The sequence below is a fragment of the Nannocystis pusilla genome (assembly GCF_020073745.1).
Lineage (GTDB): Bacteria > Myxococcota_A > Polyangia > Nannocystales > Nannocystaceae > Nannocystis > Nannocystis radixulma.
In genome coordinates, this window is the sequence record NZ_JAIRAU010000049.1 from 1 (window position 1) to 115343 (window position 115343).

Consider the following 115343-nt stretch of genomic DNA (forward strand, 5'->3'; position numbering starts at 1 on the left):
CCTCGCCGCGCGGCCCCGGCGGCCTCGCCTCCGCAGGCGACTCCTGGACGATCTCGTTCGACGACCCGCCGGCGCCGAGCAAGGCCGACGACCGCGCCGGCACGCGCAAGGAGCCCGCCGGGCCCGAACCCGCGGCAGGACGTCTCGAGGCCATCACGCGCAAGGAACCCGCCGGACCCGAACCCCCTCCGGCCCGCCGAGACGGCCGCGCCATCACCCGCAAGGACCACGGACAGGAACCTGTCGCGCTCCGCCACGATCCCTTCGCCCGCAACGAGCCCGTGGAGCCCGAACGCCTGGTGCTCCGCCAGGACGCCATCACTCGCAAGGAGCCGTCCGGGCCGCAACCGTCCTCGCTGCGCCAGGACGCCATCACCCGCAAGGAGCCCTCGGGCCCGCAACCGTTCTCGCTGCGCCAGGACGCCATCACCCGCAAGGACCCCACCGGCCCCGAGCCCGACGACAGGACCCGCACCGGTCCCATCCGTCCGCTCGCCGGCAAGACCGGCCGCACCGCCGTCAGCGGCCGGATCTCCACGCGCAGCAGCAGCTCGAACGTCAACGCCGAGGGCAAGCAGGTCCGCCTGTTGCCCGGCCGCCGCGTGCCCGGGACCCGCTACCGGCTGATCCGCTGGCTCGGCGAGGGCGGCATGGGCGTCGTCTACGAGGCCGAGCACGAGGACATCGAGCGCCGCGTCGCCCTCAAGATCCTCCGCCCCGAGGCCAGCGAGGACCCGCAGCAGGCCGCCCACTTCCGCGACGAGGCCCGCGCCGCCAGCCGGATCGGCTCGCCCAACATCGTCGAGATCTTCGACTTCGGCGAGCTGCCCGACGGCCGCCTGATGTTCGCGATGGAGCTGCTGAACGGCCACGGCCTCGACAGCGAGCTCGACAAGTGTCCCATGGACCAGGCGCGGATGATCGGGATCTTGCGCCAGGTCTGCAAGGGGCTGGCCGCGGCGCACGAGGTCGGGATCATCCACCGCGACGTCAAGCCCGACAACATCATCCTGGTCAGCCACAGCGGCAAGGCCGACTGGGTCAAGGTCGTCGACTTCGGGATCGCCACCGTCCACGCCGAGACCGACGCCGGGGCCGCCGGCACGCCGCACTACATGGCCCCGGAGCAGGTGCTGGGCCAGAGCTTCGACGGCCGCCTCGACATGTACTCGTTCGGCTGCACGGCCTACGAGCTGCTGGTCGGCAAGCCGCCGTTCGTGGCCCCGACGATCGAGGAGATCCTCGAGAACCAGCTGACGCAGACGCCGACGCCGCCCTCGGAGCTGTGCCCGCCGGGCGCGGTCCACCCGGCGCTCGAGGCGGTGATCCTGCGCTGCCTCGAGAAGGAGCCGGCGCGGCGCTTCCGCGACATGCGCGACGTCGAGGCCGCGCTGTGCGAGGCCCAGATCGCCGCCGGCCTGCACACCGCCTACGACGACCTGCCGCTGCCCGACGTCGACCCCGACCGCTACGAGCGGCTGCGCCGCGACATGCCGCAGCCCGGGGTGATCAAGCAGCGCCGCCGCTGGCTGTGGCCGACGATCGCCGGGGCCAGCACGGTCGCCGCGCTCGGCCTCGGGCTCGCGCTGTGGAACCTGCGCAAAGAGCCAGCGCCCGAAGAACAGGTCCTTGTGGACAGCCTCGTCAACGAGGCGCGGGCCGCCGGTGCGCGCGCCCACTGGGTCTACCCGCCCGAGAGCGAGCCCGACCGCACGGCGCTGATCAAGGTGCACGCGCTCGAGGAGGTGCGCGGCACGGCCCGCTCGCTGGCCCGCGGCAAGGCCGGCGACCTGCGGCAGGAGTTCGCGCAGACGCTGGTCCGCCTCGGCGACCAGTACTGGGAGATGGACGGCGGCAAGCCGTTCGCCCGCGACTACTACATCCAGGCGGTCCTGTTCGACCCCGACGACCTCCGCGCCCGCGAGCGCTCCGGCGTGACCCCGGGCTTCGTCCTCGACCTCGAGGAGCGGGCCCTCACCGGCGGCTTCACCCCGGCCGAGCTGCGCAACACCGGGGTGCTGGTGGCCCTCGCCGAGCAGGACACCGACAAGCGCGACCAGGCGCTGCTCGACCTCGTCGACGGCGAGGACAACACGTCGCTGGTGATCGCCGCGTCGGCCGAGAAGCTGGTCCAGTCGACGCAGGCGCGCCCGGGCCGGCGCCCGAAGGCCGAGGCCGCGCGCCCGCCGACGCCCGCCGACGCCACCAGCCCGCCCGCGACGACGACCCCCGCCGAGCCCGAGCCGCTCGCCGCGCCCGGCAAGGCCGCCCCGACCACCAAGCGCGACAGCAAGCGCTCGACGACGCTGGCCGCCGACGCCCGCGCGGCGCTGGCCGCCGGCGACCGCAAGCAGGCCGAGACGCTCTACCACCAGGCCCTCGCCGCCGACAACCGCAACGCGGCCGCGCTGATCGGCCTGTCCGACCTCGAGTTCGACCGCGGCGCCCACCAGCGCGCCGCCGACTACGCCGAGAAGGCGATCGCCGCCGCGCCCAAGACCGCGGCCTACCGCCTCAAGCTCGGCGACGCCTACTTCAAGCTGCTCCGCTACGCCGACGCCCGCAACGCCTACGAGAAGGCCAAGGACCTCGGCTCCCGCGAGGCCGACGAGCGCCTGACCAAGCTCAAGGCCAAGCTCGGCAAGTAGCGGTCCGAAGGAGCATGTCCAAACGGGCATGCTCGAAGTAACATGCTCGATCGGGCATGTCCGACAGGACACGCCCATGCGCCGGGCCCGCGCTCAGCCGGTCTTCACCCGCCGCACGAACACGGTGAAGCTCTGCGTGTCGTGGCAGCACGTGTTGTACAGCGCGTCGGCGACATCGATGACGTAGCTCTCGCCGGCCCCGGCGGCGATCTCGCCGCGCTGGGCGGTGAACAGGCTCAGCGGCGGCTGGCCCTCGAGCTCGAAGTCCAGCCGGTACGAACGCTGCGCCATGTCCAGGCCCATCGGCCCGCACACGGCCTCCGGCGCCACCGTGAGCGGCTGGAAGATCTCCGACTTGAGCGGCCCGCCCAGCGCGAGCCCGGCCGCCCACAGCTTGTCGTCGTCGACCCCGCGCAGCTGAAACTCCCGCTCCGCGGTCACGTCGAGGTCCTCGTAGCGCGAGTGCAGCGTCAGCGCGTCGCCGACCGCCCAGGCCACCTCGCCCTCGGCCGCGACCGGCAGCTTCAAGGTCACCGCGACCGGCGCGCCCGCATCGTCGCACGACATCGAGGTGATCGACTTGCCCATCTCGGTGGTCACCGCGTCGATCGTGCAGGGCACCACGAATTCGTGCGACTTCCACTCGCCGTCGAGCAGGACCTCGAAGACGTCGTACGGCGCGTACTCGGCCTCGCCGCACTCCGCCGGCACGCCCTCGGTGGGCTGGTCGTTCGTATCGGTCGCCGGCCCGCCGGTCGCCTCGGTGTCGCTGTCGGTCTCGCCCTTCTCTCCGCCGCAGGCGAGCGGGCCTGCGAGGAGCAGCGCGAACAGGGAAGAGCTCAAGCCAAGATCAAAACGCATGGCCGCGGTGTACCACGCGGCCTCGGACCGGCAAAGCCGCCGAACCCGCGCGCGCGCGAGAATTTCGCGCTCAGGGTCGCCCCGTTCCGGCCGACGTGAAGCCCTTGTGCGCCGACATTCGCGGCGTCACTCGAACACTCAGGGTCGCCCCGTTCCGGCCGACGTGAAGCCCTCGCGCGCCGGCATTCGCGGCATCACTCGAACGCTCAGAGTCGCCCCCGTCATGGCGGACGGGAAGCTCTCGCGCGCCGACATTCGCGGCGTCACTCGAACGAGATGTCTCATCGGGCATGCACCGAGTCGGCGAGGAGCCGGTCGTACGGCCGCTCTCGACCCGCACGCCTCTCGGCTCCGCGGTCGCGCGGCGACCCGCTCGTCCCTCGCCCCCGAGACGCGACCGCGCGGACCCGTCGCCGTCGACGGAGCCGCTGGACCCGCCCACGCCTCGCCAGTCGGACGCGCAGCGACCTCGCCGTGGCGAGGCCCGCGTCGGCAGCAGCAAGGACGCCGCTCGTCGCCGCGACGCCGCGTCGCGCCCGGTCCGCAGCACGCGGCCCCTCGCGCGCAGCAGTTTGCCCTTCCGCACGCCCCGCGGCCGGGCCGCGCCGGCCGGTCGCGCGGCCCGCTGCTACACTCCGCGCGTGTCCGCAGCACCGGCCTCGTGGCTCGTCGTGCGCCGCCTCGGCGGTCTCGTCCGCTTCAGCCACACCATCTTCGGCCTGCCGTTCGCGCTGGCCGCGGTCGCCCTCGCCCACCGCCACGCCCTCTCGCACGGCGGCCCGGGCCTCGACGCCGGCCGCCTGGCGCTGATCGTCCTCGCCTTCACCGCCGCTCGCACCGCGGCGATGGGTTTCAATCGGATCGTCGACCGCCGGATCGACGCCGCCAACCCACGGACGGCCATGCGCGAGCTGCCGGCCGGGCTGGTCTCGCTGCGCGCCGCCACGGCGCTGACCGTCGGCTCGGCCCTGGCGTTCCTCGCCTTCGCCTGGCTCTTGGGACCTGTCCCCTTGTTGCTGGCCCCCGGCTGCCTGGCCGTCGTCCTCGCCTATAGCCTTTTCAAGCGCTTCTCGTGGTCGGCTCACCTGGTGCTCGGCGTGGCGCTGGCGCTCGCGCCCGGCGGCGCGTGGGTGGCCGTCACCGGCGACCTCGCCGCGCCTGCCACCCCGCTGTGGCTGATGCTCGCGGTCGCCACCTGGGTGGCCGGCTTCGACATCCTCTACAGCCTGCAGGACGAGCAGTTCGACCGCGACCAGCGGCTACACTCGATCCCCGTCCGCTTCGGCACCGTCGGCGCGCTGGTGTTCAGCGGCGTGCTCCACGTCGGCACCGTCGCCGCGCTGCTCGCCGTGCACCTGCGCGAGGGCCTCGGTCTGGCCCACGCGGTCGGCGTGGCGCTGATCGCCGCGATCCTCGTCTACGAGCACGCGATCGTCCGCCCCGGCGACCTCAGCCGCATCGACAAGGCCTTCTTCGACCTCAACGGCTACATCAGCATGGCCTACCTCGCCTGCGCGCTGGTGGCGACGCTGGCCGGCTGAAGCCATGAAGAAGCCGGCGCGCGGCAACGGCCCGCCGCCGCGCTTCCGCGAGCTCCGCGACCGCGAGCCGCAGGCCGAGGCCCCCGCCGCCAGCTCGCTCCTCCTGGTCGTATGCCCGCGCTGCGAGGGCTGCGCGCGGCTGGTCCGCCGCCACGAGGGTCGCTGCCGGAGCCGCCACGACCGCCTCCATTGCGCCTGCGGGGCGATCCAGGACGACCCGCCGCTCCGCTGGTGGCTGCAGACGCCGTGCTGCGGGCACGTGCTGTGGGCCACCGGGCCGGACCTCGCGCTGCTCGCGGACTACGTCCGCAGCACGCTGCGCGAGCGCCTGCGGCTCCGCCTCGGCGACCGCCGCACGATCGCCCGCCGCCTGCGCCGCATGCTGCCGAAATCCGCCGAGTCGAGACAATCATAGGATGCTCCATGGGACATGTGCCGACATTCGTACCCGGTCGGCGCGAACGTCGGCACGCATGCGTGAGGCCGGGGATGAGCAAAGAGCCAGTCAGCGCGGCGGAGGCGAGCCGACTGCTCCGAGGCATGAGCTCCGAAGTTCCGGTCTGCGTGTCGTCGCTGCGATCGCCGCGGCCGCCTGCCATGCCGAGCGCGAGATGCCCGGTCACGGCCTCGCGGTCCTCGTGACGAGGACCGCCGCTCTGCGAACCCGTCCGGCAACCCGCGGACGGGAGATCGCGCGGGCGCGACCGCCCCGACGCCGGAGCGGTCGCGCCGAGCTACGGCCGTCAGATGAGCCCGCAGAAGCCGAACCCGGCGTAGATGTCGCCGTCGCAGAACAGCGCGCCGCCGAGGTGGCAGGCCGCCTCGCAATGCGCGATCAGGTCGGCCTGGCACGACGCGAACTCGTGGAAGCTGCAGTCCTCGCCGAGCTCGAGCAAGCAGGCGGCCTCGACGGCGACCGGCGAGCACGCGGCCATGCACTCCGCGCCCAGGGCCACCTCGCAGTCGACGTCGACGCCGAGGCCCAGATCGAGGCAGATGTCGATGTCGAGGTCGAGGTCGACGTCGACGTCGAGGTCGACGTCGAAGCACGCGTCGAGGTCGAGGTCGATGTCGAGGCCGAGGCCCAGGCCGCCGAGGCAGACGTCGGCGCCGACGAACACGCCGTCGCAGAACAGCGCGCCGCCGGCCTCGATCTCGGCCTCGCAGTGGGCCGTCATGTCGGCCACGCAGGCGATGAACGCGTCGAGGCCGCAGTCGAGCCCGAGCTCGGCGATGCACGCGGCCTCGACGCTGAGCGGGTTGCAGTACAGCGCGGCGTCGACGTCGGTGACCAGCGCGCAGTCGGCCCCGAGCCCGACGTCGATGTCGAAGCAATCGCCGAGGTCGAGGTCGAGCCCGAGGTCGATGTCGACATCGATGCCGAAGTCGAGGTCGAGCCCTCCCCAGCCACAGCTGCCCTCACACCCGTGCGTCTGCGGAGGTTCGGGCGCGGCCACGGTGGAAGAAGCGGTGAACGCGAAGATGGCGAAGAACGAGGAGATCGCGAGGGACATGACAGCCTTCCTTTCAAGACATCGGCGAGTTCGCTGGTAGATGGGGTCTACGCGGCGGTTTGTCGCGTCGCCGCAGAGAAGCCCGCTGGCGACATTGCGGGCTAACCATGGTGTGGTCGATGACCCGAGCAACCGAAAAAATGCGCTCGATGGATTGACCGGGAGCCACGAAACCCGCGTGTGACGCGAGATACACCCGCCTCTCGCGCCTCCGGGGCCTTTTCGCCGAACCCGCGGCAGGACCGAGTGCAACGATGAATACACCTCGCCGAGTCCGGTCGCACGCGGGCGAGGGGCGGTACACGCGCGATTCGCAGAGGCCCGCCGGCGGGTCCAGAACGGCTGCGCACTGCCGATCTGCGGGCTTGCGTCGATTCGTCGTCGCCGCTGTAGGCGACCGTGCGCGGCCTCGAGTTCGCCCCACCGAACTGGCAGTTTTCATCGCCTCGGTGGCAGTCTCGCCGGCCGCAATTTCGGCCCAAGAGCCGCCGCCGACGCCTCGTGGGCCCGTGGAGGCGCATGGGCCCGCTCGGCGACGCCTGGGGATCTCCGGCGGCCACGCCGCGGTCCTGCCGAAAGCACTGTGATGATTTGCCGGCTGTCGCGGGTGAATGTGCAGAGTCGACCGCGAATCGATGGAATCACGGCTGAGCCCGCCCCGGTCCCGTCGCTCCGCGACCTGCTGTCAGTTCACGAGCCTCCGACCGGCGAATGACGACGGTCGGAGGGTATCGACACATGTCGCATGGAACATGTTCTCGCGCCCGCGCGCGTCACGGCCGGCGCAGCACGAACTCGCGCTCGAGCGCGGCGCCGTTGCGCACGATGCTCAGGGCCAGGCGCCCGCGGTTCAGCACGCCGTCCAGGTCCCACGCGAACTCCGGCGCGGTCGTGGCGGTGCCGTCGACGGCGACGATCCGGTCGTGGCTGCGCAGGTCGAGCCGGCGCATGACGTCGCTGTTGTGCGCGTTCATCACGAGGAAGCCGCTGAACTCGCCGTCCTTCATGGTCGGCATGAACCACGCGCCCTCGAGCAGCGCCACCGGCTCGATCTCGCCGACCAGCGCGGCCGGGACGACCTCGCAGCGGGCGTGGTCGTAGGTGCACGTGACCGCCTCGGCGAGGCTCGGCACATACGGCACGACCGTGCCCCCGGCGAATTCGAGGTAACCGCGCTCGACCGGCGTGCGCGTGTCGGGCTCGCCGGTGCTGGCCCGGCGCGCCGCGGCGGCGCCCTCGACGTCACCGGCGAACTCGCGCGCCTGCGCCAGCTGTTCGGCGAGCCAGGCCCGCGTGCCCCTGTCGGTCTCGTGGCGCAGCGCGGCCGCGAAGTCGTCGACCGCCTGCGCGATCGCCTGGCACGCGCCGGAATTCGGCGCGGAGGCCTGGCAACCCCCCGGGTCGACGTGGCGGGCGTGCGCCGCCGCGAAGACCGCCAGATCGACCGCCAGCCGGCGCCGCAGCCGGTGGTCCGCGGGCAACTTCGCCAGCTCGCGGCGCAGGTTGTCCCACGCGATCACGCGCTCGTGATCGCTGTGCGGACCGGCCTCGAGCAGCTCCGCCACGCCGGCCCACGCCCGCGCGGCGACGTCGGCGAATCCGGCCGCGGCGCTCCGCTCGGCGGCCGCCCGCAGCTGCTTGAGCGCGAGGACTCGCCGCGGCGGCGGGTATTCGAGGTACAGCACCGTCTCGCCGGTCCGCGGGTCGGAGAAGCTGAAGCTGCTCGGCTCGTCGGAGCCCTGGGGCACGCTCTGGATCGTCCCGGCGACGTCGAGCTCGAGGTCGAGGCGCGGATCGCCGAGATTGCGCGACGTCATGAACGCGGCGAAGCCCTCGCCCATCTCGGCGAGTCGGGCCGAGCGGAGGGCCCGCGGCGCGTAGCCGCCGGCGACCAGGAGCCGCCCCCGCCAGCCGGCGCGACGCGTCGGCGCGAGGCCCTGGCTGGTGAGCGTGTTGTAGGCCGACGGCTCGACGCAGTCGGCGACGTCGGGCAAGAACTCGGGCGCGAACCCGACCAGCTTCGCGCTCTCGCGGGCACCCTCCTCGACGACGGTCAAGAGGTCGTCGAGCGCCTGCAGGCGATCGGCCAGGCACGTCCGCGTCCAGTTGATGTTGACCCTGCCGGTCGGCGGCACGGCCTGGACCTCGCGCCAGCGCGCCGCGTAGGCGTCGAGGGCGACGAGCAGCGCGTCGACCTCCTCGCGCGCCTGCGGCAGCTTCCACTGCAGCGCCCGCGCCCGGTCCGGGTGCCACACCTTCGTCATCTCTTCGCCGAGGGCAAGCCCCGCGAACCTCGGGCTGTCGGTCACGGGCGCGACCGCCGGATCACTCGACTCCGCAGGTGTCCCAAAGTACATGAGCGCCGCCCCACCGACCGCCAGCGCGCCGAGCAGCCCGTACCACGACCGCTCCTCACGCACGCGCGCCAGCTCGGCCAGCAGCGCGTCCATGGTCGCGAAGCGCCGCTCGGGGTCGACCTGCAGCCCGCGCTCGAGCACCGCCTGCAGCCGCCGCGGCACCGGTCGGGCCGGCTTCACCAGCGCCCCGCGCTGGAACGCCTCGCACAGCTGGGCCAGGTTGTCGCCGCGGAACGGCCGGTGGCCGTGCAGCGCCTCGAACAGCACCACACAGAACGCGAACTGATCGCTGCGCGCGCTGGCCTGACCGCCCGCGAGCTGCTCCGGGGCCATGTACGCCGGCGTGCCGAGGACCGCGCCGGTGCGCGTCATCGGCTCGGCCAGCGCGGCCCCGTGCTCGTCGGCGGTGCGCTCGACGTCGGCGAGCGCCTCCTCGCCGAGCCGGGCGAGCCCGAAGTCGGAGATCCGTATGCGCCCGCCGCCGACGAGGACGTTGGCCGGCTTGAAGTCGCGGTGGACCAGCCCGGCCGCGTGGGCCGCCGCCAGACCGCGGCCCGCCTGCACGAGGACCTCGAGGACCTCGGCCCAGCGCCGCGGCGCCGCCCGCAGCCAGTCGCCGAGAGTCCCGCCGCCCTCGTACTCCATGGCGATCCACACCTGGCTGGCGTGCACGCCGGCGTCGTAGACCGCGAGGACGTTCGGGTGCTGCAGCCGCGCCATCGCCTGCGCCTCGCGCAGGAGCCGCTGCTGGGCCGCGGGCCCGAGCTGGGCCGGGTGCAGCAGCTTGAGCGCGACCGTGCGGTCGAGCTGCGGGTCGCGGGCCGCGTAGACCACGCCCATCCCGCCGGCGCCGACCACCCGCAGCACCTGGAAGCGCCCGATCGTGCTCGGCTCGTGCGGCTCGTCGAACAGCGACGCCGCGATCTGACGCCGGATCTGCTCGAGCGGGTGGAGGAGGAGGTTCGCGGGCGCGGGCGACGACGGGTCGAGGGGCATGGAGACGGCGGTCATGGCGGGCTCTCTCCCGCGACGTTCCACGAGGATGCCGATCGGTCATGACCGACGACGATTTTTTTTCACCGCCCGCCCGGGCCCCCGACTACCATCGCCGCGTGGAGTCCGACGAGGCGCTCCTGGCCGCCTGGCGCGGCGGCGACCGACGCGCGGGCAGTCGCCTGTTCCAGCGCCACTTCGAGCCGATCGCGCGCTTCTTCTACGGCAAGGTCCAGACGGGCGTCGAAGACCTCGTGCAGCGCACCTTCCTCGGCCTGGTCGAGCGCAGCGAGCACATCCCGGCCGGGGTGCCGGTCCGCGCCTACCTGTTCGGGATCGCGCGCAACATCCTCATGCGTCGCTTCCGCGAGCAGTACCGCGACGGGGTGTTCGACGGCGAGACGGTCTCGGTCGCCGACCTCGGCGAGTCGCCGAGCGCCCTGGTCGACCGCCGCGAGCACCTGCAGCTCCTCTATCAGGCGCTGCGGTCGCTGCCGCTCGAGCTGCAGATCGTCGTCGAGCTGTTTTACTGGGAGAAGTACAGCGCGCCCGAGATCGCCGCCGCCCTGGGCGTGCCCGAGACGACGATCCGCGGCCGCCTCCGCCGCGCCCGCGAGCTGCTCGGCGAGTCGCTCCACCGCCTCGCCCCCGCGCCCGAGCTGGCGGCGGCGACCCTGCAAGACCTCGAGCGCTGGGCCGACGAGCTGCGCGACCGCCTCGGCCGCGGTTGAGCCGTGAAGAATTTTTTAGGACATGTTCTTTATAACATATCCATATGAACATTGCCATTTGCACATGTTCCGGGACGCGGTCGACGGCCGGTGATCGTGACAGTGCCCTTGCGGGAGGTCGTCCCGGGCGGCCGGTCCATATGCCAGCGTCCGGGCGCTCCCGCGATGTTCGCGGGCGTCCGCGGCCGTTCATGACGTTGCTCGCGGCGGTCGTCCGCTCCGGCTACTGCCAGTCGGCCCTGCCATCACGTCGCGGGGGTCCACGCGGATCACGGCAGCCCGTCCGGACGTCGGCCGCGCTGCCCGCCGCGTGCAGGGCCGCGTTCGCCTGCGTCTGCGCGCACATGTAAGCGATGGCCGATCGCCCGTGCGGCGCGCGTGCGACCTCTGCCGCCGCCGCTCGCTCGCGCCGGGCCGCGACGGCGACGGCCTGCGTCAGCGATCGCTGCGGCAGGCGATCACGGGCCTTGCGAGCGTTGCATCGCCTCCGCCGGCGGGTCATCGATCTCGCATGGTCTGCGTGCAACGTCCGTCGGGGGTGTCCGTCCTGGTCGCGTCATTCGTGGTCTCGCTCGCCGGGACCGCGTGGGCCCGCGCCGATCATTTCGCCGAGCCGACGCTCGTGTCGCGCGGGTTCGCGGCCGACGACGGCTGGCGCGCCGGCAGGAACCCGCGCGTCCTGGCCGACGTGAACGGCGACGGGTGCGACGACCTGATCGGCTTCGCCGATCACGGGGTCGTCGTCGCGCTGTCGACGTTCAGCGCCGCGACCGGGCCCGCGCTCGGCGAGCCGCGGCTGTGGCTCGACGCCTTCGGCCACGACGCCGGCGGCTGGCGCGACGATCGCCACCTCCGCCTGCTCGCCGACGTCGACGGCGACGGCCTGCACGACGTCGTCGGCTTCGGTGACGACGGGGTGATCGTCGCGGTCTCGCTCGGCGACCGCCTCGCCGCGCCCGAGCGGTGGAGCGACGAATTCGCCGGCGACGCGTGGGGCCTCGACCGGCACCCGCGCTTGCTCGTCGACGTCGACGCCGACGGCACGCTCGACATCGTCGGCTTCGCGGACGACGGCGTCCGGGTCGCGCGCGGCAGCGGGCGCGACTTCCTGCCGGCGACCCGGGCCGTCGCCGCGTTCGCCGACGGCGAGTGGCAGGTCGAGCTGCACCCGCGCATGCTCGCCGACGTCAGCGGCGACGGCCTGCCGGACATCGTCGGTATCCACGACGCCGGCGTGTTCGTGTCGCTGGCGACCGCCGACGGGTTCACGTCGCCGGCGCAGTGGCTCGACGCGCTCGGCACCGAGGACGGCTTCGAGTCGCAGGACCGGTTCCCGCGCGTGCTCGCCGACGTCGACGGCGACGCCCACGCCGACATCGTCGCCTTCGCCGGCGGCGGCGTGTTCCTGGCCCGCTCGACCGGCGAGGGCTTCGCCGGGCCCGAGCTGGTGCTGCCTGAATTCAGCCGCGACCACGGCGGCTGGGCCTCGCGCAGCGTCCCGCGCCTGGTCGCGGACGTCGACGACGACGGCCGCGCCGACATCGTCGGCTTCGCCGACCCCGGCGTGTTCGTGTCGCTCTCGACCGGCGAGGGCTTCGGCGCGCCGTCCCCGTGGGTGTGGAGCTACGGCCGCGACCGCGGCTGGCAGGTGCCCCGCCACCCGCCCCTGCTCGGCGACCTCGACGACGACGGCCAGCTCGACGTCGTCGGCCTGTTCGACGACGGCGTGTGGGTCGCGCTCGCGCGGCCCACGAGGCTCTTCCTGGTCGCAACGACGGGCTTACGCTGGTAGGATGAGACGTGTCCCACGAGCCCAGCGAGGAAACTTCAGAGCCGAACCAGGACTCGAGTTCGGCGGCGGACCGCGCGCAGATTCAGCGCTTCGTCGTCTCCAACTTTCGCAGCCTCGGCAAGGACGTGTCGGTCAACCTCGGAGCACTTACCGTGCTGGTCGGGCCCAACGGTTCCGGGAAGAGTAACGTGGTGGATGCGTTGCACTTCATCCGTGACTGCATGGTGATGGGGCTTGGCGGCGCGATCAACGACCGCAATGGTATCGAGACCTGCCGGCGTTGGAACCGTTCCCATGGGGGACACCCTTACAACGTCTCGTTCCGCCTAGAATTGCTGTTGCCAGGCGGGCCGGCGAGTTACGAGTTCGAACTTACCGGCTCGACCGTGGCCGAATACCGGATCAAGTCCGAACGCGCGGTGATACGCGGCGGTGACGAACTGACATTGCACGTCTCGGACGGCAAGCTGCTCAAAGCTCCCGACGGGCTCGCGCCGGCGGTTGATGATCAGAACTTGACCTTGCCGCTCGTCGGCGGCGATCTGCGTTTCCGACCGCTGTTCCAGGCCCTACGCAGCATCGCCGTGTATTCGATCTACCCAAACACTCTCCGTCGACCCCAGCAGTACAGTGCCGTCAAGCCCATGGCCAAGCACGGCGAGAACTGGGTCTCCATCCTTAAAGATCAGGTCGAGGAGACCTGGAAACCAGATCTTATCGCCGCACTGAACAAGCTCACGGGCGATATCGCCGACATAGACATTGTCCGCGCCGCTGGCTACCTCGTGGTCCGCTTTCGTCGCCGAATCGAGAAGAAGAAGTCGAGTGCTGAGAAATGGTTCGATGCCAACCAGGAGTCGGACGGCACGTTGCGAGTCGCCGGGATCATCACTGCGCTGTTGCAGGACCCTGCCGTCCCTGTGATCGCCATCGAAGAACCCGAGCTTACCGTACATCCCGGTGCCATCCCCCTCGTCGCGGACTTCCTCCAACAGGCCAGTCATCGCTCGCAGGTGATCGTGACCACGCACAGCCCGGAGTTGCTCGACTGCGTGGATGCCTCGACGATCCGAGTCGTCAGCCGAAGTCCCGAGCGCGGCACTGCCGTAAGCCCCATGGCAGCGTCTCAACGAGACGTCGTGCGGCGTGGGCTGTTGTCGCTCGGTGAGGTCTTACGTCTGGAAGGTTTTCAGACCGAGCTCCCTTTGGCTGCAAGCGCCGGGGAGGACTGACCTCATGCCGGCATTCCTCGTCGTCGAGGGGCACGGTGAGCTCGAGGCGGCCCACAACCTACTCGTACGGCTGACCCAGGATCTGGGCTACGCCCTGCATTGGAGCCAACCGCGCCGATTCCCGAACCTCCATCTCGAACGCGGGATCCGGAAAGCGGCTGAGGTCATCCGCGTCCAGCAAAACGTCGACGCCCTGCTGATCCTCCGCGACGAAGACGACCGTTGTCCGGCGAAGACGGGTCCCGAGCTCGCCAGCTGGTTGCGAGCGCTGCGCCTTCCGTTTCCAGCGGCCGCGGTCATGTTCTGCCGCGAGTACGAGACCCTCTTCCTGCCCTGCGCTCACCTTATGGCCGGTAAACCGCTGCGGGGCAACGCGACCGAACGCCCAGGTCTCGTGGCCGGAACTCGCTTCGAGGGCGATCCGGAAGCAATCCGGGGTGCGAAGGAGTGGTTGTCGCGCCACTTCCCAAAAGGTTCGAGCTACAAGCCGACCCTGGATCAACTGCCGATGACCCGCATGCTCTCTTTCGATCGCTTGCGAGAATGTCGTCTGCCATGCTTCGGTACATTGGAACGGGCGCTGGCGTTCCTCGTGGACTCTCGCGGGTGCGGAGGCGCCGTCTACCCGCTCGATGCCGGGTAGGCTTCGTCGCCTGGTGCCCGAACATCAGGACATGTCCTGACAACCATGTTCTAGAACGCATCTACTGCGCCCGCGCGCCGGACGGGGCCGCGGCCAGCGCGCGCGGCGTCGGCACGTCGGCGAGCGAGTGCAGGGCGAAGTCGATCGCCACCGACACCGTGTCGCTGGGGCCGGCCGGGAAGCCGCGGGTGTGGAAGCGGACGATCCCGCGGCGGTCGAAGATGATGACCACGGGGGCGGCGAGGTAGTCGAAGATCGACTCGCGGATGTCGGCGGCGGAGTTCTCGAGGCCGACGGTGTTGCCGTTGTCGGGCGACGACGACAGCTGGAAGATCGGGATGAAGCCGTTGGGGCCGGGGTCGGCGGCTGCGCGGACGTTGTCGCGGAAGGCCGGCTCGGCGCGGAAGTCGGTCACGAAGTAGGTGTCGACCCCGGCGGCCGCGAGCTCGTCGCTGAACCTCTGCAGGTGGGCGTACACCGCGGGCAGCAGGGCCAGCGAGGCGCGGCGCTCCTCGATCATCGATGGCACCTCCCAGATCACCAGCAGCGCGGCGCGGCCGTACAGCTCGCGGCCGGTGACGAAGCCGCGCGGCTCGTCGGCGCGGTAGAAGCGGATCGCCGGGATCGCGTGGCCGAACAGCTTGCTGCGGGCCCAGTCGGGCGCGCGGTCGAGGGCGTCGGCGCCGACGGTGAACATCGGCGGCGCGGCGGCGATCGGCGGCAGCCGCTCGTTGGGCCTGGCGACGATCGTGACCTCGCGGATCTCGTCGCCGCCGTACTTGGCGACCTGCAGCTTGAGCGGCGCGTCGCGGGCCAGGTCGATCTGATCGATCTCCGCCCCGCTCGAGACCGGGCGGCCGTCGATTGCGAGGATCCGGTCGCCCCGCTTGATCTCCTCGCAGCCGACCTCGCAGCCGTGGTTGTACGCGACCCACACGCCGCCCGGCGCCAGCACGCTGTGCGCGGGCGGGGGGCGCGGCGGGTTGAGCTCGGGGCCGCAGGCACAGAGGCCGATCGACAGGGTCAGGGTGGAGAGCAGGGAGCGCTGCACGGCGTGTCCTTTGCTCCTCTCAGCATTGCCCGCGATTCGGGCCGGCGCCAGGAAATTATGAATATTCTGTCATAAACGCGTTCACGCGCGCGGCGAGGCTCACAGGCCGCGGGCGCGCGCGTGTTCGCGCCGGGCGGCTCACGCTCGAGCAGTCAGCTCGGGCTCGTGGGCCCGTGTCGGCTTGCGATCGAGCTCGGGGATCAGCTGGCCGACCAGGCGGATGCTCTTCATCACCTGCTCGTGGGACAGCTGGCCGACCTGCTGGAAGCACATCAGGCGGTCGATGCCCATGTCGGCGTAGACCTGCATCTTGCGCAGGCAGGTCTCGGGGCTGCCGACGATCAGCGAGTCCTGCTCGGCGAGCGCGTCGTAGACCTCCTCGGGCGGCACGTCCTCGCCCTGCATGATGCGGCCGATGACGATCTGGGCCCGGTTGACGCGGCCGCTGCGGGCCTTCTGGTCGTCGAGGAACTGGCCGAGCAGCGCGCTGCCGGCCGGGTCCTTGAGCCGCTTCTCCTGCTCGGCGGCCTGCTGCAGGAACTGCTCCTTGGCCTCGAAGAAGGTGAACGAGCGGTTGGTGTACCACGCGGCCGCCGTGGCGGCGCCGTTGCGCATGGCCTCCTCGTCGGTGTCGGCGCAGTGGACGAAGGTGAAGAACGCGACCTTGTCGTTGATGAACTCGCCGACCGGGCGCTTGCACTCCGCGATCGCCTTGCGATAGAGGCCGATCCACGCCTTGACCTGCTCGGGCGGCGCCCACAGCGTGACGCCGAGCGCGCCGACGCCGTTGCGGCCGGCCTGCTCGAACGAGGCCGGCGAGGAGCAGGCCTGCCACAGCGCCGGGTGCGGCTTCTGCAGCGGCTTGGGCACGATCGGCACGTCTTTGATGTCGAAGTACTGGCTCTTCCACGAGAAGCGCTCTTGCGTCCACATCTTCGGGATCATCTCGAACGCCTGCTGCATCTGCTCGCGGGCCTCGTCGGCGGCGATGTTGAAGGTGCGCCACTCGGGGATGGTCGAGCGCGCGAGGCCCAGCTCGACGCGGCCGTTGCTCAGGTGGTCGAGGTACGCGGCTCGCTCGGCGATCCGGATCGGGTGGTTGAAGCGGTACGGCGCCAGCGCGGCCGAGTGGCCGAGGCGGAGGTTCTTCGTGTGCTGCGAGATCGCCGTCAGCAGGATCTCCGGCGCCGACGACAGGCTGAACTCTTCACCGCCGTGGTGCTCGACCTGCCACCAGGTCCCGTATCCCATCTCGTCGGCCAGCTTGGCCTGCTCGAGCGCCTCCATGATCCGGAGGTGCTCGTGATCCGGCGTCCACGGCCTCGGGTCCTGAATTTCGGTGAAGATGTCCAACTTCATCGCTAGCCTCCTCGTCCCCCGCGGGAATAGTGAAGGGCCAGCATAGCGGTCACGTGTCCGGTTGCCATGGTCGAGCCCGCTGGAGACGTGTGACTGCAATCGCGCGAGCACGGGGAGGCGCGAATAAAGACACGACGTCTCTCCGATGAATCGCGGGACATCCACTAGGATGATTGCGCAGGAGCGACTCCTGCGATTCGCCGACGGGGCCGTCGACCCTCATGCGGTCGATCGACGGCAGCGCCGGCGGGACGATGTTCAACGGCGACGGCGTCGCAACACGACGAGGCCGCCGAGGGCGAGGATCGCCGCGCCGAGGTCGCCCGCCCCCTGATTGCAGCCGCAGCCGCCTTCCTTGTCACCACCACCGCCGGTGGCCGAGTCGGTGTCGGTGTCGGTGTCCGTGTCGGTCACGGTGAACACGGGCCCGCCGGGGCCGGTGGTCGGGTCGTCGGTCTCGAGCATGCAACTCGGGCTGCAGCCGTCGCCGGCCTGGAGGTTGCCGTCGTCGCAGGCCTCGACGCCGCTGACGATGCCGTCGCCGCAGGTGCCCTGGGTGCTCGAGCCGGTGCCGACGACGCACAGCTCGTCGATGTTCCAGCCGCCGAACTCGAGCGCCTCGTCGCCCTCGAGGATGAACTCGAGCTGGACCTGTCCGTTCGCCACGAACGGGGTGAGGTCGATGTCCTGGAAGCGCCACTCGCCGTCGAGGTGGTTGACGTTGCCGTCGCCGCCGGCGGAGTTCATCCACACCTCCTCGCCGTTGACGAGCACGAGCGCCTGGTCGAACGTCGCGTCCTCGACCTCGAGCCAGCGGTGCATCTGCAGGCGCACCGTGCTGTGGCCGCTCACGTCGATCACCGGCCCGAGCATGTGGCTCTCGAGGAAGCTCTCGTAGGTGCCGGGCGGCGCCAGGCCGTTGCCGGCCACGCCGCTGCCGTTGAACGCGCTCGCCGGGTCGGGGCCGCCGGCGGGCGGGCCGAACGCCCAGTCGCCGTTGAGCGACCAGCCCTGGGCGCCGGGGCCGTTCTCGAAGCTCTCGCAGAAGATGTTGGTGACCGGGCCGAGGTAGAGCTCGTAGGTGTCGTCGGCCGGGTTCTTGGGGAACACCACCGTCGTGCCGCCCTGCAGCAGGAGGCGGACCTGGTACTCGAGCACCTTGCCGTCGCCGACGTTGGGCATCACGCCGCTGAAGCCGCCCTGGCTGGCCGTCATCTGGACCATGCCGCTCTCCTGCTCGCCGCGCACGCGCCAGTGCAGCTCGGCGCCGAGCGGGTTGAGGTTGAGGCACACTTTCTGCTGGCCCGACACGACCAGGTCGACGAGCACGCCGTCGGGCGTGGGCGCGCTGGTGAGGACCTCGGCGGCCACGGCCGCCGGCCCGACGAGGCCGTGGGCGTCGAAGGCGACGTTGATCTCGCACTCGTTGGGCGTGCCGTTGCCGAGGTCGCCGTCGTCGTCGTCGGCTAGCAGGACCTCGGGGTACATCGTCGGCATGTCGGTCGCGCGGCGGATCGCCTCGAACCACAAGCGATTGACGTGCGTGACCCCGGGCCCGGCGCCGAGCTTGTTCCGCAGCGCCTTGCGCAGGTCCCACAGCGCGCCGCCGATGATGCGACCGCCGTCGTGGATCTCGCCGTTGTCCTCGGGGAAGTGCCACTCGGAGCCCTGCGGGTCGAGCTCGCGCAGCGGCGCGTCGCTGCCGTTGAAGAAGCCGGGCGCGACGCCCGACGAGTCGGTGATGGTCGCGCTCAGGAAGTCGGAGATGCCCTCGGACAGCGCGCCGTCGGGGAAGCCGACGCCGGGGATGATGCCCTGGAAGTGCACGTTGTGGCCGAACTCGTGGTAGACGACGTCGGCGATCCGGCCCGAGTTCTGGCACTGCGCGTCGGAGCGGAAGAAGTTGATCGTCTCGCCGTCGGCGAACGCGTTGCAGACGTCGTTGATGTTGACGATCGCCGGCATCTGCTGGTCGAGGAACGCGAAGTCGGGGGCGATCGCGCGGACGACCTGCTTGACCCGGTCGGCGTGGACGTAGGTGGTGAGCTGGGCGTCGAGGAACTCGTCGGTCGAGGCGGTCCAGGTCACCTGACCACCTGGCGGAAGGACCAGGTTGGTGGCCGCGGGCGCGCCGGCCTCGCTGGCGACGGCGACGAACGAGCCGGCGACGGTGGTGGCGACGTTGGCCGGGCCGCCGTCGGCGAAGCTGACGGCGCCGGTGATCGAGGTGACCGTCGGGGCGCCGTTGACGAGCACGCCGAGGTTGGCCGCCGCGAACTCGAGCCGCTGACCGGTGGGCCCGCGCACCGGCGCGTTGATCTTGAGGTTGCCGGAGGCGAACCGCAGCAGCTGCTCGCGCGCGACCGGCTCGCCGGTGGCGGCGTCGACGTAGACGGCCCAGCGACCGATCGGCGCGGTGGCGTCGACGGTGACGCGCAGGACCTCGCGGTAGCCGCGGACGCGCTCGTCGTCGACGAGCGGGAGGATGAAGGGGCCCTCGACCGCGCCCGCGCCGGCGCTGCCCGCCTCGCGGGCGATCCACTCGCGGGCCCGCTCGCGCGCGACGGCGTCGGCGACCGGGCTGTCCGTGAGGACAGCCTTGACCTTCGGCAGCGCCTCGGAGCCGATCATCGCCAGCCGCCCGCCCTTGAAGCGGAAGCTGACCTGACCGCCGATCACCGGGCGGCCGTGGTAGTGCTGGGCGAAGCCGAGGCTGTGGATGCCGGAGGAGACGTCGTCGCCGACCAGCACGAAGTCGGCGGCGTCGCTGCCGGGGGCCAGGAGGTCGAGGTGGCGACCGAGCAGCTCCTCGGCGCTGCGCAGCTCGAGGGCTCGGCTCGAGATGGCCCTCGGGACAGCTCCCTTGAGGCCCCAGATCCGCAAGGGCACGCCGGTCGCGGCGTCCCACATGACGTCGCCGGGGTCGAGCGCGGCGGCGAGGCGGCGATAGGCCGCGCGAGCCGCCGGCGGCGCGTCGTGGATCACCGCGCGGGACGATCGGGCGGTCATGCCGGCGGACCCGGCCGCGAGCTCGAAGCCCGCTCGCTTGCCTGCCGGTGGCACCAACGCCTGCGCCGCGTCGGGCGCGAGCCAGCAGAGCGCTGTCACGATCGTCGCCGAGAGACCACCCGCAGCAATATTCTTTAAACGCACATTACTCGCTTACGCGCTCCGCATGGGGCCGTCAAGCGCGAGCCGCGGACGTCGCTCGGCGACGCGTCCGCCGCCGCCAGCCGAGACCGGCCAGGACGAGCATCCATGCGCTGGAGCCACCCGCGCCACCCGCGCCACGGCAGCCGCAACCGGCCGTGTCGGTCGCGTTGCCGCTCGTGGCCGAGTCCTCCGGGTCGCCCTCGCTGTCGCCCTCGCTGTCGCTGCCGCTGGCCGATTGCGCCCCGCCGGTGGGCTCTTCGGGGGTTTCCACGCTGCACTCGGCGCTGCATCCGTCACCGTCTTCGGAATTCCCGTCGTCACATCCCTCACCCGCGCCGATCACCCCGTCGCCGCAGATGGCCGGCGGCGGCTCCTCGACGCCGACGATGCACACGTCGTCGATGTTCCAGCCGCCGAGCTCGAGGCCGCCGTCGGACGACAGGCGGAAGCCGAGCTGGATCGTGCCGCCGAACGCGACGGGCGTGATGTCGACGTCGTGGAAGTTCCACTCGCTGTCGCGATGATGGGTCTTGCTGTTGTTGTCGCCCATCATGCTGTTGAAGTTGCGCCAGCCGAGCTCGCCGTTGACCATGATCTCGGCCTTGTCGAAGTAGGCGTCCTCGACGTTGAGCCAGCGCTGGTACTGCAGGCGGATGGTGGCGAAGCCGGGCGGCAGCTCGACCACGGGCCCGGTCAGGTTCATCACCCGCTGCGGCGAGTAGCGGCCGTCGCCGCCGAGGTCGATGCCGGCGACCTTGTCGCCGGCGAAGGCCGCGGCGGGGTCGCCCGACTTGCCCTGCGGCGCGCCGACCTCCCACTCGGTGCCGAGGGTCCAGGCCGACACGTCACCCTCGAAGCCCTCGCACCAGATCGGCACGACCGGGCCGTAGTAGCGCTGATACCAGCGATAGGCCGGGTTGGCGGGGTAGCTGGCCTCGGTGCCGTCGCTGATGTCGGCGACCACGCGGTACTCGATCACCGTGCCGTCGAGCTGGGGCGGCAGCGCGGCGGCGAAGCCCTCGGGGGTGGCCGTCATCGCCGCGCTCTCGATCGTCTGGGTGCCGCGGATCCGCCACTCGAGCGTGGCGCCGGTCGGCGCGAGGTCGATGCACGAGCTCTGCGCCGCCTGGATGTCGAGCGCGACCGGGACCGTGCCGTCGCCCGCGGCCTCGAGCGTGCGCACCTTGCCGCCGAGGATCGCCGCGCCGACGAGGCCGTGCAGGTGGAACACCTGGTCGATGAGACAGCTGTGAGGTGTCCCGTTGGACAGGTCGCCGTCGTCGTCGTCGACCAGCAGCGCCTCGGGGTACATCGTCGGGATGTCGCTGGCGCGGCGGATCCCCTCGTACCAGATCTTGTCGGCCCAGGCGACGCCCTCGGCCTCGCCCATCTCCTCGACGAGCGCGACCCGCAGGTCCCACAGCGTGCCGCCGATGATGCGGCCCTCGTCGTGGGCCTCGCCGCGGTCCTCGGGCCAGTGCCACTCGTAGCCGTCGGGGTCGAGGTCGCGCAGCGGCTGGCTGTCGAGGAAGAACCCGCGCGCCATCCTCGGGTCGCCGGTCATCGTCGCGCTGAGGTAGTCGGAGATGCCCTCGGACAGCGCGCCCTCGAACAGACCGACGCCGGGGATGAGCGCCTGGTTGTGCACGCTGTGGCCGGTCTCGTGATAGACGACGTCGGGGATCCGCGCGGTGTTCTCGCAGTTCTCGTTGCCGTCGTAGAAGAACAGGTCGTCGCCGTTCGACATCGCGTTGCAGGCGCCGCTGCCGTCGCTGACGGTGACGCGCATCTCCTCGTCGAGCCAGGCGAGCGGCTCGCTGGCGATCGCCCGCACGTACTCCTTGGCGGCGTTGGCGGCGATGTACGCGGTGAGCTGGGCGTCGAGGTGCGGGTCGTCGGCGCCGCTCCACTGGACCTCGCTGCCCTCGTCGAGGCCGACGACCTGAGCGGCGAGCTCGCCGGCCTGGTTGATGATGCGGACGAAATCACCGCGCACGCCGAGGCCGATCTGCACGGTCGCGGCGTCGAAGCCGACGACGCCGGCCGCGTCGGTGGTGGCCGGGACGTCGTCGATCGTGACATCGAGGAAGGGCGCCGGCCGCAGCACGCGGTCGCCGTAGCTCGGGCTGCGCTCGGGGACGTCGTAGAGCACGGTGCCGCTGGCCGAGACCACGGTCGAGACGCGGGCCAGCGGCGCGCCGGTGGCGGCGTCGACGTAGACGATCCAGCCGCCGATCGGCCGCGCGGAGCTGACCTCGACCGCGCGCGCCTCGACGTAGCGGACCGGCCCGGCGCCGACGAGCGGGAGGATCACCGGCGCCGAGACGTCGCCGGCGACCGCGGCCGGAAACTCGGCGCGCAGCCACTCGAGCGCGCGCGCGCGGGCGAGGTCGTCGGCGACCGGGCTGTCCGTGAGGACAGCTCGCACGTGCGGCAGGGCCTCGCTGGCGATCAGCGCCAGGCGGTCGTGCTTGAAGCGGAGGCTGAGCTGACCGCCGACGACGCGGCGGCCGTGGTAGCGCTGGACGTAGCCGAGGCTGCGGATCCCCGCCGACAGGTCGTCGCCGACCAGCTCGAAGTCGTCGAGGCGAGCGCCGGGCGCCAGCAGGTCGAGGTGCGCGGCGAGGAAGTTCTGCGCGCTCCGCTGCGCGACCAGGGTCGACGCGACCGCCCCGCTGGCCGCGAGACCGCCGCCCCACACGCGCGTCGGCACGGCGGTGTCGGCGTCCCAGATCGCCTGCGCGTCGGCGCCGAGCTCGGCGGCGAGGCGACGCCAGGCGGCCGCTGCCACGCGCGGCGGGGTGCCCCCGAGGTCGACCGCTCGCTGCGTGCGCATCCCGACCCCCGGCGCGGCCTGCCAGGTGCCCGGCTCGACGGGGCGGGCCTGGGCTTCGCCCGCGAGTGACAGGGCGAGAATCGTGACGATGCTGGCGGAGCTCAGGAGACGGCTGAACATGGACTTCCTGGCAAAGCACGCTAGCCGCGTGCGCAAGTCGCCGTCAACCGACGCGCCGGGCCGCGATCCTCAGGGCAACGTCGGCGGCAGCTCCGCCGCGTCGTCGAAGATCTGCCAGCGCGCCTCCGGGACGCCCGCGAAGGCCGTGCGGTAGCGTGGGGCGTCGCGACCCTCGTCTGTGACGTCACGGATGTAGATCGCGACGACCTGGTCGGGGAACTCACGGTACGCGTCGGCGTAGACCTCGGGGTCGAGCTCACCGGAGTCGCCGACGAGCACGAAGCGCCGGCCCGGCGCGCCGGTGATGAGCGCGCGCAGCAGCGGGGCCTTGTAGCTCTTCGGGTCCTGAAACAGCGAGAAGAACGTCGAGTCCTTCGGGCGGAACAGCTTGAGGTGCATGCTGCCGGCGGGGAAGCCGGCCGCGTCGGTGAACTCGCGCAGCGCGTCGTAGAGCTGCCACGGGCTGGCCGACAGGTAGTGGAAGCCGGCGCCGGCGACGGCCCAGCGGCGGTACAGCGCCGCCATCGCCGGCACCGCCTCGAATTCTTTTAAAAAGGTCCGCTCGAGCAGGCGCTGCTTGTCGCGGACCTCGCTGATCTTGATCGTGTCGTCGACGTCGGACACCACCGACACGCCGGTGGGGTCGAGGCGGACGATCGTGCCGGTGAAGCTGCGCGGGTCCCCGGGTCGCAGCACCGCGGTCACCGCCGTCAGCGGCGCGGGCAGGTCGGCGTCGTCGAGGCGCAGCCGGGTCTCGCTGTGGCCGTTCGCGCCGGTGACCTCGAGGACATGTTCTTTCGTACCGATCTGGACGACGACCCGCTTGCCGCTCTCGTTGTCGACCAGGAACGCGCGGGCGCGCCGGCGGAACACCGCGTTGCTCTCCGAGCCCGGCGGCAGGCCGAGCGCGGCGACGAGGCCGTCGACCGTCGCCCCGCGGGGCCACGCGCCCTCCTCGGGCTCGAACACCCACGCGCGCAGGTCGACGCGCCAGCCGTCGCCGTCGCGCACGGCCACCGCGGGCAACAGGCGCACGTCCTCGTCGGCCTTGAGGTCGGACGGGAAACCGACGCGCTGCACGGCGACCTCCGGCTTGGCGGTCTGGGTCGCGAGCGGCGCGGGAGCAGGTGCCGGCGCAGGCGCCTCGCTCCCGCGGTCGCAGGCGGCGCAGCCGAGGAGCACGGCGGCGAGCGCCGGGAGGACCACGCTCGCCGTCACGAGCCGGCGGCCTGACATGTCCGCGAGGACAGCCGCTCGTGGGCGAGGGACAAACATGTCCGCCCGGACAGGTCCGCCCGCGCCGCGCCGGCCCGCGTCGCACATGTCCACGAGGACAGGTGCACACGCGGCCCGGCGGAGCCCCGGACGACCGCTCGCCGGACGGGTCACGCGGCCGAGCCCGCGCGCCCGACCGTCTGCTGCCAGGTCGGCCGCTCGCTGAGCCGGCGCCACCACGCGCCGACGCGCTCGCTCGCGTCGATGAGCCCGATCTCACCGCCGGCGGCCAGGTACTCGATGTACGGCATGAAGAAGATGTCCGCCAGCGTGAGGCCGTCGCCGACGAGGAAGTTGCGGTTGGCGAGCTGGCGCTCCATCACCGCGACCGCCTTCTTCACGCCCTTGCGGCCCTCCTCGACGGCGGCCATGTCGGGCTCCTTGCCGAAGAACTTGCTGAACACGAGGTTGTAGATGATCTTCATCGCCGGCGCGGTGAAGTTGGAGGTCTCGATCGAGATCCACTGCTCGACCAGCGCCCGCTGGCGCGCGTCGGCCGGCATTAGCGAGGGGCCCGAGAGCTTGGCGTCGAGGTAGCGGCAGATCGCCCGCGACTCGTACAGCTGCCAGCCGTCGTCGTCCTCGAACGCCGGGATCTGGCCCCACGGCTGCCGCGCCAGGTGCTCGGCGTTGTGGCCCTCGCCCTTCATGATGTCGACCAGGACGAACTCGGCCCGGTGGCCCTTCTCGGCCAGCGTCATCAGGACCTTGCGCGTACACGTACTCATCGGGTGTCCGTAGACCTTCATCGAACTCGCGTCTCCTGCTTCGCGGAAATGGGCGCCATGTGTAGCACGACCGCCGAGCGCGTGTCCGCGCCGGGCAGCGAGGCGCGAGACGGCCCGCGCGACGCTGTTCGCACGCCGGTCCATGGCTGCGGCCGACCGCGACAAGCCGGCGCGAACTTTGCCGACGGTCTACGGCGCGGTCTCATCCTCGCACGGTGGAGGTGGCTCCTCGCACCACACGGTCTTGTAGGCGTCACAGTTGCCGGCGCCTCCCGGACAAGAGGTATATGCGCGCGTGCACACGGCCCCGCGGACGTAGGTGACACGGGGGTTGTCGCTGAGCTCGCCGTCGACGATGGGAACGGTGACCAGAAGGTCGCACTCTTGTCGCTGGGTGAGCATGTTCGTGCCCAGCGGGATCCGCCAGGCGCTGGCGTTCGCGTCGTCCTCTGCCCGCATGACGATCGCGTCCTCGCCGTCCGGCTCCCAAACGTACGCCTCGTCGTAGGTCGGAGCCGTGCTGCCGCAGCGGAACCCCCCTCGGTAGGCTTTCCCGTCGGCGTCGATCTTGAGGTGGGTGACGCTGCAGTCGTTGGTATCGATGTTGACGGCCTCGTCCGACCAGACGCCCAGCATCCACGTGCCCACCTCGGGCATCGCCGGGGGGTCCGACCCGCACGCGGCGGCGGCCAGGACCAAGAATACAGCGCGAGAGTAAGGTCGAGTCAAATGCATGAGATTCCCTTTGTCGCCGTCGTCGTCGCACCGCGAGCGTCGCGCACCGACGCCTCGATCGTATGGGCCCCGGTCACGCCGTCGTACGAGGATCACTCGGTGACGACCACCGCCGAGGCCTTGCCGAACCGGCCGGTCGACGGCGTGACGGAGTGCCAGCCGTCGGGCAGCGCCGGCTCGGTGAAGCCGAACAGCCAGCGCGCGTCGGGCGGCGACAGGTTCACGCAGCCGTGGCTGCGCACCAGGCCGAAGCCGCCGTGCCAGAAGGCGCCGTGGAGCGCGACGTTATTGTGAAAGTACTGCGTCCACGGCACGTCTTCGATCGAGTAGGCGTCATCCTCGACCGGCTGGTCGCGCATCGACGTGGCGATGTGCTTGCTCTGCAGGCGGTGGACGCCGACCGGGGTCATGCCGGGCTCCTTGCCGGTCGAGACGAGGGTGGTGAACACCGGGCGGTCGCCGACGTAGGCGACGAGTGTCTGTTCGGACAGGTCGACGTGGACCCACTTCTCCTCGGGGCCGATGCCGGGCGGGCGCTTCAGCTTGTACGACTGGCCGACGGCGTACTCGGGCATCAGGTTGCCCTCGGCATCCTCGTAGAAGCGGGCGTTGCCGACGGTGACCTTGCGGACGAACGGGTGGCGCGAGCGCCGGGTCGGCTTCTTGTCCTCGAGCTTGACCAGTCCCTCGCCCTCGCCCGAGCGGCGCTGCAGCGGCGTCTCGCGCACGATCCAGTGCACCGGCAGGTCGTCCTCGCCGCGCAGCACCAGCCCCTGGAAGGTCGAGCCCTCGCGCTGCTCGAGCTGGTACTTGCGGGCGAACGTGCCGCGCAGGGTGCGGAGGAACTTGCGCTCGCTCTTGACCGCCTCGCCGGCGACGGTGACGTAGAAGCCGGCGTTGAGGTACTCCTTGACCACCGCCGGGACCCCGGGCGGGCGCTCGCTCGGCGTCGTGGGCATGAGCGATCGGCCATGTTCCGCGAGCCATGTCTTCGCGGCCATGTCCGCCTGGTCCTGCTCGCCGAAGCCGGGCAGGCGGTGGAAGAACGGGGTGCCGTCGTGCGAGACGCGCCAGTACTCGTAGGGCATGGCGGCGTCGAGGCGCGCGCGCGGGGTGGCGACGAGGCCGTCGTCGGGCGGGGAGTCGGCGACCTCGAGGCCGGCGTTGAGGCAGATCCACCCGGCCGGGTAGACCTTGTGCCAGCCCTTGGTGCAGCCGCCGCCGAAGCTCAGCTCGGCGTCGGCGCGCACGCGGGCGCCCGCGCGCAGGATGCCGAGGATCGGCGCGTCGCGCTCGGTCCGCTCGCGCACGACCGTGGCAACGCCGGTGACGAGGCCGTGCCTGGGGAACGTCGCCTCGAGCTCGGGGGTCCACTCGGGCGGCGCGACGTAGACCGGCGGGAACGCGACGAAGGTGCCGTTGGCGTCGGGCGTATAAGGATCGGCAGGAGCCTCCGGCGTGTCCGCGGCGATCGCGGGCGCCTCGCCGGACGCGTCGGCGGGCGAGATCGCGGGCGCCTCGGGCTCGGGCGCCGGGTCGCCGGCCGTTGCGAGCTCGCCGGTCGCCTCGGCGGCCGCCGCCTCGCCCTCGCCTCCGGGCCGGCGCAGGCCCGTCTCGTAGACCGCCGCTGATAGGACGACGCCGCAGAGAAAGCTCCCGACGCCCTCGATGAGCCGCCTGCGCTGCATGTCGCCGAAGGTGCCGCGGACGATAGCCGTGCGGCTCCGCGGTGGCAACCCGCTTGCTCCCGGCGTCGGGCCTCGTCCATGCTCTCCGCCGTGACCTTCGTCCCCGCGCCGCCCCGGCGTCCCGCGCCCGCCCCCGTCCTCGCACCGGCTCGCGGCTCGCGGCTCGCGCGATGGACGTCGGCGCTCGCGGTGGCGCTCACGGCGTCGTCCACCGCCGCGGCCCGGCCCGCGGAGCCGGCGCCGCTCGCCCGCGCCGAGCCGGCGATCGCTCCACCTGTATTTTCAGACATCTTTAAAAAGAATGAGGCCGAGCCCGCGCGCTCGCCTGGCGCTTCGGACAGCCGCGGGGCTGCGCCATCGCCTGTCCCTTCGGACAGCCGGCAGGACCGCGGCCGCGAGCCCGCGTCGGCGCGCGGCACCGCCCTGCTCGCTCGCAGAGAACCTGCTCCTTCGACGGGCGAACCGCCGCCGCCGTCCCCCGCTCCGGCGGACAGCGGCGACGAACCTGCTCCTTCGGCCAGCTCACCGGCGCCCGCGAGCCCGGACGCCGGCGCGGAAGAACCTGTCCCCGAGGACAGCGAGCGATCCGAGCGCAAGCTCGAGGGCCCGGGCGACGCCGCGGCCGTGTCGACCCCCGAGACCGCGGCGGAGAAGGCGGCCGAGGCGCCGACGAGCGGCGCGAAGCCGCCGCGGGTCGACGGCACCTACGTGGGCGGCACGATCGGCCCGGGCATCAGCTTCGCGCGGGTCAACGACTTCCCCACGCCGAACCCGTTCGCCGGCGGCGGGGCGACGTTTCGCGTCGGCGAGGTCATCTACCCGTGGATGAGCGTCGGCATCGAGATCAGCGGCAACCTCGCCTACCGGTCCGCCGACCCGCGCCAGCGCCTGCTGCAGGGCGCCTTCCTGGTCGACTTCGGCTTCTATCCGCTGGCGAAGAAGCAGCTGCCGCTGTCGCTGCGCGCCGGCTTCGGCGCGGGCGGCGGGGCGATCCGCGAGCGCGGCCGGACCGACCGGTCCGGCTTCGGCGGGGCCGTGTTCACGGCCGCGGCCCGCTACGAGTTCTTCCCCGGGGCGGCCAGGCGCCGGCCGACCCGCGGCGGCGGCTTCTCGATCGGCCCCGAGCTCGGCTGGATCGGCTTCATGCCGGCGGCCAAGGGCCGGCCGATGTCGCACACCGTCTACCTCGGGCTGTTCGTCGGCTTCTACTTCGGCTCGTGAGCGCGCGCCGGGACATGTCGCCGAGAGCATGTCGCCGAGGGCATGTCGACCAGGACATGCCGCATCGGACATGTCGCTTTAGCCAGCTCAGCGGCCGTACATCAGCGCCGCGACGACGAGGGCGAAGATCGCCGCCAGCCAGGTCATGGTGGTGGCGTTGAGCGGCGGCGGGCCCTGGACCGGCAGGCGATAGGCGAGCGGGCCGGGCGCCTCGGCGGGCGCCTCGGGGCGCGGCATCGCGGCCAGCACGTGCTTCACTTCGGGCGGCGGCTCGGTGCTGCGGCGGTCGACCTCGACGTGGACCAGCAGGTCGCCGGGACGGCCGTCGGGGTGCGCCTCGCCCTGGCCGCGCAGGCGCACGACGCCGCCGGGTGGGAAGCCGGCGGGCAGCGACAGGCGCACGCGGTCGTCGGTGTCGAGCGAGGACACGACGCGGCGCGCGTAACCGCCCTCGGCCGCGAGGTCGAGCGGGACGCGGACCTCGAAGGGGAACGGGAGGCCGAGGGCCCAGGCGGGGACCGTGACGTCGGCGTGGAGGTCGCGGCCGCGGGGTCCGGGCGCCTCGGGTTCGAAGATGCTGCCGAGCTGCGTCACCGCGGGGCCACTATACCGCGCGCCTCGGCGCTTGCGCCACGGCCCTGGGTGGTGCCAAAACGCGAAGGATGGTCGAGGTCAACTTCGACGGCCTGATCGGGCCGACCTACAACGATGGGCTCGCCGCCGGCGTCGTGCCGAGCCAGCGCGCCGGATCGACCACCAACCCCAGAGCGGCCGCCCTCGCCGGCCTGGCGAAGATCCGCCTGGCGCGCTCGCTCGGCCTGCGGCAGGCGGTGCTGCCGCCGCACCCGCGCCCCAACCTCGGCTGGTTGCGCCGGCTCGGCTTTCGCGGCGACGACGAGCGGGTCCTGCGCGCCGCGAGCGAGAACGACGGCATGTGGCTGCGGCTGTGCAGCAACCCCTCGTCGATGTGGGCCGCCAACACCGCGACGGTCGCGCCCAGCAGCGACACGCGCGACGGCCGCGTGCACTTCGTCGTCGCCAACCTGCAGCACATGCTGCACCGCGCGCAGGAGCCCGAGGTGACGCACGCGGTGCTGTCGGCGATCTTCCGCGACGAGGCGCGCTTCGCGGTCCACGAGCCGTTGCCGGCGGTGCACCAGCTCGGCGACGAGGGCGCGGCCAACACCTTGCGCCTGCAGGTCGGCGAGCGGCCCGCGGTCCACGTGTTCGCGTGGGGCCGCGGCGCCTACGTCCGCCACGCGGCCTCGCGCGTCCCGGCGCGCCAGACGATCGAGGCCTCACAGGCGCAGGCGCGGCTGCTCGAGCTCGAGCCGGCGCGGGTGATGTTCCCGCAGCAGCACCCGGACGGCCTCGACGGCGGCGCCTCGCACACCGACGTCCTCGCGGTCGCCCACGGCTCGCTGCTGCTGATCCACGAGCTCGCGCTGCGCGACGTCGGCAGCGTGCTGACCGAGCTGCGGCGGCGCCTCGGCTCGGCCCTGCAGGTCGCGCTGGCCCGCAACGCCGACCTGCCGCTGCAGGACGCGGTGGCCACCAGCGTGTTCGGCAGCCAGTTCTACACCTTGCCCAACGGACAGCTCGGGCTATTGGTCGCCGCCGAGAGCCGTGAGAACGCCGCGGCCCGTGGTTACCTCGACCGCCTGATCGCCGACGGTCACGTGGCGGAGATCCGCGAGGTCGACCTGCGACCGGCGCTGCGCCACGGCGGCGGACCGGCGTCGCTGCGCCTGCACGTGCGCCTGAACGACCAGGAGCTGGCCGCGCTCGGCGGCCACGTGCTCGTCGACGACGCCCTCGACGCCGCCCTCGTCGCCTGGGTGGAGAAGCACTACCGCGACCGCCTCACGTCCGACGACCTCGCCGACCCGCAGCTCTTGCGCGAGGTGCAGACCGCCCTCGACGCGCTGACGCAATTGTTGGAGTTGGGATCGGTGTACTCGTTCCAGCGCTGACCGCGGCCGGCGCCGGCGCGGCCCGGCGCCGGCGGCTCCTCCGGGGGCGACCGAGCACGCGTGACCTGGGCAGCGGCGAGGCGCCCGCGGCCGGGTCGCCGCTGTTGGACATCGGCTACATTGACGGGACCATGACATCCCCCTCTCCGCAGGCTTGCGCGCTCGCCGATCTGCTGGAGCACCGCCGCGAACTCATCCTTCGCCGCTGGGCCGACCGCGTCCGCGCCGGCGATCTGGTCGGCGCGAACGTCAGCGAGCCGACGCTGCACGACAGCCTGCCCGACTTCCTCGACCACGTGGCCCTCGCCCTGCGCCGTCGCGCGCCGGAAGGGGTCACGGCGCCCGCCCCGGCCGCCGCCGAGGATGTCGCCCGCGAGCACGGCCGCCAGCGCTACCGCGTCGGCTTCGACCTGCGCACGCTCGTCATCGAGTACGACCTCCTGCGCGAGGTGCTGTTCGACATCATCGACGAGTCGGGCCTGCCGCTGCAGATCGGCGACCTGCGGGTGCTGTGCGCCGCCTTCGCCCGCGGGATCAGCGAGGCCGTCGACCAGTTCTCGCGCGAGCGCGACCTCGACCTGCAGGCCGGCGCGGCCGAGCGCGAGCGCGTCAGCGAGTTCGAGCGCCAGCTGATCGCGATCGTCTCGCACGACCTGCGCAGCCCTCTGGCGGCGATCCTGATCGCGGCCGAGGCCGCGGCGCGGCGCGGCGCGCTCGACGACAAGACCAGCCGCCTGCTCGTGCGGGTCCAGACCGGCGCGCACCGGGCCACGCGCCTCATCAACGACCTGCTGGACTTCACCCACGAGCGGAAGTCGGGCCGGATCCCCGTCAGGCCGCAGGACGTGTCGCTGCGGGCCCTCGTGCAGGAGTCGATCGACGAGGCGGCGACGATGTTCCCCGAGCGCGTGATCGAGTACGCCTGCGAGGACCCGATCGCCGCGCGCGTCGACCCGGACCGGATCGCCCAGGTGCTGTCGAACCTGCTGACCAACGCGCTGAAGTTCAGCCCGCCGAGCACGGTGGTGCGCGTGACGACGCGGGTCGACGGCGACGTGGCCGTGATCGAGATCCACAACTGGGGCCCGCCGATCCCGCCGCACCGCCACGGCTCGATCTTCGAGGCGTTCGAGCACGGCGACCTGTCGACGCAGACGCGCGCGTCGCTGGGGCTCGGGCTCCACATCTCGCGCCAGATCGTGCTCGCGCACGGCGGCGCGATCGACGTCTGCTCGAGCGCCGAGTGCGGCACCACCTTCACGTGCACGCTGCCGCGGCAGTCGCAGCCGGTGCCGGTGCCGCTGTCCGTCTAGACGCTGCGCCTTTCGGGTATCCTGCCCGGCATGTCCGGTGCCGAGGGAAGCGTGACCGAGCCGTCTCCGTCGTGGTTGAAGCCGCGCCCGCCGATCGTCGGCGGCGACGACTACATCGCCAGCCTGCGCGGCCGCGGGCTGCGGGTGTATCTGCTCGGCGAGCGGGTGGCGGAGCCGGTCGACCACCCGATCCTGCGCCCGTCGATCAACGCGGTCGCGCGCACCTACGACCTCGCGCTCGAGCGGCCCGAGCTGGCGACCGCGGTGGTGGGCGCCACCGGCGAGCGAGTCAACAGGTTCCTCCACGTCACCGAGTCGGCGGCCGACGTCGTGCAGCAGAACAAGATGCAGCGCCGGCTCGGCCAGCTGACCGGGACCTGCTTCCAGCGCTGCGTCGGCATGGACGCGATCAACGCGCTGTACACCACCACCTGGCTCATCGACCAGGCGCACGGCACGCCCTACCACGGCCGCCTGCGCGCGTTCGTGCGGGCGATGCAGCGGCAGAACCTGGTGGTGGGCGGGGCGATGACCGACGTCAAGGGCGACCGCGGCAAGGCGCCGCACGAGCAGAGCGACCCGGACATGTTCGTGCGGGTGGTCCGGCGCGAGCCCGGGGGCGTGGTGATCCGCGGGGCCAAGGCGCACCAGACCGGCTGCATCAACTCGCACTGGATCGTGGTGATGCCGACGATGCGGCTCGGCCCGCGCGACCGCGACCACGCGATCGTGTGCGCGGTGCCGGTCGACCACCCTGGCCTGACCTTCGTGGTCGGGCGGCAGTCGTGCGACACGCGGGCGCTCGAGGGCGGCGCGGTCGACGTCGGCAACGCGCGCTACGGCGGGCAGGAGGCGCTGATCGTGCTCGACGACGTGTTCGTGCCCGACGAGCTGGTCTTCATGGACGGCGAGTTCGAGTTCGCGGCCGACCTGGTCGAGCGCTTCACGGCGTACCACCGCCGCAGCTACGTGTGCAAGGCCGGCGTCGGCGACGTGCTCATCGGCGCGGCCGCGCTGATCGCCGACTACAACGGGGTGCCGCAGGTCTCGCACGTGCGCGACAAGCTGGTCGAGATGGCCCACCTCAACGAGACGATCTACGGGGCCGGGATCGCCGCCTCGCACGAGTCGACGGCCACGCCGGCCGGCAACTGGCAGAACGACCCGCTGCTGGCCAACGTGTGCAAGCACAACGTCACCCGCTTCCCCTACGAGCTGGCCCGCCTGGCCCAGGACCTCGCGGGCGGGCTCCTGGCCACGTTGCCCTCGGAGCACGACTTCGCCGACCCCGAGGTCGGGCCGCTGCTGAAGAAGTACCTGCGCGGCCGCGACGGCACCTCGGCCGAGGCGCGCGCGCGGGCGCTGCGGCTGATCGAGAACCTGACGCTCGGGCGCAACGCCGTCGGCTACCTGACCGAGTCGATGCACGGGGCCGGCTCGCCGCAGGCGCAGCGGATCCAGATCGCGCGGCAGATGCAGGTCGAGGACAAGAAGGCGCTCGCCCGCGCGCTGGCGGGCATCACCGACGAGGTCGACGGCAAGGACCCATGAGACATGTCCATTGGAGCATGTCCTCGGCGGCATGCTCCCGGCGACATGTTCTCCGGTTCACCCAGGCTTGACGCCCGGCTGCGACGCCTGCAGCGACCACTCGAAGTTGTCGAGCAGCACCAGGGAGTCGTACCAGGGGTCGCCGGTGTCCCACAGGACGAACCGGATCTCCATCGTCTCGCCGGGCTGGACGTTGCCGGACATCTTGAGCCAGCCGGTGCCGCCGCCGGCCTGGTTGTTGGTGCCGCACCAGCCGGGGTCGTCCTTGAAGTGCGGCGCCGGCTCGCTGGTGTGGAAGCCGGTGCCGGCGAGCTCGCCGTTGCCGCTGCAGCTGTCGTAGCTGCCGCTCGGCGGGTAGGCGCAGCTGATCTGGCCGTTCTTGCACTGCGTGAACAGGCCGGGCGCGCCCTTGAGGATGTTGACCCCGAGCGGGAACAGCTGGTTCATCTGGTTCTTGTAGATGGCGACGTTCTTGTCGGCCGGGTTGCCGGCGCCGTTGCCGTCGACCAGCGTCAGGAAGAAGTCGTTGTACGGGCTGCACACCCACTCGGGGTACTCGCTCGAGAAGAAGTACACGTAGGCGCTGAACGACAGCGCGTTGGTCGGCACCCGGATCCGCAGCTTGAGCTGGATCGTGTCCTGGCCGGTCGCGCCGCCGCCCGGCTCGGGGCAGCCCGGCGCGTTGGGGAAGTTGTTGCCGTTGGCGGCCAGCCAGTCGGCCGGGACCGCCGCGGGCGTGGCCAGATCGGTGCCGCCCTGGAACGCGGAGAAAGCCGGCTTGGTGTCGGAGGTGTCGGCGGCGTGGCCGGTCGACAGGACCGCCAAACTCTGGTTCTTCTGCGGGACGATGACGGTGCCGAACCCGGAGCGGATCGACTTCGCCGCGGGGGCCGGCGCACCGGCGCCGTTCGAGCGGTTGAAGGCGCCGGAGATCACGCCCCACTTGCGCTCGGCGAGCGGCGGGTCCTCGGTGGTGAACTGGCACAGGTCGATGGCGCGGGCGTACTGCAGCGCGTCGCTCGAGTCGCTGGGCAGGCCGCCGTCGCACGCGGGCAGGACGTTGTCGGGCATGCCGTCGCAGTCGTCGTCGACCATGTTGCCCATGACCTCGAACGCGCCGGGGTTGACGAGGTCGGGGTTGAGGCAGTTGGGGCCGATCTCGTCGCAGCAGTCGCCGCCGCACACGGTCCAGCCGTCGCCGTCGGCGTCGCCGTCCTCGTCGGTCTCGCCGTCGCAGTCGTCGTCGAGGTTGTTGGCGCACACCTCGCCGGCGACCGGCAGGATCTCGCCCTGGCACGGGCCGAAGCCGGTGCCCTGCGGGTTGCACACGCGCATGCCGGCCTTGCAGGTGCCGACGTCCTTGGTGCCCGGGGGGCCGCCGTAGCAGGCCTCGGCGACGCCGGGCGTGCACTTGCAGCTGCCCTGGGTCTCGCAGCCGTTGCTCGGGTCGCCGTCGCAGTCGGCGAAGCCGCCGCCGCAGGGCCCGAGGACGCACTGTCCCATCGAACAGGTCGGCTCCGCGTTGGCCAGCGGCGAGCACGGCTCGCAGCCGCCGCAGTGGTTCGGGTCGCCCAGCAGGTCGGCGCAGGCGCCGGCGCAGCAGGCCAGGCCGCCGGCGCACGGCTGGGTGGCGCTGCAGCCCGGGGCGCAGGCGCCCGCGTCGCACACCTCGCCGAGGTTGCAGTCGGCGTCCCCGTTGCAGCCCTTGCACGTGTGGTCGGCGAGGTCGCAGGTGGTCGGCGGGACGCAGTCGCCGTCGCCGGCGCAGCCGGGCTGACAGCCGTCGCCGGCACAATACTGTCCTTCGGGACAGCCGGTGGGGCAGCCGCCCGGAGCGGTCAGGGGCGTGGTGGTCTCGCCGCCGGTCGCCAGGGTCTCGCCCTCGCTCGTCGTCGGCACGGCGGTATCGGTCTCCGGCCCGGTCGTCGCCGTCGCGACACCGGGGGCGCTGGTGATCATCGCCGTCGTGGCGTCAGAGGCCGTCGCGGCCGGGCGGTCATCGTTGCAGGCGGACGACAGCGAGACGAGCGTGATACCTATCGGGACGAGGCCCCGGCAACTGATTCGCATGCTCGCAAGATGGGACCCTTGCGCAGGCGTGCCGCCGCGACGGCGGCAAACCTGCCCGCTCGGGGAGCACGGCGCGACGCGGCCGCGCGACGGTGCGCGCGGCTCGAATCATGCGCTGTGGCCGCCGCGCGGCGGCGCTCAGCCGGCGGTGCAGTAGTACTCGACGTCGGCCTCGCCGGCGATCTTGAGGTCGGTGCAGGCGGTGCCGCACAGCTCGATCGCCGCGTACGGCATCGGCTCGACGTAGCGCCAGCCGCTCTCGGTCGCGCAGTCGGTGATCTTCGGCACCTCGGTGTTGCCGATCTTGACGATCGTCTCGTCGGGGAAGGCCGGCGGGGCGTCGAGCGCGACCACGCAGCTCTGGGCCTGCTGGACGATGGCGTTGAGCGCGTCGCTGAGCTCGATCGCGTTGCTGGCGCTGTAGAACTTCTCGTCGCCGGCCTTCGGCACGCCGCCGGCCTCCGCCAGCTCGTTGAGCTTGTCGTACGGGTTGATCCCGTTGGGGCTGCCGTCCTGCTGCATGCCGCTGACCATGTTGGCGATGGCGATGCCGATGACGTAGGTCGGGATGCCGTCGACCATGAACGCCTCGCCGACGAGTGGCGCCAGGTTGTCGTCGTAGGCCTCGAACAGCTGGTTGAGGTTGCCCGCGGTGGTGCTGCAGTTGGCGGCGCCGTCGGTCACCAGCATGACGACCCGCGGGATCGCCGGGTCGAGCGTCTTGAGGTGGTTGAGCGCCGCGGTCATGCCCCGCGCCGTCGGGGTGCCGCCGGCGATCGTCATGTTGGTCTGCGCCGGCAGGACCGGGATGATCGCGTCCTTGTTGAGCTCGGCGACCGGCACCTCGACGTTGTCGTTCACGACGCAGGCCTGCATGTTGTAGTCGCCGCTCGCCGACTTCGACGGGAACAGGTTCATGCCGAAGTTGAACTTGTCGTTGAAGTCGGTCAGCACCTGGGTGACGACCGCGTAGAGGCTGTACCAGCGCGTCACCTCGGGGGTGTTGGCGTTGGCGTCGTCGTCCCACTTGTTGAGGACCATCGAGCCCGACTTGTCGAGCACGAGCATGGTGTTGGGCTTGACCGGCTGGACGGTGACGGAGATCTCCTGGCACGGCGTGTCGCCGGTGGTGCCCATCGTCGTCATCGTCGAGTTGGTGGTCGTGGTCTCGGGCTCGGTGGTCGGGCCCGCGGTGGTGTCGACCGGCTCGGTGGTGCTCTCGGTCGCCGTGCCCTCGGTCGTCGTCGGCGCGGAGCTCGACTCGGTCGCGCTGGCGGTGCCCTCGGTCGTCGTCGGCGTGTCCGTCGTCGTCGAATCGGTGCTCGGGCCGGTCGTCGTGATCGGCGGCAGCGTCGACGTCATCGTGTTGTCGGTGGCGGTCGCCATGTTGTTGCCGTTGTCGCCGCAACCACCCGCGAGCCCGCAAGAAGCCAGGAACAGAACACCCGAAAGACGTCGCATCACCACTCTCCCGCGCGAAAACGGAGTAAATGTCGACAGCGACTATAACTCAGGGTCCGCGCGCGTGTCCGACTGTTTTTGTGCCGACGCGGGCGCAGAGGCGTCGGCGCCGTCCGCGGGCGGTGAGCCGCTGTCGCTGTCGACAGAGGTGTGGTCGTGGACGATGTACCAGCCGCGACCGTCGCGCCGGAACACCAGCGTGAAGACACCCGCGCCGGCCTCTTCCGTCTGCGTCAGGCGCCAGCGACCGAGGACCACCGCGCTGCGATGATCGAGCCCGCGGATGTCGAGGATCTCGAAGTCGAGGTGGCCCATCGTCTCGGTCTGCGCGCCATAACGCTCGAGGTAGCGCGCGCGCGCCTCGGCGAAGCCGCGCCGGATCGCGCCGGCTGCCGTGAAGAGCAGCTGCTCCGACGGTTCGTAGGCGCGCAAGAAACCGTCGAGGTCGCCGTGGTTCCACGCCGCGGACTGCTCGGACAGCACGCCCTCGATCGCGCGGCGATCGTTGCTCGTGAAGCGACACCCGCCGACGACGACGACGACGACGCCGAGCAGGACGAGGACCCCTCCGCGCCAGATCCCTCGCGCCGCGCCCCCGCGAGGGGCGCCGACGGCTCGCCCCGGACCGCTTCTACGGCCCCCTGCATGGCATTGAGCCGCGTTATCGGGCGACATGTGCTCCGCGTCACACCTTCGGGCGCCCGGGACGGTCAAAAAACCTGGATAAGTTGCCCAGAACACAGCCCGAGTATAGCTCAGGGGCCCGCCGCCGATGCCCGAATCTCTTCCGCAACGGATCTTTTCTCGCATCGCGAGCCTGAGCCTGAGCCGCCCGGGGCTGGTGCTTTCGGTCGCAGGTCTGTTCGTCGTCGGCTCGGCGGTGACGCTGCCGCAGCTGCGCGTGTCGACCTCGCGCTACGGGCTCGTGTCGGACACCAACCCGGACCAGGCCCGGATGCTGCGCTTCTTCGACCGCTTCGGCAACCCGGACGCGCCGGTGCTGGTGGTCTCGGGCGAGCGCGCCGAAGATCGCCGCGCCGTCGTCGACCGCCTCGTCGCGGACCTCGAGGCGGTGCCCGAGCTGCGCGGTCGCGTGCTGGCCCGCGTCGGGCCGAGCGAGGTCGCCGAGGTGCTGTTGCTGCAGCGCCCCGAGATCCTGTCTCAAGTGACAGGTAGTCTGCCGCCCGACGTGGCGCTCGCGCCGCTGGTCGAGGGCGGTCTGCCGGCGTGGTTCGGGGCGATCGAGGGTCAGCTGCAGGCCGGCCTCGACGGCGAGGCGGCCCCGCAAGATCCCGCGCGCGCGGCCGAGGGGCTCAAGCAGCTCGGCGGACTGGCGAGCACCTTCGACCGCTACCTCGGCGGCGAAGATCTGATGCGCGCGGCGATGCAGGCGCAAGCCGGCGAGGCGCCGGTGCGCGGGCGCGACGAGGCCGGCTACATCCAGACGGTCGACGGCAAGCACCACATCGTCAGCGTGTTCCCCGAGTTCCTCGGCAACGAGGTCAGCGACTTCGCGCCGCTCATCACGCGGATCAAGGACATCCGCGAGGCCGCGCTCGCGGCCGGGCCCGCGGGGGTCACCGCCGACCTCACCGGCCTGCCCGCGCTCGCGGTCGAGGAGCAGCGGCTGGTCAGCCGCGGGCTGGTCCAGTCGAGCATGTGGTCGGGCATGGCGATCCTGGTGCTGTGCCTGGTGATGCTGCGCTCGCTGCGGCAGACGGTGCTGAGCCTGGTGCCGCTGCTCGGCGGGCTCGCGCTCACGCTCGGCTTCGTCTACTGGTACTACGGCTACCTCAACCTGATCACGTCGAGCTTCGTGTCGACGCTGCTCGGGCTCGGCATCGACTTCGGCGTGCACATGATGCACCGCTTCAACGAGCAGCGGCGCGCCGGCTCCGACGTCAGCGGGGCCATCCGCGAGGCGCTGATGCACACCGGCCCGCCGATCCTCGTCGGCGCGCTGGTGACGGTGCTGGCGTTCCTCACCACGCTCGGCTCCGACTTCACCGCCTACGCCGAGCTCGGGGTCATCACCGCGGTCGGCCTCGGGTTCGTGGTCCTGTCGACGTTGTTCGTGCTGCCGTCGCTGCTCGCCGTGGCCGGCAAGACCGGGCTCGCGGCGGTCAAGAAGGAGCCGCCGCTGGTGCACCGGCTGGTCGGCTTCGTCGCGCGCGCGCGCGTGCCCCTGGTCGCCCTCGCGGTGCTGGCGGCGATCGGCGGCGGCTGGGGCCTGTCGCGGATCGCCTTCAACGGCCGCTACTTCGACTTCTTGCCGCGCAACAGCGAGAGCGTGCGCGCGCTCGAGGCGCTCGAGGGCGATCCGCTGATGAGCCCGGTCTACGCCAACGTCGCCGCCGACAGCGTGGAGGAGGCGCGGCAGAAGACCGAGGCGCTGCGGGCCCTGCCCGAGGTCGCGGGGGTGCAGACGGCCACCGACCTGCTGCCGCCGCTCGACGCGACGCGGCTCGAGCAGCTGCGCGCGATCGAGAAGCTCGGGCCGCTGCCCGACTTCGCCAGGCTGGCCGCGCGGGCGACCACGCCCGAGGAGCTGCTGCCGAAGATCAAGGCGATCGTCGACGCGCTCGACGAGGTCCGCTTCGCCCTGCAGCAGGGCGGGCAGCCGGTCGAGGCGGTCGACCAGGCGCAGGCGGCCTTCCGCGCGCTGCGCGACCGGCTCGACAAGGCCGGCCCGGACGAGCGCAAGCGGCTCGCCGCCGCCGAGCCGCAGGTCGCCGACCTGCTCGCGCGCGCCTGGACCACCGCCAAGAACGTGGCCGCGCGCGGCAGCTACCTGCCGACCGACCTGCCGCCGCTGTTCCGCGCCCGCTTCGTCGGCCGCGACGGCACCGGCCTGGCGATGTTCGTGGTGCCCGCGGTGTCGCCGTGGGAGTCCGCGTCGGCGGCCCGCTTCCGCGACGCCGTCGTCGCCGTCGCGCCCGACGCCTCGGGCCTGGCGATCAACATCGAGCTGCACTCGTCGATGATCGTCGCCGGGTTCCGCCGCGCCGCCCTGTGGGCCGCGCTGCTGATCCTCCTCGTCGTCACCCTCGAGCTCCGCTCGCTCCGCGACGGCGCGCTCGCGCTGGTCCCCACCGTGCTCGGCTGGCTGTGGATGCTCGGCCTGATGGCCGCCGTCGGCCAGACCTTCGACGTCGCCAACATCGTCTCCCTGCCGCTCGTCATCGGCATCGGCACCGCGTTCGGCGTCCACTTCATGCACCGCTGCCAGGAGAGCGAGCAGCACAACAGCCACGCCCGCCTCGACGACCTCGTCCGCGGCACCGGCAGCGCCGTGGTCCTGTCGGCCCTCACCACCATCGCCAGCTTCGCCTCGCTGACCCTCAGCGACTACGGCGGCATGAAGAGCTTCGGCCTCGTCATGGTGCTCGGCATCTCGAGCTGCCTGGTCGCCAGCCTGCTGGTCCTGCCGGCCCTGCTGCTGATGTTCGGCCGCGTCCGCATGCACTGAGCCGCCGGCATGCTTCGAGGGACATGCCCGAGCGGGCATGTCCCTCGGCGCAGGTGCGAAAGCTCAGAGGTGGCGCGTCTCGGCCGGCGGCGACTGCCAGTTGTTGTTGGCGCCGTCGGAGTAGTTGATCGGCGCGTCCGCCAGCGCGCTCCAGTCGACGTCGTCGAGGCAGGCGAGGTTGATCATCACGAAGTCGCCGCCGAGGACGTCGAGGTGGCCGCGGCCGAACGGGCGCACGCCGCAGCGGCGGCAGAACAGGTGGTGCATGCTGTTCGAGCCGAACTGGTAGTCGGACAGGGCGCCCTCGCCCTGGAGCAGGCGGAAGGCGTCGGGCTTGACGATGGTGCCCCAGGACCGCGTCTTGGTGCAGATCGAGCAATTGCACTTGCCGCTGCCGGCGGCCACGTCGATGTCCGCCTCGAACTGGACGTCCTGGCAGTGACAGCTCCCCTTGAACGTTTTCGCGCTCATGCGTCTGCCATAGCCCCGGGGCCGCCTGGCTGTCAATCGCCAGGCAGGCGCGGGGCAGGCATTCGAGCGCGAAGGTGCCGGGTGCCGGCGCGTCGGCCCGCGACCGAATTGGCGACCCCCGAGCGAGAGCGTCACGAGGCGACGGCCGAACGCGGCCGCGTGGTCGGAGGCGGCGGCGGGCGCGGGCGAGCGGCCTCGGTCGAGCGGTGGGCGGCGCGCCTGCATGAATGCGGTGGAGCGCCCCGACCCGGAGAGCGACCTCGTGCGGTGTGAAGGCCGATGACTTCGGGCCACGGGCCGCCTCTCGCCACGAGCGGCGGACACGGCTGGGGCTGGTACTCGTCGGCGCCGCGCTCGCTCGCGTGCGAGGGCGTCCCGGTCCAGTACGCCTCCTTGCAGCCACGCCGCATCGCCAGAGGTGCTTCGCTCATGACCACCGAGACGCTCGGTCGCGTCGCAGTTCCGCTCGCGGCGACGCTGACCGCCATCGCCACCGCTCCTCTCCTGAACCGGGTGTCCGAGGGCGCGCCGTTCGTCGTGTTCCACCTCGCCGTGATCGTGAGCGCATGGTGCGGCGGGCTCCTCGGCGGGCTCCTCTCGACGCTGGCTGCCGTCGTCGTCGCCGAGCTCTTTCTCTTCCAGCCCTACTACTCGCTGACCGTCGCCAGGATCGCAGAGGCGGCGCTGCTCGGCGTCTTCGCCCTCACGGCGTCCCTCATCAGCTGGTTGGTGACGCGGCGGAAGCGGGCGGAAGAGCGGCTGCGGTACGCCCTGGCGGCGTCCACCGACGGTCTGTGGGACTGGAACATCGCGGCCGGTACGGTCTTCTTCAGCGATCGCTGGCTGGAGTCGCTCGGCTTCACGCGCGACGAAGTGCCCGGCGCCATGGTCGAGCGGGAGAAGCGGGTGCACCCCGAGGATCGACCCCGCATGCAGCGGCTGCTCGCGGAGCACCTGGCCGGCCACACGCCGACTTACGAGTGCGAGAATCGACTGATGACGCGGTCCGGCTCCTACCGCTGGAACCTGGCGCGCGGCCACGTCGTCTCTCGCTCCGCCGACGGGACGCCGCTGCGAATGGTGGGGACCGACGTCGACATCAGCGAGCGGAAGCAATTCGAGCTCGCCCTGGCCGCCAGCGAGGCCCGGTTCCGGCGCATGGCCGAGGCCGCCCCCGTGATGATCTGGCTGGCGGCCGAGGGCCAGGGCAGGACCTACTTCAACGAGCGCTGGCTGGCGTTCACCGGGCGCACCCTCGAACACAGCCTCGGCCACGGATGGCTCGACGACGTGCACCCCGAGGACCGCGCGACGGTGGTGCAGGGCTTCCAGGAGGCGCTGGCCGCAGGCGCCGCGTTCCGCTGCGAATACCGCCTGCGCGCCGCCGACGGGGCGTTCCGCTGGGTGCTCGACTGCGCGGCTCCGTTCGAGACGGACGGCGGTACGAAGGCCAGCATCGGCTCGTGCCTCGACATCACCGACCTCAAGGAGATCGAGGCGCAGCGGGCGGCCCTCGTCCGCGAGCAGGCGGTGAGCCACGCCAAGGACGAGCTCCTGGCCCAGGTGTCGCACGACCTGCGCAACCCCTTGATGGCGACCATGCTGTGGGTCGACAGGCTGCGGGATTCAGCCCGCGATGGCCCGCGCCTGCAGCGGGGTCTCGAGGCGATCAGGCGCTTGACCCATAGCCAGCTCATGCTGGTCAACGATCTCCTCGATCTCTCGCGGCTCGTGTTCGGCAAGCTGTCCTTGAACATGACCGAGGTCGACCTCCCGCGGCTGGTGAACACCACTCTCGAGCTCGTCCGCGGCATGGCCGAGCTCAAGCCGGTGCTGCTGGAGGTCGCGATCGATCGCCTGGCGGGCCCGGTCCGCGGCGATCCGGAGCGCCTGCAACAGGTGCTGTGGAACCTCGTGACGAACGCGATCAAGTTCACGCCGTCCGGCGGCACCGTGACCGTCCGACTCGGCCGCACGGAGCGCGGCGTGAGGATCGAGGTCGCCGACACCGGGCGGGGGATCCATCCGGAGTTCCTCCCGCACGTCTTCGACCGCTTTCGCCAACAGGACGCCGAGGCCCAGGCCCACGGCGGTCTGGGCCTCGGCCTGTCCCTCGTGCGCGAGCTCGTCGAGCTGCACCACGGGACAGCCCGCGCCGAGAGCGGCGGAGAGAGCCAGGGCGCCCGGTTCATCGTCGATATCCCGCGCGCCGGCGGCGGGGCGGGCGGCGAGGATGAATAGCCCACCTGTCCTTCGGGCCATCCGTCGACCCGCCGAGCCCGCTGCCCGCATCCCACCGACTCCGCGCGAGGATTCGCCGGCGAAGACGAGCACCCGAGCGGGTATTGCGCGCCGACCGGCCCGGCGGCCGAATTGTCGGTTACGGCGCCGCTGCGCGGCCGAGCGTGCGCCGACAGGCCGGCACGAATCGGTCGCCATGCGCGCGGACACCCCGTGTGGGTCGACCGTAGGCGCTCCAGCGGTACGTTTGCCGCGTGTCCCAGCACGAGACAGGCCGACTCGTCGCCGCTCGTTATCGCCTCGAGCGTGTCCTGGCGCAGGGCGGCATGGGCAGCATCTGGGTCGCCCGCCACCTCCAGCTCGACGTGGACATCGCCATCAAGTTCATGGCCCCCGAGTTCGCCAGCTCCCCCGATCTGCGGGCCCGCTTCGAGCGCGAGGCCAAGGCCGCGGCGATGCTCAAGAGCCCGCACGCGGTGCAGGTCCACGACTACGGGATCGAGGACGGCGCGCCGTACATCGTGATGGAGCTGCTCGAGGGCGAGGACCTCTCGGCCCGGCTGGCGCGCGAGGAGCGGCTGTCCTTGCCAGCCACGCGACGGATCGTCGAGGACGTGGGCAAGGCGCTGCGCCGCGCCCACGAGATCGGCCTCATCCACCGCGACATGAAGCCGGCCAACATCTTCCTGGCGCGCCAGGCCGGCGAGGAGGTCGTCAAGATCGTCGACTTCGGGATCGCCAAGTCGACGGGCGTCCTCGACGCCGACCAGCCGACGCAGGCCGGCGCGGTGCTCGGCTCGCCGCGCTACATGAGCCCGGAGCAGGTCCGCAGCAGCGCGCAGGTCGATCATCGCACCGACCTCTGGTCGCTCGGCGTGATCGCGTTCCGCTGCCTCACCGGCCGCCTGCCCTTCCCCGGCGGCGAGGTCGGCGAGGTGTTCGTGGCGATCTGCACCGCGCCGATCCCCCGCGCCTCCGAGGTCGCGCCCGACCTCGGCCCCGAGGTCGATCGCTTCTTCGAGCGCGCCCTGACGCGTGACGTCGAGCAGCGGTTTCAGAGCGCGGCGGAGCTCGTCGAGGCGTTCGCGGCGCTGCCCGGCGCTCACGACGGGGCGCCCGGCGCGGGCGTGCAGGCCTGGCGCGGCGCGGGCTCCGACGCGCGCATGAGCGGCGCCGAGGCCGAGTTCCTGCCGACCCTGCCGGCCAGCGGCACGCTCGTGCCCGCCTCCGATCCGCGACCCGACCGGCGCGGGCGGGTCGCGCTCGTGATCGTCGGCGGGGTGGCGGCGCTCGGGCTGTTGATCTCCCTGTATCGGCGCGCGCCGGCGCCGATCGCCGAGCCAGCGCCCGCCGAGGCCAGCGCGACGGCGACGATCTCGCCGCCTGCGCCCCCTGCTGCCGAGCCCCCTGCGAGTCCGCCGGCAGCGACGCCCGCGTCCCCGGAGCCCGCGCCGGCGGCCCCCCCGTCCGCTCCCGCCGACAAGCGAGCTCGACCTGCCGGCGCAGCGAAACCCGCCCCGTCCTCCGCCAAGTCGCGGCGCTCCGGCGCCGCGCGGACGAACCGCAGCGATGATCTGCTCAAGCACATGTAAGCCCGCCCGGCCGCGCGGGACGACCCTCCGCCGCGTGGCGCTGCTCGCCTGCGTCGCCGCGCTCGGGCCCGCCGACGTTGCCGCCGCCGCCGCGCCCGCTGCCGGCGACCGTGCGGCCGCCGAGGCGCTGTTCGACGAGGCGCGCGCGCTCGTCGAGGCCGGCGACTTCGCGGCCGGCTGCCCCAAGTTCGCCGCCAGCATGAAGCTCTACGCGGCGACGAGTACCGCCCTCAACCTCGCCAGGTGCCACGAACACGCCGGCGAGCTCGTGGCCGCCCGGGACGCCTATCACCAGGCCCTCGCGCACAACGGCGAGACCCGGGGCGCGCGGCGGCGCAAGGGCCTCGAGGCGCTCGCCAACGACGGCATCGCCGCGCTCGCGCCCCGGCTGCCGCGGCTGCGCGTCGTCGTCGAAGGCGCGCCCGCCCGGCTGGCGGTGACCCGCGACGGTCAGCCGCTCCCCGCGGACGCGCTCGGACAGGCACAGCCCGTCGACCCCGGCTCCCACGAGATTCACGCCAGCGCGCCGGGCCACCAGCCGGTGCGCCGGGTGGTCGAGCTCGCCGAGGGCGAGACCGAGACCGTGACTCTGCAGCTCGCGCCGATCCGCCCCGCCGACCCGGCCGCGGAGCCTCGTGGCAAGCCGCGCCGCCGGGCCGTCCCCGCGTGGGCGTGGGCCACCGGGGCACTCGGCCTCGGGCTGGCCGGCGCTTCGGTGTACTTCCTCGTCGACGATCTGGCCGCGATCGACGCCCTGAAGACGCACTGTCGCGACGTCCCGGGCGGCACCTATTGCGATCCCGACTACGAATTCGCCGCCGACAACGCCCGCAAGAACCGCGACCTCGGCCTCTTCATCGGCCTCGGCAGCGCCGGCCTGGTCGCCATCACCGCCGCCGTGGTCGGGATCGTGAGAGCGTCGCCGGCGAAGCAGAAGCCGGCGCGCAGGGCCGCGGCGGGGCCGTGGCTGGCGCCCGGCGGCGGCGGGCTCAACATCGGCGGGAGGTTTTGAGGTGAGCACGACATCGCCGCGATCGGGGCGCTTCGACCCGTCTTCGCAGCGCGAGCGCGTCGACGCCGGCCATCCCCGCCGAGACGCCCGTGCGCGTCGCCTCGCCGGCGTCGCGCTCGTCGCCGCCGCGGCGTGCATCCCCGACGTCGAGCCGAATGTGCTGTCCCTGCCGCGCTGCGAGGGGGTCGAGCCCGGCTGCGGCGACGGCGGCGGCGACGACTGCTGCGCCGGCGGGCAGGTCGCGGGCGGCAGCTTCGACCGCGCCAACGACCCGGCCCTGACGGCCTCGGTGGCGGACTTCGAGCTCGACCGCTACGAGGTGACCGTCGGCCGGTTCCGCCAGTTCGTCGCCGATTACCCGCGCGACCGCCCGCAGCCGGGCGCCGGCGCGCACCCGCGTATCGCCGGCAGCGGCTGGGACCCCGAGTGGGACGCCATGCTGCCCGCCGACGAGCCGGCGCTGCGAGTCTCGCTGCAATGCGACCCCAACTTCCGCACCTGGACCGACGCGCCGGGCGACGCCGAGGCGGCGCCGATCAACTGCGTATCGTGGTACCTCGCCTTCGCCTTCTGCGCCTGGGACGAGGGGCGGCTGCCGACCGAGGCCGAATGGAACTACGCGGCCGCCGGCGGCAACGAGCAGCGCCCGTTCCCCTGGGGCGCCGAGCTGCCCGACGATTCGCGCGCCGCGTTCGGCTGCGACACCTCGGTCACCGCGTGCCTGCTGCCCCGCGTCGGCTCGAGACCCGCCGGCGACGGCAAATGGGGCCACTCCGACCTCGCCGGCAGCGTGGCCGAGTGGGTCCTCGACTATCACGGCCCCATGCCGCCGTCGTGCCAGGACTGCGCGCTCCTCGAGGACGCGAACCTCGGCCGCGAGGCCCGCGGCGGCGACTTCGCCCACCCCGACGTCGCCACGACCTTCCGGATCGGCTACATGCCGGACACCCGGCACACCTTCGTCGGCTTCCGCTGCGCCCGCTGAAGCGCCGCGCTACGTCCGCGCGAATGTCCACAGGGCGAACAGCGCCAGCGCGACCGCCAGCGCGCACAGCAGGCCGGGCCAGAACAGCGGCGACCGCCGCCACCGCGCCGGCATCGAGTCACCGACCGGCGCCCGGGGCCCGCGCGCGAGAGCTGTCCGATCGGCCAGGTCGGCGCGCGCCAGGCCGGCGCTCGCAGGCAGCCCGGGGCCACTCGTCGGCGCCGCGAGCCCGCCCCCGCGAACTGTCCGATCGACCAGGTCGGCGTGCGCGGGGCCGACGCTCGCGGGCCGCCCGGCGCCGCCCGCTGGCGTGACGTCACCGACCGGCACCGCGAGCCCGTGCGTGCGAACTGTCCGATCGACCAGGTCGGCGTGCGCGGGGCCGACGCTCGCGGGCCGCCCGGCGCCACCGATCTCCGCGGGTGCGATCGAGCCGGTCTCCGGCAAGACGATCATCGTGCGGTCATCCTCCGAGCTGGGCGCCCGTCCGAGCGGGAATGCGGGCAGGACCAGCGTCTCCTCCCGGCTCCCCCGCAAGACATCTGTACGCTCCACGCGATCGGCGACTGTCCTGTCGGCGACGGTCGCGTCGACCGGCGCGGAGATCGGCCCCCCGGACCCGACCGGGCTCCCGTTCGACGCCAGCACGAGCGTGCGCTCATGCACTGCCGGCGCCGACCCGAGCGCGCTCCCCTTCGACGGCGAGGCGAACCCGGCCGTACTCGCATGCGCCTCCGCTTCGACCGTACTCGCATTCTCCGCGGCACCGACCGTGCCGCCATTCCCCGCCCCGGCGGCACGCGCATTCGCCGTCGCCTTGACCGTGCTCCCATTCTCCGCAGCCCCGCCCGTGATCCCTCTCGCCACCGCCCTGCCGGTGCTCTCATGCTCCCCCGACCCGCCCGCGCACTCATTCGCCGTCGCTTCGGCCGCGCACGCATTCGCCGTCGCCCTGGCTGCACGCTCATTCGCCGTCGCTTCGACCGCACTCCCATTCTCCGCGGCGCCCACATTCCCTGCCGCTGCGGGCATCGCCGCCTCCCGCGGGCCCTCGCCCGGCAGGCTGACGATCGTCGTCCGATCGTCGAGGTTCACCGGCGCCTCGTGCCGCTGCGTCGGGTCCTCGTCGACCGTTGCGCGCGCCGCCGGCGCCCCGCGGGTCCGCGGCGTCATCCCGGGCGACCGGCGGATCAGCGCCAGGTGACGCGCCAGCTCGGCCACGTCGCCGAAGCGCTGCGACGGCCCGGGCGCGAGGGCTCGCACGATCAGCGCCTCCACCTGCGACGGCAGCGGCGTCCCGGCCGCGAGCTCCGCGGGTCGCGGCGCGGCTCGCCGCGTCAGCACGCTGCGCGCCGCCTTGAAGGCAGTCGGTCCCGCGAACGGGTGGACCCCGGTCGTGAGCTCGAACAGCAGGACGCCGAGCGTGAACACGTCCGAGCTCGCGTCGCCGGGCAAACCCGCCAGCTGCTCGGGGGCGCGGTACTCCGCCACGCTCCCGTCCTCGCGCGGCGGGACCGGCTGAACGCCGAGCTCCGCGATCCCGAAGTCGAGCACGCGGACCTCGTCCTCGGGCGTGACGCGCACATTGCCCGGCTTCAACGCCCGGTGGGTCGCGCCCGTCGCCTCGGCGAGGGCCCACAGCCCCTCCGCGGCCGCGTGCACGATCGCAAGCGCGCGCTGCCACGGCAGCGGGCCGGCGCGGCGGAGCAGCCCCGCGAGGTCCTCGCCCGCCACCAGGTCACCGGCCAGGAAGGGCGGGCTCTCGGCCGCGCCGACCTGGATCCGCGGCAACATCACGACCGGGTGCTCCGCGCCCATGGCCGCCCGCAGCAGCCCCGCCAGGCGAGTCAGCCGCTCGACCGGGACCGGCGCGGCGTCGAGGACCTTGACCGCGACCTCGCGATCCGAGCGCAGGTCGCGGGCGACGAAGACCTCGCCGAGCCCGCCGCCGCCGAGCCGGGCGCGCAGCGCGTAGCGATTCACCAGAGTGTCCCCGACCGCGCTCACCGCTCACCTGCCCGTCGGCGCCTCGAGGTTGTCGTGGATCACCTCGACGAGGAGCTGCCCGCTCGCGGCCGAGTCGGCGCCGACGCGCACGTCGATCCGCGCGCTCTCCGGCGGGAGCTCGAGCAGCACCGACAGGTCCGCGCGTTCGAGCGTGTGCAAGCCCGGCCGCGACGGCAGCGCCGGCGTCAGTCCGAGCCGGCCGCAGATCGCCGCCACGTCGTCGAGCCGGACCGCCCCTGCCTCACCGGCCGCGAACGTCGAGCGCTGCTGATGCGCCCGCGCCTCGACCGCGAACGACAGGAACGCCCGCGCCTGCAGCATCGCCGTCCACGCGCGCGCGACCACGTCCACGCGCGCCGCGACGAAATCGGCCGGGTCGCCCTCGTCCTCGAACCGCACCACCGGAGGGTCGTCCGGATCGCCGCGCTGCAGGTCGAGGAACCAGTCCTGCAGGATGTCGCGGCCGATGCCGAGGTCGAGCCCGACCTTGAAGAAGCGATCGTCGGGGTAGGACGGCGACGTCGCCAGGATGTGCGGCCACAGCGAGGCGGCGCGGCAGTCCGCCACCGGCAGCGGCTGGAAGCTGCCGCTGGAGCCGCCCATCGCCCGCAGGAACTCGAGATACGCCGCGGGCAGCGGCCGCGGGCACGCCCCGGCCAGCTCCGCCAGGTCGTCGGGGTGGGCGCCGCGGAGCTCGGCGCGGAGGTCCGGGGCGCGGGCCATCAGGAAGGCGAGGATCTGCGAGAAAGACATCGGAACACCTGCGGGTCGACGGGGTCCTCTTTATCTGGGGCAGCTGCGTCGCTTGTAATCGCAGAGGGTCAGCGGCACGAGCGACTGGCACGTGACGCACGAGGGCACCGTGACCCCCGGGTCGAAGCTCTCCTCGCGCCACACGTCGTGGTCGCCGTGGCGCCCCCGCGTCAACCACCGCAGCGCGACGCGGAACGGGTGCAGCCGGTCGTAATGTCGATAGCGCAGATCGACGCGATGCGGCTGCAGCGGCGCGAAGAACATCTCGGTCATCGAGCGCGGGACGTGGCCCCCGCTCCGGGTCACCAGCTTGGCCGCGGCGCACACCCCCGGGGCGTTGCAGAACGGCTCGTTGTTGCGGTTCCTGTTCTTCGCCTCGTCCCAGCGCTCCTCCACCCTGAGCCGCGCGTCGACCCTCGGGTTCGCCGCGATGTAGTCGTCGACGCCGGCCTGCTGGTCGCACAGCGTGAAGCCGAGCTCCTCGACCACCCGCTTGAACCCCACGAGCGTCTGGCCCGACATCGCCGCGAAGACCTTCCCGCACTCGCAGACCATGACGCCGATCATGTACCCGCCGTGCGTCGAACGATTCTTGTGCACGGCCCGCTTCCCGACCTCGTCCTGCTTGCCCCGCACCTCCCTGCCCTTGTCCTTGATCCGCTGGCTCAGCGCCTTGCGCTGCTTCGCGTCGAGCGGCGCGGTCGACGGCCCCGCCGTCGACGGTCCCGCCGTCGACGGTCCCGCCGCCGAGGTCCCCGCCGCCGCGAGCTGGGCCTTCAACTGATCGAGCTCCCCTTGCAGCGCGACCCGCTCGTCGCCGAGCGCCCGATAATCGTCATAAGCCGCCTGCAGCGCGTCGTACAGCGCCTGCGCCTGCTTCAGGCTCGACTTCTTCTTCTCCGGCACGCGGTGGCTGGAGGGGCTCCGGTTGCAGATCCGGCACGGCCCCTCGAAGTCGTCGCCGTAGGCCCAGCCGGTGCCGCACTGGAAGAACGACGCGTTGAAGGTGTTGCCGTTGTGGCTGACCGCGTCGGTGAAGCGGGCCACGCCCTTGCCCTCGACCCGCACGTCGAGGCTCGTCGACTGCCACTTCAGCTTGCCGCGGATCCGCCCGGAGATGACCCCGCCGCCGGCGGTGCCCGGCTCGTCGCCGGTGCTGGTGACGATGTACGAGCTGGCCAGCGCGACCGGGGACCCGTCGATCTCCGTGCGCCGGGCTCCCTGCGCCAGGTCGGCCGTCCTCGCCGCGTTGACGTAAGGCACCGGCACCGGACCGGCGGGCGACGGCGTCTTGCACACGTCGGGCGGACCGGCGACATCGACGAGGCCGTCGCCCCTGTGCACGATCGTGCGGCCGTTGGCGTACGCGCGGGTCATCGGCGCTCTCCCGGCTCCGCGGCCGCGACGTCGACGAGGCAGGCGCCGATCGCCCCGTCGTCCGCGCTGCCGTACAACAGGGCGCGGCCGGGCTCGCCGCGCCGCTGCAGGTGGTGGATCGCCAGCGCCAGCGCCAGCGCCGGCGCGGCCGCCCCGGTGTCGCCGAAGCTCTCGCAGGCGCGCAGGTGGACCAGCGGCTCCGGCATCAGCGGCGCCTGCCGCAGCGCGGCGTAGGTGAAGGCCCGCGCCTCCGCGACCTCGCCCGTCTGGCAGCTCGACACGCACCGCGGCCGCTCGCCGCTCGCCCCCGGGTCACGCGCGAGGCGACCGAACACCGCGGTGAGGCCGTCGGCGAGGTCGCGCACGCGGTCGGCCCCGCGAGTCATATGTCCCGAAGTACAGGCGATCACCCGCGCCGGGGGCGGGCACTCGCTAGCCGCCGCCGATGGGCCCCGCGCGAGCAGCAGCGCCCCCGCGGCCTCGCCGGGGATGAGCCCGTCGCGCCGCGCCGCCAGCACTCTCCCCCGTCGCTCGAGCCGGCCCAGCGTCGACGGATCGCACAGGCTGTCGGCCGCGATCACCAGCGCGTCTCGCCCGGTGAGCCGCTCGAGCAGCTGAAACAGCCCCGCACGACCGGCGCAGACGACCTCACGCAGCTCCAGCGGCGCCGGCGCCTCGGCCTGCAGCGCGTGCACGATCGCCGCCTCGTCCACGGGCGCCCCGCCCGGCTCCGCCAGCGCCAGCACCAGCGGCAGCGGCGACGCGAGCGCGCCCGGCGAGAGCCCGCCGAGACAGTCGCGGAGCGCCCAGCCCGCGAGCGCCGCGACGCGAGCGCTGCGCGTCAGCCCGGGCTCCAGCCGGCCGAGCCTCGACGCCCGGATCGCCTCGCCGTGGCCGTCGTCGTGGTCCGTCTCGGCGAAGCGCACCACACCGGCCCGCACGGCGGCGAGGGTCGTCGGCGCCGACAGGCCGAGCGGCGTCCCCAGCCCCACGCGCACCACGGACCAGCCGGCGCTCGCGTTCACGACGCCTCCCACGGCTCGACCGCGCGCACGAACACGCACTCGAGGTCGAGCCAGTCGCCCGTCACCACGAACGCGGTCCGCCACACCATCGTGAACCGGCGATCCTCGGGCGCCAGCGCCAGCGCGTCCATCGCCATGGCCTGGCGCGTCCGACCTCTTCTGCGCTGCAGCGTCGATCGCAGGCGGAAGCGCGGCAGGCGGAACGCGATCGGCCCGTCCGGGCTGACCCCCGCGAGGCGCACGAGCTCGTCGCCGACCAGCCCGGTGTCCGCCACCAGGCCGGGCGCCGCCGCGTTGAAGAATCGCGGGTCGAAGTCGGCCGGCCACAGCGGCGCCCGCTGCTCCACCCATTGCGAATCATAGCTGCCGGCGAAGCCCAGCCGGGGCTGCCAGTGGCGCGCGATCGGTCCGAACCCGACCGGCGGCGGGCGATCCTCCCAGCGCTCGCAGGGTGAGTCCATCGCCTCGATCGCCGGCAGCGCTTGACCCTCCGCCGCCCGGGCCGAGGCGTAACCGCGACCGACCGGATTGCGCGGATCGTCCGGCCCGCCCGCGCAGTACTCGTAGCGCAGCGGCAATTGCGTGAAGCGTTGCGGCGCCGACGAGCGCAGCCCCGCGAGCCCACGCGTCCACCGGCGCTCGCCCGTGATCGAGGCCGCGACCCGACACGATCCGACGCGGACATCGACGATCGATCGCTCCTCGGGCCGCCCCCTGTCGGTCCACGCGAAGCCCTCCAGGTAGATGTCCGTCCCCGGGCGGAAGTAGGCCGTCTGCCCCTCGACGCGCAGGCTCGACCCGCCCGGCTCGCCCCAATAGACGTCCTCGAGCGGCGGCGCGACCTGCTCGTGGGCGACGCGCGGGGGCTCGTCCATGATGAACGTACCGGCGACACACACCACCAAAACGTCGCGCCCCTCGCCGTCCACGGACGGGCTCGCCCGCGCCGCGAAGGGCGTCAGATTGTGGAGAGTCGTCATCGCTGCCCCCGTCGCCGCGCGCGAGCTCGAATGCGACCACCATGTCCACCGCGACTCCCGGCTCGAGACGCCCTCACGCCGGCGAAGCTCTCGATCATCGCCTCATGCGTGGATCGCAGGGCAGCCCGGGGCACGGGCTCCTCGGCCACGACCTCGATCCGGCGCGATCACGGGCCCATCGCGCGACTCGAGGCCAAGCACGGCGCGAGCGGAGCAAGTCGCGCAGGGGCAGGCGACAGACCTCATTGTGCATCCTCCGGCCCCCATCGCGCCGACGCGCTCGCGGGCCGCCCCCGTCGAGTGCGCGAGCGTGCGCGCCGCTTTCGCCCGCGCTTGCCCGCATCGCGATCCATGTCACGTTCTCGACCGTGTCATCCGATGGACTGCCGGCCCTCCTCGGCAACCAGGCACTGTTCACGTTCGCGGTCGAGGGTTGCGGCGAGGAGCTGCGTGTCGTTCGTTTCAGCGGCCGCGAAGCGCTCTCGGCCCTGTTCGAGTTCCGGATCGAGATCGCCGCGTCCACGGTCCCGCTCGACGAGCTCGTCGGCAAGCCCGCGGTCTTGACGATCGAGGGCCTCCACGCCACGCGCCACGTCCACGGCCTCGTCTGCGAGGCCGGCTACATCGGCGAGAGCTCGAGCTACACGCTCTACGAGCTCACCCTGGCGCCCGCGATCTGGCGCCTGCAGCAGCGCGCCGACTGCCGGATCTTCCAGCAGCAGACCACCCCGCAGATCCTCGCCAGGGTGCTCGAGGCCGCCGGCATCCCGCGCTCCGACTTTCGGCTCGACCTGACGGCCACCCATGCACCGCGCGACTACTGCGTGCAATACCGCGAGAGCGACCTCGACTTCATCAGCCGACTGATGGAGGACGCCGGCATCTTCTACTACTTCGAGCACGGCGAGGACCGGCACGTGCTCGTCATGACCGATCGCGGCGACTCCAGCCCGCCGATCGAGGGCGACCCGACCCTGCGCTTCAACTTCGAGGACGACCAGGAGCACATCGACACCTTCCGCCTGATCGAGGGCCTGCGGCCGCAGCGGGTCAGCCTGCGCGACCGCAACCTGCACCGGCCCGACGCGCCGATGGAGGCGAACGCGGGCGCCGGCAGCGAGCGCGAGGTCCACGACTACCCCGGCGCCTACCAGGATCCCGGCAAGGGCGGGCCGCACACCGGCGGGCAACAGGCGCGGCTGCGGCTCGAGGCGCTGCAGGCGTCGCGGCGGCGCGGCGTCGGCACCAGCGACAGCCCGCGCCTCGTGCCCGGCTTCGCCTTCACCCTCGCCGACGCCGCCCGCGGGCACCTCGAGGGCGACTACCGGGTCGTCCGCGTCGCTCACCGCGGCGAGCAGCCGCAGGCGCTCGACGAGGCGGCCGCGGGCGAATTCCGCTACGCCAACGAGTTCGAATGCACCGACAAACGGCTCCCCTGGCGCGCCCCGCGGGCGACCCCGCGCCCGCAGGTCCGCGGCGCGCAGACGGCGACGGTCGTCGGCTCGCGCGGCGAGGAGGTGTACGTCGACGAGCACGGGCGCGTGAAGGTGCAGTTTCACTGGGACCGCCAGGACGCGAACGACGAGACCAGCTCGTGCTGGGTCCGCGTCAGCCAGGCGTGGGCCGGCAACGGCTTCGGGGCGATGTTCATCCCGCGCGTCGGCCACGAGGTGATCGTCGACTTCCTCGAGGGCGACCCCGACCGGCCGATCGTCACCGGCCGGGTCTACACCGGGCTCAACGCGCCGCCCTACCCGCTCCCGGCCGAGAAGACCAAGAGCACGATCAAGTCCGAGTCGAGCCCGGGCGGCGGCGGCTCGAACGAGCTCCGCTTCGAGGACGCCAGGGGCCGCGAGGAGATCTTCCTCCACGGCCAGCGCGACTGGAACATCGTCGTCGAGCACGACGAGACCTGCCGGGTCGGCCACGACGAGTCGCTGTCGGTCGGCAACGACCGCAGCAAGACGGTGGCCCGCGACGAGCGCGAATCGATCGGCCACGACAGGGCGATTCAGGTCGGCAACGACCACGTCGAGGCGATCGGCGCCGGCATGACGCTGACGGTCGGCGCCGATCGGACCGAGACGATCGGCCTCCACCAGTCGACGACGATCGGCGCGACCAAGGCGGAGACCGTGGCGCTGGCCAGCGCGCTCACGATCGGCGCCGCGTACCAGGTCAGCGTCGGCGGCGCGATGAACGAGACGGTCGGCCTCGCCAGGACCGAGCAGGTCGGCCTCGCCAAGCACGTCGCCGTCGGCAAGGACAGCGCCGAGGACGTCGGCGGCGGCAAGACCGTCAACGTCGTCGAGAACATCACCGAGAGCGCCGGGCAGAACCTCGCGCTCTCCGCCGGCAAGCACGTCAACGTCGGCGCCGGGCACAACCTCAACGTCACGGTCGGCAAGGCCGCCAGCGTCATCGTCGCCGACCGGCTGACCTTTCAGTGCGGCAGCGCGACGATCGTCGTCACCAAGCGCGGCGAGCTCACGATTCAGGCCGCGAAGCTGAGCGTCAAGACCAGCGGACCTATCACGATGAAGGGCTCGCGGATCAAGCTCAATTGAGCCGACCAGGAGGAATCGATGGCCCGCAAGTCCGCCTCGTCCACCGTCGTCCGCCTCGTCCCGCCCGCGCCCGCGCTGCCGGCCGCGATCCTCGGGACCGTCGTCGCCCACCAGCCCGGGCGCGGCTGCCTCGTCGACTACCCCGGCAACCTCGCCGGCCCGCAGCCCGCTCGCCTGCTCGTCGCCGCCACCGTCGCCGAGCTCCGCCGCGCCGCGGCCGAGCGCACCCCGGTGGCCCTGATCTTCGAGGCCGGCGACCCGGAGCGCCCGCTGATCGTCGGCCTCGTCCAGACCCCTGCGCCGGCGCGAGCGGCCCGGATCGACGGCAAGCGGGTGATCCTGACCGGCGAGGAGCAGATCGAGCTCCGCTGCGGCCAGGCGTCGATCTCGCTCGAGAAGAGCGGCAAGCTCGTCATCCGCGGCGCGTACGTCGAGACCCACGCGCGGGGCACGAACCGGATCAAGGGCGGCTCGGTCCAGATCAACTGACTCATGCGCGCCGCCGAGATCGATCCGCTGTGGGACATCGTCGAGGAGCACCTCGACGAGGCGGAGTTCCTGTGGGAGGCGTGGCAGCACAGCCTCGTGGCCCCGGACTACACCCTCGACGAGGTCGCCGAGGGGCCCGAGGAGCGCCTCATGGCCCACATCGACGGCCTCGTCCGCAACGGCCCGCTCGTGGCGCGCAGGCTGCTGATCCCCGCGCTGGACGACGACGAGCCGGCGCGGGTCAGCGCCGCAGCCACGGCCTTGCTGCTCGGGCCGGATCCCGACGCCGCATTCGCGGCGATCCTCGAGGTCCTGCGCGACCGACCGGAGCAGCGCGGCCCGCTCGTCCAGGCCCTCGCGTGCGCCGACGTCCCGGCGCTCCGCCCTCGCCTGCGCGAGCTCCTCGCCGAGCACGACGGCGAGCTCGTGGCCGCGGCCGCCGGGGTGTTGACGGCCCAGCGCGAGCCGCTCGGCGACACGCTCGGCCTGCTGTTCGCCGGCGAGGCGACCACGCGCGCCCTGGCGCTGCGGGCCCTCGCGGACGAGCCCGAGCCGTTGCGATACGCCCGCGCCGTGCAGGCCAACCTGCAGGAGCTCGACCCGACCGTCCTCGACGCTGCGATCGACGCCGGTGTCCGCCTCGGCCTCGCGCCCGCGTGGGCGCGGGCGTGCGAGCGCGTCCACGACCCCGACGGCGCCGCGTCGCTGGTGCTGCTGGCCCTCCGCGGCACCGCGAGCGACGACGCCGCGCTGGCGGCCGCGCTTTGCGATCGCAAGCGCCGTCTCGCCGCGCTGTGGGCCCTCGGCTTCCGCGGCACCCCCGAGGCCGTCGACGCCGCGATCGAGTGGCTCGAGGACGACGCGGCCGCGCCTCTCGCCGGCGAGGTCTTCACCGCCGTGACCGGCGTCGACCTCGACGCCGCGCGCATGGCCCTGCCGCGCGATCGGGCCGACGAAGCCCTCGTGCACCGCCCCGAAGACGACCTGCCCCGGCCGGATCCGCTGCAGGTGCTGAAGTGGTGGACGAACCACCGCGGCCGATTCGCCGCCGGTCAGCGCTACCTCGCCGGCGCTCCGTATTCCTCGCACGCCCTCCTCCAGGCGCTGCGCTTCGGCGCCATGCGCCGCCGCCCGAACCTCCTCCTCGCGCTCACCCTCGACCTGCCCCCGGCCAGCCGCCCGCGTCTCCGGCTGACCGCGACGGCCACCCGCCAGCGCCGCGAGGTGGACGCGCTGTTGCATCGATTGCCCCGCATCGACGCATCGCCGTGACGCCTCCCGGGCGCGTCGCTCGGCTCGCGCGGGAGCTCGTCGGCGAGGTGCAACCACGACACGCGACTCTCGACCGTTACCGGCCGGGCCCGCGCTGACAGCCCGGCTCGAGTTCGGTGCGCATGCACCGACCGCGGAGAGCCCCCGCGAGCCTCGCAAGCGGCACCAGCAGCGCCGCCGGCCACCTCGCCGGGGCAGCGAACGGGCCGATCGCAGGGTGGGCGCCGGCCCCGGATTTCATTATGCTGCGCGCGTGCCGATTCACGTTCATGGCGGATCCCTGCTGCTGGCCCGGCTCGCCGAGGCCGGCGTCCCCGGCGAGCGGCTCGAGTGGTCGGAGGTCCTGTGCGACGGCCCTGTCCTCGCCGCCGACGACCACGCCTTCCGCCGCGCCCGCGCCGACTGGCTGGCCGAGCACACCGGCGATCCCGCAGCCGCCCCGCAGATCGCCGACGCCTTGCGGGCCCAGGACGAGGCGCTGACGGCCGCGGCCGCGCGCGACGAGCTGGTCTTGTGGACAGGTAACGAATGGTTCTGCCAGGCGATCGCCCTCGCCCTGATCGCGCGGCTCGGCCCCGCCGGCGCGCGGCTGTCGTGGGTGACCGCCGAGGACGATCCGGAGCGGCCCGGCTGCAGCGTCGGCGAGCTCGGCGAGGCCGCCTTGCCGCGCGCGTTCGCGGCCCGCCAGCCCGTCGACTCCGCCGCGATCGCCCTGGCGGTCCAGGCCTGGGACGCCTACCGGGCGCCCGCTCCCACGCGGCTGCAGGCGCTGGTCGACGACGTCGCGGCGTTCGTCGCCTGGCCGGCCCTGCGCGCCTCGCTGGTGCTTCACCTGGCCGAATGGCCAGGTCGTGACGACGGCCTGGCCCGCAGCGAGCGCCAGCTGCTCGACGCCCTGGCCGACGGCCCCCGCGACGTCGGCGCGCTGCTGTCGGCCTGCGCCCGCGTCGAGACCCGCCCGTGGCTGACCGACCTGCAGGTGGTCGCGCGCCTGCGCCGGCTGGCCGGCGGCGACGCCCCGCTGGTCACGCTCACCGGCGCCGCCCCGCCCGGGCTGACCGCCGAGATCACCGAGGTCGGCCTGGCGACCCTCGCCGGTCGCGCGCGCTGGGCCACCCCGGCCCGCTGGCTCGGCGGCGCGATCCTCGACGCCGCCACCCCGTGGTGCTGGGACGGCGAGACCGGCCGCGTGACCCAGTGGGCATGACCGATCGGACATAACTTTTCGAGCACGCTCGGAGGAGCATGCTCAAAAGGGCATGTCTCGCAGCGCATGTCCTGGCCTCCCGCGCTCGAATCGCCCCCGCGCTCGCAGCAGCTCGCCCGGGCCGTCGCGGCCCTCGCGGCAGCTCGTCCCGCCCTGCCCGCTCGGACGCCGCCCGCGCTCGCGGCAGCTCGCCCCACCCCGGCCTCCCCGCGCCGGCCCTCAGAACGACGAGCCCGGCTGCATCAGGAACTCGCACTCCTCGGCCGTGCTGTCGCGCCCGAGGATCGCGTTGCGGTGGGGGAAGCGGCCGAAGCGGGCGATGATGTCGCGGTGGCGGACCGCGTAGTCGTGCCAGAGCGGCGTCTCGTCGAGCGCGCGCATCAGCTCGACGCAGCGCTCCTGGTCGGCGAGATCCTCGCTGTGTTCGAGCGGCAGGTAGAGGAACAGCCGCTCCTCCTGGGACAGGTCGTGGTCGAGCCCGGCCTCCAGCGCGAGCTTGGCGATCTCGCGGGCCTTCGCGTCGGAGGCGAACGCCTCGGCGGTGCCGCGGAACATGTTGCGGGGGAACTGATCGAGGAGGATCACCAGAGCCAGCGCCCCGCGGGGGCTCGCGGCCCAGCCGTCGAGCGCGCCGGCCGCCGCGCGCGCGTGCAGCTCGCCGAATGTCTCGCGGATCTCGTGGTCGAGCTCGTCGGAGCGGACGAACCACTTCGGCCGGACCCGCGGCGAGAACCAGAACTCGAGGACAGCGTCGGGGGTGCTCATAAGCAGGAATTTGGGCGCTGAACGGCCGAACGGCAATGCCCCCGGCGGCCTCGGCGACGGGAGGTCGGCGCATGCCGGCCTCAGCCCGCGAACAGCAGCGCCACGCCCGTGACCGCCACCAGGGCCCCCAGGAGCCCGCGCAGACCGACCCGCTCCCCCTCGAGCCGCGTCGCCAGGGGGATGATGAAGATCGGCGAGGTGCTGAGGAGGCTGGCCGCGACCCCGGCCGACGTCCGCTGCAGCGCGAACAGGGCCAGCGACACGCCGAGAAACGGCCCCAGCATCGCCCCCACCGTCGCGTAGCCCAGCGCCCCCCGGTCGCGCAGCCCCGCCCGCAGCCGCGACGTCGTCCCCGTCGCCAGCACCAGCGCGACGAAGCAGGCCAGGCCGACGATCATCCGGATCTGCGCCCCCTGCAGCGGCTCGTAGCCGATCATCCCGCGCTTGCTCAGCACCAGCCCGACCGCCTGCCCGAGCGCGCCCCCGAGGCCGAGCAAGATCCCCCGCAGCCGCGGCGACGCCGGCCCCGGGGTCGCCCCCGCAGGTGTCCTTTCAGACAGGACCCAAGCGACACCTGCGAGCGTCGTCGCCATGCCCGCGACCGACAGCAGGCTGAGCCGCTGGTCGAGCGCCACCAGGTCGATCACCGCCGTCAGCGGCGGAGCCAGCGCCATGATCAGCAGCGTGAGGCGCGGCCCGATCTCGATGAACGCCCGGAACTGGCACAGGTCGCCGAGGAAGTAGCCGAGGAACCCCGACAGCCCGAGCCACCACCACTGCTCCGCCGTCGCATCGCTCGGCCACGGCCGCCCGCGCAGCACGAGCCCGGCGAGCGCCGCGAACACCAGCGCGAGCGCGAGACGGATGACGTTCAGCGGCAGGCTGCCGATCCGCCGCCCCGCCCGCGTGAACGCGAGCGACCCGAGGGCCCAGCACACGGCCGTTCCGAGCGCCGCGAGCTCGCCGAGGTGGTCCGTCACCGCCGCGAGTGTATGCGAGCGACGCGACCGGATGCACCGGGCGAGTCTGCCGTGCAGCGACGTCTCGCGCTCATCGCCAGCCCGGGGTCATCGTTCGATTCGTTTTGGTCGAGGGCCCGGAGCCCACTCCGTGAGCGCCTCGGTGCTTTGGGCGATAGCATAGGGAAAACCCCGACGCCAGGGAGGGCCACACTCGAGGTCCCGAGACGCAGGAAGGGGCGGCGAAAATTGGCGAACGGAAGTCGGAGGCTCCGGGCACAGACTCACCATGCTCCACCGCCTGACTTTCTGCTTCATCCTGGCGAGCACGCCGCTGGCCGGCTGCAACGCGTCCGAACACTGTATCGGCGATTGTGAGTCGCAATCCACGTCCTCCGACACCGCGGGGCCCTCGCCGTCCAGCACGTCGGGCACTGCGGCCGGCGGGACGACGTCGGCCGACGCACCGACGACGACGGCCGAGGCGCCCCCGACGGGGCACACGACCACCGCGGCCGACGACATCACGACCACCGGCGCCGAGGGGCCGGTGACGTGTCGTGACGGTATGCATTGCACCGTCAACTGCATGATCCAGGTTCCGGAACCCACCCCGCCCGAGTACCCGCTGGACGAGTGTCTCACCAGTTGCCTCGAGCAGCTGTCCAACGCTGAATTGCTCAAGCTGCACGACCTGCAGGAGTGTGCCCGGACCAAGTGCGAGGCGACGGCGGAGTGGAAGTGCCTGAACGGCACGGACGATTGCCTTGCGTGCTTCCTGCAGACCCTCGCTGGCACCATGCTCCCGGCCGGGGACGAGTGCGAGGCGCAGTCAAAGGCTTGCGATTGAGCCGCAAGCTCGTGGCTGGCGACGAGCGATTTTGTCGTCGTGTTGCTGATTGACCTGATGTTAGCGATCACGTGAAGGTGGCCAGGAGTCTCATGTCCTTCCTTCAATCGACGTGCCTCTGTGCAACCATCATTCAAGTTGATAGCGCCCTCCGGCTCGATCGCCGACACCTTCAAGAATGTAGCCCTCTACCGCGTTGGACCGACATTTTTTCCTTGCGCATGCAAATGCATAGCGCGTCGGCGCGGCTGCCGTCGCCACGTGCACTGATGTTCAGCGAATCTCGTATGTCAAATCAGTAGATTTGCGGCCGAAAAGCCTGATAGTGTCAGGCGCGATGTCGCGCCACACTACTTTCGTCCTTCTCTGCCTCGCCGGCTGCGGCGGAGCGGGGCCTGCTGATTCGACGCCCTTCGGCGGCGCCGGTGGCGAGCCCCCGGCGAGCAGCACGACGACGACCTCCTCGTCGACCTCCTCGTCGACCTCGACGACCTCGACGACCTCGTCGTCGACGGCCGGCGACCTGTCGTCCTCGACTTCCCTCGACGTCAGCACCGGCCCCCCGCAGCTCCCCGACTTCGGCGACGGCGCCCCCCTCGGTTGCAAGGGCAAGATCGACATCATCTTCGCCATCTCCACCGAGTGGTTCATGAAGGACCACCAGCCCCGGCTCATCGCCGCCTTCCCCGAGTTCACGCAGGCGCTCGAGGAGGAGCTCGGCGACTTCGACCTCCACATCCTCGTCACCGACTCCACCTACACCTGGTCGATGGACGACTGCTCGATCTGTCAGGACCCCGCCGACTGCGACCCGAACGGCGTGCCCGACCTGTGCGGCGCCACCATCGACGAGTGCGACTACACCCTGGGCTCCGGCGCGACCTTCGCCCACGAGCTCGGCTCGTCCGGTCGTCGCTGCAAGCTCGCCGGCGGCCACCGCTACATCACCAGCGAGGAGCCCGACCTCGGGGCCGCCTTCGAGTGCCTCGCCCGCGTCGGCTACGCCGGCTCCACTCCCCTGACCTTCGACGCGCTCCTCCAGATCGTCGGCCCGCCGCTGCTCGGCGAGGACATCGACCTCAACGGTCCGGGCGGTTGCAACGAGGGCTTCCTCCGCGACGACGCGCTGCTGCTGCTCGTGATCATTCAGAACCAGTACGAACAGTACTCGCTCGGCGGCCCTTACCAGTGGACAAAAGCCCTGTACGCCGCGAAGGGCGGCGACGAGGACGCAGTGTTCGCGCTCGCCATCACCGCCGACAACGACATCTCGCCCAATCTCTGCAATCCCGGCGCACCTGCCAGTGGGACCAACCGGACGCGGCTCTTCATCGAAGACTACATCAAACACGGCACGATCGAATCGATCTGCGCCCCGTCGTATGGCGCCTTTTTTAAAAACGTCGCAGCCGAACTCGCCCCTCTGTGCAATCAGTTCATCCCGAAGTGAGCCGGACGGGCCTCACGGGTGGTGCACTCTCAGCCACGGGTGAGCGCCCTGCAGCCCCGCCACCGCGCAGAATCCACGCGAATCACAGCTCGCGGCTCGCAACGACGCGCTCGGGAGCTCCAGCTTGTACAGGAAAGGATCGTCGCTCGTGCGATAGCCGACCGCGTAGGCGGTGAGGGGATCGCTGATCGCCGCCGTGAACTTCTCCTCGCGGTCACAGGCGAGCCCCTGCGTCAGCGCCTCGTCGAGCGCGTCGAGACGGCGCTTTTTCTCGCCGTTCCCCGCGAGATCCAGCCAACGCGTGGCGGACGCTCGCGCACTCTGCTCGTTCTGAATCCATCCGCCCGCGACGAGCTCCTCGCCGCAGCGCGTGACCGTCACCAGCCCGTCGTCGGTCGAATCGAGGCCGGCCGAGGTCCAGGCCGTCGTCAGTGAACCGCTGATCGAGTACTGCACCGAGAAGGCGCGCAGTCGCGTCTTGTTGTTCTCGGCTTTGACATACCGCTCGCCGACGACCATCACCGTCTTGGCCTGCTCGGACCAAACCACCCCGCGCGGGTGCTCGTCGAGGACGTTGAGGCCGTCGTCCCAGTCGTCGCCCGGCAGCGGCGCCGCCAGCGAGTCCGTCCACAGCTTCGTCCCCTCGAGGTCGAAGCTCTCGACCAGCCCGTCGTACTGCGGCGGCGCCTCGTTCACCAGCTGCTCGCCGACCACCACGACCCCGCCCGGCACGGCAGCGATCCCGCTGTACGTCTGCCCCACCGGGCCGACGACCTCCCACTCGAGCGCCCCCTGCGGTGTGAGAACCGCCACGTACGGCCGGCGCGTCAGGCCCGAGCCGAGGTTCGCGGCGATCGCCATGCGCCCGAGCTCGTCGGTCGCCAGCCCCACCGCCTGGGACGGCGGCCCCACCAGCGGCGCCTCCGTCCACTGGGAGATCGCCCACGGGTACCCGGCCTGCGGCTGACACGAGTCGGGGTCGAGCCGCCACACCGTCGCCTCGAGCGCGGGCTTCGCCAGCGCACCCGCGACCACCAGCGCCTCGTCGCCGTACTCGGCCGCCGCCAGCCAGCCCGAGCCCGCGTCCTCCTCGAACTGACACTTCTCCGTCCCCGACGCCGGCAGCGACACCCACAGCTTCGCCTCCGCCGCCGCCTCCTCTCCCTCGGCGTCGCGGGCGACGAGCACGAACGTGTACTCGCCGTCCGACGCCGACGACGTCGCCTCGAACGCCCACGCGATCGCCGGCGGTGGACCCGCCCACTTCTCCACCCCTTCGAGCTGCAGCGACAGCTCGACCACGTCCTCGCTGACCACCGCCACCGGCTGCGCCGCGCCGGCCTCGTGCAGCACCTCCGGCTCGAACGCGAAGCTCACGATTACCGGGCCCGTGTCGGGCGGACCCTCGCCCGTCGTGCTCGCCGCGCTGCCCGGCCCGAGCGTCGTCGTCGGCACCTCGCCGGTGTCCGTCTCCACCGAGTCGCCCGGGCCCGTGTGCGTGCCCGCCGTCGTCGACGAACCCCCGGCGCTGTCCGTCCCGTCCGGGTAGTGCTGCGCGCCGTCTTCCACGAGATCGCCGAGGCAGCCGGCGGCCGCGAGCAGGAGCAGGAGTGTTCTTCGGGACATGTCCTCGGCTCCGTGGATCGCCGACGCGCGGGCAAGGGAGTCGTCTCCATACTGCCTGCACTTCGAACGTCAAGGAGAGCGCCGCTCGCCTCGAGATCGCCCTCCGTTCAACGTCGTAGCAGCGCTATCGCGTTGCATCGATCGCACCGTTGCGCATGCAATTGCAGCGGCGGCGACACGGGCGCCGAACACCTTGCACTGATGTTCAGGGTCCTTGCAGCTACACCGGAGCGCTCGAGCTTGCATCTCAAACGAGTAGCCCTGGCGCCACGAAGCCTGTTAACTTCACGCGCGATGTCGCGCCACACAGGTCTCGTCCTCCTCTGCCTCGCCGGTTGCAACGCCGCGGCCTCCGCCGACGCGACGCCCTTCGGCGGCGGCGGCAGCGAGGTCGTCACGAGTCACGCGAGTCCGACGACGACATCGACGTCCTCCTCAACATCGACATCGACCTCGACGTCGACCTCCACGTCGACCGCGACCACCGACGAGTCATCGTCGTCGACCGCGCTCGACACCAGCACGAGCGCCGCGCCGATGCCCGACTTCGGCGACGTCGCTCCTCTCGGCTGCCAGGGCAAGATCGACATCATCTTCGCCATCTCGACCGAATATTTCATGAAAGACTATCAGCCGCGGCTCATCGCGGCCTTCCCCGAGTTCGCGCAGGCGCTCGAGGACGAGCTCGGCGACTTCGACCTCCACATCCTCGTCACCGACTCCTCGTTCGTGTGGGGCATGGGCGACTGCTCGCAGTGCCAGGACCCCGAGGACTGCGATCCCTTCGGCGAGCCGAACCTCTGCAACGCGAAGATCGACGAGTGTGACACGACCATGGGCTCCGGCGAGACCTTCAGCAGCGGCATCGGCTCGTCGGGCCGGCGCTGCGACCTCGCGGGCGGCCGCCGCTACATCACCAACGAGGACGAAGATCTGGTCGAGACGTTCACCTGCCTCGCTCGCGTCGGCTACGCCGTGGCCACGCCCCAGCCCTTCGACTCGATCCTCGCCGCCGTCGGCAAGCCGCTCATCGAGTCCGACATCGATCTCAACGGCCCCGGCGGCTGCAACGAGGGTTTTCTCCGGGACGACGCGCTGCTGCTGCTCGTGATCATCCAGGATTCCTACGAGTACGCCTCGCTCGGCGGCCCCTACCAGTGGCGCAAGGCCTTGTACGCCGCGAAGGGCGGCGATGAGGACGCGGTGATCGGGCTTGCCATCACCTCAGACCGGGACATCTCACCCGGCCTCTGTGCCCCCGACGAACCCGCCGGCGACGGCAACCGCATGCGGCTCTTCATGGAAGACTATCTCAAGCACGGCACGATCGAGTCGATCTGCGCTCCGTCCTACGGAAATTTTTTCCGCGCCGTCGTCAGCGAACTGGGGCCGCTGTGCGATCAGTTCATCCCGAAATGAACCTGGCGAGCGGCCGCCTCGAGTCTGGGCCTCACGGGTGATGCACTCGCACCCACGCATGCTCGCCCTGCAGCCCCGCTGCGGCACAGAACCCACGTGGATCACAGCTCGCGGCTCGCAACGCCGCGCTAGGTAGCTCCGTCTTGTACAAGAAGGGATCGTCGCTGGAGCGGTACCCGATCACGTAGGCTGTTAGCGGATCACTGATGGCCGCCGTGAACTTCTTCTCGCGGTCACAGGCGAGGCCCTGGAGCACCGCCTCGTCGAGCGCGTCGATGCGGCGCTTCTTCTCGCCATTTCCCATGAGATCCAGCCATCGCGTGGCCGGCGCTCGCGCGCTCTCCCCATTCTGAACCCATCCCCCCGCCACCAACTCCTCACCGCAACGCGTGACGGTCACCAGGCCATCGTCGGAGGAGTCGAGGCCGTGCGAGCTCCAAGCCGCAAGGAGCGCTCCGTTGAGGGAGTACTGCACGGTGAACGCGCGGAGTCGCGCCTTCTCGCCCATCTCTAGCACGTGCCGCTCGCCGACGACCATCACCGCATTGGCCTGCTCGGACCACGCCACGCCGCGCGGATGTTCGTCGAACGTGTTGAACTGATCGTTCCAGTCATCCCCCGGCAGCGGCGCCGCCAGCGTGTCCGACCACAGCTCCGTCCCCGCGAGGTCGAAGCTCGCGACCAGCCCGTCGTACTGCGGCGGCATGTCGTTCACCCGCCGCTCCCCGACCACCACGATCCGTCCGGGCGCCGCAGCGATCCCGGAGTAAGTCTCCTTCTCCGGCCCGAGGTGCTCCCACTCGAGCGCCCCCTGCGGCGAGAGCACCGCCACGTAGGGCCGGCGCGCCAGCCCCGAGCCGAGGTTCGCCGCGATCGCCATCCGGCCCAATTCATCGATCGCCAGCCCCACCGCCTGCGACGGCGGCGTCACCAGCGGCGACGCCGTCCACTGGGAGATCGCCCACGGATATCCCGCCTGCGGCTGACACGAGTTCGGGTCGAGCCGCCACAGCGTCGCCTCGAGGGCGGGCTTCGCCAGCGCGCCCGCGATCACCAGCGCCTCGCTGCCGTACTCCACGGCCGCCAACCAGCCCGAGCCTGAGTCCTCTTCGAACACGCACCTCTCGGTCCCCGACGCCGGCAGCGACACCCACAGCTTCGCCTCTGCCGTCGTCTCCTGCCCGTCGCCGTCACGCGCGGTCAGCACGAACGTGTACTCGCCGTCCGACGCCGCTGACGACGTCGCCGCGAAGCTCCACATCAGCGGAGGCGGCCCCGACCACACCTCCGTCCCGCCCTGCTCGAGCGTCAGCTCGACCACGTCCGCGCTGACCACCGCCACCGGCTGCGCCGAGCCGGCCTCGCTGAGCACCGCAGGCTCGAACAGGAAGCTGACGATCTCCGGCCCCGCGTCGGGCAGCTCCTCGCTCGTCGTGCTCGGCGGCTCGCCCGGCCCCGCGGTCGTCGTCGGCACCTCGCCCGTGACCGTCTGCACCGAGTCCCCCGACCCCGGCGTGCTCGTATCGGCCGGCGCGCCCGTCGACGTGCCCCCGCCGCTGTCCGTCGCGTCCGGATAATATTTCGACCCCTGCGCCGCCAGGTCGCCGACGCAGCCCGCGGTCACGAGCGAGAGCACAAGTGTTCTTCGGGACATGTCCTCGGCACCTCTCAGAACGCGCCGCTGAAGATGACACCGGCCGCGCCGCCGCGCATGTACGGCTGGAGACGCAGCGCTCGTCTGGCCGAGACCACCAGCGGGATGCCGACCCCGAGCGTCGCGGCGCCGGCGAGCCCCACGCCCAGCGCGACCCATCGCGCCTGTCGTGCGCGCGAGACGGCCTCGTCGAAGCGCTGCGCCTCCGAGTCGGTCCACTTGCGGTCGCCATCCTCCGCGCGGGCCACGAGGTCGCGGCCGACGCCCATCTCGTGCCCGAGCACCGCCAGTGCGCCGATGGTGACCGCGCCGAAGCCGACGCCGACGCCGACCAGCGCGCCGCCGAGGGCGAGTCGGCTCGAGTCGGAGATCTGCGCCCTGCGGGGCACGGGTGGCGTCCTCGTCACCGGCGGCGGCGGCGGCCCCCCTTCTGCCGCAGCCGACTTCGGCCCTTCAGGCGTCGTCGCGGCGGCGACTGTCTCCGGCTGCGGCGGGGGCGACGCCGGCGTCGCGTTCGGTGCGAGGTGTGATTCGCAGTCGTCCAGGGCCAGCTCGGTGCGGCGGCGCTCGAGCGCCGGCGTGCGCGGCAGGTTGGGCGCCGCGAAGTAGTCGGTGAGCAGCGCCTTGGCCTTGCAGCGGGCCGCGGGCGAGCCCTCGTCGATCCAGGCCCCCACGGCGATCGCCGCCGCGGCCCGGCGGTTCTGCGGCGCCGCGAACGCGTCGCGGGCGATCGGCTCGGCGAGCTCGGCGGCCTCGAGCGGGCGACCGGCGGCCAGCGCCCGGCAGACCGGCACTAAAACTTCGGGACAGGTCGGCTCGCCGCTCAGCGCGACGAGCAACATGTGCGTGTACATCGTCTTTTCGCTCCGTGATGCGGCCTGCCCCGTATACCAGGAACCGCGGGCCTCGTGGTACGACATGACATGGTCAAGCCGGATCCGAAGGCGCTCGTGGGCAAGACCCTGGGGGGCGTGTACCGGATCAAGCGGCACGTCGCGGCCGGCGGGTTCGCCGACCTCTACGAGGGCTGGCACGAGGAGCTCGAGACGCCGGTCGCCGTGAAGGTGCGACGCCCGGCCGACGAGGGTGCGAGCGAGCCCGGCGACGACCCCTCGCGTAACGACGATTACCTGTTCGCCCACTTCAAGACCGAGGCCATCCTCGGCTTTCGCCTGCGCGACCCTCACGTCGTGCGCGTGCTCGACTTCCGCCTCGAGGCCAAGGTCGAGTACCTCGTCATGGAGTGGCTCGAGGGCAAGAGCCTGCAGGCCCTCGCCGACGGCCGGCCGATGTACTGGCGCCGCGCCGTCGAGCTGATGGCCAAGGCCGCCGACGCGGTCGCCGGCCTGCACGCCGCCGGGTGGTTTCATCGTGACATCAAGCCCGACAACTTCATGGTCATCGGCGACGGCGAGGACGAGCGGGTCGTGCTCATCGACCTCGGCCTCGTGCGCCAGCGACCGCTCGCCGCGCCGATCGTCTCGCAGCTCGCCGAGCCCACCGCGTGGATCGCCCACACTCCGGGGTATTGCGCGCCCGAGGTCTACGCGCAGGTCGGGCAGAAGATCACGACCTCGCCGTTCACCGAGGCCTCCGAGGTGTTCGCGCTCGGCGTCACGCTTTACAAATTGATCACTGCCCGCATTCCGTGGTCCGGTCATACCCCGCAGCAACAGCAGGTCGAGATCGCCGGCGGCGCGCCGCCGCTCCCGCCGTCCGAGTTCGGGATCCGCCTGCCGCCCGAGCTCGAGCTGGTGCTGCTGCGGACGCTCGGCGTCGATCCCTCGCAGCGACCCGACTCGGCCCAGGCGTTCGCGCGCGAGCTGCGGCGCGTCCTCGCCCCGTCGAAGCCGCTGCCCGACGTCGCCACCGCTCGCCCGCCCGAGGCCGTCTCTCTGGATGGCGGCATCGACACCGCCGATGCGGACGCCCAGCCCGTCGCCGCCCCGGCGCCCGCGAATCGTCCGTGGCTGCGGCTCGCCTGGCCGCTGCTCACATTCACCGCATTGCTCGGGCTCACAGTGATCTTGTGGCCCGCGCCGGTTCCCACCCCGTCACGGATCCTCCTCGGCGACGAATCGCCGCCGGCTCCCGTCCCCGCGCCGATCGAGGTCGTCCAGCCCGAAGCGCCGCCCGCCGACGTCGGCGTCGAGCCGCCGCCGCCTCCACCCGCGCCGCGGCGACACCTCACGCTCGGCGACCGGCTGCGCCGCTGCCCGGACGCGCCCTCGGGCATGGTCCAGTTCGAGATCCGCGACCGCCGCCTCGTGAAGGTCGACCTCGAACCGCTGCAGCGCAACGACCCCTGGCACCGCTGCGCCGCGCGCATCCTGCAAGGCGAGCCGGACGGCCTGCGGCCGATGAACCTGTAGCTGACGGGAGGGGCGGGAAAGAGACGGACCACGTCACACGCTCGACCGGGCGAATGCGGCGAAGGTCCCGAGCACCACCACGCCGAAGTTCTCACCCGCATGCGCGGCAATGGACCCGGGAAGGCCCACCAGCATGAACGCCCAGGCGAAGGCCCACCCGCTCAGGAAGTAGCCAGGATGCGGCTGGGAGCCGTAGCCGAGCCAGTGGACGAGGAAAAACACCAGGCCAGACAACAACGCGGCCCAGCCCCGCGACATCTTCGAGAGCAGGATCGGGATGAGCAACGCCCGATAGGGAAGCTCCTCCGTCAGCGGCGGGAGGACGATCTTCTTGATTGACCCCAGACCCACGTCCCAGACCGACAGGGGCGGTTCAGTCCGCCCGTAGACGTAGCGATACTCATGGCGCCGGAGATGATCGACGATCTCTTCGTAGCTCATGCCTTTCGAAAGCATGGTCGCAAGCGGGCCGGCGATGTCGATGAGCGCGCCCGCGACGAAAATCGCCACGAGGAGCAGCACTTGGCCGACACGGCCGCGCAGCATCGTCCAGTCCGGCATCCGCAGCCCGAGTTCCTCCCGGGTGAAGAGCCCACCTTGGAGGGCAAGCGCCAGCCCCACAACCGCGATGGTCAGCATCGGCCCATGGATCACGACTCCCCGCAAAAGGGGATCATCCACCGGATCCAGGCCCGAGCGCCGGAGACTGAAGATGTACGCGACCTGCGCCGCGATAATCGTCAACGTGAGCCCAGCGCGCTTGGACACGCGTCGGGCTTACCGGATGATGGCCGACGTCGCAACTCACTTGTCCGGCGGGACCGTCTCGCCGCCGTCCTTCGGGGGGCAGGTGGCGAAGCACGACGCGAACAGGCAGGCCCCGACGATCACCACCATCCCGAGCAAGCCGCCACCGGCTTTCGCCGCCGCGCTCTCGGTGAGCTTCAGGCGTTCGGCGATCTCCAGCGCTTCGGCCTGCTGCCTGTCCGTCCCGTGCGGACCGAACGCCGCCACGATTTTCAACAGCTCCGGGAAATGGTCGAGGACGGCGGCCGAGACCAGCTCCAGATCCCGCTGGAGCGTCGCCTGGTCGAGGTCGGCCAGGTTGACGGCCGCGAGGTCGAGAAGGGCGTGACCCCGAGGAACGGCGAATAGAACCCGGCTCGCATCGCCGACGGCGGGCACTGTTTGAAACTCGGGCTTGATGACATAGCGCAGACTGCCCACACCGCCCTCGAAGCCCTGCGGGACGGCGGCAAAGGTGCCTGAGGTGACGACATGGGTACGCGGCGGAACCGAATGATCGACAGACATGGATTACCTCCGACAGCGTCGGTATCATGGGCCCACGCGCGAAGGGACGCGCGGCCCATGGGCCGATGTGCTGGAGGACGTGGACCTTCGCCCCCGTCGCCGCTCGGTCGCTCAGGTCTCGGGCCAGACCTCAACGTAGTAAACCACCGCGGAGACCGATGGTCAGGTGGGCGAGATCAGGGCTGCCACCGGTCGGTGTGATCGTGACCTCGACGTATTTGCCGAGCGACCTCGCCGCATTCGGGACCGGCATCGAGGCGCCAGGGACATTGGCGTCGGTAACACCTACGGCGCGTGATCGATGTTCCGCGTGACGCGAGGCGCGCGCGGAGGCATGCTCGTGCGCTCGCGTGCCCGACCTCGCCGCACTGTTCCCGCCCGACCAGGCCTCGCTGCTGGCGCTGCTGGTCGCCAGCTTCCTGGCGGCGACCTTGTTGCCGCTGGCCTCCGAGGTGTGGCTGCTGGCGTTGCTGGCCGCGCGGCCGGAGCTGTGGGAGCTCGCCTTGCTGGTGGCCACGCTCGGCAACACCGCGGGCGGCCTCACGACCTACGCGCTCGGGCGGCTCGGGCGGGTCGCCGCCGACCCGGCGCTGCTCGCCTCGCCGCGGGCCGGGTGGCTGCGGCGGCGCGGCGCTCCGGCGCTGCTGCTGGCCTGGCTGCCGGTCGTCGGCGACGCCCTGTGCCTGCTGGCCGGGTGGTTGCGGCTGCCGGTCGTGCCGGTCGCGCTGTGGCTCACGCTCGGCAAGCTGGCCCGCTACGCCGCTCTGATCTGGCTGTTCTTTCAGGTCTGAAGGGACATGCTCTGAAGAACATGCCCCGGCGAGCATGCTCTCCAAAACATGCCCGAGCGGTCAGCTGACCTTGTCGCGGCCGAGGCTGCTGTACACGTCCTCGAGGTCGGAGCGGACCTTGGCCAGCGAGATCACCTCGACGTCGGCGAGCACGAGCTCCTTGAGCAGGTGGGCCGCGCGCTCCTCGCTGCCGTGGATGCGCACGCGCAGCAGGCCGCGCTCGTCCTTCTCCGGGTCGGGCTGGGGCTCGCCCTTGTGCAGCGGCAGGATCGCCTCGACGAGGCCCTCGTGCTTGCGCAGGATCTCGATCGCGCGGGCCAGCCCGCGCGTGACCTGGACCTCGTGCAGGCGGCGGCCGACCTCGTAGCGGTTGATCACCTCGTCGACCGGGCCGTGGACCTCGAGCTTGCCCTGCTGGATGACGGCGACCGCGTCGCAGAAGCCGTCGAGCTCGCGCAGGATGTGGCTGCTGATGACGATGCCGACGCCCTCGGCGGCGACCTGGCGCAGGACCTCGCGCAGCTGGCGGCGCGCGAGCGGGTCGAGGCCGTCGGCCGGCTCGTCGAGCAAGAGGAGCTCGGGCTTGTGGACGAGGGTGCGCGCGATCGCCAGGCGCTGGCGCATGCCCTTGCTCATGTCGGAGATCCGCGCGTGCGTCTTGCTGGCGAGGTCGAACACCTGGAGGAGCTCCTCGACGCGCGACCTGGCGGCCTTGTCGTCCTGGCCGTAGCACTCGGCGAAGAAGGTCAGGTAGCCGGCGGCGGTCATGCCGGGGTAGAGCGCGGTGCCGTCGCCGAGGAAGCCGATCTTCTGGCGGATCGCGTAGCGTTCGCCCCAGGCGTCGCGGCCGTCCCACAGCACGGTGCCGCGGTCGGGCTTCTGGAGCGTGGCGAGGATCCGCAGGGTGGTGCTCTTGCCGGCGCCGTTGGGGCCGATGAGCGCCAGCACTTCGCCGGCGCGGATCTCGAGGCGGAGCTCGCGGACGGCGTCGCGGACCCCGTCGTACGAGTGATTGACGTCGACGCAGACGACGCGCTGCATGGGCGAGGACTCCCGGTGGTGGTTCGCGGTGAAGACGCGGCTCGCGCCGGCGGATGTTCCCGCGAGCGTACCAGGCAACGCCGACGCCTGCGCGGTACACTGACGGCCGATGCCGCGTCCCTCGCTCCGCACCGCGCTCCTCGGCGCCTCGCTCGCGCTCCTGTCCTGCTCGCGCCACAAGGCGAGCACCGCCGCCCCGGCGGAGGCGCAGGCGACCGGGGAGAGCCCGCTGGCGCAGGCTGCGGCCGGCCTGCCGGGCTTCGAGACCGGGGGCGCCGCGCGCGACGTGCCGCACGAGCGGTTCTACGTCGAGGTCGGCGACGCGCCGGTGCGCGGGCCCGCCGACGCGCCGGTGACGATCGTCGCGTTCTCCGACTTCGAGTGCCCGTACTGCGAGAAGGGCCACCAGAGCATGCTGGCGCTCGAGCGCGAGTTCTCCGGCCAGCTGCGCTTCGCCTACAAGGCGTTCCCGCTCGAGTTCCACGGCTACGCGCTGGTCGCCGCGCTGATGGCCCGCTCGGCGCTCGAGCAGGGCAAGTTCTGGGGCTTCTACGACCGGATCTTCGGGCAGAAGGGGCTCGACCTCGAGCGCCTGCAGCAGGCCGCGCGCGCGGCCGAGCTCGACCTCTCGAAGATCCAGGACGACCTCGAGGCGCTGCGCTGGGGCACCGCCGTGCAAAAAGACCTCCGCCAGGGCCGCCGCCTCGGCGTCACCGGCACCCCGGCGTACTTCATCAACGGGCGCCACATCAACGGCGCCAAGCCGCTCGAGCTGCTGCGCTCCGTGGTCCGCGAGGAGCTCGAGCTGGCGGCCAAGTGGCGCGAGCAGGGCGTCGCGCCCGACCGGATCTACGCCCACGCGATCGCCGACGGCTACCGCGAGGTCCAGGTGCGCAAGCCTCGGCCGGGGCTCAAGCCCGACGTCATCTACCCGGTGCCGATCGACGACTCGCCGCAGCGCGGCCCGGAGACCGCCCCCGTGACGATCGTCGAGTTCGCCGACTTCGAGTGCGGCTTCTGCGTCCGCGGCCACGACACGCTCGAGAAGCTGCGCCGCCGCTACGGCGACAAGATCCGCGTGGTCTTCAAGCACTACCCGCTGCCGTTCCACAGCCACGCGTTCCTGGCCGCGCGCGGGGCCATGGCGGCCCAGGCCCAGGGCAAGTTCTGGGAGTTCCACGACCGCCTCTACGCCGAGAAGGCGCAGTTCGACGAGGACACGCTGCTGCAGATCGCCAGGGAGCTGAAGCTCGACCTCAAGAAGTTCAAGCAGCGCCTGCACGGCGCCGAAGCCGACGCGCGGATCGTCACCGACCAGGACCTGGGCAGCACGCTCGGGGTCCGCGGCACGCCGGCGTACTTCGTCAACGGGCGCGCGGTCGACGGCGCGGTGCCCGAGCTCGAGTTCCGCCTGGTGATCCAGGAGGAGCTCGAGCGCGCGGAGGCGCTGCTGCGCCAGGGCGTGCCGCCGGCCGCGCTGTACCACCGCCTGGTCACGCCGCCCGAGGCCGCCGCCTCGCGCTGACCCGCGCGGATCCGAACCTGAGGTCGCTGGCGCCCCGGCTGCCTGCGCCACGAACGGGCCGCCGATTGGGAGATACTCCCGCCGTGCCGGACACTCCGCCTGCGCAGCTCCCGGGCGTGCAGCTCCTCGAGGAGGTCGGCCGCAGCGCGCGGAGCGTCGTCTACCGGGCGCGGCGCGGCGACTTCGTGGTGGCCGTCAAGCTCCTGCGCACCGACGCCGCCGGCGACCTCGAGGCCGCGGCGCTGAGCTTCCGCCGCGAGGCCGCGACCCTGGCCACGCTGTCGCACCCGTGCGTCGTCCAGGTGTTCGAGATCGGCGACGCCGGCGGCCTGCCGTACGTGCTGATGGAGTACGTCGAGGGCCGCACCCTCGCCGCGCGCCTGGCCGCCGGACCCCTGTCCGAGGTCGAGGCGATCCAGCTCGGCGTGCAGCTGGCCGGCGCGCTCGGCGAGATCCACCGCCGGCGCCTGATCCACCGCGACCTGCGGCCGCAGAACGTGATCCTGCTGCAGGGCGCGAGCGGCCTGGTCAAGCTGGTCGACTTCGACCTCCGCCTCGACGCCGCCGCCGCTTCTGCGCCGCCGGCGGCCTACCGCGCGCCCGAGCAGACCGGGATGTTCGACCGCACCGTCGACGCCCGCTCCGACCTCTACGCCCTCGGGGCCGTGCTGTTCGAGGCGGTGTCCGGCCGCCCGCCCTTCCTCGCCCGCGAGCCCGACGAGCTGCTGCGCCAGCACGCCGTGCTCGCCCCGCCGCCGCTGCGCGAGCTGGCGCCCCGCTGCTCGCCCGCGTTCGCGGCCGTGGTCGCCCGCCTCCTCGCCAAGGACCCCGACGACCGCTTCCAGTCGGGCGAGGACGCGGCCGCCGCCCTGCTCGCCGTCGACGAGTCTCTCGGGGCAGGTCCTCTCGGACAGGTCCACAAAGACAGACTCGACGGCCCGCTGGTCGGCCGCGAGCCCGAGCTGCGTCGGCTCGAGGAGGCCCACGCGCGCGCGCGCGAGGGCCTCGGCGGCGGCGTGCTCGTCACCGGCGAGGCGGGCAGCGGCAAGTCGCGGCTGGTCGCCGCGTTCGCGGCCGCGCGCGGCGAATCCGGCGTGCCTGTCCTCGAGGTCAGGTGCCAGCGCGAGGCGCGGCCGCTGGCCGGCCTGCGCGCGGCCGTCGATCCGCACCTGCGGCGGCTGCGGCCCGACGGACCGGGGCTGGCCGGCGGCGACGGCGGCGAGCTCGTGACGGCCACCGTCGACGCCCTGGCGCTGATCGCCGAGGCCCACCCGGGCGCGCTGCTGTGGGTCGACGACGCCGAGCGGATCGACGAGGCCACGCTGAGCGCGCTGCGCCTTTTGGTCGGCCGCGTCGCCGAGCTGCCGCTGCTCCTCGTCGCCGTCGGCCGGTTCGAGCGCTGGGCCGGCGAGCTCGAGCGCGACGGCGCCTGCGAGTTCCTGGCCCTCGAGGCGCTGTCCGAGCCGGCCGTCGCCGGCCTGATGGCGGCGCAGCTCGGCCAGCGCCGCGTCGACGACGACCTCGTGCGCCTGGTCGCCACCCGCAGCGGCGGCCTGCCGCTCGGCGTCATCGAGTACGTGCGGGCGATGCTCGACGGCGGGGTCCTGCGGCCGTACTGGGACGTGTGGCAGGTCGAGGTCGGCGGCCTCGCCAGCCTGCGCCTGCCCGGCGACGTCCAGCAGCTGCTGCTCGACCGCGTCGCCCGCCTGAGCGAGCGCGCCCGCGACGCCCTGCGCGCCGCCGCGGTGCTCGGGCCCGACGTCGAGCCGTCCCTGCTCGCGCGCGTGCTGGCCCGCGACCCGGTCGGCGTCGGCCATGCCCTCGCCGAGGCCGCCGAGGCCCGCCTGCTCGAGCGCCGCGCCGGCGGCGGCTTCAGCTTCGTCCACAACCGCGTGCGCGAGGTCCTGCTGTCCGGCCTCGACGCCGCCGGCCTGGCCTCGTACCACCAGCGCGTCGCCGAGGCGCTCGACGGCGTCGACGTCGACGGCGACGGCCTGCACCGCCTCGCCCACCACTACCTCGCCGGCGACCACTCGCGGCCCGGCCGCGCGATCGAGGTGTGCCTCCGCGCCGGTCGCCTGGCCCAGGCCGAGTCGGCCGACGAGGACGCCTACCGCTACTTCGTCCGCGCCGAGGAGCTGCGCGCCCGCCTCGGCCTGCCGCCCGACCCCCGCCTCGACGAGGGCCTCAGCGAGGTGTGCAGCCGCACCGGCCGCCACGACGAGGCCGAGGTCCATGTCTCTCGGGCCATGTCGCAAGAGAAAGACCCGATCCGGCGCGCGCAGCTGCTGCGCCGGCGGGCCCGCGTCGAGCTGTTCCAGCTCGAGCACCGGCGCGCCCTCGCCAGCCTCGCCGCCGCCTTCGCCGAGGTCGGCGCCGCCATGCCGACCCGCGGCCCGCTGGCCCTGGCGCTCAGCGCCGTGATGTGGCTGCTCGCCGCGCTGATCTCCGCCACCGGCGTCGGCCGCGTCTCGCCCGACCGGCGCACCCGCACCCTGCTGCTCGCCCAGCTCTACGACGACGCCGTCCGCGTCGCCTACTTCGACCTGCGCGCCGCCACCTTGCTGCAGGCCGTCGTCCGCCAGCGCTTCTACAGCGAGCGCATCGGCCCGTCGTCCGAGCTCGCGCGGGCCAAGACCGCCCTCGGCATCGTCTACGCCGCCGTCGGCCGCTCGCACGCGGCCCGCCGGTGCGCCGCCGAGGCCGTCGCCATGGCCACCGCCGTCGGCGACCGCCGCACCCTCGCGCGCGTCAGCTTCTACGCCGCCGCGATCCACGAGTCGTGCGGCGACGTCATCGCCGCCGAGCAGATGCTCACGCGCACGCTGGCCGACCACCACCGCTGGCTCGAGAGCTGGGGCCTCGTGTTCACCCACCAGCTGCTCGCGCTCAACTTGTGGGTGCGCGGCCACGACGCCCGCGCCACGGCGATCTTGCGCCGCCTCGCCGCCGAGCTCGAGATCGAGGGCGACCGCACCACCCGCCAGGCCATGGTCTTCACCGACGGCCTGCACGCCGTCGCGCTCGCCGGCGTCGGCCGGCGCGACGAGGCGCTGCGCCACCTCGGCCAGGCCCGCCGCGGCGCGCTCGCCTTCCCCGACGACCGCGGCCAGCTCGCCAACCTGCTCGGCCTCGAGGCCGTCACCCTCATCCTGCTCGGCGAGCCGCTCGCCGGGGTCGACGACGTCGTCGCCCGCCTCGACGCCCTCCGCCTGAGCCCGCGCCAGGTCCCCTACCACGTCCGCTTCGCCTACGCCTTCGTCGTCTACGCCCGCCTCCACCAGGCCCTCGCCGCCCCGCCGCCGCTGCGCGGGCCCCACCTCGTCCGCCTCCGCGCCGCCGTCGACACCCTCGCCGACCTGCCCGCGCACCCGGTCCTGCGCGGCTTCTTGTTGCTTGGCCGATCGGGCATGTCCTGGATGACAGGTTTCTTCGACCATGCCCTAACGGACCTGTCCGAAGCGGAGCAGATCGCCTTCGCCACCGACAACCGCTGGCTGCGCTGCGAGGCGCTGCAGCACCGCGGGCACGCGCTGTGCGGCGCCGGGCGGCTCGACGCCGGCCGCCGCGAGGCCCGGGCCGCCGCGGCGCTGGCCGAGGAGCTCGGCTGGCGCCCGCGCGCCGAGGCGATCCGCCGCGCCTTCGACCTCGGGTCCGGCGACGACCGCCCCGGCCGCCCGGACGGCCACCTCGGCGACGTCCAGGCCGCCCGCCTGCGCCGCCACCTCGACGCCCTGCTCGAGCTCAGCCTCGCCTCCGCCACCGCCCGCGCCTTCGAGGAGCAGGCGCGGATCGCCATCGACGAGCTCGCGCGGCTGCTCGCCGCCGAGCGCTGCGCCCTGTTCCTGTGCGACGAGGCCGGCAAGCTCGAGTTCAAGGTCGGCCGCGACGCCCGCGGCGGCGAGCTCGCGGCCGACTTCGGCGTCGTCCGCGACGTCGTCGAGCAGGTCCAGCGCACGCGCGAGCCGATCGTCGTGTCCGGCGAGGACCGCGGCAGCCGCGGCCGTCACAGCGCCATGGCGGCGCCGATGATCCTCAAGGATCGCATGATCGGCATCGTCTACCTCGACAACCGCCTGGTCCGCGGCGCCTTCACCGGCGGCGACGTCGAGATCTTGTGCGCCATCGCCGGCCACATCGCCATCGCCCTCGAGACCGCCCGCGCCGCCCAGCTCGAGGCCCAGGTCGTCGCCGCCGCCCAGGAGAAGTCGGCCCTGCTCGAGCACGCCACCAGCGCCGTCGGCATCGGCATCGCCGTCCTCCAGCCCGACGGCGAGCTCGCGCGCCACAGCCCGATCCTCGCCGACATGGCCCGCCGCTGGCCCTCCGTCGCCGACTGGTGGGCCAGCGCGGCCCGCCAGCTGCTCCTGCCCGAGCCGCGCCCGTGCCCGCACTGCGGCGAGATGCAGTCGCTCGGCCGCAGCGTCGCCGACCTCGCCCAGGACGGCGAGCGCCAGGTGTTCGAGATCACCTTCACCGGCCACTTCCACGAGCTCGACCTGGCGACGCCGGGACATGTCCTTTTGGTCAGCGACATCACCTCGCGCAAGATCTCCGAGGAGAACCTGCTGCGCCTCAACGAGGAGCTGACCCTCGCGCGCGACCAGGCGCTGGCGGCCAGCCGGGCCAAGAGCACCTTCCTCGCCAACATGAGCCACGAGCTGCGGACCCCGCTCAACGCCATCATCGGCTTCAGCGAGATGTTGGTCGAGGACGCCGAGCACCTCGGCAGCCGGCAGATGGTCACCGACCTCGGCAAGATCCGCATGTCCGGCGCCCACCTGCTCGACCTCATCAGCACGATCCTCGACCTCTCCAAGGTCGAGACCGGCAAGATGCAGCTCGAGATCGTCGAGTTCTCGCTGCCGGCCCTGATCGCCCGCGTCAGCGCCATGCTCACGCCGATGGTCGCCAAGAACCGCAACATGCTGATGCAGGCGATCGAGCACGGGGTCGGCGCCATGGTCGGCGACGAGACCAAGGTGAAGCAGATCCTCTTCAACCTGCTGTCGAACGCCGCCAAGTTCACCACCGACGGGGTGATCACTCTCGGGGTCGAGCGGGTCGTCGAGGGCGAGCGCGACGACATCGTCTTCACCGTCAACGACACCGGCATCGGGTTCCGCCCGGACCAGATCGACAAGCTGTTCCAGGACTTCTACCAGGCCGACATGTCGACCACCCGCAAGTACGGCGGCACCGGCCTCGGTTTGGCCATCGTCCACCGTTTCTGTCGCCTCATGGGCGGCGAGATCGGCGTGACCAGCGAGCCGGGGATCGGCTCGACCTTCCGCGTCCGCCTGCCCCGCGTCCTCGTCGTCGAACCGCAGAGCGAGGCGCCCGCCGCGTGAACCTGGTTCGGCGCGGGCCCGCGCGCCCCTGGCGCCAGGAGGCCCCGAAGCTGGAGAGAGCAAGCGCGGACCGCTGCGGCCTCACGGGCGGACGCTGGCCCTCGTGGGGGGCCTCGGGCGACAATGAGGGCCCGGAATGACGGACCGGCCCACTCTGCGGCGATGGCTCTCGTGGATCGAGGGGCTCATCCCGGCGAAGCTTCGCCGCGACCCTGTCACGCGCCGCCGTTCGCTCCTCGCTCTCGGCATCCTCGGCGCCAACACCCTCGTCGGCACCGCGCTGCTCGTCCCGCTGTCGCTGATCCGCCAGCCCGACCTCCGCGCGATCGCCCTCACCAACACCGGCGGCTGCCTGCTGCTCATGCTGCTGGGCGTGCTGTTCCTGCGCCGCGGCTCGCTGTGGCTGGCCGGCAACTGGATCTGCGGGATCCTCTACGCCGGCTTCGTCTACGCCATCCTCCGCGGCGGCGGCGTGCGGGCCCCGTTCGCCATCTGCCTCGCCCTCCTGCCGATCCTCGCCGGCATCATCTCCGGCCGGCGCAGCGGCCTCGCCTGGGGCTTCATCTCCGTCGCCACGATCACCGGCTGTTACGTCGCGCAGGCCGGCGGCGTCGAGCTGCCCGACCTCAACGACCCCGACACCACCGTCATGCTGGCGTTCGGCGCGCTGGCCGGGACCTCGATCCTCGTGACGTGGATGACCTCCTTCTCCGAGGCGACGAAGGAGGCCGCGATCGTGCAGATCGAGCAGGCCTCGGCGCAGCTGGCCTCGGCGATCCAGGAGGAGGAGAAGGCGCGTCACGCCGCCGATCAGGCGATCGCCGCCAACGCCGCCAAGTCGGCGTTCCTGGCGACCATGAGCCACGAGCTGCGGACCCCGCTCAACGCGATCCTCGGCTACAGCGAGCTCGTCGTCGACGAGCTGCGCGACCGCGGCGGGCACGACGACCTGATCGACGACATCCGCAAGGTCCACGCCTCCGGCCGGCACTTGCTCGGGCTCATCACCGACGTCCTCGACCTCACGCGCATCGAGGCCTCGCGGCTCGAGCTCAGCCCCACCGAATTCGAGCCGGCCAAGCTGCTGCGCGAGGTCGCGGAGATCTTCATCCCCCTGGCCCTGCGCAACAACGACGTCCTGACCCTCGACCTCGCCGACGACATCGGCGAGGTGCACCACGACGCCACGCGCGTGCGCCAGGTCGTCATCAACCTGGTCGGCAACGCCATCAAGTTCACCCGCGACGGCACCGTGACCGTGCGCCTGCGCGGCGACCCCGACCTCTTCGAGATCTTCGTCGAGGACACCGGCATCGGCATCCCGATCGACAAGATCGAGCGGATCTTCGAGCCCTTCACCCAGGTCGATGCGTCGTCGACGCGCCGCTACGAGGGCACCGGCCTCGGCCTGGCCGTGTGCCGCCGCCTGGTCTCGCTGATGGGCGGGGCCATCGAGGTGCGCTCCTCGGTCGGCCGCGGCAGCTCCTTCACGGTCCGGTTGCCACGGCGTTACACCATCCCCGAACGCCCCGTCTCGGTCACCACCAGCGCCTTCTGAGGCCCCCGGGGTCCGCCCGGGCGCCGGGCTCGCGCTGTGTGCTGGGGCACGAGTCGGCGCGTGACCCCACCCGGCCCCCCTGGTAGATTCCGCGCGCCATGTCGAAGAGCACCACCTCGATGCTCCTCCTCGCGTGCTTCGCCGCCGGTGCCGGAGCCGCGGCCTGCAAGCGTCCCAACGTCGGCTACGCGCTGTCCCCCTGGGACGCCACCGCGATGGCCAACTGCGACCAGCACGGCCCGCTCGCCCGCACCTGCAACCAGTGCAACGGCGGCGACGTGAAGGCCTGTCTCAGCCTCGCCCACGAGTACGAGCGCCAGCACGACCTCAGCCGCAGCAGCCGCGACCTCCACCTCGCGAGCAACTTCTTCGGCCGCGCCTGCGAGCTCAACTACATCCCGGCCTGCGTGCTGCTCGGCGATCACTACTCGATCGTCCGCCCCGAGCCGCCCGCGCGCCAGGACGCGGTCAAGATCCGCGACGCCTCCTGCGTCGAGGCAGCCGCCGCCTGCGACAACAACAAGGACGCGCTCGCCTGCCGGATCGAGGGCATGTGCCTGTCCGACGAGTGGTTCGCCCGCAAGACCCCCGTGGATGTCCCGAAGGCCATCCAGGCCCTGAACTCCGCCTGCGAGCTCGGCGACGCGATCGGCTGCGCCCGCCTCGGCTGGGTGCGCGCCGCCGACAGCAAGGACGAGGCCTCGCTCACCGACGCCTTCGCCGCCTACCAGAAGGCCTGCGACCGCGAGCTCTCCGAGGGCTGCGTCGCCGTCGCCGCCTATCTCCAGCACGGCATCGGCACCGACGCCGACCCCGAGCGCGCCCGTACCCTCACCAGCGAGTGGTGCGCCCGCGGCTCGGTCGCCGCCTGCCAGGCCGAGACCGGCCACTACACCGCCCTGTGGGCCCTGCTCACCGACGACGCCGGCAAGAAGACCTGGGCCCCGCCCGACGCCAAGCGCCTCGCCGCCCTCGACCTGCAGGTCGCCTGGTCGCGGGGCATCGGCCGCACCGGCTTCTGCGTCGAGCCCAGCGGCGCCGTCGACAAGGTCACCACCCTCGACTCCGTCGGCGACCCGGCCGTCGACCAGATCATGGTCGACACCGTCAAGCAGTGGAAATTCCCGCGCCACCCGAGCAAGCCGATCTGCGTCACCCACGAGCACAACTTCGTGTTCGCCGTGCGCCCGTGGCTGTTCCGCTCGTACTACATCGTCACCGACCAGTGGGTCACCGCCCGCGGCGGCGTGACGATGCTCGACCACGACTGGCAACGCCCGGCGCGCAACCGCTGAGCCCAGCCCCCGAGCGGGCCGCACAGGCCCGCCTCACCCATCTTCCTGGCACGCGCTCCAGGCGCCCGAGTCAACGCGTGTTCGGATAGATGCGTGCGGATCGACGCCTCACACCTCGAGCACCAGCCCTCTCACGGGTCGGTCGTCGATCTGCGTGGCGCCGAGATCGACCTCACCGGCGTCGCCCCGGTGCTCGAACAGCTGATCACTCGCTGGTGCCCGCTACAAGTCAAGTTTGGTTGTTCGGCAGTCGTGCGCGCGGCGAAGCGACGGAAGACAGCGATTGGGACCTCTTGGTCGTCGTCCCCGACGACACGCCCGACGACGAGCTCGATCCCCTGGTCGCGTGGCAGTTGCGCAAGGAATCGGCCGAGGACCTCGCAGGAGCCCGGCTCCTGGCAGCTGCGAACAACAGAAACGCGATCTATCTCTGCGAGCAGGCCGCCGAGAAGATCATCAAAGCTGTACTCACTTCCGAGAGGCTCCACGGTCTCGCAGCCGCGGCTCGACGAGAGCATCGCCTCCAAGACGCCATCGACAAGGTCGCCGTCGCCTTGACCGAGGTCGCCGCGCGCTTCGGCGTCGACCTCGACCACCCCGACGCCCCCGCACGCCGGCCCGGCCCCATCCGCTGACGCGAGCCCTCCGCTGCCGCGCCGCTTTACACCCGCGCGCGGCTCGTGCTCCCATGCGCGAGCATGCCCGGGCTCGCGCACAGGCTCGCCGGGTTCGCGGCCCACGCCGCGGCGCTCTCCGGCGCCGGTGAGGCCGACGCGCGGGCCTTCTGCGAGCGCCTGCTCCGCGCCTTCGGCTGGCGGAGCCTGCGCCACGCCGGCGCCGTGTTCGCCGCGAGCACGACCCACGGAGAATTCGACCTCATCGTGTCCTCGACCCTCTGGCTGGCGCTGAAGCCCCGCGGCACCGACCTCGCCGAGCACCGTCAGCGAGCCTTCGAGCACTGGCACGATCGCACCGCCCACCCGCGATACGTCGTCCTGTGCAATTACAGCGACCTCGTCATCCACGACTTCAATCGGCAGATCTGGGAGCCCCTCGATCACCTCCCCCTCGCCTCGCTGCCGCGCGAGCACCCGGCCCTCGGCTTCCTCCTCCCCGACCCCCGTCCCCCGGTGTTCCGCAACGATCGCGTGGCCGTCACCCGCGACGCCGTCGATCGCCTCGCCGCCGTCTTCCACCGCCTCGTGCAGCGCGGCGCCCCGCGCGAGCTCGCCCGGCGCTTCCTCCTGCGTCGCGCCTTCGACCTGTTCGCCGCCGCCGTCGACCCCGCGCCGCGCCGGTCGCCATTGTTCCCCGATCTCGAGTCGTTCGCGCTGACCGTCGACGAGCAGAGCCACCTCGACGCCGCCGCCGCCCGCGATTGGTCGCGCGTCGAACTGCCCGTCTTCGGCGCCCTGTTTCAGCGCAGCATGGACCGCGAGCGGAGGCACGCCCAGGGCGCCCACTTCACCAGCGAGGCCGACATCCAGCGGATCGTCCTCCCGACCCTCGTCCGCCCGTGGCGCCAGCAGATCGCCGCCGCTGCGACTTCCGAACGATTGCTCGCCGTGCACCACGACCTCGCGCGCCTGCGCGTCCTCGACCCCGCGTGCGGCAGCGGCAACTTCCTCTACGTCGCCTACCGCGAGCTCCTCCGCCTCGAGCTCGAGCTCGTCGCGCGCCTGCGCCCCGAGTCCGCGCCCTCCTCCGTGTTCTCGCCGCGCGTCTCGATCCGCAACTTCTTCGGCCTCGACACCGACCCCTTCGCCGTCGAGCTCGCCCGCGTCACCCTGCAGCTCGCCACGAGGTTCGCGCTCCGCGAGCTCCGGCCGGCGTTCCCCGTCGAGCCCGAGCCGCTCAGCGAGCTACACGACAACCTCCGCCACGCCGACGCGCTGTTCACCGACTGGCCGGCCGTCGACGTGATCCTCGGCAACCCGCCGTTTCAGTCGAAGAACAAGATCCAGCGCGAGCTCGGCCCCGACTACGTCCGCCGGCTCCGCCGCGCCTTTCCGGAGGTGTCCGGCCTCGCGGACTACTGCGTCTACTGGTTCCGCAAGGCCCACGATCATCTCCCGATCGGAGGCCGCGCCGGCCTCGTCGGCACCAACACGATCCGTCAGAACAGCTCGCGCGACAGCGGCCTCGGCCACATCGTCGCCTCGGGCACCATCACCGACGCCGTCGCCTCCGAGGTGTGGTCCGGCGACGCCGCCGTCCACGTCTCGATCGTCAATTGGACCAGGCACCCCTGTGCGCCCGGCAAGAAGTCCCTCTCGTGGCAGACCGGCGATGCCGCGCACAGCCCGTGGCAGACCGTCGAGGTCGAGCGGATCGGCCCCTCGCTCAGCCCGCACACCGACGTCAGCGCCGCCAGGGTGCTGCGCGCCAACGCCGGCGCCGGCCGCTGCTATCAGGGCCAGACCGTCGGCCACGAGGCCTTTCTCCTGCCACCCGCCAGCGCCCGCGCCATGCTCCGCCGGGCCCGCGGCAACGCGGCCGTCATCCTCCCGTTCCTCATCGGCGACGACCTCCTCGGCCGCGCCGACGGCTCGCCCAGTCGCTGGGTCATCGACTTCGGCGACCGCGACCTCCACGAGGCCCGCGAGTTCACCGCGCCGTTCGCCCGCATCAGGGCTCACGTCCTGCCCGACCGCGAGGCCGCCGCCGCCGAGGAGCTGCGGCGCAACGCCGACCTCCTGCGCGCCGACGCCCGCGCCCGCGTGAACCGCCATCACGCCAATTTCCGCGAGCAGTGGTGGCGCCTGTCCTGGCGGCGCGGCGAGATGCTGGCGGCCATCGCCCCGCTGTCGCGCTTCGCCGCCTGTGTGCGCGTCACCAAGCGCCCGATCTTCGAGTTCGTCAGCCCGCAGATCCGCCCGAGCGACGCGCTCGTGGTGTTCGCCTTCGACGACGACTACTCGTTCGGCCTCTTGCAATCCTCCGTCCACTGGCAGTGGTTCACCGCGCGCTGCTCCACCCTCAAGCGCGACCATCGCTACACCTCGAGCACCGTGTTCGACGCGTTCCCCTGGCCGCAGCGCCCGAGCGCCGCCCAGGTCGTGCAGGTCGCTCGCGCCGCGCGACACCTGCGGACGGTCCGCACGCGGGCCCTGCAGCAGCTCGGCTGCTCGCGCCGCCAGCTCTACCGCGACCTCGACACGCCTCGCGGCGGCCCGCTGCGTCGCGCCCACGACGCGCTCGACCGGGCCGTTCGGGCCGCCTACGGCATGCCGGGCGGCGCCGCTCCGCTGCGCTTCCTCCTCGACCTCAATCACGAGCTCGCGGCCCGCGAAGCCGCCGGCGCGGCCATCGTCGGCCCCGGCCTCGCCGCGCTGGCGCCGGGCGCCCGGCTGCGCGCCGCCTGTCGCTCGCGCGACTGCATCGAGCCGGCCTGAGCCGTCAGCTCTTCGGCCACATCTTGGTGCCCTTGCGGCCCCACACGAACGACACGCCGATCGTGAATTCGCCGTGGTGGGCGAAGCTCGGCTCGCGGCCTGCGGCCTTCGCGTACGACGGCGTGACGATGTCGCGCCCGTCGAAGCGCAGGGCGACCCACTTGCTGACGTAGATCTTCAAGCCGCCGCCGACGTGGAGCGCGCCGTCGACCTTCTTGCCGATCAGCTCGTCCTTCGACGAGCCGCCGAACATGCCGCCGCCGGCGACGATGAACGGCGTGATGCGGGTCGGCAGCTGCAGGATGACGTGGGCGCGCAGGCCGAACAGCACCGAGCGCTTGCCCTCCTCGACGTCGACCTTGGTCGGCGACACGTTGCCCTCGACCTCGACGCCGACGAAGCGGACCGGCAGGTAGGCGAGGCGCAGGCCGATGTCGAAGCCGGTCTTGAACGCGCGGGTCGGGTTGGGCGGCTCGACCCCGTAGAGGCCGTGGTCCTTGGCCGGGAACAGCGCGCCCATCAGCCAGCCGACCTCGATCATGTGCAGCTCCTTGCGCCACGGCGGCTTCGGCTTGGCCTCGCTCTCTGCCGGGGCAGCCTCCGCGGCCGGCTCCTCGCCGGCGGGCTCGTCGGCGCGGGCGAGCGACGGCGCGAGCAACACGAGGGTCAAGGGGGCCAGAGCGAAGAGGGTCGACGGTCGCGGCATGCGGGCTCCGGGCGAGGACCCTTCATGTACCGCGAAGCCGGGCAAAAAACGAGCCCCCACGGCCTCGCGCAGGCGCGGCGGCTCGCGTTTTAGACCACCTCGCGCCGGAACTTGACCTCGGCGACCGCAGGGTGTGGGCCCGGCACCGTCGCCTGCTCGCGACACAGCGTCCAGCCGCCCTCGCCCACCAGCATCACCGTCGACACCCGCGTTCCGTAGCCCGGCATCGCGATGCACAGCGGCGACAGGGCCCGCTCGAGCTCGATCCCCACGCCCGTGTCGGGCAGCGCCGCGTCGTCCGCCGGCGTCGCGTCCGCCAGCATCGCCATCACCGCGCCGACGTCGACCGCCTCGCCCGCGATCAGCCGCCCGAGCCCCGCCTTGCCGCGCACCACCTTCGGCCACGGCGTGTCGAGCTCGGCGTTGCTGATCCCGTACAGGCCCGGCGCCAGGCGACGCCGTTCACCTGTCTTATTATTCATGTACCAGACGCCATCCGGGTCGCCGACCACCAGGTTGAAGCCGGCGTAGCGCTCGCCCGCGATCGCCGCCAGGTAGTCGCCGGGCGCCGCCGTCCCGCGCAGGAAATCGGCCACCAGCGCCCCGCGCGAGCGGGCGTCGAGGCGGATGTCGGCCGGGTCGCGCACGTTCGTCAGCGCCGCCCAGCGGCCGCGGCGGGTCACGCCGAACCACGTGCCGCCGGCCTGCAGGTCGCGCCCGGCGAACAGCCCCGGCGCGTCGGGCCACCAGCCGGCCGGCGCGGTCGCGCGGGCGTAGAACTCGTCGCGGTTGGCCGCCAGCACCAGCGAGTAGCGCGGGTGGACCCCAACGGCGAACAGCAGCGTACACACTCAGCCCTCGTCCTTCTGCCCGCGCAGCCGCCGGCCGATCCGCGTCAGCGCCTTGCCGGCGTCGTCGAACAGCGAGTACGCCACCGGCACGATCAGCAGCGTGATCAGCAGCGACAGCGCCTGCCCGCCGATGATCACCTTCGCCATCGACGCCCGCGAGGCCGCGCCGGGGCCCTTGCCGAGCGCGATCGGGATCATGCCGGCGATCAGCGTGATCGTCGTCATCAAGATCGGCCGCAGGCGCGTCTTGTTGGCCTCGACGATCGCGACGTCGCGGGCCTCGCCGCGGTCCCGCAGCGTGTTGGTGTAGTCGACCTGCAAGATCCCGTTCTTCTTGATGATCCCGAACAGCATGAACACGCCGAACGTCGAGTAGATGTTCAGCGTGTCGCCGAGCAGCATCAGCGACAGCAGCGCGAACGGCAGCGACAGCGGCAGCGACAGCATGATCGTCACCGGGTGCAGCAGGCTCTCGAACTGGGCCGCGAGGACCATGTACATGAACAAGAACGACAGCCCGAGCGCGCTCAGGAAGTTCGTGATCGTCTCGCTCATGGTCTTGGCCCGCCCGGTGAAGACCACCTCGTACTCCGGCGGCAGCTTCAGCTCGGCGATCATCGCCTGCACGCGCGCGACCGCGTCGCCGAGCGGCAGGCCGTCGAGGTTGGCGCCGACCTCGACCTGGCGGATCCGTCCCAGCCGATCGATCTGCGCCGGCCCGCGCTCGCGCTCGAAGTCCGCCAGCGCCTCGAGGCGGATGAGCCCCGTGCGCGCCTGGATCGGCAGCCCGCGCAGCGAGTCGACGTCGCGCCGGTCCTCCGGGCGCAGGCGCAGCCACAGGTCGTACTGCTCGGCGCCCTCGCGGATCTTCGAGATCGGCTCGCCGCCGACCATCGTGCGCAGCGCCGCCGCGATCTCGCCGGCGCGCACGCCGAGGTCGGCGGCGCGGTCGCGGTCGATCTTGACCCGCACCTCGGGCTTGCGCACCGCCGCCGACGAGTCGATGTCGACGAACCCGGGGCTCTCGGCCATCCTCGCCATCAGGGTCGCGGTGTACTCGCCGAGCTGCTCGAGGTCGGGCCCGCGCAGCGAGAACGCGAGCTGGGTCCGGCGCCCGCCGCCGCCCATGCCGCCGAGGTCCTGCACGCTCGGGCGCAGGTCCGGGTACGGGCGCAGCGCCTCGCGGGCCTGCTTCTGCACCGCCTCGAGCGGGTAGTCGCGCTGCTCGATGTCGGCCACCTGCACGTAGATCTGGACCTCGGTGACGTCGTCGCCGCCGCGGGCCGCGCCGATGCTGGTGAACAGCCGCTCGACCCCGCGGAGCTCGCGGAGGTGGCCCTCGATGCGCGCCGCCATCGCCGAGCTCGCCTCGAGGCTCGACCCCTCGGGCATGGTGAGCACCACCATGAACTCGCTGGTGTCGTCCTTGGGGATGAAGTCCTTGCCGATCCGCTGGCCGAGCGGCACCACCATCGCCACCGTCGCCACCGACAGCGCCACCACCAGCCAGCGCCAGCGGAGCGACCAGCGGACCAGCCAGGCGTAGCCGTCGTCGAGCAGCGCGTTGAGGCGCTCGACCACGCCCGGCCTCGCGTGGTCCCTGGGCTTCGGCGGCTTCAGCAGGCGCGAGCACAGCATCGGCGTCAGCGTCAGCGACACGAACAGCGACACCCCGATCGAGAACGCCGTCGTGATGCCGAACGAGCGCCAGAACCGGCCGATCCGGCCCTCCATGAACGCCGTCGGCAGGAAGATGACGATCAGCGACAGCGTGGTGGCGAACACCGCCAGGGTGATCTCGCGCGTGCCCTCGATCGCGGCCTGCATCGGCGGCTCGCCGTGCTCGACCCGGCGGAACACGTTCTCGAGCACCACGATCGCGTCGTCGATGACGATGCCGACCGCCAGCGTCAGCGCCAGCAGGGTGAAGTTGTTGAGCGTGTAGTCGAGCGCGTTGAGGACCGCGAAGGTGGTGACGATCGAGCAAGGGATCGCCAGCGCCGCGATCAGCGTCGAGCGCAGCGAGCCCATGAACAGCAGCACCGAGACGCTGGCGAGCAGGGCGCCGAGGACCAGGTGCAGCTCGACCTCGTGGATCGAGCGGCGGATGAAGCGCGAGGCGTCGCGGATCGGCGTGACCTCGATGTCGGCGGGCAGGCTGCGCTGCAGCGTGGCGATGCGCTTCAGGATGGTGTCGACGACCTCGACCGTGTTGGTGCCGGCCTGCTTCTGCACCACCAGCGCGACCGCGTTCTCGCCGTCGAGCCGCGACAGCGAGCGCGGGTCCTCGGTGCCGTCCTCGACCTCGGCGATCTGCCCGAGCAGCACCGGCGCGCCCTGGCGCTCGGCGACCACCAGCCGCCGCAGCTCGCGCGCGTCCTGCACGCGCGCCATCGTCCGCAGCACCTCCTCGCGCCCCGAGCTCTCGAGCCGCCCGCCCGGCAGCTCGAGGTTCTGCTGCTCGATCGCCTGCCGGACCTGCTGGATCGACAGCCCCTGGGCCGCCAGCGCGTCGGCGTCGAGCAGCACGTTGAAGGCCCGCTTCTGCCCGCCGGTCAGCTGGATCTGCCCGACCCCGGCGACCCCCTGCAGCGGCTCCAGCACCTGCTTGCGCGCCAGTTCGGTGACCTCGCGCAGGTCGCGGCGGTCCGACGAGACCACCAGCGTGATCACCGGCACCGCCGTCGTGTCGAACCGCGTGACCACCGGAGGGTCTGTCCCTTCGGGCAGGTTCTTGAGCGTCGCCGCGACCTTGTCGCGCACGTCCTGGGTCGCCTGGTCGCGGTCGCGGTCGAGCAGGAAGTTGATCGTGACCACCGACACGCCCTCGAGCGACGTCGAGCGCAGCTCGTCGATGCCCTCGGCGGTGCTGACCGCGTCCTCGACGAACTTGGTGACCTGGGTCTCGATCTCCTCCGGGCTCGCCCCGCGCAGCGTGGTCGTCACCGTGACCACCGGGATCTCGACGTCCGGGAACTGGTCGACCCCGAGCGTGCGGAACGACAGCACGCCGAAGGTCATGCAGGCGAAGATCAACATCAGGGTGAAGACCGGCCGGCGGACGCAGATCTCCGACAGCGTCACGGCGTCTTCCCCTCGCTCTTCCCTGGCTTCTCGGACATGCCTTTGACGGCAGGCCCCGCCGGCGCGGCTGCGGCCGCGTCCTTCTCGCCTGCCCCTTCGGACATGTCCTTCGCGACCTGTCTATCAGCACCTGTCTCGACGGGCATGTCCTTGGCGACAGTCGGCGCCACCGGCGTCCCGGGGGCGATCAGCGCCGCCCCGCGGACGATCACCTGCGAGCCCGACTCGAGCCCGAGGACGATCGCGTCGCCGTTCTCCTCGGCGATGAGCTCGACGTCGTGGGTGACCGCCACGCCGTCCTCGACCCGCATCACCCGGTCGCGGCCGAGCACGTGGAACACGGCGGGGCGCGGCACGCGGACGCTGCCGGCCTCCTGCCCGAGCGACAGCGAGGCGACCGTGAACATGCCCGGGCGCAGCACGCTGCCGGCCGGCGAGAACACCGCCTCGACCGTGAACGTGCGCGTGGTCGGCGACACCACCGGCGACACGCGGGTGATCGCCGCCTGGGCCGCGCCGGCGCCCTCGGCGATCTTCGCCCCCGCCTCGCCGGGCTCGCCGACCAGCGAGTCCTTGAGGGTGATCGTCGCCGGCGTGCCGACCTGGACCAGCGCCGCGTAGCGCTCGGGCACCTCGACGGTGAGGCGCAGGCGGTCGTCGGCGACCAGGTCGAACAGCGGCGTGCCCGGCTTCACGTAGGTCCCCGGGGCCACGTAGCGGGCCGCGATCGCCCCCGCGAACGGCGCGCGCACGGTCGTGTCGCCGAGCTGCCGCGACGCCTGCGAGCGCTGCGCCTTCGCCCCCGTCAGCCGCGTCCGCGCCCGCTCGAGCTCCTCCTGCGTCGCCACCCCGCCGAGGCTCTCGAGCCGCTTCACGTCGCTCTCCGCCTGCGCCAGCGAGGCGTCGAGCTCCGACACCCGCGCGCGGTAGTCGATCGGACGGATCGCCGCCAGCTCCTGCTCGCGCACCACCCGGTCGCCGAGGTCGACCTTCACCTCCGTGATCGGCCCCTCGACCCGCGCCGCCACCTGCACCTTCTCGAGCGCCGCCAGCGTGCTCGAGAGCGTCAAGATCCGCGGGTGGGGCGCCGCTCGAGCCTCCGCCACCTCGACCGCCCGCGGCTGCGGCCCGGCAGCCGCCTTGCCGGCGTCGACCGGCGCGCTCGTGCACGCCGCCCCCAGCAGGGCTGCGAACAGGACGACGCGCGCGGGTGCGAGCGGCACGGCCGACACACTGTCCCGCGGCGCCGCCGCGGTCAAGCCGGGACCGGCCCGACCGCGCCCGCGCCGATGAATCGCCCTTCACGGGCTCGCCGCCTGCGCCACCGACACCGCTCGCTGCTTCCGCGTGGATCCTGACACCCCCGGTCAGGAGCGCGGCGCGGGATCATCCGGTCGTCGCAGCCGACGCCGACCCGGGACCGCGCGAGCCCGGTCAGAGACACTGCCCCATGTCCTTCTCGTCGTCGGCCTTGGTGAACTCGATGCTGTCGAGCAGCACGGTGCGCGAGTCGACGTCGTTCGGGAACGTGATGACCACGGCCTCGACGTCGCTGATGTCGGCCCCCTGATCGCAGAACGCGCTCAGCGGGATGCGGATCGATCGCATGAAATTGACCGTCTGACTCGTGTGCGCGCCGACCGTCACCGAGAAATCGTCCTGGGTGTAGAGGTCGACGTCGACGGGGAAGGCCTGGCTCACCATCCCGGATGGAGTCTTCAGGCCGACACTCATCGTCGTCATGGTGGGCGGCGACGCGTGATTGATCTGCCCGGCGCGGAGCGAGAGGAACGAGTACTCGCGAAGGCTCTCGTCGACAGCCCACTGGATAGTCCCGCCGGACTCGAGGTCCCCCCAGCGCACCCGCATCGCCGAGGTCTCTCGGTGCCACGTATCGGCCGAGCCCATCGGAATCGGCAGCGTCAAGTTCTGGCTCGACCCCATGCAGACCTGGCCGTTCGAGAAGCCGGTCGTCGTCACCACCTTGCTTGACGAGGCGGGCGACACGGCCGATATGCACGCGTCCGGGCTGGCGCGCAGCATGTTGTCAATCTGGAGTCGCTTGTGGGAATCGCCTTTCAAGCCGTGCGCGAAGTCGCCGAAGATGACGGGCGAGTCGAGATCGGCGTCCTCCGGCGAAGTGTTGGCCCAGAACCCCGTCCCGTCGAGGGACGGGTCCAGAGTCACGGTGTTACGATCGAAATGAAGGAGATCCATGAAGCGCTGGCGATCACTCGAATCGCCGTTCTCGAGGATCTGCCAGCGCAAGAAGGCCGGGACGTAGTGCGAGATGTTCGCCGCTGTCTTCGGGTCGTCCGCCGCCAACTTGCCGCCCCAGCGGTTGTGCGAGATGTCGTGCGCCCACAGCAGGAACTTGTCGTGCCTGGGCAGCAGGGCCGACTCCTCATGCCCGACGATCTCGAAGGAGCGGGTCGGATCCTTCTTGACGTCCTCGTACGCGAGACATAACCCACGGAACCCGACTGCGCGTATCTCGCAGAACGCACGTGCGCGCGCTAAAACGCAGTTCCAGGCACGGCCCCTCTTCATGGAGCTCAGGCCCTGACCCGCCACCGACAGCACGCCCACGACCACCACCACTGACACGACGGCCACCGAGAGCACGACCACCACCGCCGGCACGACCGACACCACCACCACGACCTCGACCAGCGACACCACGACCAGCGACACCACCTCCGAGACCAGCAGCACCACCACCTCCGACACCACCACCACGGGCTGCACCGACGCGTGCGACGACGGCGCGCTGCAGTGCCTCGACGACGCCGTGCAGGTGTGCGAGGTCGGCGAGGATGGTTGCCTCGAGTGGTCCGCGCCCGACCCGTGTGCCGCCGACGAGGTGTGCGAGGACGGCGCCTGCGTGCTCGGCTGCACCGACGCGTGCGCGCCGGGGGCCAGCCAGTGCAGCGGCGGGGGCGTCAGCGAGTGCGTCGACGATCCGCAGTCCGGCTGCACCGTGTGGTCGGACGCGGCCGCCTGCGGGCCCGGCCAGGTCTGCCTGCAGGGCGAGTGCGTGCTGCCGGCGTCCGCCTGCCTCGGCGACTGCGTGTTCACCAAGCAGGCCGTGCCGGGCGGCGTCGACTTCTACAGCGTGTGGGGCGCAGACGCCGAGGACGTGTGGGTGGTCGGGGACAGCGGCGCCGCCCTGCACTACGACGGCACCAGCTGGCTGGCGACCGACAGCGGCATCAGTACGCGCCTCGAGTGCGTGCACGGCAGCGCTGCCGACGACGTGTACGCGATCGACACCGAGGGCGCGATCATCCGCTGGGACGGCATCGAGTGGCTGCCCTACGTCGATCTCAACCCGTCCTGGGGGTGGAACGCGTGCATCTCGGTGCTCGGCGAGGAGAACATGCTCGCCCTCGTCTACGACGAGAGCGGCGAGAAGCAGGTGCTGTGGCACGTCGAGGACGGCCTCAAGACCCAGCTCTCCGTCTACGCCCCGCAGGGCGTGTTCACGCCCAGCGGCAGCAAGCCCCGCTCGATCTCGCTGCGCGCCTTCTCGGAGACGCAGGCGCTCATGACCGCCAGCCGCGCGCTGCGCTGGGACGGCGTCTCGATCACCGACACGGGCGCGCCGAACCGCTCGTTCGGGCTGTGGGCGCCGACGCCGAACCTCGCCTACGCGGCCGCCCACACCGACGGGATCGGCCACCGCTGGGACGGCGCGACGTGGAAGGTCGTCAACCCCAACCTCAACGGCTACATGCACATGTTCACCGGCACCGCGAGCGACCGCGTGTTCGGCGTCGGCGAGATCCTCGGCGGCGTCGCCGCGATCACCGCCTTCAACGGCGTCGGCTGGGTCTCCGTGCCCACGCCCGCCGACGCCAAGGCGCTGTTCGCCGCCTGGGCCGCGCCCACCGGCGAGGTGTTCGCCGTCGGCAAGGCCGGCACGGTCCTGATCGGGGAGTGACGCCGGCTTCCCTTTCAGGCATGTTTAAAAAGGCATGCTCTTTCAAGCATGCCCTTTCAAACATGTTTTTCGATACATGTTATCCTGCCGGTATGCGGGGGACCGACCCCGGCGTCGCCTCACACGCGCGCGCCGGGTCCGGTGAATCCTCGCACCCCGCCGCGCGTTGTTCCTCGACGATGCTCGCCCGCACGCTCCTCGCGGCCGCCGCCGTCCTGCTCCTCGCCCCGCGCCCGGCCTCGGCCTGCTCCAAGCGCCACGAGACCCCGTTCGAGCTGTACGACGCGGCCGCGCGCGTGGCCGAGGTGCAGGTCACGGCCACGCCCGGGCGACACCAGGCCGGCATGGCCCAGCTCCGCGTGCTGCGGACCCTCAAGGGCTCGCCGCGGGCGACGCTGCAGGGCCAGGAGACCAACACCAGTTGCCACGTCGGCTACCGCACCGGCCGCCGCGCGCTGGTGTTCCTCGGCCCGCGCGGCGAGACCCTCGGCCAGTACGAGGGCTACCTCGAGCGCCGCGCCGACGACCCGCTGGTCCTGGCCCTCCGCGCGTACGCGGCCGCGCGCGACGACGACGCCCGCGTCCGCGTCCTCGTCGACACGATCGCCTCCGCCCCGCCGCAGGTGAAGGACGAGGCCGCGTACTACCTGGCGGGCCGCCCCGACCTGCTGGCGCGCGTCGACGTCCCCGCGCGCGAGCGTCTGGCCGCAGCCGGCGCCGCCGATCCGCGCGAACAGCCGCTCCTCGTGGTGCTGGCGCGGCTCGAGCTCGACTTCCCCGCGCCGCCGCCCGCCCCGTACCGCAACTTCTACGCCGACATCGCCGACCTGCTGCGCCCGCGCGACGACCTCGACGATCTCAACACCGCCGCCCTCGCCGATGTGATCGGTCAGAGCCGCGGCGGCCACGACCCGCGGCGGATCCGCGCCATGGACCGCTGCGAGCGCCTGAACGGCCGCGCGCTGTATCGCGTGTTTTACTACGGCCACAGCGTGGCCGAGCAGCTGTGGCCGAAGCTCGCCGAGGCCTGCCGCACCGGCGCGCCGTTATCAGGGCACTAGCCGCATCGGACATGCCCTTTATGACATGTCCTAAGCGCCACCCAGATCTTAGCCGCTCGCCGGCCCCATGTCCTCCTCGCCGCCGGGGTACACGAACGAGTCGCGCGGCGAGTAGAAGCTCGAGCCGACGACGATCTGCAGCGGCGCCGCCGGACGCAGCGCGTACACCGGGTGGTCGGGGTCGAGGAACTCGAGCGAGAGCACCTCGAACTCGTCGACCAGCTCGCCGATGTAGGGGTAGTTGCCGCCGACCAGGCGGTCGCCGACGCGGGTCACGTACTTGAGGTGCCCCGCGACGGTGGTGCCGATCTTCTTGCTCACCTTGACGCGGGTGCGGATGACCGGCTTGCCGTCGATCGAGGTGGTGGCGGTCAGCGTGTGCGCGTGCAGATCGAGCTCGGTGTTGCCGGGGCTGGCCGGCACGCCGCGGGCGCTCACGTAGGCGCGCACGACCTGCGACGAATTGAAGTAATGCGTGAAGAAGCGGGCCGGCGTCACGCCGTCGGGCGCGAACACGTCGAGGTCGAGCCCGATGTAGGTCAGCGAGTAGGCCCCGAACCCGGTCGTCTGCTCGGCGGAGTCGACGACGTACTGATTCATGTAGATCGCCCCGTTCGGCGCCGGACGCAGCGCCGGCGGCAAATAGGCCCTCGCGGCCTGCGGATCGGCGGGGATCCAGCTGGTGTAGAGCATGCGGCTGTTGACGACGAGCTGAGGCGCGGCGAGCTTGGGAATGTCAGTCATGGGGTTCCAACCTGCGAGCCGACGAGCATAGGCAGTCTCCGCATGGCAGGGAAGCGCGGGCCGCCGGGCATCCCCGCTCACGCCCCGATGCGCACCCGCGCCGCTCGTGCATCGACACGAATGCGCGCACTCGAGCACGCCACGCGCAGCGCCGTCGACCACGACGAGCGCGCGAACCCATCGACGATCCACGCCGTCGACCGACGACACCTGAAATCACGTCACGCCCGGGCGCCCGTCAGAGACTCTCCAGCTCGACACGCACATCGCGGATCTCTTCGCCCGCGCGAACCGAGACCTCGACCTCCTGCGTCGCCTTGCCCGCCCGGAGCCGGATCTTGTAACGGCCCGCCGGCAGCTCGGGCACGCTCCACGCTCCGTTCGTGCGAAAGAAGCTGTCTTGACGACGATAGCCGGTCGCCTCGTCGACGAGTTGCAGGAAGAACTCCTGGGGCAGCGGCCCCTCGCCGACGCTCACCGTGCCCGAGATGCGCGCGGTCTCTTCCATCACGATCGCCACCTCGCTGCCGAGCGCCACGTGATCGAGGAACGCCTCTCCGCCGCCCTTGCGGTAGGCGCGGAGCGTGTACCTCCCTGCGAGCAATCCTCCGAGCTCGAAATGCCCGTCGGCATCGGTCAGGTGCGGCGTCTCGAAGAAACTGCCCCACGGCTCCTGGCGCTTCGCACCACCGCCACCTTCCGGCTCCCGCACCGCCTCGACGAACGCATCCACGATCGGTCGACCTTGAACGTCGCGCACCACACCGCCGATCGTTCCGGCCGCGGCCTCGACGACCAGCGCGATCGTCTCGGACTGGCCTGCTCGCACCTCGACCGGCTCACCCGGGGGTTCCTCGGGCGACTTGCCCGGTCTTCGCAGCTCGCCCTGGCTCCCTTCCACGATCGCCCGGTAGCTGCCGGCCACCACGTGCTCGATCGTGAAGCTGCCGTCGTCGCGGATGACGGCGAAAGTTCCAGGGCCATCGCCGCGCAGCGCGACGCGCAACCGCTTGAGCGCTCGGCCCCCCGGATCGGTCACGCGCCCGACCACCTGCCCGGTCTCCGGCAGCTCGATGCGCACGTCTTCGAGGTCTCTGTCGCGCGACACCGTCACGCTCAACGGGGCCGGCGCCGGCCGACCCCCCGAGACGGACAGCGTGTAGTTCCCGGCCAGCAACCCTCCGAGCGCGAAGCGACCATCTGCGCCGGTCATCGCACGAGCGTCGATTCGCCGCGCCTGCCCTTGATCAAGATCGCTCGACGGGGCGGCCCGGACCTCGAGCCGCGGCGCCGGCGTACCATCCGCGGCCACGACCTGCCCGCGGATCGCCTGACCACGCGTCACCGTCCAGGTCACCCCTCGCACGCTCCGGTCGCGGATCGTGATCGGCTCGTAGCGCTCCTCCAGGAGGTGATTACGACAGCCGAGCCTGACCTCGTAGGTGCCGGGCTGAAGCCCGAGCAGCCGCACGACCCCGTCGACCTCCGGGCTCGCCAGCGAGTTGCCGAGATGAACCGGATCTCGCAACCCCACCCAACCATCGTCACACGCGCCGCCACCAGCCACGACGAGGCGCCCCTCGACAAACAGCGCCGGATGGGCCTCGATCGTCACCTGCGACGACGTCTCGCCGAGCCCGAGAAGCACCTGCTCGGCGGCCTTGCCGATCGCGTCGTCGGACCTGGCGACAGGCTTGTACGCCCCGGGCGCGAGCCCGGCGATCCGGAAGTTGCCGTGAGCATCGGTGATCGCCGCGTGACTCCCACCCCACTGGCGGCCACCGGCGGTCACGGTGGCGCCTTCGACCGGCGTGCCGCTCCCGATCAGGACGACCTTGCCCACGAGCACCGCCTCGGGCGTCAGGTACACCTCGAACACTGTCCCGGGCGCGATGCCCTCGGCGAGCGCCGGCGCGTAACCTTCGGCGTCCGCGACCAAACTGAGCGGACCAGTTCGGACCCACAGCGAGAACCGTCCCTCCGCGTCGGTGCGCGCAAAGCTACGTTCAGCGATCACGCTCGAACCTTCGATCGGACCTCCGCTGAGGTCCTTGACGACGCCGCTCACCTCGACACCGCCGGCTTCCAACACGAGGTCGATCCCAGTCGCCTCCAGGCCCGGGCGCAGATCGAGGGCCTCGAACTCACCGCTGTGAAAGATCGCCGGGGCGTACCCGCTCGCGCTCGCCGTCACCCGGTGGCGCACAGGCACGAGTCCGTCGATCCGATAGTGCCCGTCGCGCTCGCTCACGGCACAGCGCGGCCGCCAGCCCTCACGATCGGGCAACAGAGAGCTCGATACACCTGCGCACACCTGCGCGCCGGCCACCGCCGAGCCGCCAGGTTCACGGATGGTCCCGGAGATCGAGGCGAGCGCGCCGAAGCGAAGCGCCACTTCTGGCTCTGACCGCGGGTGCTCGAGCGCCAACGACGTCGCCCCCTCCGGGCGCGACTCGGTGGGGCCGACGTGCAAGACCGGCGTGACCGCCTCTCGCCGCCAAAACCAGGCGCCGATCCCGAGGAGGATCAGAGCCGCAACGATCACCGCCCTTCGCTTCACCGCACCGGCGGGAGACGAGCGACCGTGCTTCGACACGCCAATGCCACGAGCGAGCTACGCCTGGGCGGCCAGCGACTCGATCGCCCGGCGCGTGTACACGCGGATCATGTCGCGCCGATACGCCGCCTCGTAGGGCACGTTCTCGAGCGGCTTGCACTGCGCGTACGCGGCGTCGGCGACCATGCGCGGCACGGCCGGGTCGGCCAGCTTCTTGCCGACCACCTCGTCGAGCTTGCCGAGCGTGCGCGGCTTGGAGCCGAGCACCCCGACGACCACCTTGACCGCGGCGATCGTCGCCTCGTCCTCGGCGAGGTCGAAGCGCAGCGCCACGCTGACCAGCGGGAAGTCGATGCTCTTGCGCACCGACCACTTGACGTATTGCGCGCGCCGCGGCCCCTTCGCCAGCGGCACGCGCAGCTCGGTGGTCACCTCGCCGGGCTTGGCGTTCGTGTGCGCCAGGCCGTCGGCTTTATAATATTCCTCGATCGGCAGCGCGCGCACGCCCTCGGGGCCCGCCTGCACGATCGTCGCGTCGAGCGAGATCAGCACCGGCACGTTGTCGGAGCTCATCGCCGCCACGCAGTTGCGGCCCCCGGGGACCACGTGACACACGTTGCCCTCCGACTTGAGGCAGCCGCCGCCGAGCGCCTCGCGCCAGAAGTGGGTCTGGTTGACGTAGCGGCAGCGGGTGTCGAGGTTCACGTTGCCGCCGATCGTCCCCATGTTGCGGATCGGCGGGCTCGCCACCGCACCTGCGCTCTGGGACAGGCTCGGGAAGTGCCGCTGGACCTCGGGGTGCTCGCTCAGCTGCGACAGCGTCACGCCCGCGCCGATCCGCAGGACCCCCGCGGCCTCGTCGAGCACGACCCCGCGCAGGGCTGTCACTCGGGACAGGCTCACCAGGACCGGCGGCAACTCGTTCGGGTGCTGCGGCGTGCCGAGGTGGTGCTTCAGGTTCGGGAGAATGTCCGTACCGCCGGCGATGATGCGCGCCGGGCCGCTGCAGCGCGGTCACGACGTCGGCGACGCTCTCGGGGGCGACGACCTCGAATTGCGGCAGGCGCAGCATCAGGCGCTCCTCCGGGAGTTCAGGTCCGCGGCTTTGTGCGGCTCGACCTGCCCGGCGCGCTCCCACTGCTCGCGCTGGCGCAGGGCCGCGAGCACGCTCTGCGGCGAGAACGGCAGGCGGTCGAGGCGGACGCCGACGGCGTCGTAGATCGCGTTCGCGATCGCCGGGATGCTCGAGTGCAGCGGCCCCTCGCCGGCCTCCTTGGCGCCGTAGGGCCCGTTCTCGTCGGGCGCCTCGACGATCATCGCCTCGAGGTCGGGCGTGTCGAGGAAGGTCGGCATGCGGTAGTCGAGGAGGTTCGGGCCGGTGTGGACGCCGCGGTGGGCCGGGTCGACCGCGTGGCGTTCCATCAGCGCCTCGCCGAAGCCCATGTAGGTCGAGCCCTCGATCTGGCCCTCGACGATCTTGCGCGACAGCGCCTTGCCGCAGTCGTGCGCGATCCAGATCGTCTTGACCTCGACGAGCCCGGTCTCGGGGTCGACCTCGACCTCGGCCACGTGGGCGGTGAACGAGTACGCCGGCGACGCGCCGATCGTGCCGCCGCGGTACTCGCCGTGGCGGTCCTTCGGCGTATTGTAGCTACCTGTCTCTCCGAGCAGGCCGTGGTCGGCCTCGGCCCACTGGAACGCCTGCGCGCTGTCGACGTGGCGCGACGGGTCCTCGCGGTCGATCGCCATGCGCCCGGCCAGCGTGACGCGCTGGCGCGGGATGCCCCAGCGCTTGGCCACGCTCTCGCACACCTTGCGCCGCAGCCGCTGCGCGCCGACCAGGCAGGCGTTGCCGACCATCAGCGTGATGCGCGACGAGTAGGCGCCGAGGTCGACCGGGCACAGGTCGGTGTCGGCCGACAGCACGCGGATGTCCTCGAGCGGGATGCCCAGCTCCTCCGACACGATCACGGCCAGCATCGTGTTGCTGCCCTGGCCGATGTCGTTGGCGCCGCTGAACACGCGCGCGCGGCCGCTGCGGTCGAGGCAGATCTGGACCGCCGCCTGCGGCATCTCGTTGGGGTAGATCGGGTAATTCGTGCCGCTGATGTAGGTCGAGCCGGCGATCCCGATCCCGCGGCCGTACGGCAGCGTGCGCCGCTTCTCGATCCACCCCGACGACCGCTCGACCTTCTCGAGGCACTCGAGGAAGCCCGACGAGCCGACGGTGAACTCGTTGACGGTCTTCTCGCCGGCCTTGATCGCGTTGCGGCGGCGCAGCTCGATCGGGTCGAGGCCGAGCGCGTGCGCGGCCTTGTCGAGCTGGATCTCCATGGCGAAGCGCGGCTGCACCGAGCCGTGGCCGCGCTTGGGCCCGCACGCCGGCTTGTTGGTGTAGGCGCGCGTGCTGTCGAAGCGGTAGGCCGGGAACACGTAGGGCGAGCACATCAGCTGGCCCGAGTAGTAGGTGGTGACCAGGCCGAAGCTCGAGTAGGCGCCGCCGTCGAGGATCGTGCGCGCGTCGACGCCGAGCAGCCCGCCGTCCTTGGTGAAGCCCGTGCGGTGCTTCATCTTCATCGGGTGGCGGCCGCGGTGGGCGTAGAACACCTCCTCGCGGGTGTACAGCAGCTTGACGGGCCGACCTGTCTTCATGGCCAGCTTGGCGACCACGAACTCGAGGTCGAACGGCTCGCTCTTGCCGCCGAAGGCCCCGCCGAGCGGCGGCTGGATCACGCGGATCTTGTGCGGCGGCAGCTCGAGCACCTTGGCCAGCTCGCGGTGCAGGTAGTGCGACACCTGGGTCGCCGACCACACGGTGAGCACGCCGCTGCCGTCGAGGTGGGCGAGCGCGCAGTGGGGCTCGATCGCGCCGTGGGTGGTGCCCTCGAAGAAGTACTCGCCCTCGACCACCAGGTCGGCGCGGGCCAGCTCGGCCTCGACGTCGCCGAACTCGAGCAGCACGTGCTTCGACACGTTGCCCTTGCGCGAGTACGGGTTGATCGTGCCCTCGCGGTCGCGGACCTTGAGCGCCTCCTCGGGGTCGAAGTACGGCTTCAGGACGTCGTACTCGACCACGAGCGCGCGCAGGGCCGCGTTGGCGGTGTCCTCGTCGACGGCCGCGACCGCGGCCAGGCCGTCGCCGACGTGGCACACCTTCTCGACCGCGAGCGCGTTCTCGTCGGGCGTCCACGGGATGATGCCGTAGGGGATCTTGAAGTCCTGCCCGGTGACGACCGCGAACACCCCGGGCAGCGCCAGCGCGGCCGAGCTGTCGATCGACTTGATGCGCGCGTGCGCGTGCGGGCTGCGCAAGATCTTGGCGTGCAGCATGCCCGGCAGCTTGAGGTCGTCGGTGTAGCGGGTGACCCCCCGCATGCGCTCCATCGCGTCGACCTTGCGGTGCGACTTGCCGAGCTGCCACATGGCCTTCTCGGCGGCCTCCGTGGTCTCGCCGATGCCGTCGCCCTGCGCCTCGCGCTCCCCGTCGTCACTCGCCACGGCCAGCCTCCTGGGTGTGCGCACCGGCCATCACGCGGCTGGCGTCGACCACCGCGTCGATGATCTTGGTGTAGCCGGTGCAGCGGCACAGGTTGCCCGCGAGCGCCTCGCACACCTCGGCGCGCGTGACCTCGCGGCCGCGCCGGCGCAGCAGCGCCTCGGCGCTCAGCAGGATGCCCGGCGTGCAGAAGCCGCACTGCGCCGCGGTGTGGCGGTCGAACGCGTCCTGCAGCGGGTGCACCCCGCCGGACGAAAGCCCCAGCCCCTCGACCGTGGTCACCGCGCGGCCCTCGGCGTGGATCGCCAGGGTCAAGCAGGCCAGCTGCGGGACCCCGTCGATCTGCACCGTGCAGGCCCCGCAGTCGCCCTTGTCGCAGCCCTGCTTGCTGCCGATCAGGTCGAGGCGGTAGCGCAGCACCTCGAGCAGCGTCCAGTGCGGCGGCGCAGCGACCTGCACCGGCTCGCCGTTGACGGTCATCGACAGCATGATCGCCGCGGGCGACATGGTCTCGACTTTTGCCCGAGCCACAGCCCCCGCGCAAGCGCGCGCCCGGCTCCAGACCGTGCGTAACCTCGCCGCAACGGGCCTTTGCCGCCGCGGCCCTCGGCGCGACGACGGGGCCCGATCACGGGGCCGACCCCGGCGCAGCGGTCGGGCCCGCCGCGCGAGGCGCCGCGCCGTTCGCAGGTCTGCACGTGTTATGCTCGCGCGTCGATGACGGCCGCGCACTGGCTCACGGATCTCGCCGAGCTCGCCGCGCTCGCCCATGTCGCCGAGGCCGTGCCGTGACGCGCCTCGCCCTCGTCGCCCTGCTGTCGGCCCCGCTGTCGCTCTCGGCCTGCGCGATCGAGCGCGGCAAGGCGTGGGGTCCGCCCGTGGTGCCCGACAAAGCTGTCCCCGAGGTCAGCCTGGTGCTGCTCGGCGACGTGGGCGCGCGCGGGCGGTCGGGCGCGGTCGTGGCGGCCGAGCTAGAGCGCGTGCTGGCCGAGCACCGGCGCCGCGGACGACCGGCGGTGGTGCTCTGGCTCGGCGACAACATCGGCCCGGTCGGGCCCGGCGACCTCGGCCGCTGCACCGCGCCCGCGCGCGCGTGGCAGGCCAGGGGGCCGGCCGCGCTGGCGCAGGTGGTGCGCGCCCACGTCGACGCCGGCGGCGCGGCGCTCGCCGCCCTCGGCGAGCAGGACTGGCGCTGCGGCCAGCCCGAGCTCGAGCTGCAAGCCGACGCCGGAGGACCCATGCCGTGGGCGATGCCGGCGCACAACTACAGCGCCGCCGTCTATCCCGACGGACATGTCCGAGTGACCATGTCCTGTACGGCAGGTGTCTGCGTACCGGGCCCGAAGGACATGTCGTCCGAGACAGCCCCGCTGGTCGAGCTCGTGGTGGTCGACAGCGCCGCCTGGCTGGTCCCACCGCCGGTCGGCACGCCCGCGGCCGCCCGCGCCGACCACAGCCTGGCCGAGCAGGCGGCCCTGCTCGCCGCCGTCGCGGCCAGGCCGGCCGCGCACCCGCGCGTGCTCGTCAGCCACCACCCGCTCGAGAGCGCCGGCCCGCACGGCGTCGGCGGCCTCTTCAGCGACAGCGGCTACTACCTCCACGCCCCGCCGCTGCGCGAGGCGGTCGACGCCGGCCTGTTCGCCGGCGCGCTGTCGGCCCACGACCGCATGGTCCTGGCGACCGCCGACATCGGCCCGGCGACCAAGCGCTCGAGCCGCTTCTGGCTCAAGCACCCTGTCTTTCAGGTCATCTCCGGCTCGGCCTCGGCGCCCGACAGCCGCGGCGGGGTCCGCGGCGCCTGGTACTTCCAGAGCACCACCCTCAAGGCCGAGCTGCAGTCGAACCGGCCCGGGTTCGCCGAGCTCGTCGTCCGCGAGGACAGCTTCTCCGCGGTCGTGCGCCGGCGCAAGGCCGGCCGCTGGGGCGCAGGCACCCTGACGTTCCCCGCCCGCCGGCCGCCCCACCCGGTCGAGACGACCTCGCCCGTGATGGACCCCTGCCTCTACTGCGACCCGGTCCCGCCGCGCCAGTGAGAGGCGAGCTGTCCCGAGGGACAGCTCACGGCATCTCGTCTGGCTTGCAGTCCGGGTAGGTCGCCGCCTCCATGCCGGCGATCCACGCCTCGATCAGCGCCACCCCGCGCTCGTCGATCACCCGGTTCGGCAGCTCGGGCATCTTGATCTCCGGATCGAGCGAATTCATGCGGAACGCGACGATGCTCTTGTCCGGGTGGCGCGGCACGATGTCGTAGTCGTTGCCGCCGGTGCCCGGGCCGGCGGCGGCCGGCACCTTGCACACCCCGAACTTCGCGTGCACCTCCTCCCAGGCGAGGAACACCAGCCCGCTCTTGCCCGCGCCGCCGCCGAGCCGGTGGCAGTGCGAGCAGTTGGCGTGCAGGTACGAGCGCGCGCGCGTCTCGAGCGGCTCGTCGCCGAACGGGTCGACCAGCCGCGGCAGCGCCTGTACGTCGGGCAATGCCCCGGAGAACATGTCCTGAGACGCCATCCACTCGAGCTGGTTGACGGTCTGCCCGTCGACCTCGATCTCCATGTTGAGCTGGTGGGTGATCACCCCCAGCAGCTCGGAGGTGTCGTCGCGCTCGTGGCAGCTGCCGCACTGGTCGAGGTTCGGCACGATGTACTCCTCGACCCGCGCCACGCCCTCCTCGTCGATGAACTCGACGTCGACGCGCTTGCCGATTTTGAGCAGCGTCGCCTCGGTCTGCGCGTCGTCCCACAGGTACGTGAACGACTCCCACGCCCCCGCCTCGCGGACGAGCAGCCGGGTCTCGATCACCCGCCGGCCCGCGGCCGGGTCGCGGCGGTCGTGGTCGAACCAGAACGTCTTGATGATCGTGGTGCCGTCGGGGAAGCTCCAGCCCTCGCCATCGGTGAAGCCGATCTTGCCGCCCTCGGGCAGGACGATGAAGCGGCCCTTGCCGGCCGCGTCCGACCACAGCGGCGCCGCCACGGTGTAGGGCACCACGCCGTCCTTGGGCGCCTGGTCGACCATCGGCGCGACGAAGAAGTCGTAGTCGCTGAGCTTCGGCAGCGGCCACTCGCCCTCGACCGGGCAGCGCGTGGTCCCGGCGCACGGGTCACCGGTGGTCGGCGCGGTCGTGTCGGTCCCGGGGTCGGTCGTCGCGGTCGCGCCGCTCGTGTCGGTCGCGCTCGTCGTGCTCGTCGGGCTCGCCGTGCCCTCGGCCGCGCCGCCGGCGTCGCCGCAGGCGGCGACGACACCCATGACCCAAAGTACATGGCCTCTCATACATGTCCTCCGCGGCAAGTCACGCGCGCTCAGCCGGCCGGCAGCTCGGGCAGCGCCGTGTGCTGGCAGGTGACCGGCTCGAGGTCGGTGCTCTTGTTGGCGAGCCCGCCGCACAGGTCGAAGTTGATGTAGTCGGCGTCGCCGTTCTGCCACAGGCAGTTGACCACCGCCGGGTCCATCGGCGCGGCGTCGGGGTTCAGGCAGCCGTCGAACTGGATGTCCGGCGCCGGCACGCCCGCCACCCCGTCGACCGGCGTGGCCGGCATCGTGCCGTTGTCGCTGAAGTTGTTGTCGTGGATGTAGTTGCCCTCGGCGAACGCGTCGAAGTTGGGGTCGTCGGCCGGCTCGAGCCCGATCGCCTCGTTGTAGCTGACGATGATCACGCCCGAGGTGCGGTTGCCGCGGATCGTGTTGTTGCGCAGCTCGTTCTCGTCGGAGGCGAGGATCATGAACCCGACGCCCGGCGGCACCGCGGCCACGGACGTGCCGGGGATGCCGAAGTTGTTGCCGTTGTTGTTCTCGACGATGTTTTCGTAGGCCAGCGTGTGCTTGCCGTTCTGCACCGGCAGGCCCGGGAGGTTGAAGATCAAGATCCCGCCGGTGTTGTTGTAGGCGTGGTTGCGGCGCAGCGTCGCCCCGGTCGAGTTCTCGATCTCGATGCCGGCGACGTTGTCGTAGGCCTCGTTGTCCTCGACCAGGATGTTGCTCGACTGGCCGACGTAGATGCCGGCGTCGCGGGCGCCGATCACCCGCGAGTTGCGGATCACCACCCCGGTGCAGCCGACCGGGTAGAAGCCGTAGGCGCCGCTCTCGAGCGACTCCTTCGCCGCCCACTCGACCGACACGCCGTCGAAGGTGATGTCGGCGACGTCGTCGCCGCGGATGCCGTCGCCCGGGGTCTCGCGCACGGTGAAGTTCTGCACCGTCACGCCGTCGCCGCTGATCTTGATGCCGTTGGCGCCGAGGTCCTGGGTGCTGAAGTCGAGGATCGTCTGCTCGCGACCGGCCCCGCGCAGCGTCAGGTTGTTGGCCGAGATCGAGATCTCGGTGTTGAGCTCGAACAGGCCCTCGGCCATGCAGACGATGTCGCCGTCGGCGGCGTCGAGCAGCGCGCCCTGCAGCGCGGCGACGTCGTCGTCGCTCGGGCTGACGAAGGCATCGCAGTCGGCCGGCATCTCCTCGCCGGTGGTGGCCGGCGCGCTCGTGTCCTCGGTGTCGGTGCCGGTCGGCTCGGTGCCCGCGGTGCCGTCGGTCGCGTCGGTCGCGTCGGTCCCGGCGGTGGGCTCGGTGCCGACGGTCGTGTCGGTGCCGATCGTGCCGTCCCCGTCGGTGTCACCCTTGTCGTCGCCACCACATGCCCCGAGAGACAGGGTGAGCGCGAGCCCGGTGACGCCGGCGCGCGCGAACGAGAGGAGCGGAGGACGACCAGGAGACTTCATGCCAGACATTGTCTCTCTTCATACCCGAAGCCGACGCCGCGTCGCCAGATCGACAATCGCGTGACAACATCTTCACGCGACGAGCGGGCGAGCGCCCGCACCTCGCGCCCGTGCGATGAGCCGCGGCAAAACGCACGGGGCGCGGACCCGCGAGCGTCCGGGCGGACTGCGATAGAGTCGATCGCGGGAGCGACCCACGCATGACTCAACGATTCTCTCGCCGCCAATTCCTGCGCGCGACGCTCGTCAGCGTCGTCTCCGCCGGCCTCTCCGCCTGCAAGGGAGGCGGCGACGCGACCACCGACAGCGACGGCTCGACCGGGACCGACGGCACCACCGAACCGACCGGCACCACCGCGCCGACCACCGGCGCCGAGGAGCCGCTGCTCGACGGTGCGGCGTATTTCCCACAATCGGTGGCCTCGGGCGACCCACGACCCGACAGCGTGATCCTCTGGACCCGCGTCGACGACGGCGACGTCGGCGACGGCGATCTGGAGCTCACCGTGGAGCTGGCCACGGACCCCGAATTCACCGCGCGCGTCGAGCTCGACGCCGCCAGCGCCGCCGTGGCCGCGCGGGCCGCGTTCGACCGCTGCGCCAAGGCCAAGATCAAGGGCCTCGAGCCGGCCACCACCTATTATTATAGATTCGTTCACAATCGCGAAGATGGCCGCTACGGCAGCCAGGTCGGCCGAACCCGCACGGCGCCGGCTCCTGACGCCGATGTGGCGGTTCGCTTCGCCTACGTCTCGTGTCAGGATTACAACGGCCGCTATTATAATAGCTATCGCGGCCTTCTGGGGCAGCAAGACCTCGACTTCTTCGTTCACCTTGGTGACTACATCTACGAAACTACCGGAGACCCGACGTTCCAGGCGGCGGGCCGGGCCGTCACGTTCTCGGACACCGCGGGCGCGATCGTGTTCAACGAGGGCACCGAGGAGGAGTACTTCGCGGCCAGCAGCCTGAGCAATTACCGCGAGCTGTACCGCGGCTACCGCTCCGACCCGGCGCTGCGCCGCGTGCACGAGAGCCTGCCGATGATCGCGGTGTGGGACGATCACGAGTTCTCCGACGACTGCTTCGGCGCGACCGCGACCTACTTCGACGGCCGGATCGACGAGCACGACGAGGCCCGGCGCAAGCACGCCAATCAGGCGTGGTTCGAGTACATGCCGATCGACTTCACCGACGAGGAATTCGCGTACGACCCGAGCAAGCCGCACCCGCAGGACATCACGATCTACCGCGACTTCCGCTTCGGCAAGCACCTCCACCTGGTGCTGACCGACCTCCGCAGCTACCGGCCCGACCACCTGATCGCCGAGGACGGGTTCCCGGGCGCGGTCGTCCTCGACGAGGCGGCGCTGGTCGAGCAGCTCGGCTCGCTGCCCGAGTTCGCCGGGCCGTACGTCGAGGACATCGACGCCTACGACGGCGGCACCTACAAGACCGCGCTGCTGGCCGCCGCCGACGCCCTCGGCTTCGACCCGGCGCACCTCAGCGGGCCGATCGACGCCGTCTTCATCAACGACACCCTGGCGAGCGTCATGGACCCGACGCCGCCGATCGACGAGGCCACGCTGGCGACGCTGCCGCGCGGGCTGTCGTACCGCGGGCTCGGCAAGCGCAGCTTCAACGGCTCGATCGGCGCCCGCTACTTCGTCAACAAGCCGGCCTTCGACGCGTGGGCCGCGGCCCGGAAGGCCGCCGACCCCGCCTCGGTCGACGTCATGGGCCCGACCCAGCAGCAGTGGTTCCTCGACACCATGAAGGGCTCGACGGCGACGTGGAAGGTGTGGGGCACCGAGATCACGCTGATGCCGCTGGTGATCGACCTGACCTCGTTCCCGATCGAGCCGTTCAACCAGCTCTACTACATGAACGTCGACCAGTGGGACGGCTTCAACCCGACCCGCGACGCGCTCCTCGCCGAGCTCCAGGCGGTCGAGAACGTCGTCGCCATCACCGGCGACATCCACGCCTTCTACGCCGGCACGCCGATGGTCGCCGGCGCGCCGGACCAGAAGATCGTCGAGTTGGTCGGCGGCGGCATCAGCTCGACGCCGTTCCAGTCGCTGCTGGTCCTGCAGGTCGCGGCCGACCCGACCCTCAGCAGCCTGCCCGGCGCCGGCATGCTGGCGGCGGCGATCGACGCCCTGTTCACCGGCACGACCACCAACCCGCACCTCGGCTTCGCCGACTCCAGCCGCAACGGCTTCGTCAGCGTCGTCATCGACCGCGCCGAGCTCGACGCGACCTTCCACATGCTGAGCGAGGACGTGTCGCTGACCGACTACGAGGGCATGGACGACGCCCTGGCCGGCAAGTTCACCCGCGAGCGCTTCCGCGTGAAGGCCGGCGCGCGCGACCTCTACCGCGAGATCGCCGGCGAGTGGAAGCGCTGGGACCCGAGCACCAACCAATGGGTTTGAGATGAACTTTCGGACATGCCCGCCGAGACATGTCCCGAGAGCTAAAACGCGGCCACCGCCGTTGCGGTGGCCGCGGTGGGTGCGCCCGGGCTCCCTCCCCGGACGCGCTCACGGAGCCTGGCTCAGGGGACGTTGAAGATCAGGACGAACGAGGCCATCTTGGCGCTGCCGGCGGTGCCCCACAGCTCGGTCGGCGCGCCGTCGACCTCGACGGTGAACTTCTCGGCGATCCCGGGGTTGAGCAGGACGAACACGCCGTTGCTGCTGGTCGCGTCGGCGTTGAAGCCCATGCCGTCCTCGTTGAGGTAGCGGACGGTCGCGGTCGACGTGTCCTTCTCCGGCACGACGACCGCGCCGGCCAGGCCGTCGGTGCCCGTGCGCACGAGGCCGATCACGCCGCCGTTGTCGCCGAGCGGCAGGGCGTCGACGACCGCCGTGTCGGCGTCGGTCATCAGGTAACCTGTCCATTCGGTCAGCTTGGCCGAGGGCACGCCCCAGATGTCGTGGATGCCGTTGAGCGGCGGGTACAGCGTCGTGCCGGTGTACGGCTGGGCCAGGCCGGTGGCGGTGAGGTAGTAGTCGCCGCCGCTGACCACGCCGATCACGCCGATGCCGGTGTTGACCGGGGTGGTGGAGGTCGCGTCGATCTGCCCGTTGGCGTCGGACGTGGCCTTGACGATGTCGACCGCGCTCTCGATGCCCTGGATGGCGGCGAGGGCGCCGACGACCCGCAGCTCGGCGTTGGGGATCGGCGCCTTGGTGGCGAAGTCCGTCAGCGTGCCGATGAAGCGGGTGTTGCCGCACTCGGCCCGCACGCCGCAGGTGGCGTCGGTCTGGGTGTCGGTCCACTTCATGCACGTCTCCGACTCGCAGTCGGCGTTGAGCGTGCACGGCGAGCCCTCGGCGCCCATGCCGGGCATCTGCATGCCATCCTCGCACACGCTCCCGGTGGTCGGCGCCTCGGTCGTGCCCTCCGTGGTGTCCTCGGTCGACGCCGTGCCCGCCGTCATCTCGTCGGTCGTGCCGGTCGGCGTGGTCGCGGTCGCGTCCTCCGTGTCCGTGGAGGTGTTCGCCGTCGACGCGTCCGTCGAGGTGCCTTTGTCGTCGCCGCAGCCGACCGTCGCAACGAGCGCGGTCAGCAAACCCAGGGTAACCAGTGAAGTGCGCTGCATGGTCGTAGTCGGCGCCACGGTACACAGGCGTGGCGCGCGGCGCAACCAACGACCGGGCCGACGACCGCAGCACCACGGCATCAGGATCGCTTCCGCAAACGCGAGCGGGCCCGCACGCCTGCGCGCGCGGGCCCACCCGTCGCCGCGATCACCCGACCGCGCTCACTGCCGCGTCTCGACGTAGCCCTTCGGCACCACGTACTTGAAGTCCTTCGCGACCTGATTCTGGTTGCTGGCGACGTCGGTCAGCACGAAGTGATTGGTGCTGTTGTCCTGGGCGCGGACCACGAACGAATCGACCCGCCCGGTGAGGTCGTCGACGACCAGCAGCAAGGACTTGTAGTGCGGGTTCTGCTCCTTGGGCTTGAGCTCGATGACCTTGTGCCCCGGCATCCCGTACGACTTGGCCTGCTTGTCCGGCGCCATCCGCACCTTGAACTCCTTGATCAGCTTCTGCCCGCCGAACAAGAACTTCATCGCCCCCGCGAGGTTCGAGTTGCCCTCGACCTTCTGGCTCACGACCTGGCGCGTGTCGTGCTCGACCACCCACAGCTTCTGGCCGTCGACGTAGAAATCGGGGTCGGCCTTGCCCTCGTAGTCCCACACCATCATGCCGGGCTTCTTGAGGCGGAGGTCGCCGGTGCTGACCGTGCGCGTGCCGTAGACCGGGTGCACGTAGGTCTGCTTGAACTTGCAGGTGAGGTCGGTGGTGCCGTCGTAGAACGACTGGACCGAGGCGAGCACCGCCGAGGCCGAGGGCTTGATGTCGGGCGCCGGCGCGGCGGCCACCTTCGTGGTCGCCTCCTGCGTGGTCACGCTCACGGGCAGCAGCGGAGCATCATTCGCCAGAGCGACATCGCTGCAGAAGAGGCCGAGAGAGAGCGCGCAGATCGAGGTGAACGGTTCCATGGTGAGCTCCTGGGGCGCGAGACCCCGTGGGCGTGCAGACGAGTGGATGCTGGGGGCGATTCACCGCCGCGCCGTCGCCGCGCGCGCGGCCGCGCAGACGGGCGCCGCGAGAGTCCTAGCACACTTCCAGGCGCGCAGGCCCGGGCGGCGGAGATCTCGCCGCCTCACGCGGCCTGGACGAACACCTCGCGCGGCGCTGTGCCCCGCGCCGGGCCGATCACGCCATCGGCCTCCATCATCTCGACGATCTTGGCCGCCCGGTTGTATCCGATGTTGAGCCGGCGCTGGATCATGCTGGTGCTGACCTTGCGCGTCTCGGCGACGATCTGGACCGCCTTGTCGTAGAGCGCATCGGCGCGCCGCTCGCTCGGCGCCTCATCCTCCTCCTCGTCGCGCTTGGCCGTGATCGCCAGGTTGTACGTCGGCCGCGCCTGCTTGCGGATGAACGCCACGACCTTGAGGATCTCGTCCTCGGACACGTAGCAGCCGTGCACGCGCTGCGGCTGGCCGCCGCGGTCCATGTGCAGCATGTCGCCCATGCCGAGCAGCTGCTTGGCGCCCTTGCCGTCGAGGATCGTGCGGCTGTCGATGTCGCTCGTCACCTGGAAGGCGATGCGCGACGGGAAGTTGTTCTTGATCGTGCCGGTGATGACATCGACGCTCGGCCGCTGCGTCGCCAGGATCAGGTGGATGCCGCACGCGCGCGCCTTGGCGGCGATCCGCGCGACGCTGGTCTCCACTTCCTTGCTGGCGACCATCATCAGGTCGGCGAACTCGTCGATGATGACGACGATGTACGGCATCTTCTCCGGCCTGTCGCCGACCTTGGCCCCGGTCGGCAGCCCGCCCATCGCCTCGACCGGCCCGTCCTCGTCGAAGCCGACGCCGCCGAGGAACTCGGCCGGGATCGCGTCCTCGCCCTCCTCGCGCGCGGCGGCGCTGGCGTCGGCCGCGGCCTCCTCGAGCGCCCGCTTCTCCGCCTCCCACTCGTCGAGCAGCTGCGGCAGCTTCTTGTTGTAGCCGGCGATGTCGCGCACCTGCGCGTCGGACAGCACGGCGTAGCGCCGCTCCATCTCGTCGACCGCCCAGCGCAGCGCCATGCTGGCCTGCTCGGCGTCGGTGATGACCGGCAAGAGCAGGTGCGGGATGTCCTTGTAGATGCTCAGCTCGAGCATCTTCGGGTCGATCATGATCATGCGCACGTCCTCGGGCGTGCACGCGAACAGCAGCGAACAGATCATCGCGTTGACGCCGACCGACTTGCCCGAGCCGGTCGCGCCGGCGACGAGCAGGTGCGGCGCCTTGGCCAGGTCGATGGCGACCGGCTTGCCGGTGATGTTCTTGCCGAGCACCATCGGCAGCTTGCCGCCCCGCGCGGCCTCGAACGCCTCGCTCTCGAGGATCTCCTTGATCGAGACGGTCTCGCGGATGGCGTTCGGGACCTCGAAGCCGACGGTCGCCTTGCCCGGGATCGGCGCGAGGATGCGGATAGCGATCGCCTCGAGCGCCATGGCGAGGTCGTTCTCGAGGCTCTCGATGCGCGACAGCTTGACGCCCGGGTCGGGCTTGAACTCGTAGCGGGTGATCACCGGCCCCGGGTGGATCTTGGTGACCTTGCCGTTGACCTTGAACTGCGCCAGCGCGTGCTCGATGCGCTCGGCCTGCTCGAGCACGAAGTTCTTGTCGACCTCGACCGCCGGCGCGTCGGCGGCCTCGAACAGCTTCGACGGCGGCAGGTTGTACGGCCCAGAGGTGAGGCGCACGATGCCCGGGATCGACGGCACGCGCTCGACCGGCTTGACGGCCGCGGCGGCGGGCGCGAGCGGCAGCTGCTCGGGCGCCCGCGCGGGCGCGCTCGCGGGCACGACCGGGGCTCTGGCGGCGATCGGCGGCGGCGCGCTCTCCTCCTCGTCGTCGAGCTCGGTCGTGACCTCGACGGTAGCCGCCAGCTCCTGCGGCCGCGGCGGCGCCTTCTTGCCGGCCTTGGCCTTCGCCGGCGTCGGGATCTCGGCTGGCTCTTCGATCCTGTCCTCTGCGACATGTCCCGGAGCCTCGTCGATGTCGGTCGACACCTCGGGCTCGACCTTGGCCGGCTTGCGGCGCCGCTTCGGCGCGACGTCGTCGGCGGGCTCGACCTTCGCGACCTCGGCCTTGCTCGCCTCGGCCTCGGGGCGCGCGGCCGTCAGCACGATCTCCGGCATGTCCTCGGGGCGGCGCGCGACCTTCCGGTTCTTGCGCGGCGCCTCGGCCACGGCGGCCGCGGGCAGCGCCGGCGCGGGCGCCTCCACCTCTTCCTCGGCGGCCTTGGTCTTCGGCTTGCGCCGGCGCTTGGGCTTCGGCTCCTCCTCGACCTCCTCCTCTTCTTCCTCTTCTTCTTCGGCCTCTTCCTCCTCGACCTCGTCCTCCTCGGCCTCCTCCTCTTCTTCCTCTTCCTCCTCGTCGTCCTCGGCCGCGTCGGCGCGGCCGCGCAGCGACTCGCCGATGCCGACGAGGCCGCCCCACAGGTACTGGCCGATGGCGATAAAGCCGCGGCCGAGCATGCGCACGGCGGCGATCAGGTGTGCCGTCGACAGCGGCGTCGAGGCGAACAAACCGACGCACAGGAGCGCGCCGGCGATCAGGTAGGTACCTGCCCGATCGAACATGCCGAGGCCGATCTCGCCGAGCACCTCGCCGGCCAGGCCGCCGGCGGTGAAGCCGTAGATCCGGTAGGCCGGGAACATCACGTGCAGCAGCACGCAGCCGGCCACCGTCGCCAGCGAGAAGCCGAGGCCCTCGCCGGAGCGCAGCTCCATCGCGTCGCCCAGCAGCGCCTTGACGCCGAGGCCGAGCACGCCGAGCACTAGCAGGTACGAACCCATGCCGAGCGAGGCGTACAGCGCCCCGGCGACCAGGCGGCCGACAGGACCCATCAACGTGCCGGTGCCGAACTGATACGAGAACAGTCCGCCGAGCATCAGCACGCCGATGGCGAGCAGCACCACGCCGAGGAACTCGCCCCACGGCCGTGGCAGCCCGGAAGAACTTTCGCGCACTCGCGCGTCTCGCGCAGAAGGAGAGTTGGCTCGTGGCTTGGCCATTTTCTCTGTGATCTCGCTGCGTTATGGCCCAGATTCCGGGCCCGGACCCGGAGGGTAAGCCGCGAAGTCGAGATGCGTCAAAAATTTGGCCGTCATGGGATAGCCTTGCGCCATGCGCAAGCTCGCCGTCCTCATGCTCCTGTCCACGCTGGCCATCTCCGGCTGTAAACGCAAAGAACTCGAGGCAGCCCTCGCGGAGACGCAGGCCAAGCTCGCCAAGACGGAGGGTGAGCTGCGCGACGAGCAAGGGAAGAACAAGCAGCTCAACGAGGAGAACACCTCGCTGAAGGACAAGATCGCCCAGCTCGAGAAGGACGTGCAGCGCCTGGGCGGCGAGATCAAGGTGCTCGAGGAGCAGAACGCCGACCTCGCGCGCAAGGCCGGCGCCACCGCCGACGAGCTCAAGAAGCTGCGCGACGAGAAGGCCAAGCGCCTGGCCGAGCTGCAGGTCTACAAAGACCTGTTCGCCAAGCTGAAGTCGCTCATCGACGCCGGCACCATCCAGGTCGAGGTCCGCAAGGGCCGCTTCGTCGTCAAGCTGGCCAGCAGCATCCTGTTCGACTCGGGCAAGACCGACCTCAAGCCCGAGGGCCAGGCCGCGCTGTCCAACCTCGCCGGCGCGCTCAAGAGCCTCACCGACCGCGAGTGGCTGGTCGCCGGCCACACCGACAACGTCCCGATCAAGACCGCCAAGTTCAAGAACAACTGGGAGCTGTCGACGGCCCGCTCGGTCGAGGTCGTGCAGTTCCTCGTCACCCAGGGCATGCCGCAGGGCACCCTCGGCGCCGCCGGCTACGGCGACGTCGACCCGGTGGCCGACAACACCAGCGAAGATGGCAAGGCCAAGAACCGCCGCATCGAGATCGTCCTGATGCCGCTGCTCGGCGAGATCCCCGGCCTCAAGGAGATGCTCACCGGCGGCGGCCAGAGCTGAGCCT

The 115343-nt window shown here is 71.8% G+C and carries 80 protein-coding genes; 36 read left to right on the plus strand and 44 right to left on the minus strand.

Going from position 1 to position 115343, the window contains the following annotated elements:
* The coding region (locus K7C98_RS35885) for a protein kinase domain-containing protein (RefSeq protein WP_224196380.1) at nucleotides 1-2648 on the plus strand (2648 nt) is incomplete at its 5' end.
* 93 nt (nucleotides 2649-2741) lie between these two features.
* Here K7C98_RS35885 and K7C98_RS35890 read toward each other — a convergent pair.
* Nucleotides 2742-3509, minus strand: a complete 768-nt coding sequence (locus K7C98_RS35890) for a hypothetical protein (RefSeq protein ID WP_224196381.1) — start codon at nucleotides 3507-3509, stop codon at nucleotides 2742-2744.
* A 641-nt stretch (nucleotides 3510-4150) separates the two neighbouring features.
* Between K7C98_RS35890 and K7C98_RS35895 the strand changes: the two genes are divergently transcribed.
* A complete protein-coding gene (locus K7C98_RS35895; protein ID WP_224196382.1) occupies nucleotides 4151-5050 on the plus strand; it encodes a UbiA-like polyprenyltransferase in 900 nt (299 codons plus the stop codon).
* A gap of 4 nt (nucleotides 5051-5054) precedes the next feature.
* Nucleotides 5055-5465, plus strand: coding sequence for a hypothetical protein (locus K7C98_RS35900; protein WP_224196383.1), 411 nt, complete (start codon nucleotides 5055-5057; stop codon nucleotides 5463-5465).
* A gap of 328 nt (nucleotides 5466-5793) precedes the next feature.
* On the opposite strand, the gene K7C98_RS35905 is transcribed toward K7C98_RS35900, so the two are convergent.
* Entirely contained in the window at nucleotides 5794-6564 is a 771-nt protein-coding gene (locus K7C98_RS35905; RefSeq protein ID WP_224196384.1) for a hypothetical protein, read from the minus strand.
* Between the two features lie 773 nt (nucleotides 6565-7337).
* Nucleotides 7338-9932, minus strand: a complete 2595-nt coding sequence (locus tag K7C98_RS35910; RefSeq protein WP_224196385.1) for a serine/threonine-protein kinase — start codon at nucleotides 9930-9932, stop codon at nucleotides 7338-7340.
* A 44-nt stretch (nucleotides 9933-9976) separates the two neighbouring features.
* Between K7C98_RS35910 and K7C98_RS35915 the strand changes: the two genes are divergently transcribed.
* The 4 genes from K7C98_RS35915 to K7C98_RS35930 all read left to right on the plus strand — a co-directional run bounded on the left by K7C98_RS35915 (nucleotide 9977) and on the right by K7C98_RS35930 (nucleotide 14312).
* Nucleotides 9977-10645, plus strand: coding sequence for an RNA polymerase sigma factor (locus tag K7C98_RS35915; protein ID WP_224196386.1), 669 nt, complete (start codon nucleotides 9977-9979; stop codon nucleotides 10643-10645).
* 520 nt (nucleotides 10646-11165) lie between these two features.
* On the plus strand, nucleotides 11166-12437 hold the full coding sequence (locus tag K7C98_RS45205) for an FG-GAP-like repeat-containing protein (protein WP_224196387.1): 1272 nt from the start codon (nucleotides 11166-11168) through the stop codon (nucleotides 12435-12437).
* A gap of 8 nt (nucleotides 12438-12445) precedes the next feature.
* The gene (locus tag K7C98_RS35925; RefSeq protein ID WP_224196388.1) at nucleotides 12446-13669 is read left to right on the plus strand and encodes an AAA family ATPase; all 1224 of its coding nucleotides are present in this window, start codon (nucleotides 12446-12448) and stop codon (nucleotides 13667-13669) included.
* A 4-nt stretch (nucleotides 13670-13673) separates the two neighbouring features.
* Nucleotides 13674-14312, plus strand: a complete 639-nt coding sequence (locus K7C98_RS35930) for a DUF4276 family protein (protein ID WP_224196389.1) — start codon at nucleotides 13674-13676, stop codon at nucleotides 14310-14312.
* Nucleotides 14313-14373: 61 nt separating this feature from the next.
* Here the strand turns inward: K7C98_RS35930 and K7C98_RS35935 are convergent, their stop codons facing one another.
* The 8 genes from K7C98_RS35935 to K7C98_RS35970 all read right to left on the minus strand — a co-directional run bounded on the left by K7C98_RS35935 (nucleotide 14374) and on the right by K7C98_RS35970 (nucleotide 27257).
* Complete coding sequence (locus K7C98_RS35935; protein ID WP_224196390.1) at nucleotides 14374-15363, minus strand: hypothetical protein; 990 nt, start codon at nucleotides 15361-15363, stop codon at nucleotides 14374-14376.
* 138 nt (nucleotides 15364-15501) lie between these two features.
* Nucleotides 15502-16722: an LLM class flavin-dependent oxidoreductase gene (locus tag K7C98_RS35940; protein WP_224196391.1), complete on the minus strand. Its 1221-nt coding sequence runs from the start codon at nucleotides 16720-16722 to the stop codon at nucleotides 15502-15504.
* A 258-nt stretch (nucleotides 16723-16980) separates the two neighbouring features.
* Complete coding sequence (locus K7C98_RS45210; protein ID WP_224196392.1) at nucleotides 16981-19830, minus strand: DUF4215 domain-containing protein; 2850 nt, start codon at nucleotides 19828-19830, stop codon at nucleotides 16981-16983.
* A gap of 76 nt (nucleotides 19831-19906) precedes the next feature.
* Complete coding sequence (locus tag K7C98_RS35950; RefSeq protein ID WP_224196393.1) at nucleotides 19907-22831, minus strand: hypothetical protein; 2925 nt, start codon at nucleotides 22829-22831, stop codon at nucleotides 19907-19909.
* Between the two features lie 69 nt (nucleotides 22832-22900).
* A complete protein-coding gene (locus tag K7C98_RS35955; protein WP_224196394.1) occupies nucleotides 22901-24067 on the minus strand; it encodes a phosphatidate phosphatase App1 family protein in 1167 nt (388 codons plus the stop codon).
* A 149-nt stretch (nucleotides 24068-24216) separates the two neighbouring features.
* The gene (locus tag K7C98_RS35960; RefSeq protein ID WP_224196395.1) at nucleotides 24217-24855 is read right to left on the minus strand and encodes a glutathione S-transferase family protein; all 639 of its coding nucleotides are present in this window, start codon (nucleotides 24853-24855) and stop codon (nucleotides 24217-24219) included.
* A gap of 168 nt (nucleotides 24856-25023) precedes the next feature.
* The gene (locus K7C98_RS35965) at nucleotides 25024-25491 is read right to left on the minus strand and encodes a hypothetical protein (protein ID WP_224196396.1); all 468 of its coding nucleotides are present in this window, start codon (nucleotides 25489-25491) and stop codon (nucleotides 25024-25026) included.
* Between the two features lie 170 nt (nucleotides 25492-25661).
* Nucleotides 25662-27257, minus strand: coding sequence for a L,D-transpeptidase (locus K7C98_RS35970; protein ID WP_224196397.1), 1596 nt, complete (start codon nucleotides 27255-27257; stop codon nucleotides 25662-25664).
* Nucleotides 27258-27347: 90 nt separating this feature from the next.
* Here K7C98_RS35970 and K7C98_RS35975 point away from each other — a divergent pair, with 90 nt between their 5' ends.
* Entirely contained in the window at nucleotides 27348-28478 is a 1131-nt protein-coding gene (locus tag K7C98_RS35975; protein WP_224196398.1) for a hypothetical protein, read from the plus strand.
* A gap of 87 nt (nucleotides 28479-28565) precedes the next feature.
* Here K7C98_RS35975 and K7C98_RS35980 read toward each other — a convergent pair whose 3' ends face one another.
* Nucleotides 28566-29072: a DnaJ C-terminal domain-containing protein gene (locus tag K7C98_RS35980; RefSeq protein WP_224196399.1), complete on the minus strand. Its 507-nt coding sequence runs from the start codon at nucleotides 29070-29072 to the stop codon at nucleotides 28566-28568.
* Nucleotides 29073-29140: 68 nt separating this feature from the next.
* On the opposite strand from K7C98_RS35980, the gene K7C98_RS35985 reads away from it, so the two are divergent.
* The 3 genes from K7C98_RS35985 to K7C98_RS35995 all read left to right on the plus strand — a co-directional run bounded on the left by K7C98_RS35985 (nucleotide 29141) and on the right by K7C98_RS35995 (nucleotide 33315).
* On the plus strand, nucleotides 29141-30451 hold the full coding sequence (locus K7C98_RS35985; protein WP_224196400.1) for an N-succinylarginine dihydrolase: 1311 nt from the start codon (nucleotides 29141-29143) through the stop codon (nucleotides 30449-30451).
* Nucleotides 30452-30582: 131 nt separating this feature from the next.
* Complete coding sequence (locus tag K7C98_RS35990) at nucleotides 30583-31764, plus strand: sensor histidine kinase (RefSeq protein ID WP_224196401.1); 1182 nt, start codon at nucleotides 30583-30585, stop codon at nucleotides 31762-31764.
* Nucleotides 31765-31794: 30 nt separating this feature from the next.
* On the plus strand, nucleotides 31795-33315 hold the full coding sequence (locus K7C98_RS35995) for a 4-hydroxyphenylacetate 3-hydroxylase family protein (RefSeq protein WP_224196402.1): 1521 nt from the start codon (nucleotides 31795-31797) through the stop codon (nucleotides 33313-33315).
* A 57-nt stretch (nucleotides 33316-33372) separates the two neighbouring features.
* Here K7C98_RS35995 and K7C98_RS36000 read toward each other — a convergent pair whose 3' ends face one another.
* From K7C98_RS36000 to K7C98_RS36010, 3 genes are all read right to left on the minus strand, one after another.
* Nucleotides 33373-35385, minus strand: coding sequence for a choice-of-anchor L domain-containing protein (locus K7C98_RS36000; protein WP_224196403.1), 2013 nt, complete (start codon nucleotides 35383-35385; stop codon nucleotides 33373-33375).
* 138 nt (nucleotides 35386-35523) lie between these two features.
* The gene (locus K7C98_RS36005) at nucleotides 35524-36846 is read right to left on the minus strand and encodes a vWA domain-containing protein (protein WP_224196404.1); all 1323 of its coding nucleotides are present in this window, start codon (nucleotides 36844-36846) and stop codon (nucleotides 35524-35526) included.
* 42 nt (nucleotides 36847-36888) lie between these two features.
* Complete coding sequence (locus tag K7C98_RS36010) at nucleotides 36889-37656, minus strand: YybH family protein (RefSeq protein ID WP_224196405.1); 768 nt, start codon at nucleotides 37654-37656, stop codon at nucleotides 36889-36891.
* 31 nt (nucleotides 37657-37687) lie between these two features.
* On the opposite strand from K7C98_RS36010, the gene K7C98_RS36015 reads away from it, so the two are divergent.
* Nucleotides 37688-40315 (plus strand): MMPL family transporter, encoded by a 2628-nt coding sequence (locus tag K7C98_RS36015; protein ID WP_224196406.1) that lies wholly within the window; start codon nucleotides 37688-37690, stop codon nucleotides 40313-40315.
* Nucleotides 40316-40378: 63 nt separating this feature from the next.
* Here K7C98_RS36015 and K7C98_RS36020 read toward each other — a convergent pair whose 3' ends face one another.
* Complete coding sequence (locus tag K7C98_RS36020) at nucleotides 40379-40786, minus strand: GFA family protein (RefSeq protein ID WP_224196407.1); 408 nt, start codon at nucleotides 40784-40786, stop codon at nucleotides 40379-40381.
* Nucleotides 40787-41215: 429 nt separating this feature from the next.
* Between K7C98_RS36020 and K7C98_RS36025 the strand changes: the two genes are divergently transcribed.
* The 4 genes from K7C98_RS36025 to K7C98_RS36040 all read left to right on the plus strand — a co-directional run bounded on the left by K7C98_RS36025 (nucleotide 41216) and on the right by K7C98_RS36040 (nucleotide 46616).
* Nucleotides 41216-43027 carry a sensor histidine kinase gene (locus K7C98_RS36025; protein ID WP_224196408.1) on the plus strand — a complete coding sequence of 604 codons (1812 nt, stop codon included), beginning with the start codon at nucleotides 41216-41218 and terminating at the stop codon, nucleotides 43025-43027.
* Nucleotides 43028-43281: 254 nt separating this feature from the next.
* On the plus strand, nucleotides 43282-44619 hold the full coding sequence (locus K7C98_RS36030) for a serine/threonine-protein kinase (protein ID WP_224196409.1): 1338 nt from the start codon (nucleotides 43282-43284) through the stop codon (nucleotides 44617-44619).
* 34 nt (nucleotides 44620-44653) lie between these two features.
* Nucleotides 44654-45631: a carboxypeptidase-like regulatory domain-containing protein gene (locus tag K7C98_RS36035; protein ID WP_224196410.1), complete on the plus strand. Its 978-nt coding sequence runs from the start codon at nucleotides 44654-44656 to the stop codon at nucleotides 45629-45631.
* A 1-nt stretch (nucleotide 45632) separates the two neighbouring features.
* Nucleotides 45633-46616, plus strand: coding sequence for a formylglycine-generating enzyme family protein (locus K7C98_RS36040; RefSeq protein ID WP_224196411.1), 984 nt, complete (start codon nucleotides 45633-45635; stop codon nucleotides 46614-46616).
* 9 nt (nucleotides 46617-46625) lie between these two features.
* Here the strand turns inward: K7C98_RS36040 and K7C98_RS36045 are convergent, their stop codons facing one another.
* From K7C98_RS36045 to K7C98_RS36065, 5 genes are read right to left on the minus strand one after another with little or no spacing between them, the layout of a single operon-like run.
* Nucleotides 46626-48623 (minus strand): protein kinase domain-containing protein, encoded by a 1998-nt coding sequence (locus tag K7C98_RS36045; RefSeq protein WP_224196412.1) that lies wholly within the window; start codon nucleotides 48621-48623, stop codon nucleotides 46626-46628.
* Nucleotides 48624-48626: 3 nt separating this feature from the next.
* Nucleotides 48627-49376, minus strand: coding sequence for an SMI1/KNR4 family protein (locus tag K7C98_RS36050; protein WP_224196413.1), 750 nt, complete (start codon nucleotides 49374-49376; stop codon nucleotides 48627-48629).
* 30 nt (nucleotides 49377-49406) lie between these two features.
* On the minus strand, nucleotides 49407-50753 hold the full coding sequence (locus tag K7C98_RS36055; RefSeq protein WP_224196414.1) for a PAAR-like domain-containing protein: 1347 nt from the start codon (nucleotides 50751-50753) through the stop codon (nucleotides 49407-49409).
* Nucleotides 50750-51778, minus strand: coding sequence for a 3-oxoacyl-ACP synthase (locus tag K7C98_RS36060; protein ID WP_224196415.1), 1029 nt, complete (start codon nucleotides 51776-51778; stop codon nucleotides 50750-50752). Before K7C98_RS36060 ends, K7C98_RS36055 begins: the two co-directional genes overlap by 4 nt.
* Entirely contained in the window at nucleotides 51775-52758 is a 984-nt protein-coding gene (locus K7C98_RS36065; protein ID WP_224196416.1) for a DUF2169 family type VI secretion system accessory protein, read from the minus strand. Before K7C98_RS36065 ends, K7C98_RS36060 begins: the two co-directional genes overlap by 4 nt.
* 368 nt (nucleotides 52759-53126) lie before the next feature.
* Between K7C98_RS36065 and K7C98_RS36070 the strand changes: the two genes are divergently transcribed.
* The 4 genes from K7C98_RS36070 (at nucleotide 53127) to K7C98_RS44160 (ending at nucleotide 58293) form a co-directional block, all read left to right on the plus strand.
* Nucleotides 53127-55325 (plus strand): type VI secretion system Vgr family protein, encoded by a 2199-nt coding sequence (locus K7C98_RS36070; RefSeq protein ID WP_224196417.1) that lies wholly within the window; start codon nucleotides 53127-53129, stop codon nucleotides 55323-55325.
* 18 nt (nucleotides 55326-55343) lie between these two features.
* Nucleotides 55344-55814, plus strand: a complete 471-nt coding sequence (locus K7C98_RS36075) for a DUF6484 domain-containing protein (protein WP_224196418.1) — start codon at nucleotides 55344-55346, stop codon at nucleotides 55812-55814.
* A 3-nt stretch (nucleotides 55815-55817) separates the two neighbouring features.
* Nucleotides 55818-57086: a TIGR02270 family protein gene (locus K7C98_RS36080; protein WP_224196419.1), complete on the plus strand. Its 1269-nt coding sequence runs from the start codon at nucleotides 55818-55820 to the stop codon at nucleotides 57084-57086.
* Between the two features lie 253 nt (nucleotides 57087-57339).
* Nucleotides 57340-58293 carry a DUF1835 domain-containing protein gene (locus tag K7C98_RS44160; RefSeq protein WP_346660327.1) on the plus strand — a complete coding sequence of 318 codons (954 nt, stop codon included), beginning with the start codon at nucleotides 57340-57342 and terminating at the stop codon, nucleotides 58291-58293.
* 219 nt (nucleotides 58294-58512) lie between these two features.
* On the opposite strand, the gene K7C98_RS36090 is transcribed toward K7C98_RS44160, so the two are convergent.
* Together K7C98_RS36090 and K7C98_RS36095 are read right to left on the minus strand one after the other, a co-directional pair.
* The gene (locus tag K7C98_RS36090) at nucleotides 58513-59058 is read right to left on the minus strand and encodes a DUF924 family protein (protein ID WP_224196420.1); all 546 of its coding nucleotides are present in this window, start codon (nucleotides 59056-59058) and stop codon (nucleotides 58513-58515) included.
* Between the two features lie 80 nt (nucleotides 59059-59138).
* On the minus strand, nucleotides 59139-60038 hold the full coding sequence (locus K7C98_RS36095) for a DMT family transporter (RefSeq protein WP_224196421.1): 900 nt from the start codon (nucleotides 60036-60038) through the stop codon (nucleotides 59139-59141).
* Between the two features lie 268 nt (nucleotides 60039-60306).
* On the opposite strand from K7C98_RS36095, the gene K7C98_RS36100 reads away from it, so the two are divergent.
* Both K7C98_RS36100 and K7C98_RS36105 read left to right on the plus strand, forming a co-directional pair.
* Nucleotides 60307-60867: a hypothetical protein gene (locus tag K7C98_RS36100; protein ID WP_224196422.1), complete on the plus strand. Its 561-nt coding sequence runs from the start codon at nucleotides 60307-60309 to the stop codon at nucleotides 60865-60867.
* Between the two features lie 337 nt (nucleotides 60868-61204).
* On the plus strand, nucleotides 61205-62317 hold the full coding sequence (locus K7C98_RS36105) for a hypothetical protein (protein ID WP_224196423.1): 1113 nt from the start codon (nucleotides 61205-61207) through the stop codon (nucleotides 62315-62317).
* A gap of 12 nt (nucleotides 62318-62329) precedes the next feature.
* Here K7C98_RS36105 and K7C98_RS36110 read toward each other — a convergent pair whose 3' ends face one another.
* Nucleotides 62330-63943 carry a hypothetical protein gene (locus K7C98_RS36110; RefSeq protein ID WP_224196424.1) on the minus strand — a complete coding sequence of 538 codons (1614 nt, stop codon included), beginning with the start codon at nucleotides 63941-63943 and terminating at the stop codon, nucleotides 62330-62332.
* A 201-nt stretch (nucleotides 63944-64144) separates the two neighbouring features.
* Between K7C98_RS36110 and K7C98_RS36115 the strand changes: the two genes are divergently transcribed.
* Complete coding sequence (locus tag K7C98_RS36115; protein WP_224196425.1) at nucleotides 64145-65362, plus strand: hypothetical protein; 1218 nt, start codon at nucleotides 64145-64147, stop codon at nucleotides 65360-65362.
* A 31-nt stretch (nucleotides 65363-65393) separates the two neighbouring features.
* Here the strand turns inward: K7C98_RS36115 and K7C98_RS36120 are convergent, their stop codons facing one another.
* Together K7C98_RS36120 and K7C98_RS36125 are read right to left on the minus strand one after the other, a co-directional pair.
* The gene (locus K7C98_RS36120) at nucleotides 65394-67016 is read right to left on the minus strand and encodes a hypothetical protein (RefSeq protein WP_224196426.1); all 1623 of its coding nucleotides are present in this window, start codon (nucleotides 67014-67016) and stop codon (nucleotides 65394-65396) included.
* Between the two features lie 14 nt (nucleotides 67017-67030).
* On the minus strand, nucleotides 67031-67858 hold the full coding sequence (locus tag K7C98_RS36125) for a hypothetical protein (protein ID WP_224196427.1): 828 nt from the start codon (nucleotides 67856-67858) through the stop codon (nucleotides 67031-67033).
* Nucleotides 67859-67939: 81 nt separating this feature from the next.
* On the opposite strand from K7C98_RS36125, the gene K7C98_RS36130 reads away from it, so the two are divergent.
* Nucleotides 67940-69388 carry a serine/threonine-protein kinase gene (locus K7C98_RS36130; RefSeq protein ID WP_224196428.1) on the plus strand — a complete coding sequence of 483 codons (1449 nt, stop codon included), beginning with the start codon at nucleotides 67940-67942 and terminating at the stop codon, nucleotides 69386-69388.
* Nucleotides 69389-69421: 33 nt separating this feature from the next.
* On the opposite strand, the gene K7C98_RS45215 is transcribed toward K7C98_RS36130, so the two are convergent.
* A complete protein-coding gene (locus K7C98_RS45215) occupies nucleotides 69422-70156 on the minus strand; it encodes a CPBP family intramembrane glutamic endopeptidase (RefSeq protein WP_224196429.1) in 735 nt (244 codons plus the stop codon).
* Between the two features lie 36 nt (nucleotides 70157-70192).
* On the minus strand, nucleotides 70193-70702 hold the full coding sequence (locus K7C98_RS36140) for a hypothetical protein (protein WP_224196430.1): 510 nt from the start codon (nucleotides 70700-70702) through the stop codon (nucleotides 70193-70195).
* A gap of 350 nt (nucleotides 70703-71052) precedes the next feature.
* Between K7C98_RS36140 and K7C98_RS36145 the strand changes: the two genes are divergently transcribed.
* A complete protein-coding gene (locus K7C98_RS36145; RefSeq protein WP_224196431.1) occupies nucleotides 71053-71493 on the plus strand; it encodes a YqaA family protein in 441 nt (146 codons plus the stop codon).
* A gap of 60 nt (nucleotides 71494-71553) precedes the next feature.
* Here K7C98_RS36145 and K7C98_RS36150 read toward each other — a convergent pair whose 3' ends face one another.
* A complete protein-coding gene (locus K7C98_RS36150) occupies nucleotides 71554-72534 on the minus strand; it encodes an ABC transporter ATP-binding protein (RefSeq protein WP_224196432.1) in 981 nt (326 codons plus the stop codon).
* Between the two features lie 109 nt (nucleotides 72535-72643).
* On the opposite strand from K7C98_RS36150, the gene K7C98_RS36155 reads away from it, so the two are divergent.
* The 6 genes from K7C98_RS36155 to K7C98_RS36180 all read left to right on the plus strand — a co-directional run bounded on the left by K7C98_RS36155 (nucleotide 72644) and on the right by K7C98_RS36180 (nucleotide 85658).
* Entirely contained in the window at nucleotides 72644-74059 is a 1416-nt protein-coding gene (locus K7C98_RS36155; RefSeq protein WP_224196433.1) for a DsbA family protein, read from the plus strand.
* 83 nt (nucleotides 74060-74142) lie between these two features.
* Entirely contained in the window at nucleotides 74143-79410 is a 5268-nt protein-coding gene (locus K7C98_RS36160; protein WP_224196434.1) for a protein kinase domain-containing protein, read from the plus strand.
* Between the two features lie 136 nt (nucleotides 79411-79546).
* A complete protein-coding gene (locus K7C98_RS36165; protein WP_224196435.1) occupies nucleotides 79547-80968 on the plus strand; it encodes a sensor histidine kinase in 1422 nt (473 codons plus the stop codon).
* Between the two features lie 98 nt (nucleotides 80969-81066).
* Nucleotides 81067-82263 (plus strand): hypothetical protein, encoded by a 1197-nt coding sequence (locus K7C98_RS36170; RefSeq protein ID WP_224196436.1) that lies wholly within the window; start codon nucleotides 81067-81069, stop codon nucleotides 82261-82263.
* A gap of 239 nt (nucleotides 82264-82502) precedes the next feature.
* Nucleotides 82503-82898, plus strand: a complete 396-nt coding sequence (locus K7C98_RS36175) for a nucleotidyltransferase domain-containing protein (RefSeq protein WP_346660328.1) — start codon at nucleotides 82503-82505, stop codon at nucleotides 82896-82898.
* 63 nt (nucleotides 82899-82961) lie between these two features.
* Nucleotides 82962-85658: a DNA methyltransferase gene (locus tag K7C98_RS36180; RefSeq protein ID WP_224196438.1), complete on the plus strand. Its 2697-nt coding sequence runs from the start codon at nucleotides 82962-82964 to the stop codon at nucleotides 85656-85658.
* 4 nt (nucleotides 85659-85662) lie between these two features.
* Here K7C98_RS36180 and K7C98_RS36185 read toward each other — a convergent pair whose 3' ends face one another.
* From K7C98_RS36185 to K7C98_RS36205, 5 genes are all read right to left on the minus strand, one after another.
* On the minus strand, nucleotides 85663-86328 hold the full coding sequence (locus K7C98_RS36185) for a hypothetical protein (protein ID WP_224196439.1): 666 nt from the start codon (nucleotides 86326-86328) through the stop codon (nucleotides 85663-85665).
* 125 nt (nucleotides 86329-86453) lie between these two features.
* Nucleotides 86454-87215: an NRDE family protein gene (locus K7C98_RS36190; RefSeq protein WP_224196440.1), complete on the minus strand. Its 762-nt coding sequence runs from the start codon at nucleotides 87213-87215 to the stop codon at nucleotides 86454-86456.
* On the minus strand, nucleotides 87216-90299 hold the full coding sequence (locus K7C98_RS36195) for an efflux RND transporter permease subunit (RefSeq protein ID WP_224196441.1): 3084 nt from the start codon (nucleotides 90297-90299) through the stop codon (nucleotides 87216-87218).
* Nucleotides 90296-91522 (minus strand): efflux RND transporter periplasmic adaptor subunit, encoded by a 1227-nt coding sequence (locus tag K7C98_RS36200; protein ID WP_224196442.1) that lies wholly within the window; start codon nucleotides 91520-91522, stop codon nucleotides 90296-90298. The genes K7C98_RS36195 and K7C98_RS36200 overlap by 4 nt, the downstream gene beginning before the upstream one ends.
* 211 nt (nucleotides 91523-91733) lie before the next feature.
* Nucleotides 91734-93047: a hypothetical protein gene (locus tag K7C98_RS36205; protein ID WP_224196443.1), complete on the minus strand. Its 1314-nt coding sequence runs from the start codon at nucleotides 93045-93047 to the stop codon at nucleotides 91734-91736.
* Between the two features lie 43 nt (nucleotides 93048-93090).
* Between K7C98_RS36205 and K7C98_RS36210 the strand changes: the two genes are divergently transcribed.
* Together K7C98_RS36210 and K7C98_RS36215 are read left to right on the plus strand one after the other, a co-directional pair.
* Nucleotides 93091-94242: a hypothetical protein gene (locus K7C98_RS36210; protein ID WP_224196444.1), complete on the plus strand. Its 1152-nt coding sequence runs from the start codon at nucleotides 93091-93093 to the stop codon at nucleotides 94240-94242.
* A gap of 179 nt (nucleotides 94243-94421) precedes the next feature.
* Entirely contained in the window at nucleotides 94422-95303 is an 882-nt protein-coding gene (locus K7C98_RS36215; protein WP_224196445.1) for a hypothetical protein, read from the plus strand.
* 48 nt (nucleotides 95304-95351) lie between these two features.
* Here the strand turns inward: K7C98_RS36215 and K7C98_RS36220 are convergent, their stop codons facing one another.
* From K7C98_RS36220 to K7C98_RS36240, 5 genes are all read right to left on the minus strand, one after another.
* A complete protein-coding gene (locus K7C98_RS36220; RefSeq protein WP_224196446.1) occupies nucleotides 95352-96047 on the minus strand; it encodes an acetoacetate decarboxylase family protein in 696 nt (231 codons plus the stop codon).
* 238 nt (nucleotides 96048-96285) lie between these two features.
* Nucleotides 96286-98592: a carboxypeptidase regulatory-like domain-containing protein gene (locus K7C98_RS36225; RefSeq protein WP_224196447.1), complete on the minus strand. Its 2307-nt coding sequence runs from the start codon at nucleotides 98590-98592 to the stop codon at nucleotides 96286-96288.
* A 69-nt stretch (nucleotides 98593-98661) separates the two neighbouring features.
* Nucleotides 98662-99594 carry an FAD binding domain-containing protein gene (locus K7C98_RS45220; RefSeq protein ID WP_224196504.1) on the minus strand — a complete coding sequence of 311 codons (933 nt, stop codon included), beginning with the start codon at nucleotides 99592-99594 and terminating at the stop codon, nucleotides 98662-98664.
* Nucleotides 99595-99675: 81 nt separating this feature from the next.
* The gene (locus tag K7C98_RS36235) at nucleotides 99676-102102 is read right to left on the minus strand and encodes a xanthine dehydrogenase family protein molybdopterin-binding subunit (protein ID WP_224196448.1); all 2427 of its coding nucleotides are present in this window, start codon (nucleotides 102100-102102) and stop codon (nucleotides 99676-99678) included.
* Complete coding sequence (locus tag K7C98_RS36240) at nucleotides 102092-102607, minus strand: (2Fe-2S)-binding protein (protein ID WP_224196449.1); 516 nt, start codon at nucleotides 102605-102607, stop codon at nucleotides 102092-102094. The genes K7C98_RS36235 and K7C98_RS36240 overlap by 11 nt, the downstream gene beginning before the upstream one ends.
* Before the next feature lie 281 nt (nucleotides 102608-102888).
* On the opposite strand from K7C98_RS36240, the gene K7C98_RS36245 reads away from it, so the two are divergent.
* A complete protein-coding gene (locus K7C98_RS36245) occupies nucleotides 102889-104133 on the plus strand; it encodes a hypothetical protein (RefSeq protein WP_224196450.1) in 1245 nt (414 codons plus the stop codon).
* A gap of 25 nt (nucleotides 104134-104158) precedes the next feature.
* Here the strand turns inward: K7C98_RS36245 and K7C98_RS36250 are convergent, their stop codons facing one another.
* Together K7C98_RS36250 and K7C98_RS36255 are read right to left on the minus strand one after the other, a co-directional pair.
* Nucleotides 104159-105343 carry an SO2930 family diheme c-type cytochrome gene (locus K7C98_RS36250; protein ID WP_224196451.1) on the minus strand — a complete coding sequence of 395 codons (1185 nt, stop codon included), beginning with the start codon at nucleotides 105341-105343 and terminating at the stop codon, nucleotides 104159-104161.
* Nucleotides 105344-105396: 53 nt separating this feature from the next.
* Nucleotides 105397-106806 carry a parallel beta-helix domain-containing protein gene (locus K7C98_RS36255; protein WP_224196452.1) on the minus strand — a complete coding sequence of 470 codons (1410 nt, stop codon included), beginning with the start codon at nucleotides 106804-106806 and terminating at the stop codon, nucleotides 105397-105399.
* Between the two features lie 200 nt (nucleotides 106807-107006).
* Here K7C98_RS36255 and K7C98_RS36260 point away from each other — a divergent pair, with 200 nt between their 5' ends.
* Entirely contained in the window at nucleotides 107007-109244 is a 2238-nt protein-coding gene (locus tag K7C98_RS36260) for an alkaline phosphatase D family protein (RefSeq protein WP_224196453.1), read from the plus strand.
* 122 nt (nucleotides 109245-109366) lie between these two features.
* Here K7C98_RS36260 and K7C98_RS36265 read toward each other — a convergent pair whose 3' ends face one another.
* The 3 genes from K7C98_RS36265 to K7C98_RS36275 all read right to left on the minus strand — a co-directional run bounded on the left by K7C98_RS36265 (nucleotide 109367) and on the right by K7C98_RS36275 (nucleotide 114360).
* The gene (locus tag K7C98_RS36265) at nucleotides 109367-110386 is read right to left on the minus strand and encodes a hypothetical protein (RefSeq protein ID WP_224196454.1); all 1020 of its coding nucleotides are present in this window, start codon (nucleotides 110384-110386) and stop codon (nucleotides 109367-109369) included.
* A 192-nt stretch (nucleotides 110387-110578) separates the two neighbouring features.
* Complete coding sequence (locus K7C98_RS36270; protein WP_224196455.1) at nucleotides 110579-111325, minus strand: LolA family protein; 747 nt, start codon at nucleotides 111323-111325, stop codon at nucleotides 110579-110581.
* A 164-nt stretch (nucleotides 111326-111489) separates the two neighbouring features.
* Complete coding sequence (locus K7C98_RS36275; protein ID WP_224196456.1) at nucleotides 111490-114360, minus strand: FtsK/SpoIIIE family DNA translocase; 2871 nt, start codon at nucleotides 114358-114360, stop codon at nucleotides 111490-111492.
* Between the two features lie 157 nt (nucleotides 114361-114517).
* Between K7C98_RS36275 and K7C98_RS36280 the strand changes: the two genes are divergently transcribed.
* Entirely contained in the window at nucleotides 114518-115339 is an 822-nt protein-coding gene (locus K7C98_RS36280) for an OmpA family protein (RefSeq protein ID WP_224196457.1), read from the plus strand.
* Nucleotides 115340-115343: the final 4 nt, after the last annotated feature.

Bases quoted from the DNA above. Each gene is read 5' to 3' on its own strand.
- K7C98_RS35890 (WP_224196381.1), bottom strand. From the start codon at position 3,509: ATGCGTTTTGATCTTGGCTTGAGCTCTTCCCTGTTCGCGCTGCTCCTC.
- K7C98_RS35900 (WP_224196383.1), top strand. From the start codon at position 5,055: ATGAAGAAGCCGGCGCGCGGCAACGGCCCGCCGCCGCGCTTCCGCGAG.
- K7C98_RS35905 (WP_224196384.1), bottom strand. From the start codon at position 6,564: ATGTCCCTCGCGATCTCCTCGTTCTTCGCCATCTTCGCGTTCACCGCT.
- K7C98_RS35910 (WP_224196385.1), bottom strand. From the start codon at position 9,932: ATGACCGCCGTCTCCATGCCCCTCGACCCGTCGTCGCCCGCGCCCGCG.
- K7C98_RS35915 (WP_224196386.1), top strand. From the start codon at position 9,977: ATGACCGACGACGATTTTTTTTCACCGCCCGCCCGGGCCCCCGACTAC.
- K7C98_RS35930 (WP_224196389.1), top strand. From the start codon at position 13,674: ATGCCGGCATTCCTCGTCGTCGAGGGGCACGGTGAGCTCGAGGCGGCC.
- K7C98_RS35940 (WP_224196391.1), bottom strand. From the start codon at position 16,722: ATGAAGTTGGACATCTTCACCGAAATTCAGGACCCGAGGCCGTGGACG.
- K7C98_RS35950 (WP_224196393.1), bottom strand. From the start codon at position 22,831: ATGTTCAGCCGTCTCCTGAGCTCCGCCAGCATCGTCACGATTCTCGCC.
- K7C98_RS35955 (WP_224196394.1), bottom strand. From the start codon at position 24,067: ATGTCAGGCCGCCGGCTCGTGACGGCGAGCGTGGTCCTCCCGGCGCTC.
- K7C98_RS35960 (WP_224196395.1), bottom strand. From the start codon at position 24,855: ATGAAGGTCTACGGACACCCGATGAGTACGTGTACGCGCAAGGTCCTG.
- K7C98_RS35965 (WP_224196396.1), bottom strand. From the start codon at position 25,491: ATGCCCGAGGTGGGCACGTGGATGCTGGGCGTCTGGTCGGACGAGGCC.
- K7C98_RS35970 (WP_224196397.1), bottom strand. From the start codon at position 27,257: ATGCAGCGCAGGCGGCTCATCGAGGGCGTCGGGAGCTTTCTCTGCGGC.
- K7C98_RS35985 (WP_224196400.1), top strand. From the start codon at position 29,141: ATGGTCGAGGTCAACTTCGACGGCCTGATCGGGCCGACCTACAACGAT.
- K7C98_RS35990 (WP_224196401.1), top strand. From the start codon at position 30,583: ATGACATCCCCCTCTCCGCAGGCTTGCGCGCTCGCCGATCTGCTGGAG.
- K7C98_RS35995 (WP_224196402.1), top strand. From the start codon at position 31,795: ATGTCCGGTGCCGAGGGAAGCGTGACCGAGCCGTCTCCGTCGTGGTTG.
- K7C98_RS36000 (WP_224196403.1), bottom strand. From the start codon at position 35,385: ATGCGAATCAGTTGCCGGGGCCTCGTCCCGATAGGTATCACGCTCGTC.
- K7C98_RS36005 (WP_224196404.1), bottom strand. From the start codon at position 36,846: ATGCGACGTCTTTCGGGTGTTCTGTTCCTGGCTTCTTGCGGGCTCGCG.
- K7C98_RS36010 (WP_224196405.1), bottom strand. From the start codon at position 37,656: ATGCGAGAAAAGATCCGTTGCGGAAGAGATTCGGGCATCGGCGGCGGG.
- K7C98_RS36020 (WP_224196407.1), bottom strand. From the start codon at position 40,786: ATGAGCGCGAAAACGTTCAAGGGGAGCTGTCACTGCCAGGACGTCCAG.
- K7C98_RS36025 (WP_224196408.1), top strand. From the start codon at position 41,216: ATGACCACCGAGACGCTCGGTCGCGTCGCAGTTCCGCTCGCGGCGACG.
- K7C98_RS36050 (WP_224196413.1), bottom strand. From the start codon at position 49,376: ATGTCTTTCTCGCAGATCCTCGCCTTCCTGATGGCCCGCGCCCCGGAC.
- K7C98_RS36055 (WP_224196414.1), bottom strand. From the start codon at position 50,753: ATGACCCGCGCGTACGCCAACGGCCGCACGATCGTGCACAGGGGCGAC.
- K7C98_RS36065 (WP_224196416.1), bottom strand. From the start codon at position 52,758: ATGACGACTCTCCACAATCTGACGCCCTTCGCGGCGCGGGCGAGCCCG.
- K7C98_RS36075 (WP_224196418.1), top strand. From the start codon at position 55,344: ATGGCCCGCAAGTCCGCCTCGTCCACCGTCGTCCGCCTCGTCCCGCCC.
- K7C98_RS36080 (WP_224196419.1), top strand. From the start codon at position 55,818: ATGCGCGCCGCCGAGATCGATCCGCTGTGGGACATCGTCGAGGAGCAC.
- K7C98_RS36090 (WP_224196420.1), bottom strand. From the start codon at position 59,058: ATGAGCACCCCCGACGCTGTCCTCGAGTTCTGGTTCTCGCCGCGGGTC.
- K7C98_RS36100 (WP_224196422.1), top strand. From the start codon at position 60,307: ATGCTCCACCGCCTGACTTTCTGCTTCATCCTGGCGAGCACGCCGCTG.
- K7C98_RS36105 (WP_224196423.1), top strand. From the start codon at position 61,205: ATGTCGCGCCACACTACTTTCGTCCTTCTCTGCCTCGCCGGCTGCGGC.
- K7C98_RS36110 (WP_224196424.1), bottom strand. From the start codon at position 63,943: ATGTCCCGAAGAACACTCCTGCTCCTGCTCGCGGCCGCCGGCTGCCTC.
- K7C98_RS36115 (WP_224196425.1), top strand. From the start codon at position 64,145: ATGTTCAGGGTCCTTGCAGCTACACCGGAGCGCTCGAGCTTGCATCTC.
- K7C98_RS36120 (WP_224196426.1), bottom strand. From the start codon at position 67,016: ATGTCCCGAAGAACACTTGTGCTCTCGCTCGTGACCGCGGGCTGCGTC.
- K7C98_RS36125 (WP_224196427.1), bottom strand. From the start codon at position 67,858: ATGTTGCTCGTCGCGCTGAGCGGCGAGCCGACCTGTCCCGAAGTTTTA.
- K7C98_RS36130 (WP_224196428.1), top strand. From the start codon at position 67,940: ATGGTCAAGCCGGATCCGAAGGCGCTCGTGGGCAAGACCCTGGGGGGC.
- K7C98_RS36140 (WP_224196430.1), bottom strand. From the start codon at position 70,702: ATGTCTGTCGATCATTCGGTTCCGCCGCGTACCCATGTCGTCACCTCA.
- K7C98_RS36150 (WP_224196432.1), bottom strand. From the start codon at position 72,534: ATGCAGCGCGTCGTCTGCGTCGACGTCAATCACTCGTACGACGGGGTC.
- K7C98_RS36155 (WP_224196433.1), top strand. From the start codon at position 72,644: ATGCCGCGTCCCTCGCTCCGCACCGCGCTCCTCGGCGCCTCGCTCGCG.
- K7C98_RS36165 (WP_224196435.1), top strand. From the start codon at position 79,547: ATGACGGACCGGCCCACTCTGCGGCGATGGCTCTCGTGGATCGAGGGG.
- K7C98_RS36170 (WP_224196436.1), top strand. From the start codon at position 81,067: ATGTCGAAGAGCACCACCTCGATGCTCCTCCTCGCGTGCTTCGCCGCC.
- K7C98_RS36180 (WP_224196438.1), top strand. From the start codon at position 82,962: ATGCCCGGGCTCGCGCACAGGCTCGCCGGGTTCGCGGCCCACGCCGCG.
- K7C98_RS36215 (WP_224196445.1), top strand. From the start codon at position 94,422: ATGCTCGCCCGCACGCTCCTCGCGGCCGCCGCCGTCCTGCTCCTCGCC.
- K7C98_RS36220 (WP_224196446.1), bottom strand. From the start codon at position 96,047: ATGACTGACATTCCCAAGCTCGCCGCGCCTCAGCTCGTCGTCAACAGC.
- K7C98_RS36240 (WP_224196449.1), bottom strand. From the start codon at position 102,607: ATGTCGCCCGCGGCGATCATGCTGTCGATGACCGTCAACGGCGAGCCG.
- K7C98_RS36250 (WP_224196451.1), bottom strand. From the start codon at position 105,343: ATGGGTGTCGTCGCCGCCTGCGGCGACGCCGGCGGCGCGGCCGAGGGC.
- K7C98_RS36255 (WP_224196452.1), bottom strand. From the start codon at position 106,806: ATGAAGTCTCCTGGTCGTCCTCCGCTCCTCTCGTTCGCGCGCGCCGGC.
- K7C98_RS36260 (WP_224196453.1), top strand. From the start codon at position 107,007: ATGACTCAACGATTCTCTCGCCGCCAATTCCTGCGCGCGACGCTCGTC.
- K7C98_RS36270 (WP_224196455.1), bottom strand. From the start codon at position 111,325: ATGGAACCGTTCACCTCGATCTGCGCGCTCTCTCTCGGCCTCTTCTGC.
- K7C98_RS36280 (WP_224196457.1), top strand. From the start codon at position 114,518: ATGCGCAAGCTCGCCGTCCTCATGCTCCTGTCCACGCTGGCCATCTCC.